The organism is Cellulophaga sp. RHA_52 (assembly GCF_007827205.1).
Taxonomy (GTDB): domain Bacteria; phylum Bacteroidota; class Bacteroidia; order Flavobacteriales; family Flavobacteriaceae; genus Cellulophaga; species Cellulophaga lytica.
Genome location: NZ_VIRZ01000001.1, coordinates 2,839,592 through 2,954,934 on the forward strand (window position 1 = coordinate 2,839,592; position 115,343 = coordinate 2,954,934).

Sequence of the window (115,343 nt, forward strand, 5' to 3'; positions counted from 1 at the left end):
GTTTTAATATCAGCAATAAGTTGTTGTATAGCAGTTTTGTTTAATCCGTTATAAATACCTCTAATATGCTGGTTTTTATCAATTAAAACAAAATTTTCTGTGTGTAAAAAATCATCATCTGTTTTTAGTTCTCCTAAGTCTTCCTCTATAAAATAGGCATTTCTACCTAAGTTATAAATTTCACTTCTACTACCAGTAACTAAATGCCATTTGTTAGGCGTAACACCTTTAGTTTTTGCATATTCGTTTAAAACTTCTACTGTGTCTGTCTCCGGAGTTACCGTATGTGATAACAACAAAACATCATCATCTGTTTTAAAAGCTTCTTGTAATACAGACATATTACTTGTCATTTTAGGACAAATACCAGAACAACTAGTAAAGAAAAAATCTGCTACATAAATTTTATTTTTAAAAGTATTACGTGTTATTACTTCTCCGTTTTGGTTTATTAAACTAAAATTGGGTATTCTATGCATTTCCATAGCTTCTTTACTATCTGTAGCCAACCATTTTGGAGTAAAACTAGATTCACCGTAATAAGGTAAAGCACTCTCTTTTTCACTGTTAGATTTATTATTGCATCCAAACAATGTAAAAACAAGTAAAAATGCTGTAAACAAGCTATTTAACCTGTACAATTTCATCTTCCAATTGAAAACAAAGATTTGCTCTTTTAAGTCCAAAAATTCTACCGTTTTTTGCTTCATAATTATTGTATATTTTTCCGTTTTTACGCCATGCTCTTTGCAAGCCTTCTTCCTTTCCGTTTACAATATTCATCTCCTTAAATTTTGCTCCTGTTTTGTACCACTGCTTTTGTATACCGTTTACAATTCCGTTTTCAAAAACAGATCTAGACCTTAGTTTACCATTGCTCCACCAAGACTTAGCCACGCCCTCTTTTTTTCCGTTTTTGTAATATGCTTGGTAACTAAGATCACCCGTATAAAACCATTTTTGGTAATTGCCATCTTTTTTTCCATTTTTATAGCTAATACTTTCAGACTTGCCACCATTTTTATAAAAACTAATAGCTAAGCCAGTAAAAGGCTTGTTTTTATAATACACAAGCCCTTGATTATTTTTTACTTCTAAGTTCTTTTTTGATACAGCAGTAACCGTTGTACAACTAGTTACAAACAGTAAAGCAACAACTAACAACAACTTATAAAATAGTAGCTGGCGTACCTTGGTAATCTCCTGGGAATAGAATGTAAAATTGGTTAAGATATAACTCATTTTGTATGTGATAATGATATTCTTCTTCAGTTGAGTGTTGTGTTATACTTGTATGCCCGCCAGAAGCATCTAAATCTGTAGGATAAGTGCCTGTAGCATTACATTTTCTACCATATAAGAAAAAACCATCGGCCATAATACCAATTAAATTTTCATCATCATTAGACCATGCTTTGGTTTCTAAATGGTAATGGTAACTTTGCGGACCTGTATGTGCTGCTGTATAATCTAAAGAGCCTACTGCATCATCTAAAGGTACATTTGGTCCTTCTTCATCATTATAAATCATTGCACCACTTACAGCTATACCAATAGCTCCTAAACCAGTAGAAGTACTTGTAGATGCCTTAGTTGGTGTTTGGGGAACAGTCAAAGAATATGATCCATTAAAATCATCAATATTACCTGGAGCCATTTTTTCGAAACTAGTTACCGTAGGCTCTACAAATAAAGGATGATTACTATCTGCTGCTTCTGTAGTTAACGTATTACCCATTGGGTCTACAGCAGAACGTTCTGTAGTATTAGACCAATACGGAGACGTATGGTTTGGCATTCCGTTAGTTTCTATTTCTACTTCTGTACCATTTAATAAAATTGTTACATTCTCAGAATCAAACTCTGCAAAAGCTGCGTGTAATTCAGCACTTGTATCATCATTATTTATAGCATCCTCATCAGAATTACTATCATTACTGCAGGCAATAAATGCTACAGTAACAATGGTTGCTATACTAAATAATGGTATATATTTTAATTTAGAAATTTTCATAAGTTTTATTTAGATGGTTTCTCTTTCTTTTCTGGCTTAGGCATTTTTTCTATTTCTTCTTTAGTTAAAAACCCATCCTCATTGGCATCAATTTTCTTAAAATCTTTTTTTAAAGGTCCTTTTACCTCTTCTTTAGTAAGTTTACCATCTTCATTAGCGTCCATCTGTTTAAAAATCTCTTCTAACGTAGGTCTTTTACGTTGTTCTCCTTTTGGTGGTTGTGCTTTTAATCCCATTGCACCAAATGCTACTAACGCTACTACTAAAACTCCTTTTTTTACTGTTGTATTTTTCATCTTTTTATTTTTAAAATTCTACTATTTTAGATTTCAAAGATGAGCATAAGATTAATGCAGATGTTTGGTTTTAAGTGAATGCAGCTAAGCTTTCTGTAAAACTGTTTTTACATTCTGCCAAATCTATTTTACACTGGGTAAATAGGCTGTTTTTTAAACATACATTGATTTTTATTTTCATTTATTTGTAGTATGAATACAACAATTAGATTTATTTCTCAATCCATTTTATGGTTTGCTTTGTGGTTTGTTTTATGGTCACAACAAGCTTGGGCTACAAATTTTATAGAGCAAAACTTATTTTCTTTTTTAGGACAAATAGTATTAATAGCATTATTAATTTTTTATACTGCTCCAAAGTTTTTATTCCCTAAAAAACATTTACAATTTGTTATAATATCTGTAATAGCTCTGGGTATTTTTATAGCTCTAATGTCTGTGTTACTCCCTCCAGAACGTCCTTTGCCTTTACCAAGAATACCACAGGCTGCAGAATTACCTAATATAAATAGGGAAAACATACCAAGGCCACCGTCTAGGCAGTTTACACAAATATTACTTTTATTTATTGCATATATTTTAGCTACTGTAATAGAGTTTATTGTGTATACTAAAAAAAAGGAAGAAGAAATAATTATTAGTAAAAATGAAAATTTAGAAACAGAATTAAAACTTTTAAAGTCACAAATAAATCCGCATTTTTTGTTTAATGCTTTAAATAACATTTATGCGTTATCTGCTATAGATACTGCTAAAACCCAAGAAAGTATAAGTTATTTATCTACAATGCTAAGGTATGTTTTATATGAGTGCGAGAGACCTTTTGTACTCCTCTCTAAAGAGATTGAATATATAGAGAACTACATAAAACTTTTTACCTTAAAAAGCAGTAAAAAATACCCTATAAACACTACATTTAACGTAAAAGATAGTAGTATACAAATTGCCCCAATGTTACTTATACCATTTGTAGAAAATGCCATTAAACATAGTAATATAGAACAATTTAATGCTACATTTATTACTATTAAATTAACGGCAGACAATGGTAACATTAATTTTAAAGTAGAAAATAGCATAGCCACTAAAGATATTTTAAAAGATGATGTAGGAGGTATAGGCTTAGATAATGTAAAAAAGAGACTAGAAATACTTTACCCTAATAAACATACATTAACTATTTCTAAAACTGATGGTATTTTTAAAGTTGAATTAAATTTACAGCAAAATGTATAAATGTATTATTATTGATGATGAAGAACTAGCTAGAGGCTTATTAACTAGCTATATTAGTAAATTAGATTACATAGAGCTTGTTGCTGATTACGAAAACCCTATTGACGCTATACAAACACTAAAAGCAAATACAATTGACCTTATTTTTTTAGACATACAAATGCCTAATTTAAAAGGAACAGATTTTGCTAAAATGATACCCGCTACTACTAAAATAATTTTTACAACTGCTTATTCTGAGTATGCTTTGCAAGGCTATGAGTTAAACGCTCTAGATTATTTATTAAAACCTATAACTTTTGAACGTTTTTTACAAGCTGTAAATAAACTTGAAACAACAGAAAGCCCTAATAAGTATACTAATAATACTACTATAACTATTAAATCTGGTTATGACTTGCATAAAATACAATTACAGCACATTACGCATATAGAAAGTGATAGTGAGTACGTTAATTTTTATTTAGAAGATGGTAAAAAGATAATGAGTCACCAGACATTAAAATCTTTAGAAAAAACCTTAGATCCAAATTTATTTATGCGTGTACACAGGTCTTTTATTGTAAACAAAAGTAAAGTTACAAGTCTTAAAGGCAGAGATTTACTATTATCTAGTATAAACATACCAGTGAGTGACAGTTATTATGACAAAGTAAAGAAAGAGCTATTTTAGCTAAAAGCAAAAGCCCAGTTATACAAACATTAACTAGGCTTTTAATTTACAAATCTAACAGATTAATTAAAACTCTCGTTTTCCAAATTCACTATCAATAAATTTAGATTTATTTTTAGTTGCATTAAATGTATATGATAAATTTAATGACACCATATCTACCTCATGCCTGTAATTTGTTGTAGTATAAAATTTACCAGGTCTAGACGTTGTAATACGTTGCTCATTAGTGTTTAATAAGCCCATATCTATATTTTGCCATTGTAACGTGGCTGTTAATTTATTATCTAAAAACGATTTTCTAAGCGTAAGATTTGGAGAATAAAACCTAGAGTCTTCTCCCATTGCAGTATTTCTATCAGATAAATAATTAAAAGAGAACTGTGCACTTGCATTTTGCCAAAAATTGTAAGTAGAGTTAAGATTTACAGAGTATATAGTAGCCTTACTATTTATACCGTAAGTACGTGCAACACCATCTCTGTGGTTAAAGTTTAAAACACCATTAATTTTATAACTATAAACATTTGCTCCAATAAAATTTGTCCAGTTTTTAGTTGGTTTTATTGTAGCTCCAATTTCTAAACCATAAGAGTTGCTTTTACCTACATTAGAATACACACGGTTTATAATAGTATCTATTACAGCTCCATTTTCTTGGTATGCAAGCACATTAACTCTATTTATTACATTTTCTACACCTCTGTAATAGGCTGTAGCAAAAAAAGAATTTCCTTGCTTCAACTTTTTTGTTATTCCTACTTCTACTAAATCTATAAACTCTGGCTCTAATTTATTGTCTCCTTGTTCAAAAACTTCAGAGTGTTCTCTTTCTGCAAAACTATTCATTTTAAAAGTTGTTGTACGCTCTACCCTTTTACTATAAGCTGTTTTTAGTTTTGTTTTATCATTAATTTTAAATTGTAAAGATGCAGACGGAAAAAGCTTTACAAAATCATACTTATAACTATTAGGAGAAATTTCACTTTTTAAAGATTCTTCATATTCTCTATCCATAGACTCTATACGTAAACCTGCTGCATAATCCCATTTTTTATCAGCTCCTGTTAATTGTGCATAGCCAGAGTGTATAGTTCTATTTAAACTAACATCACTAGAAAACTCTGGTACCAAAACACCATCTCTTTGGTATACAAATTCACCTGTATGGTCTAAATTTCTGTATTGATAACCTGTTTCAACTGTTCCAAATGTAAAAGGTTTAAAAGTATAATCTAAATTAAAACGTGTACCATATAACGGGTTATCATTAGTATTATATTCTTGCTGGTAAACAATATTATTGTCTGGATAACCAAGGTTGTCATTCTCCGTTGGTCCTCCTAAAAATGTATATTCATACAAAATAGATGCCGCTAGTTTAGACTCATTAGTAAACTTATGTTCATAATCAAAACTACCCAATGCAAAATCACCTTTTCTTGTTCTAAGGTTATGGTTGTAATATGTAAAAGTATACAACCTAGAGTCACTTTCTATTGGTGCTATTGCGTGGTTGTCATAATAAACAATATCTGCCAGTCTATCTTTGGTATGTTTTCCTGCAAAAAAACCAACCGAATAACTATTATTTTTGTTAGGTGTGTAATCTACATTAAATCTTCCGTTATAACTTACTTCATCAAAACTACGCTCACCATCAGAAGGTAAAAAAGTTATTTTATTTTCAGCTTCATTAACAATGTACATATCTCCTTCTCTCCTACCGGTTTTATCATTACGTTGGTAACTAGCGCCTAAAGAAAAATTCCATTTGTCTGTTCGCTTGTTTAAGGTAGCATCTATTCCGTAACGTTGTGCTGCTTCTTTTGTATTGTATTCTTCTATAGACGGAAAACCACCACGTACATTAAGCTGTGCATAGGTACCATTTATAGCTCCTTTTTTAGTTATAATATTTAAAATTCCGCCTTTACCCTCAGGGTCGTATTTAGAAGACGGAGCAGTAATAAGTTCTACAGACTCTAACGCATTTGCAGGTAATTGAGCCAAAATAGCACTAGCATCTCCTTGTGTTGGTTTACCGTTTACAAGTACCGAAAAACCTTGGCTACCTCTAACACTTATTTCTCCTTGACCATTTAAAGTTACAGATGGTAAGTTTTTTACAACATCTACTGCAGAACCACCTTCACTATTTTGGTATTTTTTAGTATCAAAAACCTGACGGTCTATTTTATGTACAACCGCTAAACGCTCTGCTTGCACTACAACTTCGTTTAATTGGTTACCTAAAGTCAATTGTATAGCTCCCAAACTCAGTTTTTCTCCTTTTTTAGATAGCAATACAGGGCTAATAGTTTTAGTTGTATACCCTAAAAAAGACGCTTCTAAATAATATCTACCAGCTTTTATGTTTGGTATTTTAAAAGAACCATCTAACTCTGTTATAACACCAGTAACTAAAACAGAATCTTGTTTTTTGTACAATGCAACTGTAGCATATTCTAGGGCTTGGTTGGTGCTTGCATCTATTACTTTACCGGTTATTTGAGCCATAAGGTTTTGCCCAATAAAACAGAAAAACATCAGTAAAAAAAGTGTTTTCATTTTCATAATACTATTATTTTTATTGAAAGCTAAAGTAGTAGTTGTTTTAGCGTAAGAATGGTGTTATTAACAAAATAATGGTCTAATTTATGTGTTAGCAGCTTTTTTAAATTGCAAAGGTGTTTGCAACACATAACGTTTAAAATATTTTGTAAAGTGTGATGTATCTTTAAACTCTAAATCATAAGCTATATCACTTACAGATTTGTTTGTAAATAGCAGCTGCCTTTTTATTTCTTTTATAATATGCTCTGCTATTACATCTGATGCTGTTTTACCAAAAACCTTATTGCACATTGCATTTAAGTTCTGAGAAGTAGTATGCAATTGGGTGGCGTAAAAAGCTACATTATTTTTTAATTGAGTAGATAGTAAATCTAAAAAACCAGAACTCAAACTTGTGTAATCTGTAACAAAATTTGTATTTGTGTAGCCAACCAACTTAGCTAAAATAGACTTTAAGCCACCTACTACAACTTATTGGTTAACAATATCTTGCTTCATTTCTAAACTTATCGCTTTAAACAAGTACTCTAAAGAGCTGTTTACCTCTTTAATTTTAAGTTTAGAACTGTTTTTAAGTTTGTGCAACTGTGTATTTATAAATTTATCTAGCGTTTTTTCTAAAAATAATTCTTTAATAATTATAACGTAACCTTAGGGTTCAGTATCTATTTCCCAATTATGAACCTGGTCTTTTTTTATTAAAAAAAATACGGGAGGTTCTATTTTATAACTTTTAAAATCTATGTGATGGTAGCCAGTACCTTGGGTAAAATAAACAATCTCTAAATACTTGTTGTGCTTATGTGGTTTTGTATACCTTTTGGTACTATCAAAAGGTTCTATTTTTAAATCTAACCCAGATGAAATTTTATTATATGTTTTTATTGAGTTTTGCAAGTTTTTAGATTAGTTGATTAAGGTAAATGTAAAAAATAGGCATTGAAAATTGAGAAAATAAACCTTTAAAATATGTTAAAACCACGAAAAGGATTTCGCTAAATACTAAGTTTAGAGCACAAATACAGTACTTTAAAAACAATACCAAATCTATTACACTAAAAATAAAAAAGGAGCCTTACGAGGCTCCTTTATATTTAGTAATATATTTTTTTAAGCACATTATTTTAAACCACGTGCTTTTAACATAGGTTCTATTTTAGGATCACTACCTCTCCAGTTCTTATACATAGCCTCTAAATCTACAGTATTGCCTCTAGATAGTACCATATCTCTAAAACGTTGCCCATTTTCACGAGTTAAACCACCATTGTTTTCAAACCAATTGTATGCATCATGGTGTAACATCTCTGTCCATAAGTAAGAGTAATATCCGGCAGCATAACCACTTCCAAAAATATGAGCAAAATAAGTAGATCTGTAACGTGGTGGCACAGCACTTACTAAATCTAGTTTTGTATTGTGTAGCGCATCTTTTTCAAAAGCACTGGCACTAGATATTGTAAAATCTGGACTAATAGTATGCCATTTCATATCTAAATTAGAAGCTGCTAAATTCTCTGTTAAGCTATAACCTTGATTAAATGTACCTGCTTTTTTAATCTTATCTATTAAAGCTTGTGGTATTTGCTCTCCTGTTTTGTAATGTAGTGCGTAGTTTTTTAAAACATCTGGATATAAAGCCCAATTTTCGTTAAACTGAGAAGGGAACTCTACAAAATCTCTAGCAACCGCAGTACCAGATAAAGAAGGGTACTCTTGGTTTGCAAAAAAGCCGTGTAATGCGTGTCCAAATTCATGAAACATAGTACTAACTTCATCATAAGTTAGTAAGGCTTCATCACCTTCTGCTGGTTTTGGGTAATTACACACATTGTATATTACTGGTTTATTATTGTATAAGTGAGACTGTGTTACAAAATTACTCATCCACGCACCACCCCTTTTACTTGGTCTGGCAAAATAATCTGCGTAAAATAAGCCCAGCTGGTCTCCATTTTCTTCAAATAGCTCATACACCATAACATCTTTATGGTAAGTAGGAATGTCTTTTCGTTCTTTAAATGTTATACCATACAATTTTTCTGCTGCATAAAAAACACCTTTTTCCAAAACTGTTTTAATCTCAAAATAAGGTTTAATAGCACTTTCGTCTAAATCGTATTTTTCTTTTTTTACCATTTCTGCATAACGGTTCCAGTCCCAAGCTGCCAAAGTAAAATCTTCACCATTTTTGGCAATCATTTTTTGTATTTCTTCTGCTTCATTTTTTGCTTTAGTAGTAGCTGCAGGTATTAAACCATTAAACATCGTAAATACATTTTCTGGTTTTTCTGCCATAGTACCTTGTAAACTCCACTCAGCATAATTTTTAAAGCCTAATAAAGCTCCTTTTTTAGCTCTTAGTTCTGCTATCTTAGTAATAATGTCTTTAGTATCATTTTTAGTACCATCTGCTCTGTTAAAAGCAGCCATAAATATTTTTTCTCTAGTAGCTCTGTTTTCTAAACTTTGCAATAACGGTTGTTGCGTAGTATTTAGTAGCGGAATTTTCCATCCCTCTCCGTCTTTATTCTCTAAAGATTTTAATTGAGATTCTGTTAAACCTGCTAAATCTTCTTTATTCATAAAAACTAAAGCTCCATCATTATTAGCTGCTAATAGTGTTTTATTAAACGCAGTGGTTAATGTAGCTAATTTAGTATTGTACGTTTTTAGTTTTTCTTTATCAGCTGCGCTTAAGTTTGCACCTGCTTTTTCAAACGCTTCAAAATAAGTTTCTAATAATTTATAAGATTCTGGATCTAGAACCAAGCTATCTCTTTTAACATATAATTCTTTTACACGCTTAAATAATTTGTCATTTAAGTAAATACCATCTTGCAACTCAGAGAATTTAGGTGCCATTTCTTCTTGTACCGCTTGCAAATCGTCATTAGTATGTGCGCTTGTAAGGCCATAAAAAATATTTTGTACACTTTGCAATAGTGTTCCACTCTTTTCTAATTCTAAAATAGTATTATCAAAAGTAGCAGCTTCTGTATTGTTTACTATTTTCTCTACAGCAGCTTTTTGCGCAGCAATACCTTGCTTTAAAGCAGGCTTAAAATGTTCGTTTTTAATTAGCGTAAAGTCTGGTGCTCCGTAAGGTAGTTTACTTGCCACTAATAATGGGTTTTCTGTTGTGTTCATAGTGTTTTTGGTAGTTGTTTCTGTATTTGTTTTACCATCTTTACAAGCGGCAAACAAAATAGTAACAAGGGCTACAGTATATATTTTTTTCATTAATAATAGTTTTTTTTAATTGGATATAAAGATACTTTTGTTCCTGTCTCTAACCTCTTAAAATTGTCTTAATATTTATAGAACTTAAAACAGTAGAGCAGTTCTGTTTTTCTTTCTATTTTTGCAATTACAACATCTTTTTTTATGCCTAATAGCCAACATATTCATTATAAAATGTACAAACCATATGGTGTACTTAGTCAGTTGGCTAGTAATGACAATAATCAAGTTAAAAAAAAGTTTTTATCTGAATTTTATAATTTTCCACAAGGTATAATGCCCATTGGTCGTTTGGATGAAAAATCTGAAGGACTACTACTTTTAACTACAGATGGCAAATTAAGTGATACAATTAACAGAGCAGGTATAGAAAAAGAATACTACGCACAGTTAGATGGCATAATAACTAATGAAGCTTTACATAAATTAGAAAAAGGAGTATTAATAGGGTTAAATGGTACTACTTACACAACAAAAACTTGTATTGTAAAACACATAGAAACTCCAAAAAATATACCAGAACCAAGCACTAAAATTAGGTTAGGCAGACACAGACCTAATAGCTGGATTAGTATTTGCATAACCGAAGGTAAATTTAGACAAGTACGTAAAATGACTGCTGCCGTTGGTTTCCCTACCCTACGTTTGGTGCGTGTACGCATACACAATATTACTTTAGACAACCTTACACTAGGTGCTGTAACACACATTAACATATAAGGCTCTTAATTAACGTTTTTGTTAAGATGATATTAAATATCGTTAAAAAAAAGAATGAACATTCATTTTTATATATCTTTGTATCAGAAAATAAAAGTTATGGCTAAATTACAGAAAAGCATAGATAAGCGTAATGCCCTTGTTAAAGCAACCATAGAGTTGGTTAATAACAATGGTTTTCATGCAACACCTATGTCTAAAATTGCTAAAATGGCCAATGTATCGCCTGCTACTATTTACTTGTATTTTGAAAATAAACAAGATTTGGTGAACAAGACATACATAGAGGTTAAAGAAAAATTTACAGAATATGCCTTTAAAACCTATAAGGAAAAAATGTCTGTAGAAGAAGGGTTTAAAATTATTTGGAACAGAATTGCAGATTTTAAGTTTAAAAATTGTGAAGAAGCTATGTTTTTAGCTCAGTGTGATAATACACCTATGATTGATGAACCTAGCAGAGAAGAAGGAATAAAGCATTTTCAGACATTATTAGATCTTTGGGAACGTGGTAGAAAAGAAGGTGTTCTAAACCAATTATCAGACTATTTAATGTACGCTTACACAATTATTCCTTTATCTTTTTTAATAATATCACAAAAAAGAGGAGCAATTACCCTTAACAAAAAACATATACAAGAGGCTTATTTAGCTGCTTGGAACAGTATAAAAGCTTAAAAAACAAATTAATAAACATAAACTATAATGGAGTTATTAGATAAACTAAATTGGAGATACGCTGCTAAAGCAATGAATGGCGAAAAAGTAGCTGAAGATAAAATTGATAGAATTATAGAAGCTGCTCGCTTGGCTCCTACTTCTAGTGGTTTACAACCTTTTGAAATTTTAGTAGTAAAAAACCAAGAAATAAAAGAAAAAATTAAGCCAATAGCTTGGAACCAATCTGTAATAACAGACTGCTCTCACCTACTAGTTTTTGCTGCTTGGGATACATACACTCCAGAGCGTATTAACTATATGTTCGATTTGACAAATGAAATTCGTGGTTTTAAAAACGAAGGTTGGGAAAACTACAGAAAAATGCTGTTAGATATGTACCCACAAAGAGATGCAGAAGAAAATTTTAACCACGCTGCCAAACAAGCTTACATTGCTTTTGCACATGCAATTATGGCTGCTGCTTATGAAAAAGTAGATGCAACTCCGTTAGAAGGTTTTGATCCTGCTGCTGTTGATGAAATTTTAGGTTTAAGAGAAAAAGGGTTACGCAGTGCCGTTTTATTGCCTTTAGGATACAGAAAAGCAGATGAAGATTGGTTAGTAAATTTAGTAAAAGTACGTAAGAGTACTGAAGATTTAGTAACAGTAATTGAATAAAAACAAAATTATGATTCAGACAATTTTATTAAAAAACAGACCTGTTGGAAGGCCAGCAGTTTCAGATTTTGAATTTGTAAAGGATGAATCTGACATTAGCATTAATGATGGCGAAATACTATTAGAAACCACTTATGTTTCTGTAGATCCTTATTTAAGAGGAAGAATGAGCGATGCTAAATCTTATGTTCCTCCTTTTGAGTTAAATAAACCTATACATTCTGGTGTTATTGCAAAAGTAATAGCTTCTAAAAATGAAAAAATTGCCATTGGCGACTATGTTTCTGGTATGTTAGACTGGAAAACACAACAAGTATCTACAGGAGAAGGCCTTTTAAAAGTAGACAAATCTAAAGCGCCGTTAAGTGCATATTTAGGCATTTTAGGTATGACGGGCTTAACTGCTTATTTAGGATTAACAGAAATTGGAAAACCTAAAGCAGGTGAAACACTTGTTGTATCTGGCGCAGCTGGTGCTGTTGGTAGCGTTGTTGGTCAAATAGGAAAAATTCTTGGACTTAATGTAATTGGTATTGCAGGTACAGATGAAAAGGTAGAAATGCTAAAATCTAAATTTGGTTTTGATGCTGGTATTAATTACAATACTACTGAAAATATGACTGCTGCAATTGCAGAAGCTGCGCCAAATGGAGTTGATGTTTATTTTGATAATGTAGGCGGACCAATATCTGACGCTGTCTTATTTAACATTAATAAGTTTGCAAGAATTATAATATGTGGCGCAATATCTGTTTACAATAACACAGAATTGCCTAAAAGTATAAGTGTACAACCATTTTTGGTTAAGAATAGTGCACTAATGCAAGGTTTTATTGTTTCTAATTATGCCGATAAATTCCCAGAAGCAATGAAAGAATTATCAACTTGGCTGGCACAAGACAAGTTAACCTACACAGAAACTATTGTAGAAGGGTTTGAAAATATCCCTACTGCCTTTATAGATCTGTTTGATGGTAAAAACAAAGGGAAAATGATTGTGAAAATCTAAGAGATAAAATTTTTATCAACCTAAAAACACAAAGAAAATGAACAATTTTGAATACAAAAACCCAACTAAAATAATTTTTGGGAAAAATACAATTGAAAAATTAACTTCAGAAATACCTGCAGACGCTAAAGTTTTAATGCTTTACGGTGGTGGCAGTATCAAAAAAAACGGAATATATGACCAAGTAAAAACTGCTTTAGCTAAAGTAGATATGATTGAGTTTGGTGGTATTCCTGCAAATCCTGAGTACAATGTACTTATGGAAGCACTAGAAGTTATTAAAGAGGAAAATGTAACATATTTATTAGCTGTTGGTGGTGGTTCTGTAATAGATGGTACCAAATTTTTATCTGCTGCGGCTTTGTATGAAGGTGAAGAGCCTTGGCAAATGCTAAAAAACAAAGAGCGCCCTAACAAAGGTTTACCTTTTGGAACAGTACTAACGTTACCAGCTACAGGTTCTGAAATGAATTCTGGTTTGGTAGTGTCTAGAGAAGAAACCAAAGAAAAACTATCTATGGGCGGACCAGCATTGTTCCCTACTTTTTCTATACTAGACCCACAAGTAATTACATCTATTCCTAAGCGCCAATTAGCAAACGGTATTACAGATGCTTTTACACACGTTTTAGAGCAGTATATGACCTACCCAGCAGGAGGACTTTTACAAGATCGTTTTGCAGAAAGCATTTTACAAACATTAGTAGAGGTTGCACCTACTGTAGTAGAAGACCCAACAAATTATGAAGCTGCATCTAACTTTATGTGGAGTTGTACAATGGCTTTAAACGGCTTAATACAACAAGGAGTTCCTGGAGACTGGGCAATACATATGATGGGGCACGAGTTAACAGCCTTGTTTGGTATAGACCACGCACGTACATTAGCAGTAGTTACACCTAGTCATTACAAATACAATTTTGAAGCTAAAAAGGAAAAGTTAGCACAGTATGCAGAGCGTGTTTGGAATGTTACTGAAGGTAGTACAGACGATAAAGCTTATGCTGCCATAGAAAAAACTGAGGCATTCTTTCACCAATTAGGTATAGATACTAAATTATCTGACTATACAAAAGATTATGAAGGTACTGCAGAAGAAATAGCCAAACGTTTTACAGAACGTGGCTGGAAATTAGGTGAGCGCCAAGCATTATTGCCAGAAGATGCAGAAAAAATTGTAAAAATGGCATACTAAATTGCTAAAATGAATTTAATTAAAACAACAGTTATTGCACTTGTTATATTAACAGTTACAGCTTGCAATAACAAAAAAGAAAAACAATCTTCTGAAAAAGTTTTAGAAGAAAAAATAGAATTAAAAAAAGATAAAAAAATGAAAGTATTATTTGTTTTAACATCACACGATAAATTAGGAGACACTGGTAAAAAAACAGGATTTTGGGTAGAGGAATTTGCTAATCCATATTACAATTTATTAGATAAAGGCGCAGAAATTACTATAGCTACACCAAAAGGTGGTGCTGCTCCAATAGATCCAAGTAGTGATTCTCCTGATGCAGCTACAGAAGACACAGAGCGTTTTAATAACGATGCAGATGCAAAAGCTAAAATTGCAAACACTAAGGTTTTAGCAGATATGAATGCAGATGATTTTGATGCTGTATTTTATCCTGGTGGTCACGGTCCTTTATGGGATTTAGCCAACGATGAAAAATCTATTGCATTAATTGAAAAATTTAATGCACAGAAAAAACCAGTGGCATTTGTTTGTCATGCTCCTGCTGCTTTAAAAGGTGTTAAAGATGTAGATGGTAACCCACTAGTAAAAGGTAAAAAAGTAACAGGATTTACAAATTCTGAAGAGGAAGCTGTACAACTTACAGATGTAGTACCATTTTTAGTTGAAGATATGTTAAAAGAAAATGGTGGTATTTACTCTAAAAAAGAAGATTGGGCTGCATATGCAATACAAGACGGTAATTTAATTACAGGTCAAAACCCGGCTTCGTCTGAGTTAGTTGCAGAAAAATTAGTTGCAGAATTAAATAAGTAAACAAGGTATTTTACACCTAAATATAAAAGCCCGTAAACAAATTAGTTTACGGGCTTTTTAATGTATAACAAACACAATAAAAATTGTTTTTTTAACTTTATATATTACAAAAACAACAATTTAGCTACTACAACTTAAACATATAAGTTACTATGCTTCTTGCATTGTTTTTTTAGATTTACGGTACATATAAGACTCAAATATGTTGCGTTTTGCAAAACGATAAATCTTGTCTGAGTTAATCATTTTAATGTATATTTTTTTTGGAACACCAAAATACTCATAAGTAGTACCGTCTAAAAAAGTAATTTCTAAAAGCTGACCCTTGTGTTGAAAGTCTAAAATACCAGAAGCAGTTGTCAAAGCTTTATACTCTTCTGCATTAGCCAACTTAGTCTCTGGAGCAATGCTTACCAAAAAATGGTAGCCATCTATAATTTCTCTACTTTTAATCTCAGCCTCTTCACGTTTTGCGTCTCCTTCCTGAAACTTATCTGGGTGCCATTCTTTAACCAACTTTCTGTAGCTAGTTTTTAACGACTTAAGATCTATAGAATTCTCTACAGAAAACATCTTTTTATATTGATTTATACGTTTCATTCGGGTGTTTTTTTAAAACCAGCCGCGAAATTACATCTTTTTAATTGATTATCAATCTATAAACTACAATAGAATATTATTTTCTTTTTGTAAATGGCCTAATAATTAATCCTAATGGCCTATCGTAAGTAAAATAATTAGTCATCCATCCCATAAAAGCAGATATTTTATTTTTAAAACCTACCAAAGACATAATATGTATAAACATCCACACAATCCAAGCGAAAGTTCCTTGAAATTTAAACTTAGGTAAATCTACCACTGCTTTTTTACGGCCTATGGTAGCCATTACTCCTTTGTTTACATAAACAAAAGGTTCTGGTTTTTCATTATTTACCAATTTCATTATATTTTTTGCCAAATGCGCACCTTGCTGCTGTGCTACTGGAGCTAACATTGGTAAACCTTTAGGCTCCTCTTCAGAGATATGTGCAGCAACATCACCTATTGCAAAAACATCTTTAGTTTGTACTACTTGGTTGTATGCGTCAACTGCAATGCGGTTACCTCCTATTATAGCCTCTTTTGGCAAACCTTCTATTGGAGCTGCTTTTACACCAGCTGTCCAAATTACAGTATCTGTATAAAAACTGTTATCACCTATTTGTAACTTATTATTCTCATATGAGCTTACTCTGGAGTTTAAATGTACATTTACCCCTAAATTAGTTAAATACAGTAAACTTTTTTCTGAGGCATCTTTAGACATTACATTTAAAAGATGCGGAGAAGCTTCGTACAAATTTATAGTCATTTTAGAAATGTCTAAATCAGGAAAATCTTTAGGTAAAACGTGCTTTTTCATTTCTGCAAGGGCACCAGCCAATTCTAAACCTGCTGGTCCACCACCTACAATAGCTATATTTAATATTTCTTCTAAGGGTTCTTTATCTTTTTTAGCTAAAGCTTTTTCTAGATTTTGAAAAATGTAGCTTCTTAAGTTTAATGCATCTGGAATAGACTTTAAAGTAAGTAAATCATTCTTTACAGGTTCAAAATTAAAGAAATTGTTTTGACTCCCTGTTGCTATAACCAAATAATCATACTTAATTGTTCCTATAGATGTTTGTAGCTCTTTAGTTGTTGCATTTACAGAGTCAACATTTGCCATTCTAAAGGTAACATTGTTATAGCCCCTAAAAATACGCCTAACAGGATATGCTATACTATCTGGCTCAAGACCTCCAGTAGCTATTTGATACATTAAAGGTTGAAAATTATGGTAATTGTTTTGGTCTATTAGACGTACGTCTACATTTTTGTTTTTAAAAGCTTTTGCTATAGTTATACCGCCAAAACCAGCACCTATAACTACTACTTTTTTTTTATCTCCCATAAGTTTAAATTGTACTATAAAGGTACAAAATAAGCTTATTTTTTAGGTTGATATTTACTTAGTTTATGTGTTAAAAATTAGCAAAAAAAAGAGTCTATTCCTTAGAATAGACTCTTAGCTTAAAGCTCTTATAGTATATGTTATAAAACTCTTACGTTTGCTGCGTTTAAACCTTTTTTACCTTCTGTAACCTCGTATTCAACTTCATCGCCTTCACGAATTTCGTCTACTAAACCTGAGATGTGTACAAAGATGTCTTTACCTGAACCTTCTTCTGTGATAAAACCAAATCCTTTTTCATCGTTGAAGAATTTTACTGTTCCTTTACTCATTGTATTGTATTTATAATATATTAATTTATAGCAAAAGTACTACTAAAGAAGCGTACCACCAAAATTTATTTAAATACTTTATAATCAGTTAACTTAAAGATAATATTGCAACATAATTTTTATACCACTTTACCAATTAGCTGTGTGTTACCATTTTAGGGTGTTTATACAAAAAAATTATGCTTCTCCCCTTGCAGGATAATTGGCTTTTAAAATGTAGTCTATACCTCCTAAAACATCTCTAAATTCCGGACGCCCAAATGGCATAGATTGTATAGACTCCCAATAAACTGTAGAATCTGGTGATAGCAAAAACAACCCTGGTTCTGTAAAATAATCTGGTTCTTTTTTTATTCCGCTAGAAATAAATAATCCCCATTTTCTTGCTTCATCAATAGACAAACCATAACCAAGCGGAATATCATCAATATCCCAATCTTTATAAGTTTCTTTTGCTACTTCTTCTGTATCTGAACTTATTGCAATTACATTTACTCCACGTTCTGTAAACTTAGGAAGCGATTTTTGCATTTGCTCTAATTGTTTTTGACAAACAGGACAATGTTTACCTCTATAAAAAAGAATTAAAGTAAAATTTTCAGGAGATTGTTCACTTAATTTCCAAGTACTATCATTTACTAATTTAATACTAAGTTCTGGTGCTTTTTCTCTAGGTTTTATCATTCTATATTATTTTTTAAAATTTGTTATACATATTGTTTTTTTGATGAAATCATCAATATGTTATAATTTACAAAAAATGAACATCAATAAAGAGTGTTTAACAAAGCCTAACAGAAGTTTAACTTCAATTTAAATAATACTATCTTTTTAAAAGGCTACCAATCTATAGGTCGGTAATCCTTTAAAAATTTACCACTCCAATGTTTACCTGTATTAATACCATCTATTAACGGATCCATTACACGTGCTGCACCATCTACAATATCTAAAGGAGGCTGAAAATCATGTAATTCCACTTTTCTTTTAGATAATTCTGCAGGATCTTCATCTGTAACCCAACCAGTATCTACAGCATTAATATAAATACCATCTTTAGCCAAACTGCCTGCTGCGGTATGGGTAAGCATATTTAAAGCTGCTTTTGCCATATTTGTATGTGGGTGTCTGTCTTCCTTAAAGAATCTATGAAATTTACCTTCCATAGCAGAAACATTTATAATGTGCTTTTTACCTGTGTTTTCTTTCTTCATAACTTCAGAAATTCGGTTACATAACACAAAAGGAGCCACAGAATTTACCAATTGTACTTCTATCATTTCTGTAGTTTCTATTTGCCCAAGTTTTAAACGCCAGCTATTTGTTTTACGTAAATCTACCTGTTGTAAATCTGCATCTAGCTCGCCCTCTGGAAACACTTCAGATGTCTGCAAAGAATTATCAAAACTATACGGAATTTGCGATAATTTAGCCGAAGCTCTTATTCCTATTCCTGGTTCTGGACCATGCCAAGTTACTGGCATATTTTTATTGGGTGATGTTCCAGAAGTTAGTGCCTTAAGCTCTTGCATACAACCTACGTGGTCTTGCAATAAATCTGCTGCATACTTTGGTAAATCAGAAATTGGTTTTTCTTCATTAACCATTAAGTGTGTATAAAAACCTGCTGGTCTACGCACTGTTTGCGCTGCATTATTAATAAGAATATCTAAATTCTCATATTTTTGCTCTATAAAGTTACAGAAGATCTCTACACTAGGTATGTGCCTTAAATCTAAACCATGAATTTTTAAACGATGTCCCCATTGTGTAAAATCTTCTTCTTTAGAGAAACGCAAAGCAGAATCTACCGGAAACCTAGTTGTTGCTACAACAGTTGCACCAGCACGTAAAAGCATTAGTGTTATGTGGTAACCAATTTTTAATCTAGAACCTGTTATTACTGCAACCTGACCTTTTAAATCTGTTGTTTGAAAACGTTTAGCATAGTTAAAATCTGCGCAACTAGTACACATTTGATCATAAAAATGATGCAGCTTAGTAAACAAGTCTTTACAAACGTAACAGTTTCTTGGCGACTCTAACACCAATTCTTTTTGATTAGACAAATCTGCCTCTGGCAACAGTTTAGGAGCAACAAAAACTACAGCTTCACGAGCACTACGTATACCAGTTTCTTTACGAGCATTACGGTCTTTAGCATCTTGTTTACGCTTTTGCGCTTTTTTGGCATCTTTTTTTCTGCGAGAAAACTCGTCTCTATTGGGTCTAGAAAGCTGACCTGCAGCTTTAATTAAAGCGGTTCTTTTCTCTTTAGAAATTTCAAAAATTTCATCTGTATTAGTAATTAAATGTTCTAAAACAGAAATACACTTATCTATTTCTTCTTGTTGTAATGCATTATTTGCACCAGTGGTTTCATCGTTCATCCTTAAATAATGCTTATTCTAACTTTTTTCTTTTTTAGCCTTGTATTGTTTAATTTATTTACAAGCTTAGGTGCAATAGTTGCAGGTACAGAAACAAAAGTACAGTCTTGCTTAAGCTCTATAACCCCCAATTCATCTTTATTAATATTACCTTGCTTAAAAAACAGGCCAGCAATATCTCCTTTAGATATTTTATCTTTTCTTCCTCCTGAGATAAATAATGTTGTCCAGTATGGCGGTTTTCTTGTTCCTGTTTTATTAATTTTTGCTACAGGAGCATTTTTTATAAAATCTGGTAAGTTTTCTTCTTCCCATTTTAATACATAGGCAGTACCTTTAGAGTTTACACGTGCTGTTCTACCATTTCTGTGTATAAACTCTTCTTTTTTATAAGGAAGTTCATAATGAATAATATATTTCATTTCTGGAATATCTATACCACGAGCAGCCAAATCTGTAGCTACAATAACATCATAAGTACCGTTTCTAAATTTTAATAAAGATCGTTCTCTATCTTTCTGTTCCATATCTCCATGAAAACAGCCGTGCGTAATATTATTTTTGTCTAAAAATTTGCTAACTCCTTTTATACTCTCTCTAAGATTACAAAAAATAATTCCTGGACTATTACCTTCATAATTTAATAAATTAAGTAGGGTTCTTAATTTGTCTCTATTAGGAGAAACAACCGTTTTTACAGCTAATTTATTAGTAGTTTCTTTTAAAAAATTAATAGTAATAGCTTTGTCTAACCTAACAAATTTAGGAATAGTAACTCCTTGTGTTGCAGAGGTTAAAATACGCCTATTTAAACTAGGAAGCAACCCAATTATATATTTCATTTGCTCTTCAAAACCAGTTTCCAAAGACTTGTCAAACTCATCTAAAACCAACGTTTTAATAAAGTTTGTAGAAAAACGTTCATTATCAAAATGATCTGCTATTCTACCAGGTGTACCAATTAGAATTGCTGGAGTATGTTTTAGCTCTATTTTATCTTTAGACATTGACCTACCACCATAAACAGCATTAACTTTGTAACCAGAACCCATAGAACGAATAACTTGTTCTATTTGTATAGCTAATTCTCTAGAAGGTACTAGAATTAAAGCTTGTATTTCTTCTAAATCTGGATTTAACCTATCTATTAAAGGTAATAAAAAAGCAAGTGTTTTACCTGTTCCTGTTGGCGATAATAATACCGTATTAGTTGTATTTTCTATTACAGAAAGAGCCTCTTCCTGCATTGGATTTAATTGGTGAATATTTAATTTTTGTAAAATATCTTCCCTATTTTTTATTGTATTTGCCATACTTTTTATGCTATTAAAGCGTAAAGTTGTTATCTTCTAATGGTGCAGAACCAAGTTTTTTGGTTTGCCCTAATTGATTTGCTAAAATTTTATCTACCAATTCTTCTTTAGTTAAATGATGAAAAATGGTATGTACTTTTTCTTTAAATTCTGGAGAAATAGTGTGATTAGGTTTTGTTTTAAAAATTTTTCTAGCCCATAAAAGCGTATTATTTTCTTCTATGCTAGCTGCATCTGCTTTTTTAAACTTTTTAAACGTTATGCCTAATTCATTTTCAAACTCTGCTATGTCATGCTCCTCTTCTTTCTGTAGTATTGTTAACGAAAAACCATCTGCTCCTGCTCTTGCTGTACGTCCACTTCTGTGCACATAAGTTTCATAAACATCTGGTAAATGATAATTTACAACATAGGTAATTTCTTTTACATCTAAACCACGTGCTGCCAAATCTGTTGCAACTAGTATTTTTATGTGCCCTTCTCTAAACTGACCCATTATACGATCTCTTATAGGTTGAGTTAAACTACCATGTAAAGCACCAGAAGAAAATTTATTTATTGCTAAATTCTTAGCTAATTTATTTACTGCTGCTTTTGTTTTACAAAATATAATACCTCTTTGGCCTTCTTTAGAGTTTAAAAAGTGCATTAAAACCTCTAGTTTTTCTATAGGTTCTACAACAACATACTGGTGATCTATACTAGTATTACCAACCGTCTCCATATTTACACTAACCTGTGTAACGTGTTTAGATAAGTAGTTTTGTACCATTTGCTTAATTGTGCCAGGCATTGTAGCTGTAAACAATATAGTTCTTTTGTCTTTGGGCAATGCTGCAACAATAGTATCTAAACCATCTTTTAAAGAGGTTACCATTTCATCTGCCTCATCTAAAACCAAATATTTAGCACTATTAATAGTTATGGCATTACGCTTAAGCAAATCTATTAATCTACCAGGAGTAGCAATAACAATATGTGTGTTTTCTTTTAATCGCTCTATTTGTGGTTTTATAGGTGTTCCCCCACATACAGACGCTATAGAAACGGCAGGCATATGTGAAGCAAAAGAAACTAAATTACTGTAAATTTGTTGTCCTAACTCCCTTGTGGGAACAACTATTACTGCTTGTATATTTGCGTTTTCTGTATTTATTAATTGTATAAGAGGTAAACCAAAAGCTGCTGTTTTACCTGTTCCTGTTTTTGCTAAACCAACAAAATCTTTGTTAGCTTCTAATAATACTGGTATAGATTTTACTTGTATTTCTGTAGGAGTTGTAATCTCTAATTCGGCTAAACTTTTTAGAAGAGGAGTAGATACTCCTAGTTTAGAAAACTTTTTTGACATAATATAATTTTGCACAAAGATAGGTACTCTTTTTGCTAGAATGCATAAAAAAATGGGTGATCTCTTTAGATATCATCTTACATTTGTAAAAAATAGTAGCTGTGCATCCAAAAAATCTACATAATACACCATATCAATTTAATAGGTTAATTGAGAAACATCCAGAGTTAAGCCTGTATATAACTGATAATAAATTTAATAACAAGACAATAGACTTTTTTAATTCGGAAGCAGTTTTACACCTTAATAAGGCCTTATTAAAGTTACATTATAACATAAACCATTGGGATATACCTAAAAATTACCTTTGTGCTCCCATTCCCGGACGTGCAGATTACATACATCATATAGCAGATATACTTGCTAAAGAAAATATAAAGGATACAATTAAAGGCTTAGACATTGGTGTTGGTGCAAATTGCATTTATCCAATTTTAGGTAAAACAATTTACAATTGGCAAATGGTTGGCGCAGATATTAATGAAACCGCAGTTACTAATGCCAAACAAATTGTAGCAGCAAACACTAACCTAATAGATAGCATAGAAATAAGGAAACAAAATAGTAATGCAAACATTTTTACTGGTATAATTAAACCAAATGAAAAGTTTGACTTTACAATGTGTAATCCGCCTTTTCATTCATCAGAAAAAGAAGCTACAAAAGGTACACAACGCAAACTAAAAAATTTAGGAAAGCAAGCTAATGGGTTAGAGCTAAACTTTGGTGGTATGGCTAACGAGCTATGGTGTAATGGTGGTGAAGCATTATTTTTAAAACGATTAATTAAAGAGAGTGTTTTGTTTAAAAATCAAGTTACAATATTTACTAGTTTAGTTTCTAAAAGTGATAATTTACCTAAATTACAAAAACAACTTACTAAACTAAAAGCTAGTTATTTTATAGTATCTATGGAGCAAGGCAATAAAAAAAGTAGAATTTTAGCTTGGAAATTTAACGCCTAAAATAAATACTACAAATTCACAGTTTCATCACTTATCTTTACCTTTGCAAGGCTTAAAATTATACAATGCATAAAATTCACCCTAAAACACTTCAAGACCTAGAGTTTAATACCGTATTAGAACACATTAACTTGCGCTGTAGTACAGAACTAGGTAAAGAGTTGGCTTTAGAAATAGCTCCTTTTAGTGATAAAGAAGAAATTATAAAGCAATTAGGGAAAACTAATGAGTATGTAGCGTCTTATGATAATGAAAACCGAATTCCTAATCACGGTTTTGATACTATTACAAAAGAATTACATTTATTAAAAATAGAAAATGCAACCTTAGAAATTGGAGGCTTTAAAAAAATTAGCAGTATTTGTAATACTGTAGTTATACATACTAAGTTTTTTAAAAAATTTAAAGAATATTATCCACTATTACATAGCTATTCTGAAACGCTAAATGTGTTGCCAGAAATACCAAATGCAATTGATGCTGTTATAGATAAGTTTGGAGAGGTTAAAGATAAAGCTTCTAGTAAACTGTATGATTTACGAAGAGAAATTAATGCGGTAAAAGGTAAAATTAATGGTAGTTTTTTATCTGCTTTAAACTCTTACAACTCTGCAGAATATTTAGATGAAATTAGAGAATCTGTTGTAGATAATAGGCGTGTATTAGCTGTTAAAGCTATGTATAGAAAAAAAGTAAAAGGTGCTGTTATGGGAGCTTCTAAAACTGGTAGTATTGTTTACATAGAACCTGAAGCTACATTGCGCCATAGTAGAGAATTAAACAATTTAGAATACGATGAAAAAGAGGAAGTAAATCGTATTTTAAAAGAATTAACAGCTGCTATAAAACCTTTTGATTACGTATTGGCCAGTTACCAAGAATACCTTGCACAGACCGATGTTACTGCTGCAAAAGCCAAATATGCACAAGATACAAAGTCTCTTTTACCAAAAATAAGTGAAGAAAGAGAAATGTATTTGCGAGACGCTTACCACCCACTCTTGTATTTAACAAATACCAGAAAAAACGAAAAAACTTGGCCACAAACTATAGAGCTAAAACAAGACAACAGAATTATTGTAATCTCTGGCCCTAATGCTGGTGGTAAAAGTATTACCTTAAAAACAATTGGTTTGCTACAGGTAATGTTGCAAAGCGGTATGCTAATTCCGGTGCATGAACGTAGTACTGTCTGTTTATTTGAAAAAATATTGACAGACATTGGAGATAATCAATCTATAGAAAACCACTTAAGTACCTATAGTTATAGGCTTAAAAATATGAACAGCTTTTTAAAAAAGTGTAATGACAAAACACTTTTTTTAATTGATGAATTTGGTACAGGTAGTGATCCTGAACTTGGTGGTGCATTGGCAGAAACTTTTTTAGAAGTGTTTTATGAGCGTGGTGCTTATGGTGTAATTACCACACATTATGCAAACCTAAAAATGTTAGCAAATGAATTACCGCACGCTACAAATGCCAATATGTTGTTTGATGCTAAAAGTTTAGAACCAACTTTTAAACTTGTTTTAGGGCAGGCAGGTAGTTCTTTTACTTTTGAAGTTGCACAAAAAAACGGTATTCCCTATAGCTTAATTAATAAAGCTAAAAAGAAAATTGAGCGAGGTAAAGTACGTTTTGATGCTACTATTGCTAAAATGCAAAAAGAGCGAAGCAAAATGGAAAAAACTGGTTCTAGATTACAAGAAGAAGAAAGTAAAGCTAGACAAGAATCTAGACGACTTGAAGAGCTAAATACAAAAATTAAATCTAAACTAGAAAATTACCAAGAATTGTATGACCATAACCAACGTATGATTTATTTAGGTAATAAGGTTAATGATGCTGCAGAGAAATATTTTCAGGATAAGAAAAAGAAAGTAGTAATATCTGAACTATTACGCATTGTAGAAACTGAAAATAGTAAAAGAAAAAAGAAAACAGCTAAAGAAGTAAAAGCACAAAAAGCTAAAAAGAAGTTAGTAGAACAAGAAGTAGCCAAAAAGGTAGAAGTAATACGCGAAAAGAAAAAAGTAGAAAAGAAAAAGGCTATTGTAAAAGAAAAACTAAAACCTAAGTATATTTTTAAAGTTGGTGACAGAGTCCGTTTGCTAGATGGTAAAGCTGTTGGTAGTATAGATACTTTAGAAAAGAATAAAGCTGTTGTAAATTATGGATTATTTACTACTAGTGTAAGTGTAGATAAATTAGAGTTGGTACAGGCTAAAAAATAACAGCCAGCATTAAGTATTATGAAGTTTACAAAACTACTTAAGAGGCCGACTGTTCCCCAAATTTTAAAACTAAATATTTTGGGTAAACCATATTTAGTTTAATGTTATATTCTCACACTACAAAAGTAGCTTTTATCAATGCTTTTATAAAGAAAATACTATGGACAAAGTATGGACAAGCATATATTTTCTTCATTTTTCTTGATTGCAATTTATATACGTACAATTACATAAAAAAGATGTCAATAAATTTAATTTTTATTCAAAATATTGATTAACAATAAATTAAATGAAGTATTCTTTAGTTTGCATAAATTTTTTAATCTAAAATATTATCAAAAAATAATACATTAAGGATATCGCTGCGTAATTATTTATAAATAATGCATACTTACAAAAGTATATACTTGTAAATGTCACTATTTAATATAAAAAAAGTAATTCTTACTTGTTTAGTTTAAGATTTTTCTGTGTTTTATACCTACCCTACTATTCTTTTTTAAATATCAATGAGATTCTAAAACTAGAATTTATACCCAATAAAAAACTGAGCAATAGTTAAATTGCCCAGTTACACTAACTCAATCCTATATAATTGTTAACAGTTATTAAGGACCAATGCATAATTAAATGCAATCATAAGTAGGAAAGTAAAATTTGGAAATAATTTAGAATTAGCTCTCTAAAGGTATTTTATTAAACACTTAGAGAATAAAAATTGGAGAATAATCACCCGTATTATTACTAGAAACTGTGTATTTTGTACCAGTTATATCAAATATTATATATTTTTTACTGCCTCCAACATCAAATCTTAATGCCGCACCAATAGCAGTAAAAGGTATGTTTTTATACTGACTAGAAGTTGAAGTTAAATCATATGAATGACTAATCTCTCCACCTTTTCCATATCTACTTCCTGACCAAAACAAAGTTTGTTTAGTACCAACCTTATTAAAAAAGTGTAATGAACTTTTATAATAACCGGTCTCTTTGTCTTCTACCTCGTAAAAAACATTTAATACTGCTCCAATGCCACTAACACCAAAAGGATTATCCCCTATAGTGTTTATTTTTTCAACAGATAAATCTGCTATACTAGTAAAACTTTCCCAAGAATTTCCACTAGCGTATTTAAACTGCAAACCACTTTTTGAAACTGCTAAAAATTGCCTTTCATTATCTATGCTATCTTCTTTACTATTGTTTCTAATATTTACAATAGCTCCTATACCATCAAACTCTCCACTGTCCTTATCACCAGTAAAGAATGGGTATTCGCCACCAAACAAATCAGTTACAGAAAAAGGACCTTCTAAAGCACCGTTAAAACTACGCATATATTTATCTCCAGAAGTATTTATAAGTATAAACTCTCCTTTATTACGCTCAAAAGCTGCTCCAACACCTCCCATTTTATTTAAAATATTACCTCTCCAGTGCTTTGTTTGTATTGGTTCTCCATTATCAAAAAGAGGCTCACAATTAGTTTCATTATACTGTGTAGCAAGTTGTATACCAACTATTTGATTTGTATTTACACTACGTACTACATAACTTATTGGTAAACCAGACCCAATATTTGCGCTTTTTGATAGCAAACTTACTAGAGAGCTTAAATTGGTTTCTCCTATTGTAGAAATGGTAGACTCTGTATCTCCGCCAAATGCAATTACTTTTATATTAACATTTTTTAATTCTTTTAAGTGATCAACTTCTAATTCTGCTTTTACTTTTGCACTAAAAACGCCAAAACTAGCATTAGCAGCTACATTAAGTTCTTGGTAAGATGAGCTTGTTTCTATTAACATATAATAAACCCTACCATAGGTAACATCACTAATGTATGTGGCAGGATTATCTTCTTGCACATATTTTGCTAAATCTTCTGGAGTTACTGTGTCTGCAAACAAATCGTCCTTACTAGTTGGCAAGTTCATAGACATAGTATAAAACGTTTGTTTTAATTTTACTAAAATTCTATTTTTGTCATCTCCGTTTTTAAAGTCAAAACTAGCACCTGCTTTTACAAAAGCAGACTTAACATCCAATCCCATGCTAATAGCTAAAGCCTCTCTACTTTGTACTTGTTCATACTCAAAAGTAAAATTTGCTGGCGTTACGTCTGGTGATGCTGCAATAATCTGGTTCATAGCATCTTGTATACTACTTTTAGACACCACATCTACAGTTACAGTACTAGATATATTACCGTTAACCAAATCATAAGATACCGTCCCTCCTGCTCTACCTACAGCTATTACGTCTGGAGTTGTATTTTTAAGTGTTTTTCCCTGTAACAAGCTACCTGGATAAATTATTTTAGCATTTGGACTAAATAACGGAAAACCATCTTCTCCACCAGATTCCCTTTTTAAATCATAAGTAGTTGTTGTGCAACTCCAGTTTTCTACAGTTGAGTTACCTTGATCGTCTGTTGTAGTAATTGCTTGCTCACTTTGCGTAGAAGAAACCTCTAGCTGTTGTTGTATTGGATCTTCTAAATCTTCACCAACAGCAAGAACTGCATTAAAACTACTCTTTTCGGATTCATTATTTTTTTGCTGAGAATCATCATCCTTACTACAAGATAATACTGACGCTAATAGAAACAAAAACATTAGTAGGTTTGTTTTTGATCTATATGAATGCATTTGCTTCATAATATATTATTTTAAGATTTGAAAGCACAAAAGTATATTTTAATTACCCCCAATACATCAGATGTATAATAGACAAAGTATGGACAAATCAATATTAAATAAATAAACATCAGGACAAATATTTATTTACATTTAAACTACAAAAAACAAAGTAAAACACTATATAACAAAGGCATACACAATACATTACTGCTTAAATAACGAGGTAAAAATCTCACAAAAGATATAGACAAGCAAAGATTGATGAAAATTAAAATCATAAAAAAAATAAAAAAATCAATACCTTAGAACCAAAGAAAAAAGGTAAAGGCCCCAATTATTTTATTCTTTATATAATTAACTTTATCAGAAATAACCTATGAAAACCTTAATAATTACCTTTTTGGTAATAAGTGTTACAACTTTTTCTTTCAGTCAATCTAATAAAGAAATAGATAGTTTAAAAAATGTATTAAACACAGAAATATCCTCATCACAAAAATTAGTAATATTAGACAGTCTACATTCAATTCTTCAATATAAAAATCCAAAACTATCTTTAAAATACTCTCTAGAAGCTTATAAAATTGCTAAGCTTATATCCAATAAGCAAAAAACTATTTCTAACGCCTACAATAGCGCTTTAGCATATAAGGTATTACATAAAATGGATTCTTCAATTTATTACCACAAAATTGCTATGTCGTTAGCAAAAGAAATTAACGATAATGTTTCTTTTGCTATGGGACTTAATGAATTAGCAGATATAGAAAGACTAAACTCTAATTTAGACAAGTCTTTAGATATGTTTAACGAAGCCAAAAATATTTATAAAAAAAATAATAAAATTGGGTTATATGGTCATACTATTGGAAATATTGCAAGTGTATATTTAAGTAAGGGGCAGTATAGATTATCTCAAAAAATGTATATGGAATCTTTAAAAATTTTAGATTCTATAAATGGTAGTGCAATACGTATTGCTGATATTACAGCTAGAATTGGTGAAATACAAAGCCACATTGGCAATTACAACGAGGCTATATCATATTATAATAAAGCACTGGAGGTATATAAATTAAATGATGATAGTATATGGATGTGTAATATGCATTTACAAATTGGATCTACATATTGTAACTTAAAAGATTTTGACAAAGCAATTTTGCATTTTAGAGAGAGTTTAAAAATTGCTCAAAAACACGGTTTAAAATCTAATGAAGCAATGCTATACACTAATATAGGATCTTTATACAGGGAATCTAGAGATTTTGAAAAATCTAAAGTTTATTTAGAAGAAAGTTTAAGATTTCATGAAAGAGAAGGCTTTTTATACAATTATATTGATGTTTTAAAAGAACTAGGAACACTTTATTTAGACCTTAATAAACCAAAATTAGCAATAACATATTTAGATAAGGCTATAGAAAAATCTACACCTTCAAAGAGGTTAGATTATTTAATGGAAAATTACAAATTACGTTCATTAGCTTATGAAAAACTTGGCAATAATAGTTTAGCATTACAGGACTTAAAAAATCATCAAAATTATAAAGACAGTATTTATAACTTAAAAAACGTACAGCAAATTGAAGAGCTTAAAACCATTTACGAAACCGAAAAAAAACAAACTTCATTAGCTTTAAATGAAGAAGAAATTAAAAATTTACAGCAGCAAAACAAGTTAAAAACCTTAACTACTAGTCTTTATGCTGCAGGTATGTTCTCTGTTCTTTCTATTTCTATTATGATCTTTTTTATTTACAGGCAGCGTATGAAAAAGGATATTGTTACACAAAAAAAACAAGATGAATTATACCGTAAAGAAATAGAACACAAACAAAAAGAATTAGCAAGTTTAACGGTACACTTGGTACAAAAAAATACTTTTACACAAGAACTATTAGAAAACTTAAAAGAGTTAAAAAATAATCCCGAAAAATTTAAATTAGAGTTTAGACGCATTTTAATGTTACTTAAAAAGCAAACTGCAGATGATAAAGACTGGGACTTATTTAAATCTTATTTTGCAGATGTTCATAACGATTTTGATAACAAACTAAAAGCTATTTATGCAGATATATCTGAGAAAGAAATTAGACTTGCTGCATTTTTAAGAATGAACTTGTCTACTAAAGAAATTGCAGCCATTTTTAATGTATTGCCAGATAGTATTTTAAAATCTAAATATAGGCTTAAAAAGAAATTAAGTTTAGGCAAAGAAACAGATTTAGGTGATTTCTTAAATTCATTATAAAAACACTCTTTTTTACTGTAGGTATTTTATCTTTGCAGGGTGGATTTAGATAAAAAAATAATTCTTTTTGATGGCGTTTGCAATTTATGCAACAACGCTATACAGTTTATTATTAAATATGATAAAAAAGATGAATTTAGATTTGCTACATTACAAGGAGAAATTGCACATAATTTTTTTTCTACACGTAATATTGATATGGAAAAAACAGATTCTATTATACTAATAGAGCCCAATATTGCATATTATGTAAAATCGTCTGCCGCTCTAAAAATTGGACGTTCATTTGGAGGTATTTGGTCTTTATTATGGATTTTAGAGCTAATTCCTGCTAGTTTTAGAGATTGGATATATACTATTATTGCAAAAAATAGATACAATTGGTTTGGCAAAAAAAATAATTGTATGATTCCTACTCCAGAGCTAAAATCTAAATTTTTAGATTAGTTAATTCCTTTTATTACAATTACCAATGTCTAGTTTAATATTAAAAATATAAACAATTATATGTATAGTTTAAATCAAGTATCTTCTTTACTTTACAATTATTTAGTAGAAATTGGTTTGGATGATGTTTATGCTAAATACTTGAACACATTAATTTTACTACTTCTTTTAATAATTGTTCTTTATATTTTTGATTACGTTTTAAGAAAAATATTCATTTCTGTATTTGCAAAATTTACAAGCATATCTAAAACAAATTTTGATGACTTTTTGGTTAAAAACAAAGTACCAAGAAATGTAGCGCATATAGTACCTATTATTATTGCTTACAACGCTATACCATTTGTTTTTAATGGTTTTATAAAAGCACAAGGCATAATTTTAAAAGGTTTAGAAGTTTTTGGCATTGTATTAACGCTGTGGGTAGTTAGGAGTTTGCTTAATACTTTAAAAGATTTCTTTAAAACATTACCAAACCTTAAAGACAAACCTATAGATAGCTACATACAGGTATTTATGATCTTTTTATGGTCTATTGGTATTTTGTTAGCTATATCTATACTTACAGACATAGAACTTTGGAAATTTTTAACTGGTTTAGGTACGGCCTCTGCTGTAATATTATTAATTTTTAAAGACACCATACTTGGCTTTGTTGCAAGCATACAAGTATCTATTAATGATATGGTACGCATTGGTGATTGGATTTCTTTTGACAATTATGGTGCAGATGGAGATGTTATAGAAATTAACCTTGCTACAGTTAAAGTACAAAACTTTGACAATACCATTACAACCATACCAACCTATGCCTTAATTTCGGATTCTTTTAAAAACTGGAGAGGAATGACAAATTCTCCAGGACGTAGAATTAAACGTGCTTTAATTATTAAACAAGAAAGTATCAATTTTTTAGCACCAAAAGACATTCAAAAATTTAAAAAGATTAGTCTTATTACCGACTATATTAAAAGTAGACAAGAGAGTATTACTGATTTTAATACAAGTAATAATATAGACAAGTCTATTTTAATAAACGGAAGAAACCTTACAAACATTGGACTTTTTAGAAAATATGCAGACACGTATTTAAAAAATCATTCTGCCATAAATAAAGATATGATGGTTATGGTTAGGCAATTAGCTCCTACTCCACAAGGTATACCTTTAGAGGTTTATGCCTTTAGTAGTGATAAAAGATGGGAAAACTACGAGTATATTATGTCTGATATATTTGATCACTTACTTGCCGCTATTCCATTTTTTGATTTAGAGTTGTTTGAGCTTCCTAGTAGTTCATCTTTTAAAAACAATACTAAAACTAGCTTAAAAGCATAGTTTACTCACTCTAAAGACCATTTTACAAATTAGCTGTTTTATACGGGAATAGTAATATTTAGGTTTACACAACCTTAAAAACTATTATTTATGAAAAAGCTACTTTACCTATTATTACTTGTGCCAATAACATTTTTTGGCGCAGATAATAAAACACCTTCTACAATTAAAGAAGTAACGGTTTACCTAAACGGAGCGCAAATTACACGCACAAGCAACTTTATGCTTAAAGAAGGCACAACCGAGTTAAAATTTACTGGTTTATCTTCTAAAATTGATGAAAACAGTATACAAATATCCGGGTTACAGTCTGTTTCTATTTTAGCAATGGATTATGGCATCAACTATTTGGATAAGTTTATGGTAACACCAGAAGCTACAGAATTACAAAATGAAGCTAAATTACTTTCTGAAAAAATTCAACTATTAAAAAATAGAATATCTGGTTTACAAGAAGAAGAATTATTAATTACTAAAAACAGACAAGTAAGCGCTAGTACAGAGAGTTTAGACTTAGAAACATTAAAGCAAATAAGCACTTACTACAGAAAACGAATTACTGAAATTAGAGATGAGATATTCACTATAAATAAAGAAATTACAACAATAAGTACAACAATTAGAGACCTAAATTTACAAGTAAAAGAGCTTACCACTGGGCCTGCTATAGCACAAGGAGAATTAGTTGTTAAATTTGACGCTCCTGTAGACATTAACTTAAACTTAATTTTGTCTTATGTTGTTTCTGATGCTGGTTGGGTACCAACATACGATATTAAATCTAAAAATACAGCCAGTAATCTTCAACTTAAGTACAAAGCTAATGTCTACCAAAACACAGGAAATGAATGGAAGAATGTAAAAATTAATTTATCAACCGGAAACCCTATAAAACAAACAACTAAGCCTGTTATAGATACTAAGTACTTAAATTTCACAAATGGTTACAACTATCAAGCTAAAGCTGTTAAAAAAAATAAATATTATTACAATCCTTCAGTAAAAAAAGTAACAGGTGTGGTTACAGATGCATCCGGACAACCACTACCTGGCTGTAATGTACTAATAAAAGGTACTAGTATAGGTACGCAAACAGATTTTGATGGTAACTACACCATAGCAACCCATACTGGTCAAGAATTACAGTTTTCTTACATAGGAATGGAAACTAGTGAAGTACCTATTTATGCATCTATAATAAATACTACTTTACAAGAGAACAATGAGACCTTAGACGAAGTTATAGTTACAGGTTACTCTAGTTCTTTACAAGGTAAAGTAGCGGGCGTAAAAGTTAGAGGAACATCTACCTTAACTACAAATAAACCTGAATTGCCTTTGTATATTATAGATGGCGTACCAATAAAGGATTTTGTAGAAGGTGATATAGATACTAATGATATACAATCTTTAGAAAAATTAAATGGAACTTCTGCAACTGCTATCTACGGTTCTAGAGCTAGTAATGGTGTTATTGTAATTACAACTAAAAAGAGTACTACAGAGGATGATGTTACCAACACAACTTTTGCTATTAAAAAACCATATTCTATTAAATCTGACGGAGATATAATTGCTATAGAAATTAACACCTATAATTTAGATGCTACATACGAGTATTTAGCAATACCTGTACTAAACGAAAATGTATTTTTAACTGCATCCTTTAAAAACTGGGAGCAATACAACTTATTGCCTGGTGAAGCTAACATTTACTTTAAAGGAGGTTTTGCAGGTAAAACAGTAATAGACCCATACAAAACAACAAAGGAAATGGTTGTTTCTTTAGGTGTAGATGCTGGTATTACAGTTACAAGAAAACAAGACCGTAACTTTAAAAGTAAATCTTTATTAGGTAATAATCGTGTATTAAACAGAGCATACGATTTAGAAATTAAGAATAATAAAAATACAGCGGTTACTATAAAATTAATAGATAGAATACCGTTATCTGAAAACAAAGAAATTAAAGTAAGTGAAATAGAAACATACAATGCAAACTATAATGATGCTAAAGGTTTACTTACTTGGAAAATAGATTTAAATAGTAAAGAAACCCAAAAAGAACGTTTCTCTTATGAAGTTAAATACCCTAAAAACAAACATATCTCTTTATAATTCACAAACTTATTCAATATACAATTATGGTCGTACTAATTATCCTATTTATAGCTATCTTCTTATTTTTCATTTTTAATTGGACTTTTAAAAAAAGCAATAGAATTGCTGTAAAATATAAAAAAATTACTGCAATAGGACTATCTATTGTTTTTGCTCCACTAGTATACTTCATTAGCATATTTAGTTACATAGCAATAATTTCTTACTACCCTGAACATCAGTTTAATCAACAAAAATGGAACAACAATCCTGAGCAACGTTATGAATTATCTACTGATATTATTGAGAGTAATATGCTAATTGGTAAAACTAGAGCAGAAGTTGTACAATTATTAGGTGAAGATTTTTATGAATATAACCCAGAACATATTGCATATATATTGGGTTTAAAACCTGGTATTTTTAGTATTGATAAAGACGCATTAGATATTATTTTTAAAGACAATATCGTTATAAAAGTAAAACAGCATCAAACTTAGTAGTTTGATGCTGTTTTTATACATTAAAAGTATTTTTGCTACTTTACTTCGTCATAATTATCATCCCAATTTTTAGCTTTAGGATTTTTATGTAGTTTACCAACAGACTTAGCAACAATCATAGATACAGTAGCATCACCAGTAACATTTACAACTGTTCTACACATATCTAATGGTCTGTCTACAGCAAATATTAGTGCAAGAGCTACCGGATATAAATCTGCAGGAAACCCTATTGCCTCTAAAACTATAACCAACATAACCATACCTGCACCAGGTACTGCAGCAGAACCTATAGATGCTAATAAAGCTGTTACTACAATAGACAATTGGTTTCCAAATGTTAAACCTTCTGGCCAAAGTACTTGCATTATAAATACAGCTGCTACAGCTTGGTATAAACTTGTTCCATCCATATTAATAGTTGCCCCAACAGGTAAAACAAAGCTAGACACTTCTTTGTCTACACCAATGTGCTCCTCTACTCTCTCCATAGTTACTGGTAATGTAGCTGCACTAGAACTAGTAGAAAAAGCTAATAATTGAGCTGGACTCATTTGTTTTAAAAACCAAATAGGATTCTTTTTTGTGTATAAATATACTAGTGAACAATAAAAGGTTATCATTAATAACAAACCTAAAATTACAACACCAGAATAAGAAAGTAGTTTTTGTAAAATTTCTGGATCATCTGCTGTAACAACTACCTGGCTTAATAACGCAAAAACAGCAAAAGGAGCTGCAAGCATTATTAAATCTACCATTTTTAAGATAACATCATTTAAAGAGTCAAAAAAGTCTTTTAATGGCTTAGATCTTTTTTCTCCTACTAATAACATAGATATGCCCATAAAAATAGTAAAGAATATAACTTGCAACATTAGTTTGTTATTACTCATTGCAGCTATAGCATTACTTGGTACCATATCTACCAAAAACTGCAGCGGACCACGCTCTTTTTGGTTTGTAGCTTCAGATATTTTACCTTGTATACTACTATCATTTGCATAAGTATTAGATAGTTTGGTAATTGTATCTTCAGATATACCCTCTCCTGGTTCAATTACATTTACCAAAACAAGGCCTATAGTAATAGCTATTACAGTGGTGAACATATAAATACCAATAGTTCTAAACCCAATATTTCTAAATTTAGAAATATCTTTTAAATCAGATATTCCTTTTATTAATGAAGCTAAAATAAGCGGTACGGCAATTAATTTTAAGAGGTTTACAAAAATTTGTCCAAACGGCCCTATCCAGTCCATTATAAAATCCTTTCCCCATGTGAGTTGTGCCATTCCAAAACCAAAGAGGATTCCAAAAAACATCCCAATCATAATCTGCCAGTGCAGCTCCAATTTCTTCATACTTATTTTTTATAAATTTTTGTGAGTAATATACCATTTTGGAGTGTTACGCTCCAAATAAAATTGAATCAATAATTATAATAGTTAATTGTTAAAAATAATTCAATCTTAAACCGTAATCAAAATTACTTGGTACTGTTGTTAATTAGAGTATAATCTGCCAAAACTAATGCTGCCATAGCTTCTACAATAGGCACTGCTCTAGGTACTACACAAGGGTCATGACGACCTTTACCTTGGGTTTTAACTATATCTCCTTTATTATCTATAGTTTCATAAGGTTGTATAATTGTTGCTACTGGCTTAAATGCAACATTAAAATAAATATCCATACCATTGCTAATACCACCTTGTATACCTCCACTAAAATTAGTTTTTGTGGTACCATCTGTATTAAATTGGTCGTTATGTTCGCTACCTTTCATAGTTACACCGTTAAAGCCGCTACCATATTCAAAACCTTTTACAGCATTTATGCTTAACATAGCTTTACCTAATTCTGCATGTAATTTATCAAAAGCAGGCTCTCCTAAGCCAATAGGTACATTTTGTATTACGCACGTAATTACTCCTCCAATGGTGTCACCTTCTTTTTTTATCTCTTTTATGTAAGATTCCATTTTAGCTGCCATTTCTTGATCTGGACAACGAACTGGGTTTAATTCTGTATCTGCTAAATTTAACTCTGTGTAGTTTTTATTTAATTTTAATTCTCCTACTTGAGATACAAAAGCATTTATTTTTATGTTAGATAAAAACTGTTTTGCTATAGCACCTGCAACAACTCTACTTGCTGTTTCACGAGCAGAACTACGTCCGCCGCCACGGTAATCTCTAAAACCATATTTTTTATCGTATACATAATCTGCATGAGATGGCCTGTAAGAGTCTTTTATATGCGAATAGTCATGAGACTTTTGGTTGGTATTACGAATAGCAAATCCTATTGGAGTTCCTGTTGTTTTACCTTCAAAAATACCTGAAAAAAATTCTACGGTATCTGGCTCTTTACGTTGGGTTACTATTTTAGACTGCCCAGGTTTTCTTCTATTTAGTTCTGTTTGTATTGCGTCTAGGTCTAATTCTATTCCAGAAGGACAACCATCTATTACTCCGCCTATTGCTACTCCGTGAGATTCTCCAAAGGTTGCTACCTTAAAAAGGTTACCAAAAGTGTTTCCTGCCATCTAAATTTTTGTATTGGTATGTATAAGTCCCAAAGGTAATTTATAAGCATCAGAATATAAAATTTAGATATGTCTTAATATGTACTTAACACAATCATCACAAAATTTTCATTAGTTGTTTATATTTAGTTCATATAGAAATAGTTAGTTTGTATAAACTAGTAAAGATGAAGAAAAGAAAAATTGATGTTGCTGTAATTTCTGATGTTCACTTAGGCACATACGGTTGCCATGCAGATGAAATACTAATTTATTTAAATAGTATTGACCCCAAAATTTTAATTTTAAATGGTGATATTGTAGATGTTTGGCAATTTAGCAAACGTTACTTTCCATCTTCACATATGAAGGTTTTAAAAAAAATTATTGGTATGGCATCTAAAGGTGTACAGGTATATTACATAACTGGTAACCATGATGAAATGTTACGTAAGTTTAGTGGCACCATTATGGGTAATGTACAAATTGTAGATAAGCTAGTTTTAGATTTAGACGGAAAAAAAGCTTGGTTTTTTCATGGTGATGTTTTTGATGCATCTATAACCAATGCTAAATGGTTAGCTAAATTAGGTGGCAAAGGGTATGACTTGTTAATACTTATAAATAGAGCTCTAAATTGGGGGTTAACCAAAATGGGGAAAGAAAAATACTCTTTATCTAAACGTATAAAAAACAGTGTAAAAGGTGCTGTAAAGTACATTAGTAATTTTGAAGAAACTGCTATTAATTTAGCTATAGAAAAAGGGTATGATTATGTTGCTTGCGGACATATACACCAACCCAAAAAAGAACTTAAAGAAAATAAACACGGTAGATGTGTATATCTAAATTCTGGTGATTGGGTAGAAAATTTAACGGCTTTAGAATATTCCTTTAAACGTTGGAAACTTTACCAATACAACCATGATAAACTATCCCCTTTTTTTGCTGATGAAGAAATAAAAAATATGGATATGCAACAACTTATCAATTCTATTACCAGCACTAACACCAGTACAAAAAAAGACAAGACTGAAGGTAATGCCACAGAATAATAAATTGAAGCACTTATAACTTATACAAGTGCTTCTTTTATAATTGTTATAGGGTGCAAAGCCTTACGCTTTGTACCATCATATATTTGATGTCTACAACTTGTTCCGTTTGCAGAAATAATAACATCTTTATCACTATTATTAACTGCAGGAAATAATTTTAAATTACCAACAGCCATACTTGTGCTATAATGTTCTTTTTCGTAACCAAAAGAACCAGCCATACCACAACAACCAGAGCTAATTATAGATACTTTGTAGTTTTCTATAATGTTTAACACATCAAAAGTAACTTTTTGGTTGCTCAATGATTTTTGATGACAATGGCTATGTATTTTTACTGTTTTGGCCTCTTTAGTAAACTGATTTTTGGAAATTTTCCCTTTTTCTATTTCTGATGCCAAAAACTCTTCAATAATAAATGAATTTTTAGCTACAGTATTTACCAAGTCTTTATCGCTTACCAATTTTTTATACTCATCTCTAAAGGTTAAAATTGCAGATGGCTCTAAACCAACAATAACCAAACCTTTATCTGTATATTCTTTTAAACGTACTACGTTTTTTAAAGCTAGTTCTTTAGCTTCTTTTAAAAATCCTTTAGAAATAAATGTTCTTCCGCTTTCTGCATAAAACAACTCTACATTATACCCCAGTTTTGTAAGTACTTGTATGGCATCTATACCTAAATTAACATCTAAATATTTAGTAAACTCATCTATATACAAAACAACACTACCTAGGCTTTTTTTAACAGATGTGTCTATTTGACCTAAATACTTATCAAAATTAAATTTATAAACATTAGGTAAGCTACGCTCTGGAGCTACACCGCTAATATTTTTAATTATACCTCCAAAAAGTGAAGAATTAAACATAAAATTGGTGACTTTTGGTATTTTACTACCCAAGGCGTTATATTTAGTATTATAGGCAAACAATTTATTTCTAAAAGAATAACCGTTTGCTTCTTGGTATTGGTAGCTAAACTCTGCCTTTAAAGTTGCTACATCTACATTACTAGGGCACTCACTAGAACAAGCTTTACAACTTAAACAAAGATCAAAAACCTCTTTAAGTTCTTTTTGATTAAACTTATTGGCTTGGTCTGTGTTGGTAAGCATTTCTCTTAAAGTATTTGCCCTACCTCTGGTTGTATCTTTTTCGTTACGTGTAACATGGTAGCTAGGACACATTGCTCCAGATGCTTTTTCTGTTTTTCTACAATCGCCACTACCGTTACATTTTTCTGCAGCTTTAAGTATGCCTTCGCTCTCAGAAAAATCTAACAATGTTTCTATCTCTGGTTCTTTACGGTCTACTTTATACCTAAACGACTCATCCATTGGGTAAGAGTCTACTATTTTACCTGGATTAAAAATTCCTTTAGGATCAAAGTAAGATTTTATTCTGCGTAGCAATTGGTAATTTTTTTCACCAATCATTAGTGGTATAAACTCGGCACGCACAATACCATCTCCGTGCTCACCACTAAAAGAACCGTTATATTTTTTTGTTAATTTAGCTACATCTGTAGTAATTGCTCTAAACAGCTTAACATCTTCTCCCTTTTTTAAATTTAAAATAGGACGTAAATGTAATTCTCCTGCTCCTGCATGCGCATAATATACAGCGCTTTGGTTATGACCTTTCATTATTGTAGAAAACTCACCAATAAATTCTTTTAAATCTTCTATGGCTACAGCGGTGTCTTCTATACAAGCAACAGCTTTTTTATCGCCCACCATATTACCTAAAAGTCCTAAACCAGCTTTACGCAATTCTACAGCTTTTTTAATATCATCACCAAATAATATTGGGTTAGCATAACTTAATCCAGATTTTTTAATTGTCTTTAATAAACTATCTATTAAATAATTTAAATCTGCCTTAGTCTCTGCCTTTAACTCTAGCATTAATAATGCTGCCGGGTCACCTTCTACAAAAAACCTATTTGCTAGCTGTGCTCTATTGTTTTTAGTACAGTCTAAAATAACTTTATCCATCATTTCACACAAATGCAATTGGTGCTCCATAACTGGTACAACATCTGCTAAACAATCTTCTAGAGAGGTGTAATGCGTAACAACCATTGCCGCATATTTTGGCGGAATTGGATCTAGACTTAATGTAATTTCTGTTGTAAAAGCCAAAGTACCTTCACTACCACTTAATAGCTTACACATATTAAAACTACCCTCATTACCAAAAACGCTATTATGCAATAGTTCATCTACTGCATAGCCTGTATTTCTTCGGTGAATAGATGGTTTTGGAAACTGTGTAATAATTTCTTGCTGTGTCTCTTTTATACTTAATTCATCAAAAATTGAATTATAAATTTTTCCCTCTAAGGTGTCTAGCTGTCTTTTTTCATGAAACTCTTCTGTAGTTAAGTTTCCAAAATTTGCTTCGGAGCCATCTGCTAAAATTGCTTTTAACGATACTGTTTTTTCTCTAGTAATACCGTATTGTATAGACGTAGTTCCTGATGAGTTATTACCAACCATACCACCAATCATACATCTATTAGATGTAGAGGTATTAGGACCAAAAAACAAACCATAAGGCTCTAAAAAAAGATTTAATTCATCTCTTATAACTCCAGGTTGTACAGTAACTTGCCTTTTATCTTTGTCTACACTAATTATTTTAGTAAAGTGTTTAGACACATCTACCACAATACCATCACCAACACATTGCCCTGCTAAAGATGTACCAGCTGTTCTTGGTATTAAACCTATATTATTTTCTGATGCAAAACGTATAAGTGTTTTTATGTCTTCTGTTGTTTCTGGTAAAGCAACAGCTAACGGAATTTTTCTATATACAGATGCATCAGTAGCATATAAAGTGGTAGAAAGTTTATCTACAAATAAATCTCCTTCTAAATTCTGTTCTAGTGAGTTAAGTAGTTCAGTATTCAATTTGGTATAATTTTTGGGAACTAAAATAAGTTTTTATTCACTTAAAAGTAATTTAAACATCATATTTTTACATCAAAATTATATAGTATTATGAAAATCTTAAAAGTAATTCCGTTTTTTGTTTTTTTGATAACAGCCACTCTAAGTGCTCAAGATATTGCAGAGCATACAGCAGGTTTAAGACTAGGAGATAGCAAAGGATTTGGAGCAGAATTGTCATACCAAAAAAGTTTAACAAGATATACACGTTTAGAAGCCAATTTAGGTTGGAGAGATAGCAAAAACTTTGATGCCTTTAAAGTTTCTGGTATACACCAATGGGTATTTGCTATAGACAATGGCTTTAACTGGTACTATGGTGCAGGTGCAGGTTTTGGTAGTGTAGATTTTGAGCCTATTGCAGATCCAAGCAATCCTTCAAACGTTCAAAAACCAGATGGTGGTTTGTTTATTTTTGCTGCTGGTGATGTAGGTATAGAGTATAATTTTGACTTTCCATTACTAGTCTCTTTAGATATTAGACCAGAAATTGGCTTAACAGGCTACGAGCATTTTAGTGATAATTTTGACTTTGATATTGCACTTGGTCTACGATACAAGTTTTAATAGTTAAAATAAAGATAAACAAGCCCTTACCATGCAAAATGTTAAGGGCTTTTTTTATCACTTTTAGTTTACCTACATTTGTAACACATAAAAATAAAAACTTATAATGAAAAAATTACTAGTTACGCTTACTATTGCTGTATTAGCAGTGTCTTGTGGAGAAAAAACAGATTCAGTTGTACTTAACGGAAACCTTAGAGGAGATGTTGCAGATGGTACACAAGTGTTTTTAAAAACAGCAGGAGAAAACAATTCTGTTAAAGAAATAGATACTGTTACTGTAAAAGATGGCAAGTTTGTATTTAATACGCCTATACCTACTACATTAGATCCTTACTATGTATTTATTGACAAAGTAAGAGGTAATATGATGTTTTTTCCTGAACAAGGAACTATTGAAATGAGTACTCATAAAGATAGCTTAAGAAACGTTATTATATCTGGTACACCACAAAACGATATGTTTACAGATTTTATTGAAGGATCTAAAAAAATAGGAGAAAAAGTACAATCTATACAAAAAGATTATCAAAAAGCTGCTATGGCTCAGGATACAGCTACTGTAAAAGCTTTACAAGATGAAATAAAGGAAATACAAGAAGAAGGAAAAGAGTTTGAAGTTAACTTTGTTAAAGAAAACCCTAATGCTGTAATATCTGGAATGGTAATTAACAGATTGTTTCAAAACAGAATTTTAACAGAAGATGAAATTAGCGAACTTGTTAATAATTTATCTGAAGAGGTTAAAAAGACAGCTGCAGTTTCGGCTATCTTAGAAATGATAAATAAAAACAAAGCAACTTCTATTGGCGCAAAAGCACCAGAATTTACAGCTCCCAACTTAAACGGAGAACCTTTAGCATTAAAAGATGCTTTAGGCAAAGTAACAATAGTAGATTTTTGGGCGGCTTGGTGTGTACCTTGTAGAAAAGAGAATCCTAATGTTGTAAATGTATATAACAAATACCATGATAAAGGATTAAATATTGTTGGTGTTTCTTTAGATAAAAATGCAACTGAATGGAAAAAAGCTATTGAAGAAGATGGCTTACCTTGGAGTCACGTATACAATGAAAAAGACGTACAAGAAATTGCTAAATTATACAATGTAACATCTATACCTTCTACTTTTATTTTAGATGAAAAAGGTGTTATTATTGCTAAAAACCTAAGAGGAGACGACTTAGAAAAGAAAATAGCAGAATTACTTCAATAGTAATTAATACTATAAAAAAAGGCCGAAACTAGTTTTAGTTTCGGCCTTTTTAACTTTTTATACTATTACAAGGTTATATTTTTCCCATTTTATCTAAAACAAATAAAACTATTATAGGTACAGCCATTAATACAACTACTAATGTATCTGTAAAAATTAAATTAGGCATAAAAAATAAGGTTGTTACATAACCTCCTATAGCACCACCAAAATGCGCTGTATGCCCAATATTACCAATTCTCTTTTTCATCCCATAAATAGAGTACAATAAATACCCTATACCAAAAACATATGCTGGCATTGGTATTGGTATAAACATAATACCCAAACGCATATTAGGCTCTAATAAAATTGCTGCATATAAAATACCTGTTACAGCACCACTTGCCCCTACTGCACTATAATAAGGCTCATCTTTATGAAAAAACAAAGCCAACAAACTGCCTGCTAATAAACTTATTACATACATAAGCACAAAGTATAAAGGTCCCATATATGCTATAACTACATTAGCAAAAAAATAAAGCGTAAACATGTTAAAAAATATGTGCGATATATCTACGTGCAAAAAGCCAGAAGTAAACATTCTTTCTTTTTGTCCTGCTTTTATACCACCAATACTAAATTTATAGCGTTCAAAAAAAGAAGTGTCTTTTAACCCTTTTAAGGTAAAAATTATATTTAAAGCTATAATGACTATTGTAACTGGGTGTAATTTCATGTTTTAACTGCTGTAGTTTAGCGTCAAATATAGTTATATTTGCATAATTTTATTCTTAATGCAGTTACTAGTTTTTATTTTAGTTTATCCTATACTTTGGGTTGTTTCTATATTACCACATACTTTATTTTATGGGGTTTCTAATATTATGTACTTTTTTGTATTTCGTGTATTTGGTTACCGTAAAAAAGTAGTTTTAGACAATTTAAAACTTACATTTCCTAATAAGTCAGATGAGGAACTAAAAACCATTAGAATAAAATTTTATAAACATATGTGTGATATGTTTATGGAAATGGTAAAAACAATGAGCTTGTCTAAAGCTGAGGTAAAAAAAAGGTTTAATGTTGTTGATATAGACAAACTTAAAGCCATTGAAAAAAATAAAAGTATTTTATTAGTTTGTGCCCATTATGCCAATTGGGAATGGATGGTAAGTATTAATAACCTTATAGATACTGAAGGCTATGCTGTATATCAAAAAATTGCTAATAAGTATTTTGATAAATGGATAAGAAACTTAAGAGCACGCTGGAACACTACTCCCATTACACAAAAAGATACCGTAAAAACTGTTATTAGAAACGAAAAACAAGGAGTAAGAGCTATATATGGTATGGTAAGCGACCAATCTCCCCAGTACTCTAGAGCCCAACACTGGAGCAATTTTATGGGGTTAAACGTGCCTATACACAACGGAGCAGAAACTTTAGCTAGAAAACTAGATTTAGCAGTAGTGTATGCAAAAGTGTCTAAAGTAAAAAGAGGATATTATAAAGTTGAATTTATACCTATAACTTTAGCTGGTAAAGAAACCGAAAAAGATTACATTACTGAAGAGTTTTTAAGACTTACTGAAGAGCAAATTAAAGAAAAACCTGAGTATTATTTATGGACGCACAAACGTTGGAAACACGCGGGTAAAAAACCTAAATTTGACAAATAAAAAAACTCATTGCCTTTAAAAGCAATGAGTTTTTTGTTTTAATACAGCCTGTTTATTACAAACCTGCTACTTCTTTAATTTCTGCAATTATACGGTCTGCAAGCTTATCTGCTTCAGCCTGACTTTTGTCTTCTGTATATATTCTAATAATTGGCTCTGTGTTAGACTTACGCAAGTGTACCCAATTTTCTGCAAAATCTATCTTTACACCATCTATTGTAGATATATCTTCATTCTTATATTTATCTGCCATAGCAACCAAAATACCATCAACATCTAAACCTGGTGTTAATTGTATTTTCTTTTTGCTCATAAAATAGCTTGGGTAACTAGCTCTTAATTCTGCAACAGTACCACCCTTTTCTGCCATAAGCATTAAAAATAAAGCTGTACCAACTAAAGAATCTCTACCATAATGACTTTCTGGGTAAATTATACCTCCATTACCTTCACCTCCAATAACTGCGTTATTAGCCTTCATTTTAGTAACTACATTTACTTCTCCAACTGCAGCAGCTTCATACGTGCCACCGTATTTTTCTGTAATATCTCTAAGTGCTCTAGAAGAAGATAAGTTAGATACAGTATTACCTTTAGTTTTACCCAATACGTAATCTGCACAAGCAACTAAAGTATACTCTTCTCCAAACATTTCACCATCATTACTAATAAAAGCTAAACGGTCTACATCTGGGTCTACTACAATACCAAAATCTGCCTTTTCTTTAACTACCAATTCACATATATCTGCTAAATGCTCTTTTAATGGTTCTGGGTTATGAGGAAAATGACCTGTAGGATCACAATATAATTTTACAACTTCTACTCCTAATTCTTCTAACAATTTTGGTATTGCAATACCACCGGTAGAGTTTACACCATCTACAACTACTTTAAATTTAGCTGCTTTAATTACCTCTTTATCTACCAATGATAAGTTTAAAACTTCATCAATATGTATATCTATGTAAGAGTCATTTTTTAAGATAGATCCTAAATCATCTACATCTGCAAAAGTAAAATCTTCTTTTTCTGCTATTGCTAAAATTTTAGCCCCTTGTTCTGCATTTAAAAATTCTCCTTTTTCATTTAAAAGCTTTAAAGCATTCCATTGCTTTGGGTTGTGGCTAGCCGTTAATATAATACCACCATCTGCCTTCTCTAAAGGCACTGCAATTTCTACAGTTGGTGTAGTAGACAAATCTAAATCTACTACATCTATACCTAAACCTACCAAGGTAGATACAACTAAATTCTGAATCATTTCTCCAGACAATCTAGCATCACGGCCAATAACTACTTTTAATTTATCTTTTTTAGCATACTCTTTTAACCAAATACCATAAGCAGCAGCAAATTTTACTGCATCTAATGGTGTTAAATTTTCTGAAGGCTTACCTCCTATTGTTCCTCGTATTCCCGAAATAGATTTGATTAGTGTCATATATATTATAAAAGTTTTTACAAATATACATGTACAAAAGCAATTCTTATGTTTTGAATTTGTAAATTCGATTTTAAGAATGCTAATATCGACTTATGAATTTTCTTGCACACATTTACCTTTCTTTTGAAGATGATGAAATTACTATAGGAAACTTTATAGCAGATAGCATTAGGGGAAACAAGTACAAACACTTACCTAAAAAAATACAAAAGGGAATTACCTTACACAGGCATATAGATACTTTTACAGACGCGCACAAAACGGTACGTAAAAGCACTAAAAAATTACACGAAAATTACGGACATTATAGCGGTGTAATTGTAGACATTTTTTATGACCACTTTTTAGCTAAAAATTGGAAGAATTACTCTGATACTCCTTTGGATGAATTTGTTGAAAAATTTTATGATCTTTTAGAAGACAATTATCTTATACTACCAGAAAACACAAAGCGTATGATGCCTTATATGATTGCTGATAATTGGATACTTAGTTATGCAAGCTTAACGGGTATTTCTAAGGTTTTAGACGGAATGAATAGACGTACAAAAAACAGATCTAAAATGAATTTTGCCATTGTAGATTTAAAAGAACATTACAATGAGTTTGAAGATGAGTTTACTTCTTTTTTTGAAGAACTAACCACCTTTGCAAAACAAAAGTATACGTCTTTACTTGAAGAAGAATAAACACTATTTCTTCTTATTGCGTTTGTTATAATTCTTGTCTCCTCTTGTTTTTGGTTTCTTATATTTTCTGGCAATTTCAAACTTATAAGAACCACCTTTATTTACTTTTTTATTTTTCTCTTTCTTTTCATGAAAGCTAGCACCTCTTTCTTCTGCATTAAGATTAATAGGATTGTGGTGCTCTAAAATTTTTGGTCGCTCTTCTGGTATTAATTCCTTAGATATTTCTACAGTTTCTGGCATATCTATAGTCGGAATATTATAATCCATTAACTCCTCAATAGCATCTTTATACTGCTCTTCCTTTTCTGTATAAAACAAAATAGAATTTCCTTCTTCCTCTGCTCTACCTGTTCTACCAATACGGTGCATATAGTTTTCAGGAAAAGTAGGCGTATCAAAATTAATTACGTGAGATATTTTATCTAAATCTAAACCACGTGCCATAACGTCTGTGGTTACCAATATTCTATTAATACCTTCATCAAACTGGTTTATAGAACGTATTCTATAATTTTGAGTTTTATTAGAGTGAATTACACATAATTCATCAGAAAAAATTTCTCCTAAAGAATTAAATAAACGATCTGCAAAACGCTTATTGGCAACAAAAACTAATACTTTTTTATAGGTTTCTTTGTCTTTTAACAAGTGTACCAATAAATTTGCTTTGGTATAAAAGTTAGGTACAGCATAACAAGTTTGCGATATATTATCTAACGGAGTACCACTTACGGCAATAGATACTTTTTCGGGATTTATAAAAAAGTCGTTTATTAGTGTTTCTACATCATCTGTCATTGTAGCAGAAAACATAATGTTTTGCCTACGAGTTGGTAGCAATTCAAAAATATTAGTTATCTGAAAACGAAAACCTAAATCTAGCATTACATCTACTTCATCTATAACTAATTTTTTTATAGATTTTAATTGCAAAGCTCTTGCTAAAACAAGATCATATAAACGGCCAGGTGTTGCTACAATAATATCTGATCCTTGAGATACTGCTTGTGCTTGGGTGTTCATATTTGTTCCACCATAAACACCCATTACCCGTACATTAATGTACTTAGCAAAACTGTTTATTTGTTCTACAACTTGTAAAACCAGTTCTCTTGTTGGCACTAAAATTAATACTCTTGGATTTTTTTGCTTAGAAAAAGCCAAATCTTGTAAAATTGGCAACATATAAGCAAAGGTTTTCCCTGTACCTGTTTGTGCAATACCTATCATATCTTTACCAGACATAACTACCGGGAAAGCTTCTTTTTGTATAGGTGTTGGAGTTGTAAACCCTAAGTCGTCAATTGCATAATGCAATTGTTTTTTAAGATTAAAGTCAGAGAAAGATTCCATTTATAATATTTTGGACAAAGTTACAAGTTATTTTCTAGTCGTATAGTTATGACTACAAAATTAGATTTAAAAAAAACGGTCATACTAAATATGACCGTTTTGTATACAATATGTTGGTATTGTACTATATTCTTTTCACACGAACGGCATTCATACCTTTCATACCTCTTTCTAGTTCGTAGCTTACTTTATCATTTTCAGATATTTCATCTATTAAACCACTAACGTGTACAAAATACTTTTCGTTATTTTCTGCGTCAATAATAAAGCCGAAACCTTTAGAAGTGTCAAAGAAAGAAACTTTACCGTTTCTTACTGGATCTTCTTCTTCCATTTCTTCTTTCTTAGGAATACCTATAACAATACTTTCTGCGTCAACTTTAACTTTTTTAGTTGGATCTGGAGGCGTATCGGTAAGGTGTCCATTTTCATCAACGTACGCAATCATATCTTCAAACTCTCCACCTTTAGAGTTTGCTTTTCTTTCTATTTTACGCTTTGCTTTTTCTTCACGTTTTTTTAAACGTTTTTTTTCTTTTTCTTTTTTACCGAATGTCTGTTGCGATCTCGCCATTAAAATTAACTATTTTTTAGAATTGTACTTAGCCTGTATAGCTCTTTAAAAAGGAATGGAGTAAATACGTAGATGGGCGACTTTTGCTTAAGAACCTGTCTAAAAAGATCTAGAATCAGGATTTATAGGAACCACGTGTTTGTGTATTTAAACTTTCTTTTAGGCTACAAATATACAAAATTATAAAATATAAATTAGTATTAAGCTGTTTTTTCAAAGTTAATTTTTTGATAATTAATGGTTTTAAAACTTTTAAGCTTTATTTTAATATTTCTTTTACTTGTATTTTAAGCTCTGGTAACACATCTGTAACAAACCATTTATTTTTTGCTTGCCATATATTATTTCTTGGAGACGGATGTGGTAGCACCATATAATTTGGCAAATATGTGTGGTAATTTTTAACCGTTTGTGTAAGTGTTTTTTCTGCTTTATTTCCTAAATAGTAAGACTGTGCATAAGCACCAATTAAAAGTGTTAAACGTACATTTTTAATACCATTTAAAATTTGCTTATGCCATAAAGGAGCACATTCTTTTGTTGGTGGTAAATCACCTGATTTGCCCTTGCCTGGGTAACAAAAGCCCATAGGAATAATAGCTACTTTATCTGTATTATAAAAATCTTCTGTAGATATCCCCATCCAGTTTCTTAAGTTTTCTCCACTTTTATCGTTCCAAGGAATACCGGTGTTATGCACTATGCTACCTGGAGCCTGTCCAACAATAACAATTTTGCTTTTTGCAGAGGCACTAACTATTGGCCGTGGCCCTAAAGCCAATTTAGCACTGCAAACAGTACACTTTTTTATTTCTGACAATAACTCTTGCATATTACACAACCAATTTAAAAATTAAAACCATGTATAGTATAAGTTTAGACGTAAAACTTTAAACAATTATACTTTTTTTAGGTTATTAAATTAGAGGTTGCAGGTAATAATATTTAATTTTGTAAATATTTTGATTATACGCACCCTTAAAAACATATAAAATGAGTTTACTTTCTGATAATGTAATACCTGGTAACCACGGTAAAATATTTACCACAAACGCAAAAGAACAAGTAGAAGTTGCTAAAGTTGTAGAAGCAATACTTACGGTTAATGGTATTAAAGATGTATTAGTAAATACTGACGTTTTTCCTGCTGAAATTACAATACATACTACAGAAATAGTTGAAATTGAAAAAGTTGAAAACGCAGTAAAACCAACTGGCTTTCATGCAATTCCTAAAGGAGGATTATTTCAGTTATAAACACTATATTTTAAAAAAAATAAAAGCAGCCTAATTATGGCTGCTTTTTTTATTTTGATGCTATGCTAGTTACTCTAGTTCTTTAAGTAAGTTTTCTGCAGAACTGGTTATTTTTACATAACAATTGTATCCCCATTTAGACACAACTAATAGTAATACTACTAATACAGGAACTAACCAAAACCAAGTTGTATTTGGAGTTATAAAAACATCTTTGTTTTTATATAGTTTAGAAAAAACAGGAATAACTAATAACAATGCTACAAAATTTAAGTAAATACCTAATTGTTGTACTAATAGCAGCTTATTTTTTGCCTTTAGATATTTTTTTAACGTTACTGCATAGCTAGCAACATCAATATTTATAGCTTTAATAGCATACAAATATTTTAAAACTAAAGCTGGTAACGTTACAAAGTAAACCGTTAAAAGTACACCACACAAAGCCAAATACCACGTGTTTAATTTACCAAAATTAAACACTATTACAATAGCAGCTACAAAGCAAACTAAAGCTCCTAAAGTTTCATAAGTTGCTAATTTTCCAAACTTGTTTTTATAACGCTCTTGTGTCATTTTCATAACTAATGTATTGGTTATTTTTTTCTGTTTTTTTAAATCTTTATCCATTTGTTGCCAAACAGCTTGCATTTCATCAATATTCATAATTATTGCTTTAAAATGTTATTCTTTAATTTTTGTTTTATTCTTGAAATTTTGGTTCCAACATTACTAGTGGTAATACCAACAATTTCTGCTATCTCTTCATATTTTTTTCCTTCTAACAGCAATAACATAAGGGCCTTTTCTAATACATTTAGCTGCTGTATTTGGGCATAAACAAGTTTTAATTGCTCTTCATAAATAGGGTTATAATCTTCTGCTTGTTGCACAATTACTTTCTCTATAGGCACACTTTTAGGTTTTTTAGTGTGCTTTTTAATTTTTGTTAATGCAGTATTTAAAGCTACTCTGTACAACCAAGTACTTATTTTAGATTGGTTATTAAAACTATCAAAAGACTTCCAGAGTTGGTATACAATATCTTGATAAAGATCTTGCTGATCTGCTTTATTATTAGTGTATACAGTGGTAACCTTAAATATTAATCCTTGGTTGTTTTGTATAAGCTCTACAAATTTTTCTTCCTTGCTCATAAGCAACTTTAATTTATAATATTAGTATAAGTTATCTTAAAAAAATCACACTTTTAAGCATAAAAAAACCTCTAAAAATTTAGAGGTTGTTTATTTACTAAAGATTACAGACAATTTTAATGTGCAATACTGTTGTAATCTTGCTGTGTATCTACATCAATTTCTTTACCATTAGGTTCTACCATTACAATTTCACTTGCGTGTTTTATAAGAATCTCTTTAGCTCCAAAATCTTCATTTAATTCTCTTAATTCTGCATAGTATTGAGAATCAAAAATAGCAGGTACACCTACTCTTTCTCCATAGTTTGTTGCAACAATGGTACTAACCGATGTAGAAAACAGACTTACCATTTTAGTAAGGTATGCACTGTCTATTAATGGCTGATCTGCCAATGATATTAAAACAGCACTGTACTCTTCGTCTAGTTTTTGTAATTCTACAATTCCGTGAGCAATAGAACTCCCAAGTCCTTTCTTCCAATTTAGGTTGATAAAAACTTGTTCTTCTTTTACGTTAATTTGTGTTTTAATTTCGGCTGCGTTTGCACCTAGAACTACATAAACATCTAACAGAGCTGTGCCCTCTGCTTGTTGTACTGCATTACCCAAAAGTGTTGTATCCTTATAAGGTAATACTTGTTTAGTTTGTTGCATTCTAGTTGATGAACCCGCAGCTAAAATAATATTAGCTATTTTCATTGTTATAGTTTAGTTGTGTATTTTTCCAATTTTATCTTTTAATCGTATAGGTTTTGTTTTTCTTATTACTGTTAATATTTCTGCTACTATTGCTATAGAAATTTCTTGTGGTGTTTCTGCTCCTATGTGTAAACCAGCCGGACCGTGAATTACGTCTAAAAAAGCATCATTTACCTCAGGATAATGTTCTATAAACTCATTTAATAATTTTTCTCTTCTGGTTGTTGGCCCTAATAAACCTATGTATATTGGCTGTGCTTTTTTTAATGCCAATAAATACTGTAGGTCTTTTACATAGCTATGCGTCATTAAAACAACTGCGGTTTGATTATCTATTTTAGAAACCTCTAGTAGCTCTGGCACTGCAACTTGTATACTCTCTGCTCCAGGAAAATCTGATAATTGTTTCTCTTCTTTAGGAATAACACAAACGGTAACTTCCCAACCCGTTAAGGCAGCATAAGATGTTAATTGTACAGCATCATGTTCTGCACCAATAATCATTAATTTAAAACAAGGCTCTAAATTTTGAGTAAAAGCAGGTAGTTCTTTATTAAGTTGAAACTTATCATAAACTGCATATTTTTTATTAAAAAAACTAAAAACAGATCCAAAACTACCATTTTCAGCATCTTTTTGCTCAAAATATGATGTAATACTAAAATCATCTCTATCTGCTACTACTTTCCAAAACGTATCACAAAAAACTGTGTTTGGTGTAAAAGGCTCTAGCAAAACATATAAAATACCTTCACAACCTAATCTATATCTACCATCATATGTCATTACCTTAGCTACACCAGTTGTAAAAACAGTTGCAGCTTGCCTTAATACTTCTTTTTCTACACAACCACCGCTAACAGCACCAACGGTTTCTCCGTTCTCTAATATAAGCATACGTACTCCCGGACGCCTGTATGATGAGCCATTTAAGGCAACAACAGTTGCTAAAACAGTTTTTATATTTTGCTGTTTAGCTTTAGTATAAGCCGTTACAATTTTTTTAAGTTCATGCGTCATTTTACAATAATCTCCTTGTTTGTATAAAAGGTACCAAAGTTCCTTTGTTATAACTGTTTTTGTTTGGGGCTATACAAATAAAGCCATCGCAATTTGCCAAACTGGTTAAATCACCAGAACCGTTTTCTATAATTCTGTTTGCAAGTAGTTTACCGTTAATAAAAGTAACTTTAACACGTAAAAATAAGGTTAAACTACCTTTATTATCAAGTTCTTCGTTTAAAATAACATAATTATTAGAAACCGTTAAACCTAAGCTTTTATTTAACCAAGGTTTAAAATAAATATGGTAGTTGGCAAAAGTAGATGCTGGGTTACCTGGGAACGAAAAAATTACTGTATTAGTTGCTTTGTGAACCCCAAACCAAAATGGTTTTCCTGGTCTTTGTAATACTTTATGAAAAACTTTTTCTACGCCTAATTCTTCTAATGCTATTGGTAAAAAATCAAATTTACCCTTACTAACTCCGCCACTCAGCAACAATACATCATTAGTTTTCAAAGCTACCTCTAAAGCATCTTTTATAGCCTCCTTACTATCTTTTAAATGTAACGTTTGCGCAAGTATGTGTTCATTTAGCAAAGCCGCATATAAAGAGTTTATGTTAGATTTACGTATTTGGTGCGGTAACGGAACTTCTGCAACCTCTACCAACTCATTACCTGTAGCAATTGTTGTAATTTTAGGTAACTTTTTAACCCATACCTTAGCTGCGCCAACAGCAGAAAGCACACCAATTTCTGCTGCAGTAATTAGTGTATTTTTACGTAATACAGTAGCCCCCTTAAGCTCATCACTACCCTTTATATGTATATTTTGACCTTTAACTGGCTGTTTTTGTAATTTTGCAAAACCATTATGTATTACAACATCTTCATACATTACCACTACATCTGTACTTTTGGGTACAACTGCGCCTGTCATAATCTCTACACATACCGTTTTATCCTTAAGTTCTATTGTAGGGCTACCTGCTGGTATTACCGCTTCAATTTTAAATAAACTTTGACCATCATTTATTGCAGAGAAAGACAATGCTATACCATCTTTTGTTGCTCTGTTAAATGGCGGAAAATCCCTGTCAGCCTTAATATCTACAGCTAAAACTCTACCTACAGCATCTTTTAACAGTACTTGTTCTGTACCGTAATCTACCGTGTGTTGCAATACGCTATTATATGCTTCTTTAAATGTTATCATTTACACTATTTCTATGCTTTTAAAAGCATTTATACCACCTTCTACATTTACTACATTTATAGTTTTTTCTGCTAGTTGGTTTTGCGCTATTTTGCTACGTTTACCAGACTGACAAATAACATATGTTGTGGTATTATTTTTTATTTTAGATAGATGAAAATCTAACTCTGCAAGTGGTATATGTATAGAGTTTGGAATATGATAAACATTGTACTCATTAATAGTACGCACATCTATCAATTGAAAATTGGTATTATTATCAACTAACTCTTTAAATTCTTTAATTGTGATTGATGCTCCTGTAGCACAACCATTATCACCATAAGAATCTTCCAGTTCAGTACGTTTTAAATTCTTATTTACAGCTGCAAATTTTATTTTATTATAAGTTTGATGCAAACCATTGAATAATAATAATTCTCCAGACAACACCTCTCCTACTCCCGTTAGTAACTTTACAGTTTCTAAAGCTTGTAAATTACCAATTATACCAGGCACTACACCAAGCACTCCGTTTTCATTACAATTAGGTATTTCATGAGCAGAAGGCATATTAGGAAACAAACAACGGTATGTTGGTCCGCCTTTATAATTAAAAACGCTTAGCTGACCTTCAAAACCCTGTATTGCTCCAGAAACAAAAGGTTTGTTTAAAATAATGCAAGCATCGTTAACTAAATATCTAGTAGCAAAATTATCCGAAGCATCTACAACCACATCAAAACCAGAAACTATATCTAAAACATTATCCTTTGCTAAAAATGTATTGTACTGTTTAAATAATGTATTGCTATTTTGAGCTTTTAATTTTTCTATAGCTGTTGCTAACTTAGATGCTCCAACCTCAGCTTCTGTATACAATACCTGACGTTGTAAATTGGTAATATCTACAGTATCTGCTTCTACCAAACCCAAAGTACCAACACCCATTGCGTTTAAATATTGTAAAACAGGAATACCTAAACCGCCTACACCAACAACTAGAACCTTTGCTTTAGCTAGTTTTTTTTGTGCAGCATCACCAAACTCCTTTAAAACAGTTTGTCTAATGTACCTCATATTCATAGATAATAATTATTTAGCAAGTTGTTCTTCTATTTTTTGCAATGCAACATCATATTCTTCTTTAGAGTTTGCATTAAGCAATACTTTATCTTGTTCTGGATACACAAGTTTACAATCTGAATTAATTAAAAATTTACGCGGACAACTACCATTACCTGCATTTAAATACGCTTCAGATTTTTGCAAAGCCTCTGGCTCCCAAATTGCACATAAAGGTTCTGGTAGTTTACTTTCTTTAGTAGCAAAAGCAGTTGCCAGTTTAGTGTTATCTCTTTCTTTTATTAGTTGCTGTAGAGCAGTTAAGTCTAGCAAAGGTAAATCACAAGCTACAATCAACCAAGCTACATTAGAGTTGGTATTATATGCACTTAACAAACCATTGTACGGTCCTTTAAATTTATTTTCATCTACAATAACATTTGTAGTATTAGAAAATTCTTTTTTTTGATCTTCTCTAATACTGTAATACGTTTTACTACATAGTTGTGCTAGTAAATTGTATAAATATTCTCTTTGCGGAATATTATGGTAGGTAATTGCACCTTTGTCTGTTCCCATTCTAGTGCTTTTACCACCAGCTAATACTAGTCCGTATAGTTCCGTTTTATTCAAAATAAAAAAGTTTTAGATTGTTTATGCAGGCAATTATCCGCCAATAGATGTCATTGAATTGCTAAAAATACCATCGTATTTTTTTTGAGCTTCAAATCCTGTTTTTGCTCTACTGCCTACTGCTTTTAAAATTTGTTGTTTTACAGCTTCATCAGAATTTCCTTCTCTTAAAATAGCTCTTAAATTATTGCTTGGTTTGGCATATAGACACGTAATTACATCTCCGGTGGCAGAAATACGCAACCTGTTACAAGACCCACAAAATGTTCTACTAAAAGACGGTATTAAACCAAAAGTACTTTTATGGCCTTTAATTTTATAATTGATAGAAGTTGATGTAGCAGGAGACTCTAATTTTTCAATTTTAGGAAAAGCAGTTTTAATATGATTAAATATACTTTTGTAATCCCATTTTATGGTTGAAAACTCCTTAGAACCTCCATTAAATGGCATTTCTTCTAAAAACCTAATAGAAACGTTGTAATGCTTCATTAGTTCTAAAATAGAAATTATATCCTCTGTATTTTGTCCGTCTAAAACAATAAAATTAATACGTACATTAAAACCTTCAGAAATTAATTTAATTAAATTACCGTAAACCGTGTCATACGTATCTCTACGTGTAATTTTATTAAATGTTTGTTTATTAATTGCATCTAAGCTTACATTTATATTGGTAATACCTAATTGTTTTAACTCACTAATATACGGGCCAATTAATGTTGCATTGGTGGTTATAGAGATATCATTTAAACCATTTAAAACAGCTAGTTTACGTAGTAAAACCATAAGGTCTTTGCGTACAAAAGGCTCGCCACCAGTAATTCTTATTTTATCTATTCCCTGAGACACAACAATTTCACTAAGTTTTACCAACTCTTCAATGGTAAAAAGCTTATTATTTTTGGCAAAGTTAATTCCCTCAGACGGCATACAATAATTGCAACGCAAATTGCATCGATCTGTAACAGCTAAGCGTAAATAATTTATTTTTCTATTATGATTGTCTATCAGCATTATTCTCCTTTCGTTTGTATAACTATTATCCGCCACTTACTGGTGGTATTAAAGCAACCTCATCTGTATCATTTAATATGCTATTGTGTTCTGCATAAGCATTATTAACAGCAATTGCTAATGACGACAGTTTTTTTAAATCTGGATATTTTTCCTGCAAGTAGGTATGTAAATCACCTACTGTTTTTTGTGTATTGGTTGTAAAGTTAGTAACGTCTAACACACTAGAACCTATAATATCTTTGGTTATTCCAAATAGTAAAATTTTCATATTTAACCTATAATCTCTTTTTTCTGCACTTTTAAATGTTCTGGGGTTTTAGTAAAAGGCTGTTGTGTAAACCTATGCCCTGTTACTGCTTTTAATGCATTTGCAACTGCTGCACCTGCTGGTGGTAAGGTTGGTTCTCCTAAACCTGTTGGTGCTAAATTGTTTTCTACAAAATGAGTTTCTACTACCGGAGCTTCTTTCATTCTTATTAACCTATATGTATCAAAATTTTTAGAAGAAGGCACTCCTTTATCAAAAGCAAAATCACCATACATTGCATGGCCAATACCATCTACAACACCACCTTGAGCTTGGTTTTCTGCACCTATTGGGTTTACTACAATACCGCAATCTATAACACAGGTAACCTTTTTAACTACGGGCTGGCCATTTACCACTTCTACATCTGCAACCTCTGCTACGTGAGAGTTATGACAATAATACGCAGAAAAACCTTGGTAAGTAGTATCTGAAGTTTTTCCCCAGTTAGATTTTTCTACTGCTAATTTTATAACATTCTCTAAGCGTTCTGGAGAATACTGTATTTTTTCATCTGTAGTACCTTTAACTTTTTGCAACAGGTCTAGTCTCATTTGCACACGGTCTACATTTAACTCATCTGCAAGTTCATCAAAAAAACTTTGCTCTGCAAAAGCTAAAAAATTGGTATAAGGAGCACGCCAAGCACCTGTTGTAACTTTACTTTGGTAATTTGCAGCATCAACCTTATAATTCTCTATAGCTCCAGCTGGAAAAAAGTTAGGAATTAATCCGTACATATTACCATTAACAGCAGCCTCTCTTAAATGATAGCCTGTTATTTTACCATTTTTAATAGCTGCCTTTATTTTATATTTAGATGCCGGCCTGTATATACCTGCCGTCATATCATCTTCTCTAGAGTAAACAACCTTTACTGGCTTTTTAGCCAAGTTAGATATAGTTGCTGCCTCTATAGCAAAATCTCCATATAAACGTCTGCCAAAACCACCTCCCATACGAGTCATTTCTAAATGCACCTCATCAGGCTTTCTACCTAAACTATTTGCTATACCAGCAGCAGTACGCTGTGGTGTTTGTATAGGCCCCACCAAATGAATTTTATCTGCAGTTACATTTGCATAAAAATTCATAGGTTCCATACAATTATGAGGTAAAAAAGGAGCTTCATATGTACGCTCTAATATTTTATCTGCTTCTGCAAAAGCTTTATCTACATTACCGTCTTCACGTAATACCTTAGCATCTTTATTTTGTAATAACTCTTGCAATATTTTGTTATGGTCCTCTGTACTTTCTAATTCTTCTTCAGTTTTCCACTCTGCTTTAATGCTATTTTTTGCTTTAAATGCAGACCAAGTATCTTTTGCTAGTACTGCAATTTTATTTTCAAACTCAATAACATCTATAACGTTACTATATTCTTTAGCTTTAGAAGCATCAAAAGAAACAAGTTTTTTACCAAAAGCAGGCGGGCGCACAACTGCAGCATACACCATTCCATCTGCTTTATAATCTAAACCAAACAAAGGCTTACCTGTTATAATTTTATCAATATCTACATTTACAGCATCTGTACCAATTATGGTAAAATCTTTAGGGTCTTTTAAGGTAACATTCTCTGGAACATCTAATACTGCTGCTTCAGTAACAACAGCTCCATAACCTAATGTTTCTCCTTTTGCATTTGTAATTACTCCATTTTTTGTAGTACAGCTACTAGGGTCTACTCCCCAACGGGCTGCTGCTGCATTTACTAACATTTGCCTAGCTGTAGCACCAGTTTGGCGTAGAGGCTCCCAACCAAGACGTATAGACTGGCTACCACCTGCTACTTGCCTTTGAAAGTTTACAGTATCTAAATCTCCTTGTATAACGTTTACATTGCTCCAAGCTACATCTAACTCTTCTGCTATTAACATAGGCATAGCAGTTTTTACACCCTGACCTATTTCTGGGTTTGGAGAAAATATACTTACAGCTCCGTTTTCTGCTATTTTTATGTAGGCATTAAAATCTTTATAATCTAAGTCTGCAATATCTACAGGTGCTTTTGCATTGGGTTTACAAGAGTTAAAAAGATTAAAACCAATTAATAATCCGCCACTTGCCAAAGAGGATGTTCTTATAAAATTTCTTCTACTAAATGTTATTTTTGAGTCTGACATAGTTGTTGCTTTTAAATTGAGTGATTAGGCTAATTTATTAGCAGCAACTTCTACTGCTTTATGGATTCTGTTATAAGCTGCACATCTGCAAATGTTACCGTGCATTGCACTTTTAATTTCTTCTGATGACGGACTACTATTTTTTGCTAAAAAAGCTGAAGCCGTCATTATTTGTCCCGCTTGGCAATATCCGCATTGTGGTACATCTACCTCTTTCCAAGCTTCTTGTACAGGGTGTAAACCTTCTGTAGACAAACCTTCTATTGTTGTTACCTCCTTTTCTGCTATAACACTAATTGGTGTAGAGCAACTACGCACAGCATTACCATTTATATGCACTGTACATGCACCACACTGACCAATACCACAACCAAACTTAGTACCTACTAAATTTAATTGATCTCTTAACACCCATAATAAAGGTGTATCTTCACTAACATTTACTGTTTGTTCTTTTCCGTTAATCTTTACTGTGTATGCTGGCATATTGGTTGATTTATAGGTGAAACAATTAAGAGTATAACTTTATTAAACACAATTTACCAAAAAAAATAAGATTTACTGGTACAATTTTAACTATTACTAGCTGTGTAACTATTTAATAACAAACCTTAACATTTTTTAACAGGCTTTACCATAGCAAGTCATAATTTTGTACGTTTACCGCCGTTAACACTAATGAACATAAATTATTATATATGAAATTGAATTTGAAGATTTTTTCTGTTTTTTGTTTAACGTTACTAGCTATTTCTTGTGGTAACGCAGATGACGATGTAGATTTTGACTTTAACGATAAGGGTGAATTAGGAAAAGGAACAACAGTAGATGATTGTCTTGGTTTTGGCGAGAATGATCTAATATTATCCATACAAGAACAATACACAGCTAAACCCTCTAAAGTATCAGTCTTTTTTAAAGTATCTGACGCAGACGGCAACCCTGTTGTTGGTTTAGTAGAGGATGATTTTACAATATATGAACAAGGTAGAAATGATGATTGTTTTAATAAAATATCTACTACCGAATCATCTAAAAAAATATCTCCAAACGGACAAATTTTTAATAACAGCACACTACTTGTATTAGACTTAAGTAAAAGTGTATTAGATAGTAGTTTAGACGAATTAAAAGCTGCGTCTATTAGTTTTATTAATAATGTGATGCCTGAAGAAGAAGACAAAAGTGATTCTTTTACAATGAGTATTCATTGGTTTGATGGCGAAGATAAATTACATGAGCTAAACCCATTAACTTCTTCTAGAGACGAGTTAGTTTCTGCAATAGAAAGTATTACAAGTACTATTAGCTCTGATGCCTCTACAGATTTATACGGAGCAGCAATAAGATCTACAGATTTAGCAAGTAAATATTTAAAAGATAATACTGCTAAAGATGTTATTGGTGCAGCCTCTGTAGTTTTATTTACAGATGGTACAGACCAAGCGTCTAGATACACTAAAGCTGCTGCCTTAAAAAAGGTAACAGATGCAGATCCTAACATATCTTTCTTTTCTATTGGCTTAGGTAGTGAAATTGATGCTGAAATTTTAAAAGAACTTGGTAAAACATTTAGTGTATTTGCCACTAATAAAGAAGAGTTAGAAACTACATTTAATGAGATCTCTACTAAAATATCTGAAAGAGCAAATAGTTTTTACTTATTTGAGTACTGCACTCCTAAAAGAGATGGTAGTGGCACAAGTAATTTGGTAATACAAGTAAAAAAACAAAATAGAGAAGGCGCTGTACAAACTAAATTTAGCGCAGATGGTTTTACAGGAGGTTGCGACTTATAACAATATTAAAATTAACACCTATAAATTAAAAGAGCTTCTGTTTAGAAGCTCTTTTTTTATGTTTAAAAAGTAGGGTTTTCCTAGCTATAGTTGTTATACTAACATACCAAGCAATTGTTATTTACACTTACAATTGCAAACCAATTACTAACACTATAACATATATTAAAATGGGAATACTAAAAGAAATTATCCACGAAAGTGCCATTGGCAACAAGCCAGTAATTTACAAAGCATTTGTAATAAGTGTATTTATTAGCATTGTATTAATTAGTTTTACAATGCTAACAGCAATCCTAAGAAACCCGCAACAAGTAATTACAGGTTTTGGTTATTAATTACTTTAAAATTAGTCCGTTTTTAAAATAACCTTTTTTAGTTTTCAAATCTATTAAATACCCATTAACAATAGCGTACACTAGCTCTCCTTTTTTTTCTAAAAAGAAATTAGGATTTTTACCAGGTGTTAAACGCATTACTTTAGGTAGCACATAACCAGTGTTTACTATATGTAATGGTAATTGGGTATTTTTTAGTTTAACTGGTACTTTATCTACAGGTACATACATATACCCCTCTTTTAATAAAGCAAAAGCGTTAAGCTTAGAAAACTGCTCTAAGCTTTTTAACGTTTTTGGATATTTTTTTGCTTGTACTGCAGTATAACCTTCTGCATTAAAAGTGGTATAGCCGTAGTACGTAGACAAATCTCCTTGATCTGCTATTCTACCTATATTATAAAAATTTGTGTGCATAGGGTTATCTATTTCTGTGTGGTTAACCCCTATGTCTAACTTGTATGTTTTACCTAACAGATTATAACTAACATTCGTCATTTTTAAGTCGAACATTTTTCTATCGTTTTCAGGGATTTTATTATAATCATCTATAGCAATATTAGCATAAGATCCATTTGCAATAGTGTATATAGCAGATAAGATAGATACGTAATTTAGCTTACGTATTTCTTGTTTCTCTACATCATCATAATTACCACCAGACTCTATTAAAATAGTACTTGTTCCCCACTTTTGTATATTATCACCAAAAGCACGCGGCTCAAAATTATCATTATAACGCCCTACTTGTCCTGGTGCATATTTTTGTACAATACTGTTCATATAAACAATTACTTTCATAGCATTTGCACGTACTTTATTAATATCTTTTTCATAGTTATATGCTGGCGCTAAATAAGATATAGTAGCAGGTTTATTTGTACGCTCTGCATTATAATACGTACTTTGGTCGTGTAGGTTAAAACCAAAATTAGCTTTAAGACTATCTCTTACCCTTTTTAATGTTCTACCCTCTGGAGATTGTAGATGCAAAGCATCCCTGTTTATATCTATACCCAGTGTATTTCTACGTGTATAGTATTCTGCCCCATCCGGATTTAACATTGGCAAAAAATGAAGCGTTAGCTTACTTAATATTTTTTCTTTTTCTTTCTGAAACGAATTAGCATCTAAAAAATTGAGAATATCAAAAATAGCCTGTGTTGCAGTAGGTTCATCTCCGTGCATTTGAGACCATAAAAACACATTTATTTTCCCTGTGCCTATACTCACTAAAGAAATGCTACGTCCTTCTATAGATTCACCTACTTTAGTTACCTTAAACTTAGCATTATTAGTATACTTTTTTATTAAAGGTTGCAAGTCTTTATGTTTTATTCTTCGTTGTTTTAAAGACAATTCTTTGTATGTATTATAAGTGCTATGTAAACCATTAGTTATTTCTGTTTCTTGTGCACAAACAACAACTGTAAAACTTAATATAGTTACTATACTTAAAATTAAAGATTTCATTATTGTATAAATTTATATTACTGCAAGATAATGAATGGTATTAAGCAAAATCTACTATTTTTGAAAAAGAGATTAACCAATTTTAATATGAAAAATTTAAAAAGACTTTTACTACTTATAGTGGTAGTTATAATTGTAGCTGTTGTTTATAACTACCCTAAACTTAATATGATTTCTGGCTATGCAGCAAAAAATATGGCATCTAACGTTTTTATTGCCAACAGAACTGCAGAAGCAATTAATAAGGTAGATAACAACGTTCCGTTAATAAAACTTGCCAAGTCTAAGGTAGATAATAAATCTAAAAGCGCCACATCTTCTGTCTACGGTTTAATGAGCCGTAAAGCTGTGTACAGAGACGGTTTGGGAGCTGTTTTGGTAAATGATGATTATGACCCTACTAAATTTACATTACAACCGCATAGAGATTTTACTAACACGGGTTTATCTTTTCCTTATGGTGATAAAAAACAAAAAGACACTGTTTTTGCTAATATAGATTACACTAAGTTATTAAAAGCAATAGGTTTAGGCTTCTCTAATCCTGATGTACAAAAAACAAGAAGTACAATTGTTATATACAAAGACCAAATTATTGCTGAACAATATGATGGTGGCTTTACTAAAGACACTAAAATTTTAGGTTGGTCTATGACAAAAAGTATTGTATCTACACTATATGGCATATTACAGTGCAACGGCAAATTAAACGTAAGCCAATTAGTTCCTATTCCTGAGTGGAAAAATGATAACAGAAAAAATATTACTTACAATCACTTACTACGTATGCAAAGTGGTTTAGAATGGGATGAAAACTACACTGAAATATCTGACGCTACTAAAATGCTTTTTTTAGAGTCTGATATGTCTTTAGTACAACAAAATAAAGATGCAATTGCCAAACCTACAGAGATTTGGAATTATTCTTCAGGTACATCAAACCTACTATCTGGTTTATTAAAAAAGAATTTTAAAACTCACCAGGAGTATTTAGACTTTCCTTACACTAGTTTAATAGATAAAATAGGAATGCACTCTATGTTAATTGAAGCAGATATGGTGGGTAATTACGTAGGCTCTTCTTACGGATGGGCCACTACAAGAGATTGGGCTAAGTTTGGATTACTGTATTTACACAAGGGAAATTGGAACGGAGAAAGGATTTTTGATGCCAATTGGGTAGATTATGTTGCTAAACCAACAGCACACTCTAACGGTACCTATGGTGCACACTTTTGGCTAAATGCTGAAGGTAGGTTCCCAGATGTTCCTAAGGATATGTACTATGCAAGTGGATACCAAGGACAGTATGTTTTTATAGTACCATCTAAAGATTTAGTAGTTGTTAGAACAGGGTTGGCTACTTACCCTACTTTTGACTTAAATGGTTTTTTAGGCGGAATTGTTAAGGCTATAAAATAGATGCAAAATAGCGCTACAACATACTTACTTGTGCTAACCACAAATAAGGTACTGTTTACAACAATAAATTTTTAAAACTATATACTGATTATATATTTACAGTGTAGTTTAGTTAGTTAGAATAAAATTTTTCATTTTCATATAGTGTTCTCACAAAAGAGTCTTGTTTTTGCCGACAAGACTCTTTTTTTTATTTAATACACTAGCTTAAGGTTAATTATTCTCTTTTTAAAAGCATTTATACAGCGCTGTAAAATTTGTTACATCAAAAAAGACTATGCTTACCACATAAAAGAGCTCTTTTACAACATAAAGTTTTAAAACCTTTATACTCTATATATATTAGTAGTGTAATTAAAATAGAATAAAATTTTCATTTTCATATAGTGTTCTCGTAAAAAGAGTCTTGTTTTTGCCGACAAGACTCTTTTTCATTTTATGCACTATTACAAACAATACATACTAAAAACAAAAAAGTGCTCAATTACTACTGAACACTTTTTGTTATTTTACTATTTATAAAAATTATTCTTCTGGCGGGTAACCGTGTATTTTTTCAAAATCTCTATCAAAATTCTCTCGTAAATAAGCTGTTAATCGCTTCTTATAATCGTCCTTTAACCAACTTAAAAAATTATAAGTACTTCTACTAATACACTTTGCATACATTTGTATACGGTAATCTATATCTACATCTAACAATTTAGCTAAGGCTAAAGCATCATAAACATCTTCGCTATTTTCTATACAAATTTTTGCATGTTGCTCTATAGAACGCTCCAATACAACTTTAGAAGATTCTCCTGCAGAAACAGCATTTACATAAGTTTCTTTAATATCAAAATAAACCTCTTCTGACTTAGCAAATTGCTCACGAATTTCTTCTGGCATTTCATGCTTAAAAGTGCTTTCTATTTCTTCATCGTTCTTTAAACGATCCATATAGAAATTAGGGTTATGAAAAATTGTTTGCCAATCTAAATCTGCTCCCCAAGGTCCAAATCTATGGTAATTATTACCTAAATCTATTACTGTAAATTTAGATTTGTTATTAAGTATACGAGAACCACGACCAATCATTTGATAATACAAAGTTAATGACTTAGTAGCCCTGTTAAGGATAATGGTATCTATAGTAGGTTCATCAAAACCAGTAGTTAATATACTTACAGATGTTAGTATAGCATCTGGAGTTTCTTTAAACCATTTTAATATTTGTTTACGCTGTTTTTTTGTAGCTGTATTATCTAGGTGCATTACAGGAAAACCAGCATCTTTAAAAGTATAATATACTTGTATAGATGTATTAATACCGTTATTAAATATTAATGTTTTTTTACCTTTAGAGTGTTCTTTATAAGCTTCTACAAGCTTATCTAACATTGCAGTACTAGAGTATAAATCTTCAGAAGATTTTACAGTATAATCTCCATTAGAACCAATTTCTAATGAGGTTAACCCCATATTATATTGATGAACTTCTGCACGAGCCAAAAACTCATTTTCTATAAGAGAACCAATGCTTTCTCCAGTAATTAACTCATCATAATTATCTTTCATTGGCAAGTTCTTATTAGAACTTAACGGTGTTGCCGTGACACCCAATATAAAAGATTTATCAAAAAACTTAAATAATTTAGTAAATGAGTTGTAGTGTGCCTCATCAATAATAACCAATCCAATATCAGAAATATCTAACATATCGTCATTCAAACGATTGTTAAGTGTTTCTACCATTGCTACAAAACAGCTATACCTTTCTTGGTCATCTAAATTAGCAGTACTATTTACCACCTTACTTATTACACCAAAACTATCTAACATTTTAGATGTTTGGTTACACAGCTCTACACGGTGTGTCATTATTAACACCTTTTTTTGGTGGTGCTTTAAGTATTGCCTAACTATTTCAGAAAAAATAACAGTTTTACCACCACCTGTTGGTAATTGGTATAGTAAGTGATGGTCATCTGGAGCTGTTTCAAATCGCTCAAAAATTTCATTTAAAGCTCCTTTTTGGTAGTCATACAGCTCTTTATCTGTCTTCTTTTCTTGTAATTCGAAAGCAGTCTTCGTCATAGTATCCATATCTAATTGGGCTGCAAAAATACGCTCTTTGCTGCGTTTTTAACGAATAATTAGCTAAAAAACTATTCACAAATTTTTAAAAAAATAGGGATATCGTAAAAACTAAGACTTTTTTCCTATTCTGTTAGAGAATCTAGAGAATATCATAATTTTTTTCTTGGTATTAATAAAATAAACTCCTGTTAAAAGTACAACTGCAGCTATAACAGATTGTATGGTAATGGTTTCATCTAAAAAATACCACCCCAAAAGCAATGCAATAATTGGGTTTACATAAGTAGAAGTGGCTACTTTTTCTGGAGAAACAAATTTTAATAAATAGTTAAAAGAAGTAAACGCTACAATACTACCAAAAACAATTAATAATAGCATAGCCATTTGTGTTTTTCCTTGCCACTGGGTTGGTAAAGACCAAGTTTCTCCAAAACAAAAACTTGCTATTAACAAAAAGAAGCCTCCAGATAACATTTGATAACCTGTATTTACAAAGTAATTTTTTGGCAAATCTGACTTTGCAACAAATAAACTACTACTAGACCAGCTTACCATACACACAAAAATCATTATCATTCCCAACAAAGACCCTTCTTTATTTACCACTTGTTTTTGACTAACCAAAAGGTAAATACCAATTATACCTAAAACAACACCTACAATAGACATTGGTTGTATTTTTTTACCTTGAAAAATTCTCATTAACAATAAAACAACTAACGGTTGCGCAGATATTTCTAAAGCAGCAAAGCCACTATCTACATAACGCAAAGCCCAAACCACTACTCCATTACCTAATGCTAAAAATAAAAAACCTGCTATTATGGTATTTAGTAATTGCCTTGCTGTTATTTTTAATTTAAACTTTAAAAATTTACTAATTACAAATACAAGTATACCTGCAGTAATAAAACGTATAGCTGCTAACATAAAAGGTGGCAACTCTGTTACTGCTATTTTATTTAATAAATAGGTAGATCCCCATATAACGTAGATAGAGAAAAAAGCCAATATTATTAAGGTTGTATTAGATGATTTACTCATAATAAAGGGATAAAAAATAAAGCAGTAAAAGTAAGTATTAGTTTTAAGTAAAAAGATAATAAATATAAGCTTATTTGTTTCTTATCATACATCAATGTACTTTTTACCATACCTGTGTAATTTTGTTACAAATAGTTATAATATGAGCACAAAAAATATAGAATTTATTGCAGCACCAAGAACTCCACACTTTGTGGGCGATGGTTTTAGAGTTCATAATTTTATCCCAAGCGGTTTTAGGCTAGATATGGAACGTATGAGTCCGTTTATATTGTTAGATTACAATTCTAAATACAACTTTCCTCCTTCAGATACTCCAAAAGGTGTTGGTGTGCATCCGCATAGAGGTTTTGAAACTGTTACAATTGCTTACAAAGGTAAAATTGCGCATCATGATAGTAGCGGCGGCGGCGGTATTATTTGTCAAGGTGGTGTACAGTGGATGACAGCAGCATCTGGCGTTTTACATAAAGAATATCATGAAAAAGAGTTTAGCAAAACAGGTGGTGAGTTTCAAATGGTACAGCTATGGGTAAATTTGCCTGCCAAAGACAAAATGAGCAAGCCTAAATACCAAGGTTTTTGTAATGATGATATTAACAAACATATATTGGATAATAATGCTGGTACAATAGAAGTTATTGCTGGTAATTATAAAAACACAAAAGGATCTGCAAGTACCTTTACTCCCTTGCATATGCTTAATGCTAAGTTAAATACCAATAAAGAAGCGCTCTTTAGTTTTCCTGAGAATTACAACACAGCAATTTTGGTTATAGAAGGCTCTGTAGTTGTAAATAATAAAGAAAATGTTATTACAGATCATTTTGCGTTGTTTGAAAATACAGGGAAAGATTTTAAAATTAAAGCAACAGAACAAGCAATTGTTTTAGTTCTTAGTGGCGAACCAATTAACGAGCCTATAGCAGCCCAAGGTCCGTTTGTAATGAACACTAAAGAAGAAATTGCACAAGCTATAAACGATTTTAATATGGGTAAATTTGGTTATTTAGAAGATTAAAAAAAGTAATTATGAAAACAGTAATACATAAAGCAAACACAAGAGGACATGCTAATCACGGTTGGTTAAACAGCTACCACTCTTTTAGCTTTGCCAATTACCAAAACACAGAACGTATGAATTTTGGAGCATTACGTGTATTAAATGATGATACTGTAAGTGAAGGTAGAGGTTTTGGTACGCACCCGCACCAAAATATGGAAATAATATCTATACCATTAAAAGGCGACTTACAGCACCAAGATAATATGGGAAACGCTACAATTATAAAGCAAGGAGACATACAAGTAATGAGTGCTGGCACCGGAATAATGCATAGTGAATACAACAAAAATAAAGACAGGGCTGTGGAATTTTTACAAATTTGGATTATTCCTAATAAAACCAATGTTAAGCCCAGATATGATCAAATATCCTTAAAAGAGCTAGAAAAACCGAACTCGTTATATCAAATATTATCTCCTAATGCTAATGATGCTGGTGTGTGGATTTACCAAGATGCCTGGTTTAATTTAGGTACTTTTACAGAAGATACTACTACAAGCTATGCTTTAAACAAAAAAGACAGTGGTGTATATGCTTTTGTTTTAGAAGGTAATGTTAGTATTGAAGGTGAGCAATTGAGTAAACGTGATGGTATTGGTTTATGGGAAACAGACAATATAGCTATAAATGCTAGTAAAAATAGTAAAGTACTATTAATAGAGGTTCCTATGGTTTTTTAAACATATACTTAATACTTGGTAAAGTTTTGCTTTGCCAAGTCTTTACGTATTCTACTTAAACTCTCTGGTGTAATACCCAAGTAAGATGCTATCATCCATTGTGGTACACGCAACAAAACATCTGGATATAATTTTATAAACTCTAAATACCTTGTTTTAGCAGAAGCCCCTAAAAGTAAATGTATTCTTCTGTTTAAATGACGAATATGGTTGTGTAATAATTTTTCATTTTTTTTTCTAAAAGATGGATTTAAATCGGCCACAAGCTCTACAAAATCTTCATCTAACAGTATTACAGTTGTGTCCTCTAAAGCATCTATATAATAGTTTGATGGTTCTTTAAAATACACACTATCTCTATCTGTAACAAACCAATTTTCTGTACCAAATTGCAGAATATTTTCTTTACCATTTTCATCTAAACCATATAGGCGTAAAACACCCTTTTCTACATAAAATGTATGCTTACAAACATCTCCTGCTTTTAAAAGTTGTTCTCCTTTTAGTACTTTTTTAGTTTTTATATGAGGTTCTAATTGCTTAAAAGCAACAGTACTTACCCCCATTTTATCAAAAAGATATGTTTTAAAGTTTTGTTCCATAACTAATTTGTAGACTATAAAAGTACTCTTATTTATATTACTCCAAAACCCTTTGAAATACAAACATTTCTTTATTCTTTTCTTTACGCTCTACCACAGGATACAAAACAACTGCATAGCCGTTATCTTTTGTTTTATTAATATTAGATATAATTAAATTAGAGTAGCTAAACTCTATAACCTCGCCACTAATTAAGTCTTTAAATCCTTTAACATCTTTACTATAAAAAAGTTCTAGAATTTCGTTGCCTCTTATAGTAAACCAACCATTACTAAATTCTGTATTAAACCTTATAACACAAGTGTTATTACTAATTTTCTCTGGTTGCCACGTATTAAATAAATCATCTTTAATATCTGCTAATATTTTAGACGTACAAATAGCATCAACTGTTATTGTTTCTATACTTAGTTTCCCATTTTCTTGGGTTAAAATATAAGAGTTAGACTCAAAAGATAAACTAATAATTTCTCTATAAAAGTTGGTAGAAGCTTGTAGTTCTCTGCGTCTTATTTCTTTACCTTTTTCATCTATTTGTCTGTGCAACCAAGTAGTTCTGGTATTAGAGAGCAAATGAATTTCATTATTTTGTATAAATATTTTATTGTTTCTTGGTAGGGGAACTTTTATATTATGTTTTTTCTTAAGTATATTATTTTTAAACTCTATTGCTAAAAGTTTATCTGGTTTTTTATCATTCCAAATATCTACGTCATAAAAAATTGAAAACTGATTAGAAACCCCTATAAATTTACCCGTAAAAGGTCTATTCCCTTTTGGTAATTTAGTTTCTTCTCTATTAAAAAGCGGAATACTAATTTCTAATTGTTTGTTTGGGTGGTAAGGAACAACAGACACGTAATTTTCTAAAGACGGACTAAAAAATAATGTTGGCAAAACCCCATCTTCTTCTTTAAAGTTTTCTGCTTTTCCCTTGTTATCTATAATTATATATACCAGATTATAACCACCATCTATATCATAAACATAACTAGCTATTAATGTTTGTTTTTTACAGTAAATACTGTTTTTTACCGATATTCCGTTTTTCATTTCTAATGCAGTAATTACACCTAAGCTCAACTCATTAGTAGTAACCTTAAAAGGTGTAATTTCTTCTATGTTTTTCATATACTAATCTCTAGTTTTTTACCATTTCATTCGCTGTAATCTTACAGCATTTAAAATAGCTAATAATGCCACACCCACATCTGCAAAAACAGCTGCCCACATAGTTACCAATCCAGCAGCACCTAAAAGCAATACAATAAGTTTTACACCAAAAGCTAGTGCTATATTTTGCCATACAATTGTTTTTGTAGACTTGCCAATTTTTATGGCTTGTACAATTTTAGATGGTTGATCTGTTTGTATAATAACATCTGCAGTTTCTATAGCTACATCACTACCTAAACCACCCATTGCAATACCAACATCACTAACTGCTAGTACAGGAGCATCATTAATACCGTCTCCAACAAAAGCCACTGTAGCTTTAGGGTTTTTCATTAATTCTTCTACTTCTTTTAGCTTTTGTTCTGGCAGCAAACCACCTTTAGCACGTAATACATTTATTTGCTTAGCTACATTTTTAGTAATAGACTCCCTATCACCAGAAAACATATAAAAATCTTTAACTCCAATTTTATAAGCCTCAGAAATAGTCTCTCTAGCATCTTCTTTAATTTCATCTGATATAATTACGTAACCCACAAATTGGCCATCTATAGCAATTAATACACTAGACTCAACTATATCTTCAATTTCTGTTAATGCATCTATTTTATAATCTAACAATAGCGCTGCATTACCTACCAACACTCTTTTTTCATTTACAATACCCTTTATTCCTTTACCTGCTATTTCTTTAATTTTTATTGCATTAAAAGTTTCATTTAAAGGATAATCTAATAATGCTTTTGCTATAGGGTGCGTAGACGAAGCCTCTAATGCAAGCATATATTTCATCATTTCTGGTTCATTAATAGATAGTGCTTTTATTTCTTGAATTTTAAAAACACCTTTGGTAATTGTACCTGTTTTATCCATTGCTAAAGTATTTACTTTTGCAATGATGTCTAAAAAAGATGCTCCTTTAAACAAAATTCCGTTTTTAGAAGCAGCTCCAAGTCCACCAAAATACCCCAAAGGAATAGATATTACTAATGCACAAGGGCAAGAAATAACTAAAAAAACTAATGCTCTGTACAGCCAATCTCTAAAAACATAATCATTTACAAAAAAGAAAGGTAAAAGCGTAAGCCCTACGGCTAAAAAAACTACTATTGGCGTGTATATTTTTGCAAATTTTCTAATAAATAATTCCGTTTTAGATTTACGAGCTGTAGCATTTTGCACCAAGTTTAGGATACGAGCTATAGAACTGTTTTTAAACTCTTTAGTAGACTTAATTTCTATAACATTTTGCAAGTTTATACTACCTGCATAAACGGCAGAGTTTTTACCTATATTACAAGGTTTACTTTCTCCTGTTATAGCTGCAGTGTTTAAAGATGCATTGCTAGATAACAAAATACCGTCTACAGGTATTTTTTCTCCAGATCTAACCTTTATAATTTCTCCAATTTTTATAGTATCTGGTTTTACACTTAAATAACTACTATTTCTAAGTACTAACGCCTCTTTTGGTCTAATATCTAATAGCGCTTTAATATTGCTTTTAGCTTTAGTTACTGCTGCTCCTTGAAATAACTCTCCTATGGTATAAAAAAGCATTACAGTTACACCCTCTGGATACTCACCTATAGCAAAAGCACCTATTGTAGCTATAGACATTAATAAAAACTCTGTAAAATAATTTCCTTTTTGAATACTTTTAAACCCTGCTTTTAAAACTGGTAATCCTACTGGTAAGTATGCTAATGTATACCAAACTAATCTATACCATCCTTTAAAATATGGAGTACTATTAAAGTAATCTAAAGCAATACCTATAAGGAGTATAACAAAACTTAGTATTGCGGGTAAATATGCTTTAAAACCTGTTGCTATATTAAAATAATTATGATTTTGTTTTTTTACTTTTAGACTATTCTTCTCTTTTCTCTCACTCATACCTAAATTTCTATAAAATATACGTGTAACAGTAGTATGTTGGACTTAATGCTGTTTGATACATATTTCACTATAAAGCTATGGTAATAAAAAATAAAGAGCATCACAAATAAATATAGTATTTCCTTTATGCATTTAACTTATTTTTTTAATAAAAGAAAAGTAACCAAGCATAAAAACGTTTTGTATGAATAAAATAATATTACGACTAATAGACCGTTATTAAACCGATCTTGATTTTAAAAATTAATATTTTTTTATGTTTATAATAAGTTAATATTAAAAGTGGAATGTTAGATTTGCAAATTAAAACCTAACCAAGAGTGATTATAAAATATATTATAGCAATGTTATGGAGCTTGTCTCCGTTTGGAGAGGCCAAAGTTGGTATTCCTTATGGTATGTACAACGGGCTAAACATTTACGTTGTTTTTATTTTATGCTTTGCGTCTAACGTGCTTGTTTTTCCTGTGATGTTATTTTTTTTAAATAAAATAAATCATTATTTACTAAAATGGCGTGTATATAAAAAAGGAGCAATATTTGTTGCCAGAAAAGCAAAAACAGGATCTGGAGATAAGATTAAAAAGTACGGCTTTTGGGGATTAATATTTTTTGTTATGCTACCGGTACCTGGTACAGGTGTATACGCAGGTACAATAGCTACTTATTTATTTAAAATAGAAAGAAAAAAAGCTTTTTTAGCTAACACCATTGGCATTTTCTTTTCTTCTGTAATTGTATGGGTTGTTACCTATTTAGCCATGCAAGGTATGGCGTAGTTATTTTACTTAATTCTTTTCTTTAACTCCTCCATAGATTGCTGCAGTTCTTTTAACAAACCTTTTTCTGTGGTTGTATCTAAACCAAAAGAAATTTTACTATTTACTTGCCAAAGTTCTTGTATTTGGTCTGCTGCCACTTGGTATGGTGGATACGTTTCATTTAAAGAAATTAAGGATACAAAATTACTATTAGGTACTTTTTCTATTTTTTTAACCAATACAGCATCATACAAAACAACTACATACATTTTATTTGCACTAATGTCATTTAAACTTTCTGTTGCTTTAGCCAAAACCCACTCTCCAGGGTATAAATTAGGCAACATACTATCACCTTCTACTTGGAACCCTCTATAGGTTGCATTTCTAAATTCCGGAATGGGCAAATCAAAAGCAGGCAATTGCTTATACCAACTAGCATCTTGTATATTTTGTGGGTAACCAGCTGCAGCTTTAGCATTTACCAACACCATATTCTCGTTGTCTTCTGCATCTACTGTAACAAATTTAGGTATAACACTATTTGCTGTAGCAGATAGGTATTTCTGATTTCCCTCTCCAAAAAGCCATAGCGGATTAGTTTTAAATTGTTTTAATAGTTCTGTAACAACTTTACCAGAAAGTTTAGTTCGTCCTCGTTCTATATCTGCTGTTGTACTAGATATTCCTAATAATTTTGCGAATTCTGCTTGAGTAAAACCTAAGTCTCTACGTACCTCTGTAAACCGTTTTACCTCTATACTATAATCATTTCCCATACGCTAATATAGTTATTTTGGAATAAATCCATTGCAAAAATGGAATAAATCCAATTTTTTAATAACTTATCTATGTAAATACCTACAAAAACAATACTAAAACATCTCTTATAGCGTTAAATTAACTTATAACCTTAATCAATTTTTATAATGAAAAAAATTAACATTATGCTTGTGTGCTTTTTAGCACTAAATTTTTTCTCTTGTTCATCTGATGATGACTCATCTGTAAAAAATAACGATGCAGAAATTAATGCTCAGGAAGATGAACCTCTAGAAATAAACAGCGTAAGTTCTGCACTTATTATAGAAGGAGCTACTAAAAAAACAGGAACCCTAACTCCTACAGGTGGTTTAGAGTTTACTATGGATTACAGCAAACAATCTGCTTTTCAAAAAAATGGATTTGAAATTGAATTTAATTCCGCATCAAATTATACTGGCGCTTATATACAATTAAAAGATGAAAACGGAATGGCAGATTCTTATTTTGATGTTCCTAGATCTGAGATTTATGTTTCTGGTAAAGGAGAACAAACTAAAAAGAATAGAAACTTTTTAAAAGGAAAATCTGCAGGTAAAGAAAACGATGCTACTATTGAAGTAAACCTTGATGAAAGTGTTACAGCAGTCACTTTTTGCTATGTTATTTGTTTGTATGATGGTGAGGGTAACATTAGTGAACCTACAGAGATTTGTGTAACAGTTGAAGCTTGGGGTGGTAATAGTGATTTAGTTGGTACTTGGAACTTTACAAAAGAAATTTCGGATGGTGATGAAGTAAAAGTGAATGAAGAGGATTGTTTTACTTTTGACTATACTTTATGTAATGAAGAAGTAATTGTTGACGAATGCTCTACCGTAAATTTTTTAAAAATAAAATTTAATAGTGATGGAACATTTACATATAATAATTCATTTTCTGATAAAAATATAAATTGGACAGATAGTGATGAAGCTTGTGAAGTTATTTATAACAATGATGAATCTTCTTCAGATACATCTGGAAAATGGGCGTACAATGAGGAAGAGAACCAGCTTACTTTAGTTGCTTTTTCTGAAACAGAAACTTATAATAACGAAGAAGAATCTTATGTTTACGAGAATGGCTCATTAGATATTGAAGGAGAAGTTACAGTTTCTGGATCTTCATTAATAATAAAAGAATTATTTGAAAATGTTGGTTTAGAAGAGGATATTTACGAGTATTACTTTGAAAAAGAATAACTAATTTAAAATCAATACATTAACAGATTAAAAGCCCAAACTATATTTTAGTTTGGGCTTTTATTTTTTCTATATTAATTCTCTATTTACTACGCTCACCTACAAATTGATCTTCTTTACTTTTAAATAACACATTAAAAGAAGTTAAACTACCGTAAATACGCGTAATATATTGTTGTAAATCTACTTTTTCTTGATCTACAAGGTTTTTACTAGCATTAATTTTTTGCTCCATTACTCTAATTCTGTCACGCACCATAACTATTTTATGAAAAAAAGTATCAATTGGTATTTCCTTGTTAGCCGATTTTCCATCTCCAGGTTCTAAAATTAATGTCCCCTTTTTCCATTTATCTGCAATTGGCGTTATGCTAGATGCATCACTCCATTTTCTTAATATTGTTATTAAAGAGCTTTCTACATCAGAAAAACTAACACTGTCTACTTCATCCTCTACAGCTTCAATAACCTCAAAATCAGAATCTATATCTATAGTTTCTAAACCATTCTCTATAAAAGTAACCCAATAATGTTTACTTGTAACATTGGTTACCACTCCTTTTCCTAATTCATTATGTTGTATTCTAGAGCCTATTCCTAATAATTGCATTGTTGTATTTTTTTAGTTAATGCTGCTAAAATATAATTACAGTACTAATTAACAAAAACTAAATAGACGCAATTATTAAATTAAAATCCAAAATCGTAACTTAGCAACTTTGCCAAATTAGTAAATGATTACATACGAAGAAAACATAGAGGTAAAAGGTGCACGTGTGCACAACCTTAAAAATATAGACGTTACCATACCTAGAGAAAAGCTTGTTGTTATTACAGGCCTGTCTGGTAGTGGTAAGTCTTCATTAGCTTTTGACACTATTTATGCAGAAGGCCAACGTAGGTATATAGAAACTTTTTCTGCCTATGCTCGTCAGTTTTTAGGAGGTTTAGAGCGTCCAGATGTGGATAAAATAGATGGATTATCGCCCGTAATTGCCATAGAGCAAAAGACAACGTCAAAGTCTCCACGATCTACAGTAGGTACAATTACCGAAATATATGACTTTTTAAGACTCCTTTTTGCTCGTGCAGCAGATGCACATAGTTACAACACAGGAGAAAAAATGGTTAGTTATAGTGATACTCAAATAAAAGAGCTTATTATAAACGATTTTAAAGACAAAAAAATAAACGTTCTTGCTCCTGTTATTAAATCTAGAAAAGGTCATTACCGTGAGTTGTTTGAGCAAATTGCTAAACAAGGATTTGTAAAAGTAAGAGTAGACGGCGAAATTGTAGACATTGTTAAAGGTTTAAAATTAGACCGTTACAAAGTACATGATATAGAGATTGTTATAGACAGGTTAAAAATATCAGACAACGCAGACCTAGATAAACGTATTACAGAAACCATAAATACAGCAATGTATAGTGGTGATAATGTATTAATGATTTTGGAAGAAGGTAAAAAAGAACCTCGCTATTTTAGTAGAGATTTAATGTGCCCTACCACAGGTATATCTTACCCAAAACCAGAACCAAATACATTTTCTTTTAACTCACCAAAGGGTATGTGCCCTAGCTGTAATGGCTTGGGTCATAAATACCAAGTTAATACATCTAAAATTTTTCCAGATACTAAGTTATCTATTAAGGATGGTGGTATTGCTCCATTAGGTAAGTTTAAAAATTCTTGGGCTTTTAAACAATTAGATGTTATTGCTCAGCGTTACAATTTTAAATTAACAGATCCTATTTCTAAAATACCAGAAGAGGCTATAGAAGTTATTTTAAATGGTGGTAATGAAAGTTTTGAGGTAGATTCTAAAACACTAGGCATAAAACGAAACTATAAAATTGAATACGAGGGTATTTCTAATTTTATTGAAAGCCAATATAACGAGGCTAACTCTGCTCCTATTAAACGTTGGGCTAAAGAGTTTATGGACAAAGTTGTTTGCCCTACTTGTGAAGGCTCTAGACTGCAAAAAGCATCTTTATATTTTAAATTTGATGATAAAAATATTGCAGATTTAGCAACAATGGATATTGTTGACTTGGCAGAGTTTTTTAGTAAGGTTGATAAAAAGCTCACTAAAAATCAACTTAAAATTGCTGAAGAAGTCATTAAAGAAATAAAAACTAGGCTACAATTTTTATTAAATGTTGGTTTAGACTATTTATCATTAAACAGAAGCTCTAAATCTTTATCTGGTGGTGAGGCACAACGTATACGTTTAGCCACACAAATAGGATCTCAACTAGTAGGTGTTTTATATATTTTAGATGAACCAAGTATTGGGTTACACCAAAGAGACAACGAGCGTTTAATAGCATCTTTAGAGGCTTTAAGAGATATAGGAAACTCTGTTATTGTAGTAGAACATGACAAAGATATGATAGAGCGTGCAGACCACGTTATAGATATTGGACCAAAAGCGGGCAAGCACGGCGGACAAATAATTTCTGAAGGTAAACCTGAAGATTTAAAAAATTACAATACACTTACTGCTGATTATATTACAGGTAAGAGAGAAATTTCCATTCCTAAAAAACGAAGAAAAGGAAATGGTAAAAAAATAAAACTTACGGGTTGTACAGGTAACAATTTAAAAAATGTTTCGGTAGAATTTCCTCTAGGTCAAATGATTGGAGTAACAGGAGTTTCAGGCAGTGGAAAATCTACCTTAATTAATGAAACCCTCTACCCTATTTTAAATGCTTACTATTTTAACGGTGTTAAAAAACCAATGCCGTATAAAAAAATTACAGGCTTAGAGCATATAGATAAAGTAATAGATATTAACCAATCACCAATTGGCAGAACTCCACGTTCTAACCCAGCAACATATACAGGTGTTTTTGGAGAAATACGAGCCTTATTTGCTAAAACACAAGAAGCAGCAATTAGAGGCTACAAACCAGGTCGTTTTAGTTTTAATGTTACTGGCGGAAGGTGTGAGACTTGTCAAGGTGGAGGTCTACGCGTTATAGAAATGAACTTTTTACCAGATGTTTACGTAGATTGTGAAACCTGTAATGGCAAACGTTTTAATAGAGAAACCTTAGAAATTAGATACAAAGGGAAATCTATTGCAGATGTATTAGAAATGACAATTAATGAAGCCGTTACTTTTTTTGAAAATATCCCAAAAATTAATCGCAAATTAAAAACCATACAAGATGTAGGTTTAGGATACATTTCTCTTGGCCAACAATCTACTACATTATCTGGTGGTGAAGCACAACGTATTAAGTTAGCTACAGAATTATCTAAAAGAGATACAGGTAATACTTTTTATATTTTAGATGAGCCTACAACAGGATTGCATTTTGAAGATATTCGTGTACTAATGGAAGTTTTAAACAAATTAGTAGACAAAGGAAATACAGTTTTAGTTATTGAACACAATATGGATGTAATTAAAATGGTAGATTATATTATAGATATTGGTTATGAAGGTGGCCGTGGCGGAGGAAAATTGGTAGCAAAAGGAACACCAGAAGAAATTATTAAGGATAAAAAAAGTTACACTGCAAAGTTTCTTAAAAAAGAATTATAACATTAAAAATATTGCAAACAGAATAACGTTTGCTGCTAATAAAATAGAATAAAATGAGAAGAGAAAAACACCCTAAAGGCTGGAACGAGATAAAAACTAACGACTCTTGGGCACTTTTTAAAATAATGGGAGAATTTGTACACGGATTTGAAAAAATGAGTGCCATTGGACCTTGTGTTTCTGTATTTGGATCTGCACGTACAAAAGAGGGGTCTAAATATTATGAACTAGCTGTAGACGTAGCAAAAAGTATTGCAGAAGCTGGTTACGGTGTTATTACTGGTGGCGGACCAGGTATTATGGAAGCTGGTAATAAAGGTGCTCACTTAGCAGGTGGCACATCTGTTGGTTTAAATATAGAATTACCTTTTGAACAACATGACAATCCATATATAGACCATGACAAAAGCATCAATTTTGACTACTTTTTTGTTAGAAAAGTAATGTTTGTAAAATATTCTCAAGGTTTTGTTGTAATGCCTGGCGGATTTGGAACTTTAGATGAACTTTTTGAAGCCATTACACTAATACAAACTAACAAAATTGGAAAATTCCCAATTATACTTGTTGGTACTAGCTTCTGGACTGGTTTAATTGATTGGGTTAAAGAAACAATGCTTGGTGAGGGTAATATTAGTGCTTCAGATTTAGATCTTATTAAAATAGTAGATACTGCAGACGAAGTTGTAGAAATAATTGATGCCTTCTACAAAGGACATGATCTTAGTCCTAACTTCTAATTAAAGTATGACAGCATTTAAAATAAAGAAAAATGTAATATACACAGTTATAGGAATACTTTTCCTAAACTGTGTACAATTACGTGCGCAACACAAAACTATTATAAATGCTTTTTTAGATACATCTTGCCATGAAATTTCTATTCAGCAAGAGTTTAACTATAAAAACACATCAAAAGATACATTAGAGGTTTTATATTTTAACGATTGGCCTAACGCCTATTCTAGCAAAAAAACAGCTTTAGCAAAACGTTTTTCTGAAGAATTTAAAAAAAGTTTACATTTAGCAAAACCTAAAGAAAGAGGCTACACAAATATTATTAAAGCCAAGGACAATAAAGGTAACACACTTGCTAACAAACATACAAAAAGTAAAGACATAGTGATGTTTATACTTAATAAACCACTAGCTCCAGATACTACCTTAACACTAAAAATAAACTACAAAGTACAGTTACCACCAAACAAATACACTAATTTTGGTTATAGTAATGATAGTACTTACTACCTAAAAGACTGGTATTTAACACCTGCAACCTACAATGGCAAATGGAACCTTTACTCTAACAAAAACCTAGAGGACTTACAAACAGATGCTACAACAACCAAACTCTACTTAACTATAAATAAAGACTATTACGTTACTACAAACCTTAATAAAACTAATGAATACAGTTTAAACGGGAATAAAACAATAGTTATTGATGGAGAAAACAGAAAAAGTGCCGAAGTAATTCTAAGTAATCAAAAAGAATTTATTACCTATATTACTCCAGACCTTACAATAGAAACCGATTTTAAAGCTTCAAAATACCCCGAAATTTTACAAGGAATTTCTATTAATAAAGTTGCCAAATATATAAAAGATAATTTAGGAGAATACCCACATAAGAAAATATTAGTAAGTGAGTTAGATTATAAAAAGAACCCATTATACGGCATTAACCAACTACCTTCTTTTATAGTTCCTTACTCAGAAGCCTTTAGTTATGAACTAAAACTATTAAAAACTACACTTTATAAAATTTTAAATGAGAGTGTATATTTAAACCCCAGAAAAGAAAAATGGGTTACAGATGCTATAGTTAATTATTTAATGATTACGTATGTAGATGAGTTTTACAATGGTCAAAAATTACTGGGTAAGTTTTCAAAAATATGGGGAGTTAGAAGTTTTGAAATTTCTAAGTATGATTTTAATGATCAGTACGCCTTAATGTCTATGCTTACCAGCAGAAAAAATCTAGATCAACCATTAACAGCATCTAACGATTCTTTAATAAAATTTAATCAACGAATAGCAAACAGCTATAAATCTGGCTTAGGACTCACCTATTTATCAGAATATATTGGTTATAATAATGTAAAAGGAAGTATTAAGGAATTTTACAAAAAATACAACCAACAAAAAGTCACTACTAACGATTTTGAAAATATTTTAAAAAAATCTACCAATAAAGATATAAATTGGTTTTTTAATGAGTTTATATCTACCAATGATAGAATAGATTTTAAAATTAAAAAAATTGAAAAAACTGAAGACTCACTAACTGTTACAATTAAAAATAAAACATCTACAAATCTTCCTATTTCCTTATTTGGTTTAAAAAATGATTCTATAGTATCTAAATATTGGGTATCTAATGTAGTAACTCAAAAAAACGTAACTATACCAAGAAACGGAGAAGATAAGTTGGTATTAAACTACGATAAAAAAATACCAGAGTACAACCAAAGAGACAACTGGAAATCTCTAAAAGGCTTTTTAGCTAGTAACAAAAAGTTAAGATTACAGTTTTTTAAAGATGCAGAAAACCCATACTATAACCAAATATTTTACAATCCAGAAATGAGGTTTAATGCTTATGATGGCTTTACACCTATTTTAAAACTGCACAACAAAACGTTACTAGATAGGCCATTTGTATTTGCACTAAACCCAGGTTATGCAACAAAGGAAAATGCTTTTGTTGGTTCTGGAAACTTTACAATTAGAGATCAGCATAAAAATAAAAACTTATTTTTAAGTACATACTCTTTAAGCTTTTCTACATTTCATTTTCAAAAAAACTCTAGATACTCTACCATTACTCCTTCTTTTGGATTAGCGTGGAGACCAAAAGACCTAAGATCTAACAGAAGTCAAAGTCTTTTTGTTCGCTATATAAATGTATTTCGTGATTTTGACCCAACTTTTGTAGAAGCTAATGAGCTAGAGCCAGATTATAGTGTTTTAAATGCAAGATTTAGAGATACAAATAACGACTTAATAAATTATTTATCTTGGTTTGTAGATGCACAATATGCAGGCAAATTTTCTAAACTTTCTTTTGACTTAGAATATCGCAAACTTTTTCAAAATAACAGACAATTTAATTTAAGGTTTTTTGCTGGTAAGTTTATAAACAATAAAACTGATGATGACTATTTTAGTTATGCATTAGACAGACCTACAGATTATTTGTTTGATTACTCTTATTTAGGTAGATCAGCATCTTCTGGTATTTATAGCCAACAAATAATTATTGCAGAAGGAGGATTTAAATCTAAATTAGATAACCCCTTTGCTAATGATTGGATAGCTACTACAAACGCAAGTACCAATATTTATAGGTGGATAGAAGCTTACGGAGATATTGGCTATTTAAAAAACAAAGGCTCTAAAGCACGCTTTGTGTATGATGCTGGTATACGTTTAAACTTAGTAACAGATTATTTTGAGCTATTTTTTCCTATGTATTCTAATAATGGATGGGAAGTGTCTCAACCAAATTACGGAGAAAAAATACGTTTTATTGTTACTTTAAGCCCAAAGTCCCTAACTGGGTTATTTACAAGAAAATGGTTTTAATTAAATAGCAAATTGTCATTTTAAGGTAAATATTTTAAGTATTTCATAATTTAAAACACCCAATTACACCTTATTTTGATAAATATTCAATAACATATCGCTAATAGCTATTGCAAAAACCAATCAAATTTGGTACTTTTGCAGAAATATAACTTCGTAAGCTATGAGCGTAAAACCACAAACAAAAGACGATATTTCTTTCGACGATTTTAAATCGCAAATCATTAAAGATTATGAAATAGCCGTATTAAGTAGGGAGTGCAGCTTGTTAGGGAGACGAGAAGTCTTAACTGGTAAAGCTAAATTTGGAATATTTGGTGACGGTAAAGAGCTTCCACAATTAGCAATGGCACGTTCTTTTAAAAACGGCGATTTTAGAAGTGGGTACTATAGAGACCAAACTTTTATGATGGCTTTAGGTTTATTAAACGCTAAGCAGTTTTTTCATGGTTTATATGCTACCACAGATATTACCAAAGACCCTATGAGTGCCGGTAGACAAATGGGTGGTCATTTTGGTACACATAGTTTAAACGAAGATGGTAGTTGGAAAAACTTAACAGAACAAAAAAATAGTAGTCCAGATATTTCTCCTACTGCTGGGCAAATGCCTAGGTTATTAGGTTTGGCACAAGCGTCTAAAATTTACAGAAATGTCTCAGGTATAGATGCAACCAATTTTTCAAACAACGGTAATGAAGTTGCTTGGGGTACAATTGGTAATGCAAGCACAAGTGAAGGACACTTTTTTGAAACTATAAATGCTGCTGGTGTTTTACAAGTACCTATGGTAATTAGTGTATGGGATGATGCTTACGGTATATCTGTACACGCAAGACACCAAACTACAAAAGAAAATATTTCTGAAATTCTTAAAGGTTTTCAAAGAGATGAAAATAATAAGGGTTATGAAATTATAAAAGTTAACGGCTGGGATTATACCGCATTAATTCACGCTTACGAGAATGCTTCTGAAATTGCAAGAACAGAACACGTTCCTGTACTTATTCACGTAAAAGAATTAACACAGCCTCAAGGGCACTCTACTTCTGGTTCACATGAAAGATACAAATCTCCTGAAAGACTAGAGTGGGAAAAGGAAAACGATTGTAACAAACGTTTTAAAGAGTGGATTATAGAAAATAACATAGCTACAGAAGAAGAACTGAACGCTATAGATAAAGAAACTAAAAAGGAAGTACGTACTGCCAAAAAAGAAGCTTGGGCAGAATTTATTAACCCTAATAAAGAAGAAAAAAAAGCTTTAGTTGTTGTTTTAGATAATGCTGCTAGCAAAAGCCCTAACAAAAATTTTATTGCAAAAATTAAAAACGATTTAATTGCAATAGAAGAACCAATTAAAAGAGATTTAGCATCTAGTGCCAGAAAAGCTTTACGTTATTTAATTGGTGAAAACTCACCTGAGAAACAGGCTTTAACAAACTGGATTACAAACTATTTAAATGAAATGCAACCTAAGTACAGCTCTCATTTATATAGTAATTTACCTAACAAAGCTACAAATATAGAAGAGGTTAAACCAGTTTATGATGAAAACCCAGAATCTGTAGATGGTAGAGTAATACTAAGAGATAATTTTGATCACATTTTTGGGAACAACCCTAACACTTTAATATTTGGTGAAGATGCTGGTGCTATTGGAGATGTAAATCAAGGACTAGAGGGCTTACAAGCTAAATACGGAGAACATAGAGTTGCAGATACTGGTATTAGAGAAGCTACTATTATTGGCCAAGGAATTGGTATGGCTTTAAGAGGATTAAGACCTATAGCAGAAATTCAATATTTAGATTATTTAATGTATGCATTGCAAACATTAAGTGATGATTTAGCAACACTACTATACCGTACTGTTGGTAAACAAAAAGCTCCTTTAATAATTAGAACTAGAGGACACAGGTTAGAAGGTATATGGCATTCTGGATCACAAATGGGTGGTTTTATACACCTGTTAAGAGGTATGCATATTCTTGTACCGCGTAACATGGTTAAAGCCGCAGGTTTTTATAACACCTTATTAAAGTCTGATGAGCCTGCTTTGGTAATAGAGTGCTTAAATGGCTACAGATTAAAAGAAGATAAGCCAGCTAACTTAGGAGAACACTGTACTCCTATTGGAGTTGTAGAAACGGTAAAAGAGGGTACAGACATAACCGTATTATCTTATGGGTCTACACTACGTATTGTACAACAAGTAGCAAAAGAATTGTTAGAGGTTGGAATAGATATAGAAGTAATAGATGCTCAAAGTTTACTACCTTTTGATATTAATCATGATGTGGTAAAAAGTGTGCAAAAAACCAACAGATTACTAGTTGTTGATGAAGATGTACCAGGAGGATGCTCTGCTTATTTACTACAAGAAATAACAGAAAAACAAGGAGCTTACAAGTATTTAGACAGTATGCCACAAGCAATAACTGCTAATGCCCATAGACCTGCATATGCAACAGATGGTGACTATTTTTCTAAGCCTAATGCAGAAGATATATTTGAAAAAATATACGCTATAATGCATGAAGCTAATCCTAGCAGTTTTCCAAAACTTAGGTAATTGTTGTAAATAACACTTTTTGTCTAATTTTATTCTTTTATTAGTTGTTATTTTTCGTGTATTAAAAAAATATTTCTAAATTTGGAATACATAGATATTTATATCCCCGGAGCCAAATAGAATGAGAGATAATATAAAGACAAATATAGGATTGGCGCTTTTGCGTATTGCGCCATCTGCAATGATGCTTACACACGGAATACCTAAATTACAAAACTTTTTTAGTGGCGATGAAATAAAATTTCCAGACCCAATTGGTATAGGAGCTAGTCCTTCTTTATTTTTAGCGGTAATTGGTGAAGTTTTATGTCCAATTTTTATAATATTAGGGTACAAAACAAGATGGTTTGCTGTACCAGCTGCTGTAACAATGTTAATTGCTGCATTTGTACAACACGCTGCAGATCCTTTTAGTGTAAAAGAAATGGCTGTACTTTACCTTCTGTTTTTTATGATTATATTTCTTTTAGGTCCTGGTAGATTTAGTGTAGACGGTAAATAATTAAAAAACTTTTACCAAAAGCTCTTTTAGTAAGTCTGCCTGAGACATATTATAGGCACCTACACCTTTTCCCTTTAAATCTAAATCTCGTAAAGCAGATATTATTCCACTAACTTTTTTCATTGGAAAATTTCTGGCTGCTGTTTGGTATTCATTAACAAAATATGGATTTACACCCAACACTTTAGCTACATTGCTTTTAGAATGGTCTTTTAATCCGTGGTACTGTAGTATTTGCGTAAAATAAGTATGCAACACGGTTACTGTTACCACAAACGGGTTATCCTTTGGGTTTTGTGCAAAGTAGTTTATAATACGCGCTGCTTTTAAAGTATTACGCTCGCCTATTGCCTTTTTAAGCTCAAAATTATTAAAATCCTTACTAATACCAATATGTTCCTCTATGGTTGCAGGTGTAATTTGCGTATCTTTTGTAATAACTATTTTTAGCTTTTCTAACTCGTTATTAATTTTACTTAAACTGGTACCCAAATACTCTACAAGCAACTGCGCAGCAACAGGTGTAATTGTATAACCACTGCCTTTTAACACTTTCATTATCCAGTCTGCAACTTTGTTTTCATACAAACTTTTACTTTCAAACAAAACACCAGTTTTTTGTACAGCTTTATACAATTTTTTACGCTTATCTAACTTACCATACTTATAACAAATTACCAGTACCGTGGTTAGTTGTGGGTTGTTAGCGTAGCTTGTTAAGTTATCTATTGTTCTAGATAAATGTTGCGCTTCTTTTACAACTACAACTTGCTTTTCTGCCATCATTGGGTAACGCTTGGCATTAGAAACAATGTCATCTATAGTTACATCCTTACCATACAATACCATTTGGTTAAAACCACGCTCCTCTTCTGTTAACACAGTTTTTTCAATATATTCAGATATCTTATCTATATAGTAAGACTCCTCTCCCATTAAAAAATATATAGGTTTTACGTTTCCGTTTTTTATATCGGAGATTAGTTTTTTTACTTCGTCCATTTAAAAAAAATCATCAAATTTGCAGTATGCAGAAGCTAAATTTTTCCACGCACAACTTCCGTTTCAAAAATAGCGAAAATAAAGTCTATATTTTTGATGTAATACGAAAAAAGTTTGTGGTTTTACAACCTGAAGAATGGGTTAGGCAACATGTGGTACATCATCTTATTCATCAAAAAAAATACCCAATTAGCCTTATTAATGTAGAAAAGCAACTGGTAATTAATGACTTAAAAAAAAGATATGATGTTGTTGTTTTTAAACCAAATGGAAACATTAACATTTTGGTAGAATGTAAAGCTCCAGAAATAACAATTACACAAGCTACTTTTGACCAAATTGCACGTTACAATATGCAATTAGATGCAAATTATTTAATGGTTACTAACGGATTAAATCATTTTTATTGCAAAACAAATAGTACCGAAGATAATTATACGTTTTTACGTGATATTCCTGATTTTAACCGTTAAATTTGTAAAAGAACTTAGATAAAGTAAGATATACATTATGCCTAAAATTGCTGTTGTTATTTTAAACTGGAATGGCGTACAACTATTAGAACGTTTTTTGCCATTAGTTATAAAACACTCTAACAACCATAAAATTTATGTAGCAGACAATGCTTCTACAGATACATCTATACGCTATGTAAAAGAGAATTTTCCTGGTGTAAAAATTATACAAAACACAAGCAATGGAGGTTATGCAAAAGGGTATAATGATGCGTTACCAAATGTAAAAGAAGATATATTTTGCTTACTTAATTCAGATGTAGAAGTTACACCTAACTGGTTAACTCCTATTGAAAACTATTTTAATGAAAATAAAAACACTGCTATAATACAACCAAAAATTTTAGACTTAAAAAAGAAGTCTCATTTTGAATATGCCGGTGCTGCAGGTGGTTTTTTAGACAGTTTTGGCTATCCGTTTTGTAGAGGTAGAATTTTTGACACATTAGAAGAAGATAAAGGACAATACAATGACAATTTGCCAATATTTTGGGCAAGTGGTGCCTGCTTATTTATACGTAAAGCTACTTTTTTTAATTTAGGTGGTTTTGATGAAGATTACTTTGCGCACCAAGAAGAAATAGATTTATGTTGGCGTGCACAAAACAAAGGCCTAGAAATTATGTATGTTGGTGCTTCTACAGTTTACCATTTAGGCGGGTCTACTCTTAATGAAATGAATCCAAAAAAGACATTTTTAAACTTTAGAAATTCACTTTACAGTATTGTAAAAAATATACCAATTTATAAGGCATTTTTTATAGTTATGGCAAGGTTATTGTTGGATGGTATAGCAGGTTTACGATTTTTATCGCAAATGAGATTTACACATTGTTTAGCAATTGTTAAGGCACATTTTAGTTTTTATTGGAATTTACCTAAAACACTAAAAAAGAAAGAGTTAAACAGTAGAACAAAAAAATATTATTTAATTAAATCCGTTGTGTGGTCTTATTTCGTAAATGGTTATAAGGAATTTAACAATTTAGTAAAAGATTAACTAAATTGTAGTACCATTAGATAGAACATTTTATATAATTTTGAAACAAATAACAATTAATAGTAATATGAATATGAAAAAGATTTTTTTAGGCGCTTTAGGAGCTACAATATTATTATCTTCTTGCGTATCGCAAAAGAAATATGCGGAGTTAGAGGCAAAAAATAAAGAAACTGAAGATTTATTAAATTCAGCAACGGTTAAGCTTAATAGCTGTATAGAAGAAAAAGCTACTGCAGATGCAAGGTTAAGAACTTTAGAAGACCAAAACGATTTTCTTAAAGCCAACAACCAAGTGTTAGTAGATAATATGGGTAACCTAACAGATTTGTCTGCGAAAGGTGCTGAAAACTTAGAAAAGTCATTAGAAAGTTTAAAAGAAAAAGATTTAACAATACGTAAATTAAACGATGCAATTACACGTAGAGATTCTGTAAACCTTTCATTAGTACAGAGTTTAAAAGGTGTTCTTGGTAATTTAGATGACGAGGATATTGAAATTAGCGTAGAAAAAGGTGTGGTTTTTGTATCTATATCTGATAAATTATTATTTAGCAGCGGTAGCTACAATGTAGCAACAAGAGCTAAAGAAGTATTAGGTAAAGTTGCACAAGTTGTAAATAACAAGCCAGATTTTGAATTTATGGTAGAAGGACACACAGATGCTGTACCTTACAGAAAAGGTGTTTTATTAGACAACTGGGATTTAAGTGTTAAGCGTGCAACTGCTGTAGTTCGTATATTACAAAATGAGTACGGAGTAGATCCTAAGCGTATGACGGCTGCAGGTAGATCTCAATACATACCAGTATCTTCTACAGATAAAGCTAGAAACAGAAGAACAAGAATTGTAGTACTTCCTAAAATTGATCAGTTTTACAGTATGATTGAAGAAGGAATGAAAGATCCTGCAATAAACAAATAGTATTAATTATTATTTATAATAAGAAAGCCTCGCATAATGCGAGGCTTTTTTTATTCTTAACTTATATTTTATTTACAATTAAAATATATCTATACTTCCTTTACCTTCTCTTATTATCTCTGGTTCGCCATCAGATAAATCTACCACAGTAGATGCCGTATTATCTCCGTAACCACCATCTATAACAATGTCTACTAAATTATCCCATTTTTCATAAATTAATTCTGGGTCTGTAGTATATTCTAACAACTCATCTTCATCTCTAATAGATGTAGACACTATTGGGTTTCCTAGTGCTTGTACCATTGCATTTGCTATAGAATTATCTGGCACACGTATACCTACAGTCTTTTTCTTTTTAAAATCTTTAGGTAAATTATTATTACCAGGCAATATAAAAGTATAAGGCCCTGGTAATGCTCTTTTTAAAATTTTAAATGTAGCTGTATCAATTTGTTTTACATACTCAGACAAATTGCTAAGGTCTGCACAAATAAATGAAAAATTAGCTTTGGCAAGCTTAACTCCTTTAATACGTGCTATTTTCTCTAAAGCCTTAGTATTGGTTATATCACAACCTAGACCGTAAACAGTATCTGTAGGATATATAACCAAACCTCCTTTTTTTAAAACATCTACAACTTTTTTAATTGCATCTGCATTAGGATTCTCTGGGTATATTTTAATAAACTGAGCCATAATTTTATGTATTTAATAACAGATAAAAATAAGTCTTAGTATTATAAAAAACCTTACAATACACTTAGTTTCTTTTTACCTCGTAAATAATATTGTCTTTAAACAGTCCTTGCAACTCTTTTGTTGTATACCCATATTCTTGCTCTTCATAATTTTTTGGTATATCAATTTCAGAAATTCCAGACTTTTTATTGGTTTCATATTCATTAAACTTAAAGTATATACTATCTGATATAGAAGAAATCTTCATTGTAGAATAATAATTAGCTTCAGTTTTAAACTCATACAAATCGTTAACCATAGGGTGTGCTATATATTCTTCAGAGTTTTTACCATCTAAAAATGAAGAAACACTTAATCCTGTAATTAATATAGCAATAATAAATAATGCAGAAAAATGTCTTATTGATGTTTTAGCTTCGTCTTTAACATTTTGGTATTCTAATTTTAAATTATGGTCCATTTGCTTTGGCTCAAAAACAGTATTACAATTGGTACATACTGCACCACCTGTTTTACCTATTGGAAAAATAGGTATCCAATACAAATGGGCGTACTTGCCATAAACTTCTACATTAAATTTTGCACTCTCATTACAGTTAGCACAAGGTATTTGCCTTGTTAACTTAGACTTTAATTGCGATGAATTAGATCCGTAAAATATCATACTAAAAAAAATTGGTGGTTATTTGTAATAAATATAACACAAATAAAACTATTTAGTAGGAAAATTACATCCCTGTTTACAGTACTTCTAACTTAGCAAAACGTAGTAAAAGTTTTTTAATATCACCTTTATCAAACTTAATTTCTGCTTTTTTATCGTTACCTACACCATCAATTTTAAGTATAACTCCCCTACCAAACCTAGTATGGTTAACTGCTGCACCTTCTACCAAATTAGGATCTAGGTTGGCATTATTTGCTATTGGCTGCGCAAGTTCTGGTTTTAGTTTACGTAGCTTACGTAGTTGGTTTTCATTTGGTTTAGGGGCACTTGGTGGTATACCTGAAACAGGTTTAACTTGTCTAAGTTTACTTTTATCTACTTCACCAAAAATATTTTTATCTATTAAAGATTTGTATTTATAATTACTTACCGGAGTTAGGTTTTCTATATACTTTTCATCTATCTCCTCTATAAATCTACTTGGCTCTGCATCTACTAATTTACCCCAACGATATCTACTTTCTGTATATGTTAAATAAGCTTGTTTTTCTGCTCTGGTTAAAGCTACATAAAATAATCTTCGCTCCTCTTCAAGCTCAGTACGCGTATTCATACTCATTGCAGATGGGAACAAGTCTTCTTCCATACCAACAATAAATACGTGCGGAAACTCTAACCCTTTTGCCATATGTATGGTCATAAGTGCAACACGGTCATCATCACCTTTATCATTATCTAAATCTGTAGCAAGTGCTACATCTTCTAAAAATTCTGCTATATTACCTGTTGCATCAGCAAGTTCCATTTGCCCTTCAACAAAATCCTTTATACCATTTAAAAGCTCTTCTATGTTTTCCATTTTGGCAATACCTTCTGGTGTGCCGTCTTTTTTAAACTCTAAAAGAATACCTGTTTTTTTAGCTACGTGTTCAGACAAAGAAAAAGCATCTGCTCCTTTATTCATTATCTGAAAACCTTTAATCATATTAACAAATTCTGTTAATCTACGTTTGGTACCAGCGTTTATTTTTAATTCTATTTTATCTATGTTTTCCATAACTTCAAACATAGAGCGGCCATAATGGTTAGCCGTAACTAATAGTTTATCTATAGTTGCTTGCCCAATTCCCCTACCCGGAAAATTTATAACGCGCTTTAATGCCTCTTCATCTTTAGGGTTAATTACTAACCTTAAATATGCTAACACATCTTTAATTTCTTTACGTTGGTAAAAAGATAAACCTCCATATATTCTGTACGGTATGTCTCTTTTACGCAAAGCATCTTCAATAGATCTAGATTGGGAGTTGGTACGGTAAAGCACTGCAAATTCTCCGTTATGCAGTTGTTCGTTCATTCTTGTTTCAAAAATAGTACCCGCTACAAATCTACCTTCCTCTGCATCTGTAATACTACGATGAACTTTAATCAGTGGCCCATCATCATTAGAGGTCCATACAACTTTTTCAAGCTGATTTTTATTTTTTTCTATGATAGAGTTTGCGGCATTTACAATGTTACCCGTAGATCTGTAGTTTTGCTCTAACCTATACATTGCAACATTATCATAATCTTTTTGAAAGTTTAGAATGTTACTAATGTTTGCTCCTCTAAAAGAATAAATACTCTGTGCATCATCACCTACCACACATATGTTCTGAAATTTGTCTGATAAAGCCTTAACTATTAAGTATTGTGAGTGGTTGGTATCTTGGTACTCATCTACCATTATATACTGAAACCTATTTTGGTACTTTTGAAGCACTTCTGGAAAAACGTTTAAAAGCTCATTGGTTTTTAATAATAAATCATCAAAATCCATTGCTCCTGCCTTAAAACATCTCTCTACATAATTTTTATAAATTTCACCAGTACGTGGGCGTTTTGCCATTGCATCTGCCTCCATTAAATCTGGATTATTAAAATATGCCTTTACAGTAATTAAACTGTTTTTGTAAGATGATATTCTGTTTTGTATTTGCTTGTACTTATATATATCCTTATCTAATTGCATTTCTTTAATAATAGATGCAATTAAACGCTGAGAATCTTGAGTATCGTAAATAGTAAAATTATTTGGATAACCTAACTTGTCTGCCTCATAACGCAATAATTTAGCAAATATAGAGTGAAAAGTTCCCATCCATAAACTCTTTGTCTCTGCACTACCTGCAATATCTGCAATACGTACTTTCATTTCTCTTGCCGCCTTATTGGTAAACGTAAGTGATAAAATATTGTACGGGTCTACACCCTGCTGTATTAAATATGCTATACGGTATGTTAACACTCTTGTTTTACCAGAACCAGCTCCGGCAATTACCATTAATGGTCCTTTTGTGTGTAAAACAGGTGCTTTTTGAGCCTCGTTAAGTTGGGCAATAAATTCTTCCAATTGTTTTTTCTTATATAATTTAGAGAAGTGTAAATTTAACCATAATTAACTCCAGATAAAACAAGTAGTTTTAATAATTATAAACAATAAAATTTAATAGCAGTTTAATTTTAAATATCTTTAGAGAATACTACAATTTAAACCATAAAAATATTGAAAGAAATTAAAATTAGAGCAGCAGAATTAAAAGATTTGCAAACTTTAAAATCTTTTGAGCAAGGCATTATTTCTGCCGAGCGTCCTTTTGATAAAACTCTAAAACCAGATCCAATTTCTTATTACAGTATTAAAAATTTATTAGAAGATACAAACACACTTGTAGCTGTTGCAACACTAAACAATACATTAATTGGCTCTGCGTACGCAACAATTAAACAAGCTAAAAAACATTTAAAACACAACAATTACGCCTATTTAGGTTTTATGTATATAGACCCTAAATACCGAGGAAAAGGAATAAATAAAAATATTATAGATTTTTTATTTAAATGGATAAAAGAACAGAATACTACAGAAGTTAGGTTAGATGTCTACAGCGAAAATACTGCTGCCTTACGGGCTTATGAAAAAGCCGGATTTAAAAAACACTTAGTAAATATGAGAATGGAAATCTAATTTTTAAGATTAATAAAAAAACCAAAATAACTGACTAATTATATAAATATGAAAACTAAAAACAAATTTATTTTAACACTCTTGCTTTGTGGTTCTGCCCTACAAGCACAAAATTATAAGTTAGAGAACGATTACAAAAACATAGAAAAAAAAGTTATAGAATGGAGGCATCATTTTCACCAAAATCCTGAATTATCTAACAGAGAGTTTAAAACTGCAGAAAAAATTGCTGCTCATTTAAAATCATTAGGTATAGAAGTACAAACTAAGGTTGCTATAACTGGTGTTGTAGGTATTTTAAAAGGTAAAAAACCAGGTAAAGTAATTGCTTTAAGGGCAGATATAGATGCTTTACCTGTTACTGAACGCAATAATTTACCATTTAAATCTAACGTTACAGATACATTTTTAGGCGTAGAAACTGGTGTTATGCACGCTTGTGGCCATGATACACATACTGCAATTTTAATGGGTGTTGCAGAGATTTTAGCTAAAAATAAAGACAAAATAAATGGTACTGTTAAGTTTATTTTTCAACCTGCGGAAGAAGGTGCACCTCCAGGAGAAGAAGGTGGTGCTGCTTTAATGATAAAAGAAGGTGTTATGGAAAACCCTAAAGTAGATGCTATTTTTGGATTACACATTAATTCTGGTACACCAGTAGGTGTTATTAAATACAAAACAGAGGGTATAATGGCTGCAGTAGAGCGTTTTGTTATTAACGTAAAAGGTAAACAAACGCACGGTTCACAACCTTGGTCTGGTGTAGATCCCATAGTAATTTCTGCTAAAATTATAGACGGCTTGCAAACCATAATTAGTAGAGAATCTAAACTAACTGAAGAAGCAGCAGTTATTACTGTTGGTAAAATTACAAGTGGTGTTCGTTTTAACATTATTCCAGAAAGTGCCGAACTTATTGGCACTGTAAGAACTTTAAATCCGGATATGCGAGAGCTTATTTTACGTAGAATGAAAGAAATGACAGAAACTATTGCTAAAGCTTATGGTGGTAGTGCAACATTTAGTGTAGAAAGTCAGACCTCTATTACGTATAATGATATTGCCTTGGTAAACCAAATGTTACCAACAATGCAACGAGTTGCGGGTAATAAAAATGTGCAGTTAACTAAAGCTACTACTGGCGGCGAAGATTTTTCATATTTTCAAGAACTAGTCCCTGGTTTCTATTTCTTTTTAGGCGGAATGACTCCTGGAAACAAAGAAGCTTACCCACACCATACGCCAGACTTTAAAATAGATGATAACGGAATGCTTTTAGGTGTTAAAACACTAACAGAAATGAGTCTAGATTATTTAAATAAATAACGTTAAACCTAACAATAAATGACCACAGATTTGGTTATTTTTGTAGCATAATTACAAAGCCAAACTTATAATAAGTTTGGCTTTAGTTAACAAATACATAATTAAATGGATTCTTTTTTAAGTTTTATATCTAGTATCTCATGGTGGATATGGGTATTAATAGTATTAGCTTTAGTTGCTATACGAGATATTTTTTTTCAGAAAAAACATACTATTTCTCACAACTTTCCCATTGTTGGGCATATAAGGTATATGTTAGAAAGTATTGGTCCAGAAATGAGACAATATTTTGTTGCTAACAATAGAGAAGAATTACCTTTTAACCGCATAGAGCGCGGATGGATTTATGCTTCTGCAAAAAGCGAAAATAATTACGAAGGCTTTGGTACAGACAGAGATGTATATGCACACCAGCATATTTTTGTTAAAAACCAAATGATGGCTTATAAAATTGATGAAAATCATCCTAACGCTAAAGACAAAACCTTTTTACCTTGCGCTAAAGTAATAGGTGCATACAATAAACGTAAAAAACCTTTTAGACCTGCATCTGCAATAAATGTATCTGCAATGAGCTTTGGTTCTTTATCTGCTGCTGCTGTAGAAGCTATGAACAAAGGTGTGTTAAAAAGTGGCGCTTACCATAATACTGGTGAAGGTGGTTTATCTCCTTACCATAAACAAGGAGGAGATGTAATTTTTCATTTTGGAACTGGCTACTTTGGAGTAAGATCTGAAGACGGAAATTTATCTATGGAAAAGCTAACCAATTTAGTAGAAAACAACCCTTGTATTAAAGCCATTGAAATAAAATTATCTCAAGGAGCTAAACCAGGAAAAGGTGGTGTTTTACCTGGAGCTAAAATTACTGCAGAGTTAGCAGAAATACGTGGTGTAGAAATAGGAAAAGATGTTTTGTCACCAGCTACACACAAAGCCTTTAGTTCTGTACAAGAATTGGTAAATTTAATTGAAGAAATAGCAGAAAAAACAGGTTTACCCGTAGGTATTAAAGGAGCTATTGGAAAATTAGATCAGTGGGAAGAGCTAGCAGATATTATGTTAAAAACAGGTAAAGGACCAGATTTTATTACTGTAGATGGTGGTGAAGGTGGTACTGGTGCTGCTCCGCCAAGTTTTGCAGACCACGTTTCTTTACCGTGGGTTTATGGTTTCTCTAGCTTATACAAATTGTTTTTAGAGAAAAAACTAACAGACAGAATTGTGTTTATTGGTAGCGGTAAATTAGGTTTCCCTGCAAAAGCTGCAATGGCATTTGCAATGGGAGTAGATTGTATAAATGTTGCACGTGAAGCAATGATGAGTATTGGGTGTATACAAGCACAATCTTGCCATACAAACACGTGTCCGGCTGGTATAGCTACACAAAATCAGTGGTTGCAAAGAGGCATAAATGTTCCTCTTAAGTCAGATCGTTTGGCTCAATATTTTAAAAGTTTTAGAAAAGAGTTAATAGAAATTACACACGCCTCTGGTTATGAGCATCCTTGCCAATATACTATGGATGATATACAAGTAAACCTAGACGATAATGAACTAAATAGAAGTTTAGCTTTTACCTATGGCTACAACAAAGCAAAAGTTCCTTTTAATGGCATGCAAGAACTATATGATTGTGCACACTTAGGCGGAAAAGAATATATGAAAAACGAGCCTAAAAAATAGGCTCGTTTTTTTTAAAATTATAATGGCAAAAGCGCTTATTTATTGTACAAATAAAGACGTGCTTTTTTTGTTGTATCTATTACCTGTAATTTACTTACGTACTTTTTAGGTAAAAGGTAAAACTCTCTTTTATCCGATAAAATATAAAGTTTATCATAAGCCTCTAAAATAGAATCTATTTTAGCAGGTTCATCTCTAGTGTCTATAACATTACCCTTATTGTAAAACTGACTAGAATATGTTTTAGAATCAAGGTACAAAATAGGAGGGTTTTTATCAATTTTTAATTCTTCAGATTTAGCTACTAGTAATTTATCAGAGTTCATATATACTTTCCATTGGTCAGTAACCAAAAGTCCTGCACCTGCTATAAAAACTAAAATAGGAAATATAGAACAGGCAATTAGTGCCTTCTTTTTATGCTTGTATTCTGGCCACCAATGTGCAATTAAAAGTGCCATTGGTACTGTAGAAGGCAAAATGTAGGTATGTAAAATATTTTTAGATATGGTAAAGAAAATTGGTGTCCAAAACAACCAAAACAATAAAAACGCTACATACTTATCATCTAAAATGCGCTTTTTAAGCTTTACTATTTTTGCCAATACTATATAAAACCAAGGCAAACAAAAAGACAACATAAATACCCAAATTAAACCTAATGGCTGTGTTTTTGGCTGACCATATAAATCTCCGCTCCATCCTGGCTTTAAAAACCTATTAAAATGCTCACCAACAATAAAATAATCTATAAAACCTGGTGATCTTTGTTCTGTTAATAAATACCAAGGTAACGCAATAACTACAGTAATTAGCAAACCAACTATCCAAGGCAATTTAGCTAAGTTAGAGAAAAACGTTTTACGGTCTAACAACAACCAAAAAAACACTGGAGCTCCCGTTAAAACTAACACCAATGGTCCTTTGGCTAAAAAACCTAAACCTAAGCCAACAAAAAAGAGGTAATTCCAAATTGTTTTTTTGTCCGATGTAATACTTTTCCAGAATGATAGCATAATTAACATTACACTAAAACACAAAGCAGAATCTGTAGAAACCACTCCCATATGAATTAAAAACTCTGGTGTAGTAACTAAAACTAAAGCTGGCACTAACGGAGATACTTTTGTTTTTTTAACAAAGTAACCTAGTATAAAAAGCATTGCAACACCTAGCAAAAATGATGGCAGCCTTGCTGTTAACTCATTTACTCCAAAAAGCTCAAAACTCATTGCAGACATCCAAGTAGATAGCGGTGGTTTAGCCCAAAAAGGTTCGTTATAATCTATTTGTAGTACAACCCACTCTCCCGTTTCTTGCATTAGTCTAGATATTTCTGCATAACGAGCCTCTGTTTTATCTAACAAAGGTATTGCTCCTGTAATAATAAACCTGAAGACAACGATAGACAAAACTGCTATCAACATATAATTTACTGTAGTTTTCTTATCTGTCATTTTATATACTATTATTGTGTTTTAATCCCTTTTTGCAAATTTTATTAATTTTATATAAATCTAACCAAAGCTGAAAAAAGTAAGATGTTTTTACTTTAGAATCTCCTTGATCTACCCAACGCTTTAAGGGGACTTCTAACATTTTTGTTAGAGCTTTTTCTTTACCGTAAAATACTACAATTCTATTAAATATTTCTACATCAAAAAGCCAACGAGAAACAAATGGTTTATTAAAAACTTCTAAAGCCAAATCTTTTTTAAATATTTTACAGCCGCATTGTGTATCGTAAACTTTTAAATCTAAAATTGTAGAAATTACTGTAGCTATAAACCTACCAATAAAAAAACGAGATGCTTTGCGCTCTATTGTAGAGCCAAGCTTCATTATTCTAGAGCCAAAAACAAAAGAAATAGTATTGTCTATATAAGTGGTTAAAAAAGAAAACTCTTCTAATGAAGTTGCCAAATCGGCATCTAAATAACCCACAAGTTTTATTTCATAATTTTCACAAGCAAAATTTACTCCGTTTCTAACAGATTCTGCTTTACCAACATTATTGGGATTTTTATAAACTACAACCTTGGTTGGATACTGTTTTTCTAAACTTTTTAGTTCTGTATAAGTACCGTCTGTAGAGCCATCATCTACAAAACAAATAAGCGTATTTGTATCTTCTTTTAAAAAGCCATCATAAACTCTATTTTTAAGTTCTTTAACTTCATTATAACAAGGTATTACTACACAGGTAGTATATGACATATGCAACAGTAATTAATTTTTGGTGTGCAAGATATTAAAAAACAATATGCCAGTCATTATTACCACACATCTTTACGTTATTATTAGGAAACTATACCATTATTTATTAAAAACACAACTTATTAAAATTAATTTGTAAGCTAAATTAAATGTTTAAATTTGTCACTTAAATCTTATAAATTTTATGAAAAAAAATACCCTATCTACCCTACTACTTTTATGTTTTACAATAGTATCTATTGCTCAAAAAAAGAGCGACTTAATTGCTCAAATACAGACACTAAAAGATAGTATTTCACAAACCAACATTGCCTTAGCAGAAGCTAATAAAGTAGCAAAAGTAAGTGTTGCAGAAGCAGACTTATATAAAAACCAAGCTACAGAGTTACAAAATGCAAATAAATCCTTATTAACTAATCTTAAAAACTTTACGCAAGTATCTAGTCAAAATTCTAAAAATATGGCAAGAACTTTAGAAGCTTTAAAGGCTAAGGAATCTCAACTTTCTATTATTGAAGACTCTTTTAGTAAAAACGATTCTACTGCTATTGTTATATTAACAAACGCTAAACAGTCTTTAGGTGAAAATGCTAAAATTGCAGTAACCAATGGTGAAGTTGTAATTACCGAAACAGAGCAAAATATATTAGATGCATCAAAAACAAAAGTAAGCGCTACAGGAGAAGATTTTCTTGAAAAAATATCTAAAATACTAGAGTTAAATATAGACTCTAAACTAACTATAACTAGTACAAGCTCTAGCTTATCTGCATTACAAAATAGCCTAGTTAGCAAGTTTAATGTTGTTACAGAGCGTATTAGCTTAGAAAGTACTACGCAGAATAACAATACTGTTTTGTTTAAAATACATACAGATTATGCTAACTTTTATTTACGCGTTAGAGAGCATATGAAAAGTATTAACTAATGTGATGTTTGTTGATATTTAATATTCATATAATTTTTGTGCAAATTGTGCGTTTTACAACCGTAATCAAACTTAAAATATAACCCGCAATGACAACAGAAATTATATTACAAATGTTTGCCTATTTATTGCCTAGTGTAGTAACTGGTATGGTAGCTTTTTATTTTTTTAAAATGCATACTAAAAATGAGGAAGGCAGAAGACGTTTTTTATTACATAAAGATTCTCAAAAAAATACCATACCTACCAGATTACAAGCTTATGAGCGTATGGCTTTATTTTTAGAGCGTATATCTATACCTAGTTTAGTAGTACGTGTTGCTCCTGTGGGTAATGATAAAAATGCATATGAAACTTTATTAATAAAGAATATTGAAAAAGAGTTTGACCACAACTTGTCTCAACAAATATATTTGTCTGATGAAAGCTGGAATATTATTAAAACGGCTAAAAGCGCTACAATACAAACCATACGCAAAGCCGCTATGAGTGAAGCAGATTCTGCAGATAAATTACGTGAAGATATTTTAAATGATACAATGGATAAGGCATCACCATCTGCTACAGCATTAAGCTACATTAAAAAGGAAATTAGTGAACTTTGGTAAACTTACATCCGTTTTAACTTATACTAAAGACTGCTTTTAAAAGCAGTCTTTTTTTTATATCAACTATTGTATATTATTTAGACATAGGAATGCTAACTTTTAATTTTGCAGCTTTCTTTTCTGCATAACTAAAACCTTGCTCCCACCATTGTGCCATTAGTTTTTTATTAAATACTAAAGAGTTTTCTGTTAGTTTAGTTGGTGTATAATACAAATTTAACTTAACACCTTTGTGTTTGGCATAAATTACACCTTCTGATATATCATGGTATTCTATTTGATCTAAAACAAAACCATAAATACTAAGCATTAAAGAAAACGGATTCTTCCCCAATACTTTGTTATGTTCCATTTTTTCAGATTCTAAAATAATAGCATCTACCTCTGTAGCACCACGCTCTATAGCTTCTCTAATAGGTAAAACACAACCTAAACCACCATCACCATATTCATAACCATCTTTTTTTACTAAAGACATAAATGGTATGTAATTACAAGAAATCCACACCCAATCACAAAACTCTTCATAACTAAAATCTCTAATAGACTTATACTCTACCCTATTTTTTGATAAATTAGATACTGTTACAACAACGTCTTTAGCTGTATTCTCTTTTATTTGTCTAAAATCAGATATTGTAAAATTCTTTTTAATTGTAGATCGTAAAGATTTACTTTCTCCAAAGGTTCTTTTACGTTTTATAAACTGCAATAAAACATTAAAGTAGTTAATAGAAACAAACTCTCTTTCTCCTTTACGCTTAACTACAAAAGGGTTTAAGCTAAAAATTTTACGCTGGTTTACATTGGTGTACAAATCATACAACAACCCTACATTGTTTAATGCCAAATGAGAAATTAATAAACTGCCTGTAGATGTACCTACAAGAATATCATAATCTCTGTGTTCAATTTCCATTAAATACTGAGCTACTCCACCGGCAAATGCACCTTTACTACCGCCGCCACTTATTACTAATGCTCTCATTCTATATCTATAAGGTTGGTTTCTGTATTCTTATTTTTTGCAAAATCATAACCACTTTTCCACCAAGTCGTCATTTTTTCCTCTTCAAAAATAAGAGAATTTGTAGTTAAAATTGTTGGAGTGTAATAAAAGTTAATAATTGCATTATTATGGTTAGCTACAAACTTACCTATACGTATGTTTTGTTGCTCTATTCTGTCTGCCATAAAAGCAAACATATTTGTTAACAATGAAAACGCATTTTTAGAAGGCATTCTATTAAATAAATTAGTTTCTGTTTGTAATATAATAGCATCTACAATTGTGGCTCCTCTTTTAATAGCTTCTTCAATTGGTACCATACTACCCAAACCACCATCTGCATACTCACATCCATTTTTTTTAACCAAACTCATAAACGGAGTGTAATTACAAGAAATCCAAACCCATTCACAAAACTCATTATATGTACAATTTTCAATAGATTTATACTCTACTTTATTTAAAGACAAATTGGCTACAGTAACTACAATTTCTGTATTATTTTTTTTAAGTTGATGAAACTCTTGCTCTGTAATAGATTTTTTTATCAACTTTAAAAGGTTATAACTCTCGCCAAAAGTTTTGCTGCCACGTAATAAGTTTTTTAATACACTAAAGTGATTAATACCTATAGTTTCTACACCTTGTTTTTTTGTTTTAGTATACGGACATAAACTAAAAATATCATCTTCATTTACAGAAGTATAAATTTGTTTAATTTTTTCAATTTTTTGTAAAGCTAAATGAGAAATTAACAAGCTACCTGTAGAGGTTCCTATAAACATATTGTATGTATGCTTGGCATCTTGTATTAAATACTGTGCAACACCTCCTGCAAAAGCGCCTTTACTACCTCCTCCAGAAATTACCATTGCACGCATACTTACAACTTACTTTTTATATATTTAAAATCTTCTTTAGAAACTTGTGGCTCTAGCTCTAAAAACATTTTTCTGTATTCTTTTTTTTCTAAAATATCATTAACTAAACCTCTAGCAAAACTTTTAAATTGCCACACAGGATGGTTTGTTGCATGTATTAAATCTACTAAATTAGTTTTATCTAAATAAAATAAATCGTTTAAATAAGAAAAAGCCAATTGTCTGGTTTCAAAATGTTCTGCTTCACTAGTGTAGCCCCTTAATTCTTTTAAATATTCATTTTTTAAATCTACATTATATTCTTTAGTCATAATTGCCAATGCAAGCCATAGTTGCCTCACATTTTTGCTAGAAAAACCTATAATACCTTTAGTTTTATTTAAATATGTAACACGTTTTTCTGGGTTGTAAATCCAAAGCTTATACAGTGCATTTTCTACAGTAGTATAACTTTTATCCACTAAAAAAGATTCAAAATAAGCAATATCCTCTCCTATTAATTTTTGTGTATTTAATAGCAATGTTTGCCTTAACGTTACATCATTAGATGTTAATATATGTTTTTTAACTGTTTTAGATAACGACTTAGAATAAAACTCTACAATATATTTTTTTAGTTGGGTTGATGTAGCTTTATCCCAATACCTATCTATTATTACACTATTTTTTTTATTACTAACCGTTAGTTCCTTCTGTAATTTATAAAATGTTGCTATAGATGATGATGACTTTTTTAAAATATTTTTAGCCTTGCTTGTAGGAAAATCTTTTGTTGTTAACCAGGTAGACTTATAGTCTTTTAAATTAATACCACTTGCCGCTTCTATACTTGATAAAAAATCTGAAACAGTAACATTTTTGTATTTATGCTTTTCTAAATAGTTTTTCACTCCCTCTTTAAAAGCATTTTTACCAACTAAATCTACTAATGCGTGTAATGCCCAAGCACCTTTTTCATAAAAGGTTAAACTACTCGCTTTTGGGTTTAGCAAAGACTCTCCTTTATTTTTTTGACTAAACTTATCTAGTTGTAAAGCTGTAGAAAATAGTTTCCAATTAAAATGTCCTTCTCCTAACACCTCTTTCTCTGCTAAATAGGCGTAATAAGTAGCAAAACCTTCATGTAACCAGTGATTTTTGCTATCTACTTCTGTAACTAAATCTCCAAACCATTGATGAGCAAGCTCATGAGCATTTACATTTACATAATTGGTATCATTATACGCCACAGAATCTACCACATAAGCATCAGAAAAAATAGTAGTTGTTGTATTTTCCATACCAGCATATAAAAAATCGCGTACAGGTATTTGTTTATATACTTGCCAAGGGTATGCAACACCAATTTCTTCTTCTAAAAAATTAAAAATAGCTTTACTGTATTTATATGTGGTTTCTACTTTTGCTGAATCTTTTGGGTAGTAATACAACTCTAAAGGCACGCCAGAAGCAGAAAATTGTTTATTAACAGCGTATTTACCAATTGCAAAGGCTAACAAATAACTAGACATTGGATTTTTCATCCTAAATTCCCATTCCTTTAAGTTATCCTTTACATTAGTTGTTTTTAACTTACCATTAGCAATAACTTGGTAATTTTCATTAAAAATAATAGTTAAGTTAAAAATAACTTTCTCATTCATATCATCAAAACTTGGCAGCCAATGGCTTGTATATTTACCTTGACCTTGTGTCCAAATTTGATTGTTTTTATCATCTTTTTTATTCCAACCTACAAAATACAGTGTCTGTTTTGGTTGTGCTTGGTAAGTAAGTTTTAAATTATATTTTTTACCCTTTTTTAGCTTTTTATAAATGGTAATTCTATTTTCATCTACCTTATATTTTACACGCTTATTGTTAAGTAAAACTGTTGTGAAATTCATTTTTTTTGCATCTAAAAAAACGGAGTCTACAGTTGCTAATACATTAAAAGCATAGGTAACAGTACCATTAATTTTTTTAGCCTGCTCATTTGGCTTAACATCTACATTTGCTGTTAAAAAGTCTACTTTAGGTTGTTCTTGTGCCTGTAAAACAACGCATTGCGTGCAAATTAAAAACAGCGTAAGGTATCTAAAAAAAAACATCATTTTAATTTTCAACCAAAATAAGCATTTTCATCTTTTGTGGTTGTTCAGATTCGGTTTATTTTAGTCGTATGAATCCTAATTATTTACAAACTCCTATTGCATATCTAAAAGGTGTTGGGCCAAGTAGAGCTCAAACCTTACAGAGTGAGCTGGGCGTGTATACCTATCAGGATTTACTTAATCTTTTTCCTAACAGGTATTTAGATAAAACCCAATATTACAAAATTAGCCAATTGCAACGCAACAGTGCAGAAGTACAAGTAATTGGAAAAATAATACACTTAAAAGAAGTTGGTCAAAAAAGAGGAAAAAGACTAGTTGCCACTTTTGTAGATGATACAGGTAAAATGGAACTAGTTTGGTTTAGAGGCCAAAAATGGATTAAAGAAAATATTAAACTAAATGTGCCTTATGTAATTTATGGCAAAACAAATTGGTTTAATGGTACATTTTCTATGCCTCACCCAGAAATGGAATTATTAGAAGACCATAAAAACGGTTTAAAGGTTAGTATGCAGCCTATATACCCTTCTTCAGAAAAACTAACTAACAAAGGCATTACAAATAAAGTAACAAGCAAACTTTTACAGCAGTTATTTATAGATACTAAAGCTCAATTTGCAGAAACATTACCTGTTTATTTATTAAAAGAGTTAAAGTTAATAGGTAAGAGTGATGCGCTACTAAACATACATTTTCCTAAAAGTCAGCAAGATTTAGCAAAAGCACAATTTAGGCTAAAGTTTGAAGAATTGTTTTATATACAATTACAACTTATTGCTAAAAAAATGGTGCGTAAAAACAAAATTAAGGGCTTTCCTTTTAACGCTGTTGGCACCTATTTTAGTGACTTTTATAATAATTATTTACCTTTTGAGCTTACCAATGCTCAAAAACGCGTAGTTAAAGAAATTAGGGCAGACTTAGGTAGTAACGCACAAATGAATAGGCTTTTACAAGGAGACGTTGGCTCTGGTAAAACCATTGTGGCATTAATGACAATGTTATTGGCTTTAGACAACGGTTTTCAGGCTTGTTTAATGGCTCCTACCGAAATTTTAGCTACACAACATTACAACGGAATAACAGAATTATTACAAGGCTTAAACATTAAAGTATCATTACTAACAGGTTCTGTAAAAAAATCTGCCCGAAGAATTATACATGAAGAACTAGAGAGTGGCGAGTTACACATTTTAATTGGCACACACGCACTCTTAGAAGACAAGGTACAATACAAAAATTTAGGCTTAGCTATTATAGATGAGCAACATAGATTTGGAGTAGCACAACGAGCAAAATTATGGCGTAAAAACACAATGCCTCCTCATATTTTGGTAATGACGGCCACACCAATCCCTAGAACATTAGCTATGAGTTTGTATGGTGATTTAGATATTTCTGTAATAGATGAACTACCACCAGGACGTAAACCAATAAAAACTGTGCATAGGTTTGATGCAAACCGTTTAAAAGTTTTTAGATTTTTAAAAGATGAAATAAATATAGGAAGACAAGTGTATGTGGTATATCCATTAATAAAAGAATCTGAAGCTTTAGATTATAAAGACTTAATGGATGGTTATGAGAGTATTGCTAGAGATTTTCCGGCTCCAAAATACCAAATATCTATTGTACACGGGCAAATGAAACCAGATGATAAAGAGTTTGAAATGCAACGCTTTATTAAAGGAGAAACTCAAATTATGGTTGCCACTACTGTTATAGAGGTTGGTGTAAATGTACCTAATGCATCTGTAATGATTATAGAAAGCGCAGAGCGTTTTGGCTTATCTCAATTACACCAATTGCGTGGCAGAGTTGGTAGAGGTGCAGACCAAAGTTATTGTATTTTAATGACTGGTCACAAATTATCTGAAGACGCAAAAACAAGACTAGAAACTATGGTACGTACCAATGATGGTTTTGAAATTGCAGAAGTAGATTTAAAACTACGTGGTCCTGGAGATATTATGGGCACACAACAAAGTGGAGTTTTAAATCTTAAAATAGCAGATATTGTAAAAGACAACGACATTTTACAAACGGCTAGGCATTATGCTATTAAAATTTTAAAAGAAGACCCTAGTCTTAGCCACCCCAATAATAACGTGGTTTCACAAGCTTACGCGCAACTTGTAAAGCATAAAAACATATGGACCTACATAAGTTGAACATCGTAATTTAAAACTATCTTTTAACAGATAATTTATAGTATTCTTTATTTTTGAGAGTTAGAGGTTTTACATAGATTGTAAAACAAGATTAGTGTAGAAATACCTATTCTTTTGCAAAACCAAGATGAAAATAAATAATACATGAAAACACTGTTTGACAAGGTGTGGGACTCCCACGTAGTAAAAAAAATAGAAAACGGACCAGATGTTCTTTTTATAGATCGCCATATGGTACATGAAGTTACTAGTCCGGTTGCATTTTTAGGTTTAAAAAGTAGAAATATTGGTGTAAAACACCCAGAAAAAACATTTGCTACTGCAGACCATAACACACCAACTATTAATCAGCACTTACCGGTTAAAGATCCTTTATCTGCTAACCAATTAAAAGCATTAGAAGAAAACTCTAAAGCTCACGGTATTAGTTACTGGGGATTAGGTCATGAAAAAAACGGTATTGTACACGTTGTTGGTCCTGAGTATGGTATTACACAACCAGGAGCCACTATTGTTTGTGGAGACTCGCACACCTCTACTCACGGTGCCTTTGGCGCAATTGCATTTGGTATTGGTACATCTGAGGTAGAAATGGTTTTAGCTACACAATGTATTATGCAACCTAAACCAAAAAGTATGCGTATTAATGTTGTAGGCAACTTAAACAAAGGGGTTACACCTAAAGATGTTGCTTTATACATTATATCACAGCTTACCACTTCTGGTGCAACAGGTTACTTTGTAGAATACGCAGGTGATGTTTTTAAAAATATGACTATGGAAGGCCGTATGACGGTTTGTAACCTTAGTATAGAAATGGGTGCCCGTGGAGGTATGATTGCTCCTGACGAAAAAACATTAGAATACGTTAAAGGAAGAGAGTTTACACCAACTGGTGCTGCTTGGGATAAAGCAAAAGCATACTGGGATACTTTGTACACAGAAGAAGACGCTACATTTGATAAAGAACTTACTTTTAAAGGAGCAGATATAGAACCTATGATTACCTATGGTACTAATCCTGGTATGGGAATGGGTATTGGCAAAGATATACCAACTGCAGAGAGTTTAGAGGGTGGTGTATCTACCTATAAAAAGTCTTTACAATATATGGCTTTTAATGAAGGAGATTCTATGATTGGTAAGCCAATTGACTTTGTGTTTTTAGGAAGCTGTACTAACGGAAGAATTGAAGATTTTAGAGCTTTTACAGAAATTGTAAAAGGCAAGCAAAAAGCGCCAAATGTAACTGCGTGGTTGGTGCCGGGCTCGCATAAAGTAGAAGCAGCTATTAAAGAAGAAGGTTTATTAGATATTTTAACAGCTGCTGGTTTTGAGTTAAGAGAACCTGGTTGTTCTGCGTGTTTAGCTATGAATGATGATAAAGTACCTGCTGGTAAATATGCCGTAAGTACATCTAACAGAAATTTTGAAGGTAGGCAAGGTCCTGGATCTAGAACACTATTAGCTTCTCCGCTTGTAGCTGCCGCAGCTGCAGTAACCGGTAAAGTTACAGACCCTAGAGAATTGCTATAAAATAGCTGTTAGTTGCTAGCAATTAACCTTGGTTAAATGCTACATAAAAATTAATAATCAAAATATACCACTAGCCAAAAGCTAGAGGCAAAAAGTAAATTAAAATGGCATACGATAAATTTAACATCTTAAAAAGTAGTGTAGTTCCGCTACCAATAGAAAACGTAGATACAGACCAAATTATACCAGCACGTTTTTTAAAAGCTACAGAACGTAAAGGTTTTGGAGATAATTTATTTAGAGATTGGCGCTACAATGCAGACAATTCTCCTAAAAAAGATTTTGTTTTAAACCAAGATAAATACTCTGGTAAAATACTAGTTGGTGGTAAAAACTTTGGTTCTGGTTCTTCTCGTGAGCACGCAGCTTGGGCCGTATATGACTATGGTTTTAGATGTGTAGTATCTAGTTTTTTTGCAGATATTTTTAGAAACAACTGTTTAAACGTTGGTGTATTACCTGTACAGGTTTCTCCTGAATTTTTAGAAAAAATATTTGCAGAGACAGAAAAAGACGCTGACTCACAAGTAGAGGTAAATTTACAAGAACAAACAATTACTATTGTTAATACTGGCGACAAAGAATCTTTTGACATTAATGCGTATAAAAAAGAAAATATGCTTAATGGTTTTGATGATATTGACTACCTGTTAAATATGAAAGAAGAAATTACGGCTTTTGCTGAAAATACTCCTTTGTAATTTAATACGTACCAGAATAACCCGCCAATACTATAATGAAAAGAAAGATTGAAATAATGGATACCACACTCCGTGATGGTGAACAAACCTCTGGAGTGTCCTTTTCTGTTTCTGAAAAATTAACTCTTGCTAAATTATTATTAGAAGAGTTAAAGGTTGATAGGATTGAAGTTGCATCTGCACGTGTGTCTGATGGTGAACTGCAAGCTGTACAACAAATTACAAGTTGGGCAACTGCACACAACTACATTAACAATGTAGAGGTTTTAACTTTTGTAGATAAAGGTGTATCTATTAAATGGATGCAAGATGCAGGTGCTAAAGTGCAAAACTTATTAACCAAAGGATCTTTAAATCATTTAACTCATCAGTTAAAAAAAACACCAGAACAACACTTTAAAGAAATTAAAGAAACTATTCTTCTTGCTCAAAATCATCAAATAGAAACAAATGTATATTTAGAAGATTGGAGCAACGGTATGCGAAATTCTAAAGCATATGTGTATCAGTTTTTAGATTTTTTATCTCATCAACCTATAAAAAGAGTTTTATTACCAGACACATTAGGTGTACTAACACACACTGAAACATTTACGTACATCTCAGAACTGGTAAAAAAATACCCAAACCTTCATTTTGATTTTCACGGTCATAATGATTATGATTTAAGTGTTGCTAACGTAATGGAGGCTATTAAAGCTGGTTGTCACGGTTTACACCTAACCATTAATGGTATGGGAGAACGTGCTGGTAATGCACCAATGGCCAGTGTTGTTGCGGTAATTAATGATTTTTTACCCGATGTAGAAATTGATTTAAAAGAAACATCTTTATACAAGGTAAGCAGACTGGTATCTACATTTACTGGTTTTGGAATACCAGCAAACAAACCTATTGTTGGTGAAAATGTTTTTACACAAACTGCAGGTATTCATGCAGACGGAGACAGCAAAAAGAATCTTTATTTTAATGATTTACTTCCTGAACGTTTTGGTAGAAAAAGACAATATGCTTTAGGAAAAACATCTGGCAAAGCTAATATTTTAAAAAACTTACAAGAGCTAGGACTAACACTAAATGATGATGATTTAGGAAAAGTTACACAACGAATTATTGAGTTGGGTGATAAAAAAGAAAAAGTTACTAAAGAGGATTTACCTTATATAATTTCTGATGTTCTTGATAGTGATAGTTACCAAGATAAAGTTATTGTAAAAAGCTATGTGCTTACCCATTCTAAAGGCTTAAAACCAAGCACAACGGTTGCCGTAGAAATTGAAAATGAATTGTTTGAAGAAAACGCGCAGGGTGACGGACAATATGATGCTTTTATGAATGCTATTACCAAAATTTTTAAAGCTAAAAATATTAAGCTTCCTAAATTAATAGATTATGCTGTGCGTATACCGCCTGGCAGTAATTCTGACGCACTTTGTGAAACCATTATAACATGGCAAAACGGAGAAAACGAATTTAAAACTCGTGGACTAGACTCTGACCAAACTGTATCGGCAATAAAAGCAACAGAAAAAATGCTAAATATAATTTAGCAGAATTAAAAAATAATTAAAGAGAAAAAACATACCTATGAAATTAAATATAGCACTATTAGCAGGAGACGGTATTGGTCCGGAAGTAATAGACCAAGCAGTAAAAGTATCTAATGCTATTGCAAAAAAGTTTAATCATGAAATTAACTGGACACCAGCTTTAACTGGTGCTGCAGCTATTGATGCTGTTGGAGAACCTTACCCAGATGAAACACACGCTATTTGTGAAGCTGCAGATGCTGTTTTATTTGGAGCAATTGGTCACCCTAGGTTTGATAATGACCCATCTGCTAAAGTAAGACCAGAACAAGGTTTACTTAAAATGAGACAAAAATTAGGTTTGTTTGCTAATGTTAGACCAACATTTACATTTCCTTCTTTAATAGATAAATCTCCCTTAAAAAGAGAGCGTATAGAAGGTACAGATTTTATTATTTTAAGAGAACTTACTGGCGGAATTTATTTTGGTGAACGCGGACGTAAAGACAATGGAGATACTGCTTTTGACACTTGTACCTATACAAGAGCAGAAGTGCAACGTTTGGCTAAAAAAGGATTTGAATTGGCTATGACACGTTCTAAAAAACTTTGTTGTGTAGATAAAGCTAATGTTTTAGAATCTTCTAGATTATGGAGAGAAACTGTACAAGCAATGGAAAAAGAGTATCCAGAGGTAGAAGTTTCTTATGAGTTTGTAGATGCTGTAGCTATGCGTTTGGTACAATGGCCAAACTCTTATGATGTTATGATTACTGAAAATCTTTTTGGTGATATTTTAACTGATGAAGCTTCTGTTATATCAGGATCAATGGGATTAATGCCATCTGCATCTGTAGGTGAAAAAGCAAAATTATACGAACCAATTCACGGCTCATATCCGCAAGCTGCTGGTAAAGATATTGCAAACCCATTGGCTACAGTATTATCTGCAGCAATGTTATTTGAAGATTTTAAATTGGTTGAAGAAGCACAAGCTATAAGAGATGTTGTAAACAAATCTTTAGCAGAAGGTATAGTTACCGAGGATTTATCTGAAGGTGGTAAAGCATACAAAACCAGTGAAGTTGGAGATTGGTTAGCAGAAAACATATAATCTTAGTACAATTATATAGTAGTTAAAAGCCTCTGAATTTAATTTCAGAGGCTTTTTTTATGTTTATTACCAGCTAACTCCAGATCCACCGCCACCAGATCTACCACCACCAAAACTTGAAGATGAAGAGGATGACGATGAGGATGAAGATGAATAACTACTACTTGAGGAACTAGAACTGCTTGATGAACTAGAGCTTTCTCTAACCAATTTAGCCAATACAACAATCTCAGATGTTTTATCATTACAGTTTTTACATTCGTAAAAATCTATACGTTCTCCTTCCCTATCGTAATTAGGTCTTATTCTAACCGTAGACTTTGTTTTTCCTTTAGTCTTATAGTTACATTGGTAACATTTTGAGTATTTTCTACTAGAAATACCATCATACTTTAATATTAAAATATCACTTTTATCCTCTGTAACCCAGACATCATAGTCTACAGAATTTATATATTCTTCAACAATTTCACCTTCTTTTAAAAAACTTCTTTCTTTTTTAGAGTCTAATAAAATTAAAGGTTTACCATTTACTTTACTAAATCTGGGGTCATATCTATATTGCTTTAGCCTTGTTTTTATAGTAGTACTCATTCCCCATAACGGAAAAGGAAATAGAAAAGCAAAACAACCTATTTCAACTTTTTTTAGACTATTGTATTTATCATAATAGTCTTCTTTAGATGCATCTATAAATTTAATTTTAAGAGAATAATAAATGGTAAGAAAAATTAAAAAAAACACATATACAATCGATAAAAGAATCCATTTATTTGTTGCTAATAAGTCGTCTATAAATAATAAAAATGCAGAATCGTCATCATCTACTTCATAAGTAACATCATTAGAATAGATATAATCTATGGTATTTGGGTTTTCTACAACTTCTTTTACTTTGTCTGCGGCTTTTAAAAGGCCTTCTCCATATTCACCTTCTTTAAAAAACGGAACAATTTCATCTGTACCAATTCTATAACAAATATTATCTGTTAATATAGCTTCTAAACCATAACCAGTTTCAAACTCCGTTCTACGCTGGTCCATTACCGTTAAAATTAGCAAACCGTTGTCTTTATCAGCTTTGCCAATTCCCCATTTATTAAAAAGTTTTGTTGCAAATTTTTTAGGTATTTCATCACCTATACTTTTAACAACAACAATGGCAACTTCTGCAGATGTATTCCTTTCTAACTCAAATAATACTTTATTAATTTCTTCTTCGTAAATAGCAGAAATATAACCATCTGGATCAGATACATATCCTAAAACACCTTTTCCTCTAGGTTTAGGAATTTCTAGTATAGAGTAATAATCTATATCCCTATTAGAGTATGTTGGTGCAGTAAAAACTGGGTAATTTATAGAACTGTAAGATTGTTGTTCTGTTTCCGTTTCTACTTCTGATGTTACCGTTTCTGGAAAACCTAGATCTTCTACTTCTTCAATATCTTCATCAAACCCAACTTCTTCTACTTCTTCTTCCCCTGTATTTGATTCTATTATTATTTCATCATCTGAATCATCATAAATAATTACTTCTTCAACTTCAGAATAATCTATTTCCTCTTTGTTTTGGTCTTTACAAGATGTAACTAAAAATAGAAATAAAAAGAAATAGCAATAGTGTTTAAATTTCATAGGTTAGTTATATATTAAACTAAACTAGAAATAAAAAATAAGGCAAGCAAACTAAAATTACTTGAGTATTTACTCTTTAGAAATATTTAATTTTCTTTTTTGTCTTCTGCTAATTACAATTCCAACTGCTATTAGTGCTCCTGTACCAGCTAAAATGGCACCCACATAACTAGAAGAAACTACGCTATACCCCTTTGCAATTGGCAAACCTGCCAAAAATGCACCAGAAGCATTACCCATATTAAATGCACTTTGGTTCATTGAAGAGCCTAACATTTCTGAACCTTTAGATGCGTTTATTATTGCCATTTGTAAAGGTGTTACAACACTAAAAGAAATAGCTCCTATAGTAAAAGTTAGTATTAAAACCATTACCGGATTTGCAGCCACCAATGCATTTATAATTAATACAGTTGCCATTAGCCCCAAGCTTGTAATTACGGCTCTCATTGGAGACAATTTTTCTGTTAATTTGGCTCCTAAAAAATTACCGGCAACCATACCTAAACCAGCTAAAATCATAGCATAACCAATCATATACTCTGGGTATTTAGTTACGTCTGTAATTAATGGTGCTATGTAACTATACCAGGCAAAAAAACCACCTGTACCTACAGTTGTTAATAGTATTAATATCCAAAGCTCTATTCTTTTAAAAATTTTAAAATCTTGCTTAATACTTACTGTAGATGCTGGTTTTAATTTAGGCATCCACAAGTAGACTGTTAGCATTGCCAAAACCCCAACAACACCAACCATCATAAAAGCTACATTCCAGCTAAAATGATGTCCAAAATACGTACCTAATGGCACGCCAACAACATTAGCAACAGTAAGACCCGCAAACATAATTGCCATAGCCTGTGGTTCTTTACCAGGAGTTGCCAATTTACCAGCTACAACAGCACCAATACCAAAAAAAGCGCCATGTGGTAGTCCAGATAAAAACCTAAAAATTAACAGTGAAGTATAACTTTCTGCAAATGCAGATAGCGTATTAAAAACTGTAAACCAAAGCATTAAACCAAGTAACATTTTATGTGAAGGCCACTTGCTACCTAGGCTAGATAATAAAGGAGCACCAACAACAACACCCAATGCATAAATAGCAATAAAATGTCCGGCTTCTGGTATGGTAATAGATAACGCTTTTGCTACATCTGGCAAAATACCCATAATAACAAACTCTGTCATACCAATACCAAAACCACCTATAGCTAAAGCAAATAATGCCTTTTTGTTCATCTTCTTTGCGCTCATTTTTTCTTCTGCTTTCTAAATAAATTAGACCCTTCTTTACAATTAAAATAAGCGAACAAAGGTAACTAGAATACTGCTGAAACTTGTATACAGAATTAACACATTTATGTTAATTAATACATAAAAAACAACTGGTCTGTAAAATTCTACAATTGGGTATTTCTTTTTATCAAAACAGAACTTACCAATAGACATTTGCTTCATCAATCAAAAAAAACAATTAAACTTTTTTTAAAATGAAACAGCTATTTTTTTTACTCTTTGTGCTAGCAACATATTCTTTATTTGCACAAACAACAATTACTGGTAAGGTAACAGATAAAAAAGGAGCTCCTATTAGTGGCGCCAATGTGTATTTAGATGGCACTTATGATGGTACAGCAACTATAGACAATGGAACATTTACATTTACCACAGAAGAAACAGGAGAACAAACCTTAATAGTTTCGTTTATTTCTTTTGAAACGTACCACTTAACTGACTTGGTTAAAAACTTAAAAAATATAACCATAAAACTTAAAGAAGACGTAAATACTTTAGATGCCGTAATTGTAAATGCAGGCTCATTTAAGGCAGGAGAAAATGCAAAAGTTACCGCACTAAAACCGTTAGATGTTGTTACTACAGCCGGCGCTATGGGAGATTTTGTTGGAGCTTTACAAACATTGCCAGGCACATCTAATGTAGCAGAAGATGGGCGCTTATTTGTACGTGGCGGAGATGCAGAAGAAACTCAAATTTTTGTAGACGGTATGCGCGTATTTAG

General features: G+C 31.4%; 101 protein-coding genes (2 of these 101 running past the window's edge). 47 read left to right on the forward strand and 54 right to left on the reverse strand.

What is annotated here, in order from left to right; genetic code table 11:
• The 4 genes in view from JM80_RS12615 to JM80_RS12630 are tightly spaced (at most 5 nt apart) and all read right to left on the reverse strand, a layout consistent with a single transcriptional unit that may run on beyond the window.
• Positions 1-647, reverse strand: the 5' portion of a protein-coding gene (locus tag JM80_RS12615) for an SCO family protein (RefSeq protein WP_144710392.1). Its footprint begins 19 nt before the window's first position; the window shows 647 of its 666 coding nt (coding positions 1-647); it begins with the start codon at positions 645-647; the stop codon falls past the left edge of the window.
• Entirely contained in the window at positions 625-1,242 is a 618-nt protein-coding gene (locus tag JM80_RS12620; RefSeq protein WP_144710393.1) for a toxin-antitoxin system YwqK family antitoxin, read from the reverse strand. Before JM80_RS12620 ends, JM80_RS12615 begins: the two co-directional genes overlap by 23 nt.
• Positions 1,169-2,014 (reverse strand): YHYH protein, encoded by an 846-nt coding sequence (locus JM80_RS12625; RefSeq protein WP_144710395.1) that lies wholly within the window; start codon positions 2,012-2,014, stop codon positions 1,169-1,171. The genes JM80_RS12620 and JM80_RS12625 overlap by 74 nt, the downstream gene beginning before the upstream one ends.
• A 5-nt stretch (positions 2,015-2,019) precedes the next feature.
• On the reverse strand, positions 2,020-2,310 hold the full coding sequence (locus tag JM80_RS12630) for a hypothetical protein (protein ID WP_013622411.1): 291 nt from the start codon (positions 2,308-2,310) through the stop codon (positions 2,020-2,022).
• A gap of 192 nt (positions 2,311-2,502) precedes the next feature.
• Here JM80_RS12630 and JM80_RS12635 point away from each other — a divergent pair, with 192 nt between their 5' ends.
• Together JM80_RS12635 and JM80_RS12640 are read left to right on the forward strand one after the other, a co-directional pair.
• Entirely contained in the window at positions 2,503-3,546 is a 1,044-nt protein-coding gene (locus JM80_RS12635; RefSeq protein WP_144710397.1) for a sensor histidine kinase, read from the forward strand.
• Positions 3,539-4,219: a LytTR family DNA-binding domain-containing protein gene (locus JM80_RS12640; RefSeq protein ID WP_075695560.1), complete on the forward strand. Its 681-nt coding sequence runs from the start codon at positions 3,539-3,541 to the stop codon at positions 4,217-4,219. The genes JM80_RS12635 and JM80_RS12640 overlap by 8 nt, the downstream gene beginning before the upstream one ends.
• 66 nt (positions 4,220-4,285) lie before the next feature.
• Here JM80_RS12640 and JM80_RS12645 read toward each other — a convergent pair whose 3' ends face one another.
• The 4 genes from JM80_RS12645 to JM80_RS12655 all read right to left on the reverse strand — a co-directional run bounded on the left by JM80_RS12645 (position 4,286) and on the right by JM80_RS12655 (position 10,039).
• On the reverse strand, positions 4,286-6,739 hold the full coding sequence (locus JM80_RS12645) for an outer membrane beta-barrel protein (protein WP_255436785.1): 2,454 nt from the start codon (positions 6,737-6,739) through the stop codon (positions 4,286-4,288).
• Between the two features lie 138 nt (positions 6,740-6,877).
• Positions 6,878-7,186: an AraC family transcriptional regulator gene (locus tag JM80_RS16600; protein ID WP_255436786.1), complete on the reverse strand. Its 309-nt coding sequence runs from the start codon at positions 7,184-7,186 to the stop codon at positions 6,878-6,880.
• Positions 7,187-7,447: 261 nt separating this feature from the next.
• Complete coding sequence (locus JM80_RS16605; RefSeq protein WP_255436787.1) at positions 7,448-7,693, reverse strand: AraC family ligand binding domain-containing protein; 246 nt, start codon at positions 7,691-7,693, stop codon at positions 7,448-7,450.
• Positions 7,694-7,915: 222 nt separating this feature from the next.
• Entirely contained in the window at positions 7,916-10,039 is a 2,124-nt protein-coding gene (locus tag JM80_RS12655) for a M3 family metallopeptidase (RefSeq protein ID WP_144710401.1), read from the reverse strand.
• A 144-nt stretch (positions 10,040-10,183) separates the two neighbouring features.
• Between JM80_RS12655 and JM80_RS12660 the strand changes: the two genes are divergently transcribed.
• From JM80_RS12660 to JM80_RS12685, 6 genes are all read left to right on the forward strand, one after another.
• The gene (locus JM80_RS12660) at positions 10,184-10,759 is read left to right on the forward strand and encodes a pseudouridine synthase (RefSeq protein WP_144710403.1); all 576 of its coding nucleotides are present in this window, start codon (positions 10,184-10,186) and stop codon (positions 10,757-10,759) included.
• Between the two features lie 99 nt (positions 10,760-10,858).
• Positions 10,859-11,437 (forward strand): TetR/AcrR family transcriptional regulator, encoded by a 579-nt coding sequence (locus tag JM80_RS12665; RefSeq protein ID WP_144710405.1) that lies wholly within the window; start codon positions 10,859-10,861, stop codon positions 11,435-11,437.
• Positions 11,438-11,464: 27 nt separating this feature from the next.
• Positions 11,465-12,097 (forward strand): nitroreductase family protein, encoded by a 633-nt coding sequence (locus JM80_RS12670; RefSeq protein WP_013622403.1) that lies wholly within the window; start codon positions 11,465-11,467, stop codon positions 12,095-12,097.
• Positions 12,098-12,107: 10 nt separating this feature from the next.
• Positions 12,108-13,106, forward strand: a complete 999-nt coding sequence (locus JM80_RS12675) for an NADP-dependent oxidoreductase (RefSeq protein WP_144710407.1) — start codon at positions 12,108-12,110, stop codon at positions 13,104-13,106.
• A gap of 37 nt (positions 13,107-13,143) precedes the next feature.
• Positions 13,144-14,301 (forward strand): iron-containing alcohol dehydrogenase, encoded by a 1,158-nt coding sequence (locus JM80_RS12680; RefSeq protein WP_144710409.1) that lies wholly within the window; start codon positions 13,144-13,146, stop codon positions 14,299-14,301.
• A gap of 9 nt (positions 14,302-14,310) precedes the next feature.
• Positions 14,311-15,120, forward strand: a complete 810-nt coding sequence (locus tag JM80_RS12685) for a type 1 glutamine amidotransferase domain-containing protein (RefSeq protein WP_186439769.1) — start codon at positions 14,311-14,313, stop codon at positions 15,118-15,120.
• Positions 15,121-15,270: 150 nt separating this feature from the next.
• On the opposite strand, the gene JM80_RS12690 is transcribed toward JM80_RS12685, so the two are convergent.
• The 7 genes from JM80_RS12690 to JM80_RS12720 all read right to left on the reverse strand — a co-directional run bounded on the left by JM80_RS12690 (position 15,271) and on the right by JM80_RS12720 (position 22,442).
• Entirely contained in the window at positions 15,271-15,720 is a 450-nt protein-coding gene (locus JM80_RS12690) for a KTSC domain-containing protein (RefSeq protein WP_013622399.1), read from the reverse strand.
• Between the two features lie 76 nt (positions 15,721-15,796).
• Positions 15,797-17,056 (reverse strand): NAD(P)/FAD-dependent oxidoreductase, encoded by a 1,260-nt coding sequence (locus JM80_RS12695; RefSeq protein ID WP_144710411.1) that lies wholly within the window; start codon positions 17,054-17,056, stop codon positions 15,797-15,799.
• Between the two features lie 140 nt (positions 17,057-17,196).
• Entirely contained in the window at positions 17,197-17,388 is a 192-nt protein-coding gene (locus JM80_RS12700) for a cold-shock protein (protein WP_013622397.1), read from the reverse strand.
• Between the two features lie 177 nt (positions 17,389-17,565).
• On the reverse strand, positions 17,566-18,072 hold the full coding sequence (locus JM80_RS12705; protein ID WP_013622396.1) for a peroxiredoxin-like family protein: 507 nt from the start codon (positions 18,070-18,072) through the stop codon (positions 17,566-17,568).
• Between the two features lie 155 nt (positions 18,073-18,227).
• A complete protein-coding gene (locus JM80_RS12710) occupies positions 18,228-19,778 on the reverse strand; it encodes an SDR family NAD(P)-dependent oxidoreductase (RefSeq protein WP_144710413.1) in 1,551 nt (516 codons plus the stop codon).
• 2 nt (positions 19,779-19,780) lie between these two features.
• Positions 19,781-21,091, reverse strand: coding sequence for a DEAD/DEAH box helicase (locus JM80_RS12715; protein ID WP_089119402.1), 1,311 nt, complete (start codon positions 21,089-21,091; stop codon positions 19,781-19,783).
• Positions 21,092-21,104: 13 nt separating this feature from the next.
• The gene (locus tag JM80_RS12720) at positions 21,105-22,442 is read right to left on the reverse strand and encodes a DEAD/DEAH box helicase (protein ID WP_144710415.1); all 1,338 of its coding nucleotides are present in this window, start codon (positions 22,440-22,442) and stop codon (positions 21,105-21,107) included.
• 101 nt (positions 22,443-22,543) lie between these two features.
• Between JM80_RS12720 and rlmF the strand changes: the two genes are divergently transcribed.
• Both rlmF and JM80_RS12730 read left to right on the forward strand, forming a co-directional pair.
• Positions 22,544-23,407 (forward strand): 23S rRNA (adenine(1618)-N(6))-methyltransferase RlmF, encoded by an 864-nt coding sequence (gene rlmF / locus JM80_RS12725; protein WP_144710417.1) that lies wholly within the window; start codon positions 22,544-22,546, stop codon positions 23,405-23,407.
• 65 nt (positions 23,408-23,472) lie between these two features.
• The gene (locus tag JM80_RS12730; RefSeq protein ID WP_144710419.1) at positions 23,473-25,644 is read left to right on the forward strand and encodes a DNA mismatch repair protein MutS; all 2,172 of its coding nucleotides are present in this window, start codon (positions 23,473-23,475) and stop codon (positions 25,642-25,644) included.
• A gap of 704 nt (positions 25,645-26,348) precedes the next feature.
• On the opposite strand, the gene JM80_RS12735 is transcribed toward JM80_RS12730, so the two are convergent.
• On the reverse strand, positions 26,349-28,307 hold the full coding sequence (locus tag JM80_RS12735) for a thiol-activated cytolysin family protein (protein WP_144710421.1): 1,959 nt from the start codon (positions 28,305-28,307) through the stop codon (positions 26,349-26,351).
• Between the two features lie 358 nt (positions 28,308-28,665).
• On the opposite strand from JM80_RS12735, the gene JM80_RS12740 reads away from it, so the two are divergent.
• From JM80_RS12740 to JM80_RS12760, 5 genes are all read left to right on the forward strand, one after another.
• On the forward strand, positions 28,666-30,543 hold the full coding sequence (locus JM80_RS12740; protein WP_144710423.1) for a tetratricopeptide repeat protein: 1,878 nt from the start codon (positions 28,666-28,668) through the stop codon (positions 30,541-30,543).
• Positions 30,544-30,582: 39 nt separating this feature from the next.
• Entirely contained in the window at positions 30,583-30,990 is a 408-nt protein-coding gene (locus tag JM80_RS12745; RefSeq protein ID WP_144710425.1) for a thiol-disulfide oxidoreductase DCC family protein, read from the forward strand.
• 60 nt (positions 30,991-31,050) lie between these two features.
• Positions 31,051-32,328 (forward strand): mechanosensitive ion channel family protein, encoded by a 1,278-nt coding sequence (locus tag JM80_RS12750; RefSeq protein WP_013622387.1) that lies wholly within the window; start codon positions 31,051-31,053, stop codon positions 32,326-32,328.
• 90 nt (positions 32,329-32,418) lie between these two features.
• A complete protein-coding gene (locus JM80_RS12755) occupies positions 32,419-34,446 on the forward strand; it encodes a DUF4139 domain-containing protein (protein WP_075695543.1) in 2,028 nt (675 codons plus the stop codon).
• 26 nt (positions 34,447-34,472) lie between these two features.
• The gene (locus tag JM80_RS12760; protein WP_144710427.1) at positions 34,473-34,928 is read left to right on the forward strand and encodes a hypothetical protein; all 456 of its coding nucleotides are present in this window, start codon (positions 34,473-34,475) and stop codon (positions 34,926-34,928) included.
• Positions 34,929-34,966: 38 nt separating this feature from the next.
• Here the strand turns inward: JM80_RS12760 and JM80_RS12765 are convergent, their stop codons facing one another.
• Complete coding sequence (locus JM80_RS12765) at positions 34,967-36,298, reverse strand: dicarboxylate/amino acid:cation symporter (RefSeq protein ID WP_034643757.1); 1,332 nt, start codon at positions 36,296-36,298, stop codon at positions 34,967-34,969.
• A 125-nt stretch (positions 36,299-36,423) separates the two neighbouring features.
• The gene (gene aroC / locus JM80_RS12770) at positions 36,424-37,485 is read right to left on the reverse strand and encodes a chorismate synthase (protein ID WP_144710429.1); all 1,062 of its coding nucleotides are present in this window, start codon (positions 37,483-37,485) and stop codon (positions 36,424-36,426) included.
• Positions 37,486-37,652: 167 nt separating this feature from the next.
• On the opposite strand from aroC, the gene JM80_RS12775 reads away from it, so the two are divergent.
• Positions 37,653-38,519 (forward strand): UDP-2,3-diacylglucosamine diphosphatase, encoded by an 867-nt coding sequence (locus JM80_RS12775; protein WP_013622382.1) that lies wholly within the window; start codon positions 37,653-37,655, stop codon positions 38,517-38,519.
• 20 nt (positions 38,520-38,539) lie between these two features.
• Here JM80_RS12775 and JM80_RS12780 read toward each other — a convergent pair whose 3' ends face one another.
• Positions 38,540-41,446, reverse strand: coding sequence for an FAD-binding and (Fe-S)-binding domain-containing protein (locus JM80_RS12780; protein ID WP_013622381.1), 2,907 nt, complete (start codon positions 41,444-41,446; stop codon positions 38,540-38,542).
• Positions 41,447-41,536: 90 nt separating this feature from the next.
• Here JM80_RS12780 and JM80_RS12785 point away from each other — a divergent pair, with 90 nt between their 5' ends.
• On the forward strand, positions 41,537-42,052 hold the full coding sequence (locus JM80_RS12785; RefSeq protein WP_034643763.1) for a hypothetical protein: 516 nt from the start codon (positions 41,537-41,539) through the stop codon (positions 42,050-42,052).
• A 106-nt stretch (positions 42,053-42,158) separates the two neighbouring features.
• Entirely contained in the window at positions 42,159-43,268 is a 1,110-nt protein-coding gene (locus tag JM80_RS12790) for a TlpA disulfide reductase family protein (protein ID WP_144710431.1), read from the forward strand.
• 73 nt (positions 43,269-43,341) lie between these two features.
• On the opposite strand, the gene JM80_RS12795 is transcribed toward JM80_RS12790, so the two are convergent.
• Entirely contained in the window at positions 43,342-43,989 is a 648-nt protein-coding gene (locus tag JM80_RS12795) for a rhomboid family intramembrane serine protease (protein WP_038506689.1), read from the reverse strand.
• Positions 43,990-44,047: 58 nt separating this feature from the next.
• On the opposite strand from JM80_RS12795, the gene JM80_RS12800 reads away from it, so the two are divergent.
• Positions 44,048-44,935 (forward strand): lysophospholipid acyltransferase family protein, encoded by an 888-nt coding sequence (locus JM80_RS12800; protein WP_038506686.1) that lies wholly within the window; start codon positions 44,048-44,050, stop codon positions 44,933-44,935.
• A gap of 55 nt (positions 44,936-44,990) precedes the next feature.
• Here the strand turns inward: JM80_RS12800 and glmM are convergent, their stop codons facing one another.
• Positions 44,991-46,379: a phosphoglucosamine mutase gene (glmM, locus tag JM80_RS12805; RefSeq protein WP_144710433.1), complete on the reverse strand. Its 1,389-nt coding sequence runs from the start codon at positions 46,377-46,379 to the stop codon at positions 44,991-44,993.
• A gap of 95 nt (positions 46,380-46,474) precedes the next feature.
• Here glmM and JM80_RS12810 point away from each other — a divergent pair, with 95 nt between their 5' ends.
• Complete coding sequence (locus JM80_RS12810) at positions 46,475-47,071, forward strand: ACP phosphodiesterase (protein WP_034643780.1); 597 nt, start codon at positions 46,475-46,477, stop codon at positions 47,069-47,071.
• Between the two features lie 3 nt (positions 47,072-47,074).
• On the opposite strand, the gene JM80_RS12815 is transcribed toward JM80_RS12810, so the two are convergent.
• The 3 genes from JM80_RS12815 to JM80_RS12825 all read right to left on the reverse strand — a co-directional run bounded on the left by JM80_RS12815 (position 47,075) and on the right by JM80_RS12825 (position 49,833).
• Complete coding sequence (locus JM80_RS12815) at positions 47,075-48,427, reverse strand: DEAD/DEAH box helicase (protein WP_144710435.1); 1,353 nt, start codon at positions 48,425-48,427, stop codon at positions 47,075-47,077.
• Positions 48,428-48,551: 124 nt separating this feature from the next.
• On the reverse strand, positions 48,552-49,001 hold the full coding sequence (locus tag JM80_RS12820) for a cold-shock protein (protein WP_013622372.1): 450 nt from the start codon (positions 48,999-49,001) through the stop codon (positions 48,552-48,554).
• A gap of 259 nt (positions 49,002-49,260) precedes the next feature.
• A complete protein-coding gene (locus tag JM80_RS12825; protein WP_034643788.1) occupies positions 49,261-49,833 on the reverse strand; it encodes a uracil-DNA glycosylase family protein in 573 nt (190 codons plus the stop codon).
• A 161-nt stretch (positions 49,834-49,994) separates the two neighbouring features.
• Between JM80_RS12825 and JM80_RS12830 the strand changes: the two genes are divergently transcribed.
• Positions 49,995-50,258 carry a heavy-metal-associated domain-containing protein gene (locus JM80_RS12830; RefSeq protein ID WP_144710437.1) on the forward strand — a complete coding sequence of 88 codons (264 nt, stop codon included), beginning with the start codon at positions 49,995-49,997 and terminating at the stop codon, positions 50,256-50,258.
• A 69-nt stretch (positions 50,259-50,327) separates the two neighbouring features.
• Here the strand turns inward: JM80_RS12830 and JM80_RS12835 are convergent, their stop codons facing one another.
• The 11 genes from JM80_RS12835 to JM80_RS12885 form a co-directional block, all read right to left on the reverse strand.
• Positions 50,328-50,924 (reverse strand): hypothetical protein, encoded by a 597-nt coding sequence (locus tag JM80_RS12835; protein WP_075695535.1) that lies wholly within the window; start codon positions 50,922-50,924, stop codon positions 50,328-50,330.
• Positions 50,925-50,926: 2 nt separating this feature from the next.
• Positions 50,927-51,415: an RNA polymerase sigma factor gene (locus JM80_RS12840; protein WP_034643796.1), complete on the reverse strand. Its 489-nt coding sequence runs from the start codon at positions 51,413-51,415 to the stop codon at positions 50,927-50,929.
• A 116-nt stretch (positions 51,416-51,531) separates the two neighbouring features.
• Entirely contained in the window at positions 51,532-52,116 is a 585-nt protein-coding gene (locus JM80_RS12845) for an NTP transferase domain-containing protein (protein WP_013622367.1), read from the reverse strand.
• Between the two features lie 9 nt (positions 52,117-52,125).
• Complete coding sequence (locus tag JM80_RS12850; protein WP_144710439.1) at positions 52,126-53,136, reverse strand: XdhC family protein; 1,011 nt, start codon at positions 53,134-53,136, stop codon at positions 52,126-52,128.
• 1 nt (position 53,137) lies between these two features.
• Entirely contained in the window at positions 53,138-54,337 is a 1,200-nt protein-coding gene (locus JM80_RS12855) for a molybdopterin molybdotransferase MoeA (protein WP_144710441.1), read from the reverse strand.
• Positions 54,338-55,402 carry a HesA/MoeB/ThiF family protein gene (locus tag JM80_RS12860; protein WP_144710443.1) on the reverse strand — a complete coding sequence of 355 codons (1,065 nt, stop codon included), beginning with the start codon at positions 55,400-55,402 and terminating at the stop codon, positions 54,338-54,340.
• Between the two features lie 9 nt (positions 55,403-55,411).
• A complete protein-coding gene (locus JM80_RS12865; protein WP_013622363.1) occupies positions 55,412-56,014 on the reverse strand; it encodes an NTP transferase domain-containing protein in 603 nt (200 codons plus the stop codon).
• 33 nt (positions 56,015-56,047) lie between these two features.
• Positions 56,048-57,031, reverse strand: coding sequence for a GTP 3',8-cyclase MoaA (gene moaA / locus JM80_RS12870; RefSeq protein ID WP_144710445.1), 984 nt, complete (start codon positions 57,029-57,031; stop codon positions 56,048-56,050).
• Between the two features lie 25 nt (positions 57,032-57,056).
• Complete coding sequence (locus tag JM80_RS12875) at positions 57,057-57,302, reverse strand: MoaD/ThiS family protein (RefSeq protein ID WP_075695529.1); 246 nt, start codon at positions 57,300-57,302, stop codon at positions 57,057-57,059.
• A gap of 2 nt (positions 57,303-57,304) precedes the next feature.
• Positions 57,305-59,470 (reverse strand): molybdopterin cofactor-binding domain-containing protein, encoded by a 2,166-nt coding sequence (locus tag JM80_RS12880; protein ID WP_144710447.1) that lies wholly within the window; start codon positions 59,468-59,470, stop codon positions 57,305-57,307.
• Between the two features lie 24 nt (positions 59,471-59,494).
• Positions 59,495-59,956: a (2Fe-2S)-binding protein gene (locus JM80_RS12885; protein WP_013622359.1), complete on the reverse strand. Its 462-nt coding sequence runs from the start codon at positions 59,954-59,956 to the stop codon at positions 59,495-59,497.
• A gap of 212 nt (positions 59,957-60,168) precedes the next feature.
• On the opposite strand from JM80_RS12885, the gene JM80_RS12890 reads away from it, so the two are divergent.
• The gene (locus JM80_RS12890) at positions 60,169-61,269 is read left to right on the forward strand and encodes a VWA domain-containing protein (protein ID WP_144710449.1); all 1,101 of its coding nucleotides are present in this window, start codon (positions 60,169-60,171) and stop codon (positions 61,267-61,269) included.
• A 170-nt stretch (positions 61,270-61,439) separates the two neighbouring features.
• A complete protein-coding gene (locus tag JM80_RS16455; protein ID WP_013622357.1) occupies positions 61,440-61,607 on the forward strand; it encodes a hypothetical protein in 168 nt (55 codons plus the stop codon).
• Here the strand turns inward: JM80_RS16455 and JM80_RS12895 are convergent, their stop codons facing one another.
• Positions 61,608-63,080, reverse strand: a complete 1,473-nt coding sequence (locus tag JM80_RS12895) for a M14 family zinc carboxypeptidase (protein ID WP_144710451.1) — start codon at positions 63,078-63,080, stop codon at positions 61,608-61,610. It lies immediately after the preceding gene.
• Positions 63,081-63,167: 87 nt separating this feature from the next.
• On the opposite strand from JM80_RS12895, the gene JM80_RS12900 reads away from it, so the two are divergent.
• On the forward strand, positions 63,168-64,502 hold the full coding sequence (locus JM80_RS12900) for a serine hydrolase (RefSeq protein ID WP_186439770.1): 1,335 nt from the start codon (positions 63,168-63,170) through the stop codon (positions 64,500-64,502).
• A 525-nt stretch (positions 64,503-65,027) separates the two neighbouring features.
• On the opposite strand, the gene JM80_RS12905 is transcribed toward JM80_RS12900, so the two are convergent.
• Positions 65,028-66,581, reverse strand: coding sequence for a DEAD/DEAH box helicase (locus JM80_RS12905; protein WP_034643977.1), 1,554 nt, complete (start codon positions 66,579-66,581; stop codon positions 65,028-65,030).
• Between the two features lie 111 nt (positions 66,582-66,692).
• The gene (locus tag JM80_RS12910; RefSeq protein ID WP_013622353.1) at positions 66,693-67,628 is read right to left on the reverse strand and encodes an EamA family transporter; all 936 of its coding nucleotides are present in this window, start codon (positions 67,626-67,628) and stop codon (positions 66,693-66,695) included.
• A gap of 142 nt (positions 67,629-67,770) precedes the next feature.
• Between JM80_RS12910 and JM80_RS12915 the strand changes: the two genes are divergently transcribed.
• Together JM80_RS12915 and JM80_RS12920 are read left to right on the forward strand one after the other, a co-directional pair.
• Entirely contained in the window at positions 67,771-68,649 is an 879-nt protein-coding gene (locus tag JM80_RS12915; RefSeq protein WP_144710454.1) for a pirin family protein, read from the forward strand.
• Positions 68,650-68,660: 11 nt separating this feature from the next.
• Positions 68,661-69,374: a pirin family protein gene (locus JM80_RS12920; protein WP_144710456.1), complete on the forward strand. Its 714-nt coding sequence runs from the start codon at positions 68,661-68,663 to the stop codon at positions 69,372-69,374.
• Between the two features lie 8 nt (positions 69,375-69,382).
• Here the strand turns inward: JM80_RS12920 and JM80_RS12925 are convergent, their stop codons facing one another.
• From JM80_RS12925 to JM80_RS12935, 3 genes are read right to left on the reverse strand one after another with little or no spacing between them, the layout of a single operon-like run.
• The gene (locus tag JM80_RS12925; protein WP_013622350.1) at positions 69,383-69,976 is read right to left on the reverse strand and encodes a Crp/Fnr family transcriptional regulator; all 594 of its coding nucleotides are present in this window, start codon (positions 69,974-69,976) and stop codon (positions 69,383-69,385) included.
• 37 nt (positions 69,977-70,013) lie between these two features.
• Positions 70,014-71,108 (reverse strand): hypothetical protein, encoded by a 1,095-nt coding sequence (locus JM80_RS12930; RefSeq protein WP_144710458.1) that lies wholly within the window; start codon positions 71,106-71,108, stop codon positions 70,014-70,016.
• Between the two features lie 18 nt (positions 71,109-71,126).
• Positions 71,127-73,052 carry a heavy metal translocating P-type ATPase gene (locus tag JM80_RS12935; protein WP_144710460.1) on the reverse strand — a complete coding sequence of 642 codons (1,926 nt, stop codon included), beginning with the start codon at positions 73,050-73,052 and terminating at the stop codon, positions 71,127-71,129.
• Positions 73,053-73,399: 347 nt separating this feature from the next.
• Here JM80_RS12935 and JM80_RS12940 point away from each other — a divergent pair, with 347 nt between their 5' ends.
• Positions 73,400-73,834: a small multi-drug export protein gene (locus tag JM80_RS12940; RefSeq protein ID WP_013622347.1), complete on the forward strand. Its 435-nt coding sequence runs from the start codon at positions 73,400-73,402 to the stop codon at positions 73,832-73,834.
• A gap of 5 nt (positions 73,835-73,839) precedes the next feature.
• Here the strand turns inward: JM80_RS12940 and JM80_RS12945 are convergent, their stop codons facing one another.
• Positions 73,840-74,595 (reverse strand): LexA family transcriptional regulator, encoded by a 756-nt coding sequence (locus JM80_RS12945; protein ID WP_144710462.1) that lies wholly within the window; start codon positions 74,593-74,595, stop codon positions 73,840-73,842.
• A 150-nt stretch (positions 74,596-74,745) separates the two neighbouring features.
• Between JM80_RS12945 and JM80_RS12950 the strand changes: the two genes are divergently transcribed.
• The gene (locus JM80_RS12950; protein WP_255436793.1) at positions 74,746-75,822 is read left to right on the forward strand and encodes a hypothetical protein; all 1,077 of its coding nucleotides are present in this window, start codon (positions 74,746-74,748) and stop codon (positions 75,820-75,822) included.
• An 82-nt stretch (positions 75,823-75,904) separates the two neighbouring features.
• Here the strand turns inward: JM80_RS12950 and JM80_RS12955 are convergent, their stop codons facing one another.
• Positions 75,905-76,432 carry a hypothetical protein gene (locus JM80_RS12955; RefSeq protein ID WP_144710464.1) on the reverse strand — a complete coding sequence of 176 codons (528 nt, stop codon included), beginning with the start codon at positions 76,430-76,432 and terminating at the stop codon, positions 75,905-75,907.
• 124 nt (positions 76,433-76,556) lie between these two features.
• Between JM80_RS12955 and uvrA the strand changes: the two genes are divergently transcribed.
• The 5 genes from uvrA (at position 76,557) to JM80_RS12980 (ending at position 86,053) form a co-directional block, all read left to right on the forward strand.
• Entirely contained in the window at positions 76,557-79,385 is a 2,829-nt protein-coding gene (uvrA, locus tag JM80_RS12960; protein WP_038506646.1) for an excinuclease ABC subunit UvrA, read from the forward strand.
• A 53-nt stretch (positions 79,386-79,438) separates the two neighbouring features.
• Positions 79,439-80,125, forward strand: coding sequence for a TIGR00730 family Rossman fold protein (locus JM80_RS12965; protein ID WP_013622341.1), 687 nt, complete (start codon positions 79,439-79,441; stop codon positions 80,123-80,125).
• 7 nt (positions 80,126-80,132) lie between these two features.
• Complete coding sequence (locus JM80_RS12970) at positions 80,133-82,976, forward strand: M1 family metallopeptidase (protein WP_144710466.1); 2,844 nt, start codon at positions 80,133-80,135, stop codon at positions 82,974-82,976.
• Positions 82,977-83,139: 163 nt separating this feature from the next.
• The gene (locus tag JM80_RS12975) at positions 83,140-85,551 is read left to right on the forward strand and encodes a thiamine pyrophosphate-dependent enzyme (RefSeq protein ID WP_075695518.1); all 2,412 of its coding nucleotides are present in this window, start codon (positions 83,140-83,142) and stop codon (positions 85,549-85,551) included.
• Between the two features lie 121 nt (positions 85,552-85,672).
• The gene (locus JM80_RS12980) at positions 85,673-86,053 is read left to right on the forward strand and encodes a DoxX family protein (RefSeq protein WP_013622338.1); all 381 of its coding nucleotides are present in this window, start codon (positions 85,673-85,675) and stop codon (positions 86,051-86,053) included.
• On the opposite strand, the gene holA is transcribed toward JM80_RS12980, so the two are convergent.
• On the reverse strand, positions 86,054-87,055 hold the full coding sequence (gene holA, locus JM80_RS12985; RefSeq protein WP_013622337.1) for a DNA polymerase III subunit delta: 1,002 nt from the start codon (positions 87,053-87,055) through the stop codon (positions 86,054-86,056).
• A gap of 26 nt (positions 87,056-87,081) precedes the next feature.
• Between holA and JM80_RS12990 the strand changes: the two genes are divergently transcribed.
• The 3 genes from JM80_RS12990 to JM80_RS13000 all read left to right on the forward strand — a co-directional run bounded on the left by JM80_RS12990 (position 87,082) and on the right by JM80_RS13000 (position 89,495).
• Complete coding sequence (locus tag JM80_RS12990; RefSeq protein WP_013622336.1) at positions 87,082-87,528, forward strand: type I restriction enzyme HsdR N-terminal domain-containing protein; 447 nt, start codon at positions 87,082-87,084, stop codon at positions 87,526-87,528.
• 37 nt (positions 87,529-87,565) lie between these two features.
• Positions 87,566-88,570 carry a glycosyltransferase family 2 protein gene (locus JM80_RS12995; protein WP_013622335.1) on the forward strand — a complete coding sequence of 335 codons (1,005 nt, stop codon included), beginning with the start codon at positions 87,566-87,568 and terminating at the stop codon, positions 88,568-88,570.
• A gap of 73 nt (positions 88,571-88,643) precedes the next feature.
• A complete protein-coding gene (locus JM80_RS13000) occupies positions 88,644-89,495 on the forward strand; it encodes an OmpA family protein (protein ID WP_034643856.1) in 852 nt (283 codons plus the stop codon).
• 78 nt (positions 89,496-89,573) lie between these two features.
• Here the strand turns inward: JM80_RS13000 and JM80_RS13005 are convergent, their stop codons facing one another.
• From JM80_RS13005 to JM80_RS13015, 3 genes are all read right to left on the reverse strand, one after another.
• The gene (locus JM80_RS13005; RefSeq protein ID WP_013622333.1) at positions 89,574-90,194 is read right to left on the reverse strand and encodes an L-threonylcarbamoyladenylate synthase; all 621 of its coding nucleotides are present in this window, start codon (positions 90,192-90,194) and stop codon (positions 89,574-89,576) included.
• A 64-nt stretch (positions 90,195-90,258) separates the two neighbouring features.
• Positions 90,259-90,861 carry a zinc-ribbon domain-containing protein gene (locus JM80_RS13010; RefSeq protein WP_144710468.1) on the reverse strand — a complete coding sequence of 201 codons (603 nt, stop codon included), beginning with the start codon at positions 90,859-90,861 and terminating at the stop codon, positions 90,259-90,261.
• 76 nt (positions 90,862-90,937) lie between these two features.
• Positions 90,938-93,259 (reverse strand): ATP-dependent helicase, encoded by a 2,322-nt coding sequence (locus JM80_RS13015; RefSeq protein WP_013622331.1) that lies wholly within the window; start codon positions 93,257-93,259, stop codon positions 90,938-90,940.
• Between the two features lie 153 nt (positions 93,260-93,412).
• Between JM80_RS13015 and JM80_RS13020 the strand changes: the two genes are divergently transcribed.
• The 3 genes from JM80_RS13020 to JM80_RS13030 all read left to right on the forward strand — a co-directional run bounded on the left by JM80_RS13020 (position 93,413) and on the right by JM80_RS13030 (position 96,889).
• Complete coding sequence (locus JM80_RS13020; protein ID WP_013622330.1) at positions 93,413-93,874, forward strand: GNAT family N-acetyltransferase; 462 nt, start codon at positions 93,413-93,415, stop codon at positions 93,872-93,874.
• A gap of 48 nt (positions 93,875-93,922) precedes the next feature.
• Positions 93,923-95,203, forward strand: a complete 1,281-nt coding sequence (locus JM80_RS13025) for an amidohydrolase (protein WP_013622329.1) — start codon at positions 93,923-93,925, stop codon at positions 95,201-95,203.
• Between the two features lie 105 nt (positions 95,204-95,308).
• The gene (locus JM80_RS13030; protein ID WP_144710470.1) at positions 95,309-96,889 is read left to right on the forward strand and encodes an FMN-binding glutamate synthase family protein; all 1,581 of its coding nucleotides are present in this window, start codon (positions 95,309-95,311) and stop codon (positions 96,887-96,889) included.
• Between the two features lie 35 nt (positions 96,890-96,924).
• On the opposite strand, the gene JM80_RS13035 is transcribed toward JM80_RS13030, so the two are convergent.
• Positions 96,925-98,346 (reverse strand): glycosyltransferase family 39 protein, encoded by a 1,422-nt coding sequence (locus JM80_RS13035; protein WP_034643861.1) that lies wholly within the window; start codon positions 98,344-98,346, stop codon positions 96,925-96,927.
• Position 98,347: 1 nt separating this feature from the next.
• Positions 98,348-99,106 carry a glycosyltransferase gene (locus JM80_RS13040; protein ID WP_013622326.1) on the reverse strand — a complete coding sequence of 253 codons (759 nt, stop codon included), beginning with the start codon at positions 99,104-99,106 and terminating at the stop codon, positions 98,348-98,350.
• 184 nt (positions 99,107-99,290) lie between these two features.
• Here JM80_RS13040 and JM80_RS13045 point away from each other — a divergent pair, with 184 nt between their 5' ends.
• Positions 99,291-100,034, forward strand: a complete 744-nt coding sequence (locus tag JM80_RS13045) for a hypothetical protein (RefSeq protein ID WP_144710472.1) — start codon at positions 99,291-99,293, stop codon at positions 100,032-100,034.
• Positions 100,035-100,123: 89 nt separating this feature from the next.
• Complete coding sequence (locus tag JM80_RS13050) at positions 100,124-100,642, forward strand: hypothetical protein (protein ID WP_013622324.1); 519 nt, start codon at positions 100,124-100,126, stop codon at positions 100,640-100,642.
• A gap of 73 nt (positions 100,643-100,715) precedes the next feature.
• Here JM80_RS13050 and JM80_RS13055 read toward each other — a convergent pair whose 3' ends face one another.
• From JM80_RS13055 to JM80_RS13065, 3 genes are read right to left on the reverse strand one after another with little or no spacing between them, the layout of a single operon-like run.
• Entirely contained in the window at positions 100,716-101,630 is a 915-nt protein-coding gene (locus tag JM80_RS13055) for a patatin family protein (protein WP_013622323.1), read from the reverse strand.
• A complete protein-coding gene (locus JM80_RS13060; RefSeq protein WP_144710474.1) occupies positions 101,627-102,532 on the reverse strand; it encodes a patatin family protein in 906 nt (301 codons plus the stop codon). Before JM80_RS13060 ends, JM80_RS13055 begins: the two co-directional genes overlap by 4 nt.
• Positions 102,533-102,534: 2 nt before the next feature.
• A complete protein-coding gene (locus JM80_RS13065; protein ID WP_144710476.1) occupies positions 102,535-104,625 on the reverse strand; it encodes a M1 family metallopeptidase in 2,091 nt (696 codons plus the stop codon).
• Between the two features lie 68 nt (positions 104,626-104,693).
• Between JM80_RS13065 and recG the strand changes: the two genes are divergently transcribed.
• The 5 genes from recG (at position 104,694) to leuB (ending at position 111,679) form a co-directional block, all read left to right on the forward strand.
• On the forward strand, positions 104,694-106,799 hold the full coding sequence (gene recG / locus JM80_RS13070) for an ATP-dependent DNA helicase RecG (RefSeq protein ID WP_034643875.1): 2,106 nt from the start codon (positions 104,694-104,696) through the stop codon (positions 106,797-106,799).
• 144 nt (positions 106,800-106,943) lie between these two features.
• Entirely contained in the window at positions 106,944-108,335 is a 1,392-nt protein-coding gene (gene leuC / locus JM80_RS13075) for a 3-isopropylmalate dehydratase large subunit (protein ID WP_144710478.1), read from the forward strand.
• A gap of 104 nt (positions 108,336-108,439) precedes the next feature.
• Positions 108,440-109,036, forward strand: coding sequence for a 3-isopropylmalate dehydratase small subunit (leuD, locus tag JM80_RS13080; protein ID WP_034643880.1), 597 nt, complete (start codon positions 108,440-108,442; stop codon positions 109,034-109,036).
• A 35-nt stretch (positions 109,037-109,071) separates the two neighbouring features.
• On the forward strand, positions 109,072-110,586 hold the full coding sequence (locus tag JM80_RS13085) for an alpha-isopropylmalate synthase regulatory domain-containing protein (protein ID WP_013622317.1): 1,515 nt from the start codon (positions 109,072-109,074) through the stop codon (positions 110,584-110,586).
• Between the two features lie 37 nt (positions 110,587-110,623).
• Complete coding sequence (gene leuB, locus JM80_RS13090; protein ID WP_144710480.1) at positions 110,624-111,679, forward strand: 3-isopropylmalate dehydrogenase; 1,056 nt, start codon at positions 110,624-110,626, stop codon at positions 111,677-111,679.
• Between the two features lie 66 nt (positions 111,680-111,745).
• On the opposite strand, the gene JM80_RS13095 is transcribed toward leuB, so the two are convergent.
• Together JM80_RS13095 and JM80_RS13100 are read right to left on the reverse strand one after the other, a co-directional pair.
• Positions 111,746-113,317, reverse strand: coding sequence for a YgcG family protein (locus JM80_RS13095; protein WP_144710482.1), 1,572 nt, complete (start codon positions 113,315-113,317; stop codon positions 111,746-111,748).
• 69 nt (positions 113,318-113,386) lie between these two features.
• Complete coding sequence (locus JM80_RS13100) at positions 113,387-114,577, reverse strand: MFS transporter (protein WP_255436796.1); 1,191 nt, start codon at positions 114,575-114,577, stop codon at positions 113,387-113,389.
• Positions 114,578-114,813: 236 nt separating this feature from the next.
• Here JM80_RS13100 and JM80_RS13105 point away from each other — a divergent pair, with 236 nt between their 5' ends.
• On the forward strand, positions 114,814-115,343 hold the beginning of the coding sequence (locus JM80_RS13105) for a carboxypeptidase-like regulatory domain-containing protein (protein ID WP_144710484.1). 1,627 nt of this gene lie beyond the right edge of the window; only the first 530 of its 2,157 coding nucleotides appear in the window; it begins with the start codon at positions 114,814-114,816; its stop codon lies beyond the right edge, outside the window.

What these genes read in the sequence shown, in the direction of transcription:
- JM80_RS12620 (WP_144710393.1), bottom strand. Translation starts at nt 1,242, where the DNA reads ATGAGTTATATCTTAACCAATTTTACATTCTATTCCCAGGAGATTACC.
- JM80_RS12625 (WP_144710395.1), bottom strand. Translation starts at nt 2,014, where the DNA reads ATGAAAATTTCTAAATTAAAATATATACCATTATTTAGTATAGCAACC.
- JM80_RS12630 (WP_013622411.1), bottom strand. Translation starts at nt 2,310, where the DNA reads ATGAAAAATACAACAGTAAAAAAAGGAGTTTTAGTAGTAGCGTTAGTA.
- JM80_RS12635 (WP_144710397.1), top strand. Translation starts at nt 2,503, where the DNA reads ATGAATACAACAATTAGATTTATTTCTCAATCCATTTTATGGTTTGCT.
- JM80_RS12640 (WP_075695560.1), top strand. Translation starts at nt 3,539, where the DNA reads ATGTATAAATGTATTATTATTGATGATGAAGAACTAGCTAGAGGCTTA.
- JM80_RS12645 (WP_255436785.1), bottom strand. Translation starts at nt 6,739, where the DNA reads ATGGCTCAAATAACCGGTAAAGTAATAGATGCAAGCACCAACCAAGCC.
- JM80_RS12655 (WP_144710401.1), bottom strand. Translation starts at nt 10,039, where the DNA reads ATGAAAAAAATATATACTGTAGCCCTTGTTACTATTTTGTTTGCCGCT.
- JM80_RS12660 (WP_144710403.1), top strand. Translation starts at nt 10,184, where the DNA reads ATGCCTAATAGCCAACATATTCATTATAAAATGTACAAACCATATGGT.
- JM80_RS12665 (WP_144710405.1), top strand. Translation starts at nt 10,859, where the DNA reads ATGGCTAAATTACAGAAAAGCATAGATAAGCGTAATGCCCTTGTTAAA.
- JM80_RS12670 (WP_013622403.1), top strand. Translation starts at nt 11,465, where the DNA reads ATGGAGTTATTAGATAAACTAAATTGGAGATACGCTGCTAAAGCAATG.
- JM80_RS12675 (WP_144710407.1), top strand. Translation starts at nt 12,108, where the DNA reads ATGATTCAGACAATTTTATTAAAAAACAGACCTGTTGGAAGGCCAGCA.
- JM80_RS12680 (WP_144710409.1), top strand. Translation starts at nt 13,144, where the DNA reads ATGAACAATTTTGAATACAAAAACCCAACTAAAATAATTTTTGGGAAA.
- JM80_RS12685 (WP_186439769.1), top strand. Translation starts at nt 14,311, where the DNA reads ATGAATTTAATTAAAACAACAGTTATTGCACTTGTTATATTAACAGTT.
- JM80_RS12690 (WP_013622399.1), bottom strand. Translation starts at nt 15,720, where the DNA reads ATGAAACGTATAAATCAATATAAAAAGATGTTTTCTGTAGAGAATTCT.
- JM80_RS12695 (WP_144710411.1), bottom strand. Translation starts at nt 17,056, where the DNA reads ATGGGAGATAAAAAAAAAGTAGTAGTTATAGGTGCTGGTTTTGGCGGT.
- JM80_RS12700 (WP_013622397.1), bottom strand. Translation starts at nt 17,388, where the DNA reads ATGAGTAAAGGAACAGTAAAATTCTTCAACGATGAAAAAGGATTTGGT.
- JM80_RS12705 (WP_013622396.1), bottom strand. Translation starts at nt 18,072, where the DNA reads ATGATAAAACCTAGAGAAAAAGCACCAGAACTTAGTATTAAATTAGTA.
- JM80_RS12710 (WP_144710413.1), bottom strand. Translation starts at nt 19,778, where the DNA reads ATGAACGATGAAACCACTGGTGCAAATAATGCATTACAACAAGAAGAA.
- JM80_RS12715 (WP_089119402.1), bottom strand. Translation starts at nt 21,091, where the DNA reads ATGGCAAATACAATAAAAAATAGGGAAGATATTTTACAAAAATTAAAT.
- JM80_RS12720 (WP_144710415.1), bottom strand. Translation starts at nt 22,442, where the DNA reads ATGTCAAAAAAGTTTTCTAAACTAGGAGTATCTACTCCTCTTCTAAAA.
- JM80_RS12730 (WP_144710419.1), top strand. Translation starts at nt 23,473, where the DNA reads ATGCATAAAATTCACCCTAAAACACTTCAAGACCTAGAGTTTAATACC.
- JM80_RS12735 (WP_144710421.1), bottom strand. Translation starts at nt 28,307, where the DNA reads ATGAAGCAAATGCATTCATATAGATCAAAAACAAACCTACTAATGTTT.
- JM80_RS12740 (WP_144710423.1), top strand. Translation starts at nt 28,666, where the DNA reads ATGAAAACCTTAATAATTACCTTTTTGGTAATAAGTGTTACAACTTTT.
- JM80_RS12750 (WP_013622387.1), top strand. Translation starts at nt 31,051, where the DNA reads ATGTATAGTTTAAATCAAGTATCTTCTTTACTTTACAATTATTTAGTA.
- JM80_RS12755 (WP_075695543.1), top strand. Translation starts at nt 32,419, where the DNA reads ATGAAAAAGCTACTTTACCTATTATTACTTGTGCCAATAACATTTTTT.
- JM80_RS12760 (WP_144710427.1), top strand. Translation starts at nt 34,473, where the DNA reads ATGGTCGTACTAATTATCCTATTTATAGCTATCTTCTTATTTTTCATT.
- JM80_RS12765 (WP_034643757.1), bottom strand. Translation starts at nt 36,298, where the DNA reads ATGAAGAAATTGGAGCTGCACTGGCAGATTATGATTGGGATGTTTTTT.
- aroC (WP_144710429.1), bottom strand. Translation starts at nt 37,485, where the DNA reads ATGGCAGGAAACACTTTTGGTAACCTTTTTAAGGTAGCAACCTTTGGA.
- JM80_RS12775 (WP_013622382.1), top strand. Translation starts at nt 37,653, where the DNA reads ATGAAGAAAAGAAAAATTGATGTTGCTGTAATTTCTGATGTTCACTTA.
- JM80_RS12785 (WP_034643763.1), top strand. Translation starts at nt 41,537, where the DNA reads ATGAAAATCTTAAAAGTAATTCCGTTTTTTGTTTTTTTGATAACAGCC.
- JM80_RS12790 (WP_144710431.1), top strand. Translation starts at nt 42,159, where the DNA reads ATGAAAAAATTACTAGTTACGCTTACTATTGCTGTATTAGCAGTGTCT.
- JM80_RS12795 (WP_038506689.1), bottom strand. Translation starts at nt 43,989, where the DNA reads ATGAAATTACACCCAGTTACAATAGTCATTATAGCTTTAAATATAATT.
- JM80_RS12800 (WP_038506686.1), top strand. Translation starts at nt 44,048, where the DNA reads ATGCAGTTACTAGTTTTTATTTTAGTTTATCCTATACTTTGGGTTGTT.
- glmM (WP_144710433.1), bottom strand. Translation starts at nt 46,379, where the DNA reads ATGACACTAATCAAATCTATTTCGGGAATACGAGGAACAATAGGAGGT.
- JM80_RS12810 (WP_034643780.1), top strand. Translation starts at nt 46,475, where the DNA reads ATGAATTTTCTTGCACACATTTACCTTTCTTTTGAAGATGATGAAATT.
- JM80_RS12815 (WP_144710435.1), bottom strand. Translation starts at nt 48,427, where the DNA reads ATGGAATCTTTCTCTGACTTTAATCTTAAAAAACAATTGCATTATGCA.
- JM80_RS12820 (WP_013622372.1), bottom strand. Translation starts at nt 49,001, where the DNA reads ATGGCGAGATCGCAACAGACATTCGGTAAAAAAGAAAAAGAAAAAAAA.
- JM80_RS12825 (WP_034643788.1), bottom strand. Translation starts at nt 49,833, where the DNA reads ATGCAAGAGTTATTGTCAGAAATAAAAAAGTGTACTGTTTGCAGTGCT.
- JM80_RS12830 (WP_144710437.1), top strand. Translation starts at nt 49,995, where the DNA reads ATGAGTTTACTTTCTGATAATGTAATACCTGGTAACCACGGTAAAATA.
- JM80_RS12835 (WP_075695535.1), bottom strand. Translation starts at nt 50,924, where the DNA reads ATGAATATTGATGAAATGCAAGCTGTTTGGCAACAAATGGATAAAGAT.
- JM80_RS12840 (WP_034643796.1), bottom strand. Translation starts at nt 51,415, where the DNA reads ATGAGCAAGGAAGAAAAATTTGTAGAGCTTATACAAAACAACCAAGGA.
- JM80_RS12845 (WP_013622367.1), bottom strand. Translation starts at nt 52,116, where the DNA reads ATGAAAATAGCTAATATTATTTTAGCTGCGGGTTCATCAACTAGAATG.
- JM80_RS12850 (WP_144710439.1), bottom strand. Translation starts at nt 53,136, where the DNA reads ATGACGCATGAACTTAAAAAAATTGTAACGGCTTATACTAAAGCTAAA.
- JM80_RS12855 (WP_144710441.1), bottom strand. Translation starts at nt 54,337, where the DNA reads ATGATAACATTTAAAGAAGCATATAATAGCGTATTGCAACACACGGTA.
- JM80_RS12860 (WP_144710443.1), bottom strand. Translation starts at nt 55,402, where the DNA reads ATGAATATGAGGTACATTAGACAAACTGTTTTAAAGGAGTTTGGTGAT.
- moaA (WP_144710445.1), bottom strand. Translation starts at nt 57,031, where the DNA reads ATGCTGATAGACAATCATAATAGAAAAATAAATTATTTACGCTTAGCT.
- JM80_RS12875 (WP_075695529.1), bottom strand. Translation starts at nt 57,302, where the DNA reads ATGAAAATTTTACTATTTGGAATAACCAAAGATATTATAGGTTCTAGT.
- JM80_RS12880 (WP_144710447.1), bottom strand. Translation starts at nt 59,470, where the DNA reads ATGTCAGACTCAAAAATAACATTTAGTAGAAGAAATTTTATAAGAACA.
- JM80_RS12885 (WP_013622359.1), bottom strand. Translation starts at nt 59,956, where the DNA reads ATGCCAGCATACACAGTAAAGATTAACGGAAAAGAACAAACAGTAAAT.
- JM80_RS12890 (WP_144710449.1), top strand. Translation starts at nt 60,169, where the DNA reads ATGAAATTGAATTTGAAGATTTTTTCTGTTTTTTGTTTAACGTTACTA.
- JM80_RS16455 (WP_013622357.1), top strand. Translation starts at nt 61,440, where the DNA reads ATGGGAATACTAAAAGAAATTATCCACGAAAGTGCCATTGGCAACAAG.
- JM80_RS12895 (WP_144710451.1), bottom strand. Translation starts at nt 63,080, where the DNA reads ATGAAATCTTTAATTTTAAGTATAGTAACTATATTAAGTTTTACAGTT.
- JM80_RS12900 (WP_186439770.1), top strand. Translation starts at nt 63,168, where the DNA reads ATGAAAAATTTAAAAAGACTTTTACTACTTATAGTGGTAGTTATAATT.
- JM80_RS12905 (WP_034643977.1), bottom strand. Translation starts at nt 66,581, where the DNA reads ATGACGAAGACTGCTTTCGAATTACAAGAAAAGAAGACAGATAAAGAG.
- JM80_RS12910 (WP_013622353.1), bottom strand. Translation starts at nt 67,628, where the DNA reads ATGAGTAAATCATCTAATACAACCTTAATAATATTGGCTTTTTTCTCT.
- JM80_RS12915 (WP_144710454.1), top strand. Translation starts at nt 67,771, where the DNA reads ATGAGCACAAAAAATATAGAATTTATTGCAGCACCAAGAACTCCACAC.
- JM80_RS12920 (WP_144710456.1), top strand. Translation starts at nt 68,661, where the DNA reads ATGAAAACAGTAATACATAAAGCAAACACAAGAGGACATGCTAATCAC.
- JM80_RS12925 (WP_013622350.1), bottom strand. Translation starts at nt 69,976, where the DNA reads ATGGAACAAAACTTTAAAACATATCTTTTTGATAAAATGGGGGTAAGT.
- JM80_RS12930 (WP_144710458.1), bottom strand. Translation starts at nt 71,108, where the DNA reads ATGAAAAACATAGAAGAAATTACACCTTTTAAGGTTACTACTAATGAG.
- JM80_RS12935 (WP_144710460.1), bottom strand. Translation starts at nt 73,052, where the DNA reads ATGAGTGAGAGAAAAGAGAAGAATAGTCTAAAAGTAAAAAAACAAAAT.
- JM80_RS12940 (WP_013622347.1), top strand. Translation starts at nt 73,400, where the DNA reads ATGTTATGGAGCTTGTCTCCGTTTGGAGAGGCCAAAGTTGGTATTCCT.
- JM80_RS12945 (WP_144710462.1), bottom strand. Translation starts at nt 74,595, where the DNA reads ATGGGAAATGATTATAGTATAGAGGTAAAACGGTTTACAGAGGTACGT.
- JM80_RS12950 (WP_255436793.1), top strand. Translation starts at nt 74,746, where the DNA reads ATGAAAAAAATTAACATTATGCTTGTGTGCTTTTTAGCACTAAATTTT.
- JM80_RS12955 (WP_144710464.1), bottom strand. Translation starts at nt 76,432, where the DNA reads ATGCAATTATTAGGAATAGGCTCTAGAATACAACATAATGAATTAGGA.
- uvrA (WP_038506646.1), top strand. Translation starts at nt 76,557, where the DNA reads ATGATTACATACGAAGAAAACATAGAGGTAAAAGGTGCACGTGTGCAC.
- JM80_RS12965 (WP_013622341.1), top strand. Translation starts at nt 79,439, where the DNA reads ATGAGAAGAGAAAAACACCCTAAAGGCTGGAACGAGATAAAAACTAAC.
- JM80_RS12970 (WP_144710466.1), top strand. Translation starts at nt 80,133, where the DNA reads ATGACAGCATTTAAAATAAAGAAAAATGTAATATACACAGTTATAGGA.
- JM80_RS12975 (WP_075695518.1), top strand. Translation starts at nt 83,140, where the DNA reads ATGAGCGTAAAACCACAAACAAAAGACGATATTTCTTTCGACGATTTT.
- JM80_RS12980 (WP_013622338.1), top strand. Translation starts at nt 85,673, where the DNA reads ATGAGAGATAATATAAAGACAAATATAGGATTGGCGCTTTTGCGTATT.
- holA (WP_013622337.1), bottom strand. Translation starts at nt 87,055, where the DNA reads ATGGACGAAGTAAAAAAACTAATCTCCGATATAAAAAACGGAAACGTA.
- JM80_RS12990 (WP_013622336.1), top strand. Translation starts at nt 87,082, where the DNA reads ATGCAGAAGCTAAATTTTTCCACGCACAACTTCCGTTTCAAAAATAGC.
- JM80_RS12995 (WP_013622335.1), top strand. Translation starts at nt 87,566, where the DNA reads ATGCCTAAAATTGCTGTTGTTATTTTAAACTGGAATGGCGTACAACTA.
- JM80_RS13000 (WP_034643856.1), top strand. Translation starts at nt 88,644, where the DNA reads ATGAAAAAGATTTTTTTAGGCGCTTTAGGAGCTACAATATTATTATCT.
- JM80_RS13005 (WP_013622333.1), bottom strand. Translation starts at nt 90,194, where the DNA reads ATGGCTCAGTTTATTAAAATATACCCAGAGAATCCTAATGCAGATGCA.
- JM80_RS13010 (WP_144710468.1), bottom strand. Translation starts at nt 90,861, where the DNA reads ATGATATTTTACGGATCTAATTCATCGCAATTAAAGTCTAAGTTAACA.
- JM80_RS13025 (WP_013622329.1), top strand. Translation starts at nt 93,923, where the DNA reads ATGAAAACTAAAAACAAATTTATTTTAACACTCTTGCTTTGTGGTTCT.
- JM80_RS13030 (WP_144710470.1), top strand. Translation starts at nt 95,309, where the DNA reads ATGGATTCTTTTTTAAGTTTTATATCTAGTATCTCATGGTGGATATGG.
- JM80_RS13035 (WP_034643861.1), bottom strand. Translation starts at nt 98,346, where the DNA reads ATGACAGATAAGAAAACTACAGTAAATTATATGTTGATAGCAGTTTTG.
- JM80_RS13040 (WP_013622326.1), bottom strand. Translation starts at nt 99,106, where the DNA reads ATGTCATATACTACCTGTGTAGTAATACCTTGTTATAATGAAGTTAAA.
- JM80_RS13045 (WP_144710472.1), top strand. Translation starts at nt 99,291, where the DNA reads ATGAAAAAAAATACCCTATCTACCCTACTACTTTTATGTTTTACAATA.
- JM80_RS13050 (WP_013622324.1), top strand. Translation starts at nt 100,124, where the DNA reads ATGACAACAGAAATTATATTACAAATGTTTGCCTATTTATTGCCTAGT.
- JM80_RS13055 (WP_013622323.1), bottom strand. Translation starts at nt 101,630, where the DNA reads ATGAGAGCATTAGTAATAAGTGGCGGCGGTAGTAAAGGTGCATTTGCC.
- JM80_RS13060 (WP_144710474.1), bottom strand. Translation starts at nt 102,532, where the DNA reads ATGCGTGCAATGGTAATTTCTGGAGGAGGTAGTAAAGGCGCTTTTGCA.
- JM80_RS13065 (WP_144710476.1), bottom strand. Translation starts at nt 104,625, where the DNA reads ATGATGTTTTTTTTTAGATACCTTACGCTGTTTTTAATTTGCACGCAA.
- recG (WP_034643875.1), top strand. Translation starts at nt 104,694, where the DNA reads ATGAATCCTAATTATTTACAAACTCCTATTGCATATCTAAAAGGTGTT.
- leuC (WP_144710478.1), top strand. Translation starts at nt 106,944, where the DNA reads ATGAAAACACTGTTTGACAAGGTGTGGGACTCCCACGTAGTAAAAAAA.
- leuD (WP_034643880.1), top strand. Translation starts at nt 108,440, where the DNA reads ATGGCATACGATAAATTTAACATCTTAAAAAGTAGTGTAGTTCCGCTA.
- JM80_RS13085 (WP_013622317.1), top strand. Translation starts at nt 109,072, where the DNA reads ATGAAAAGAAAGATTGAAATAATGGATACCACACTCCGTGATGGTGAA.
- leuB (WP_144710480.1), top strand. Translation starts at nt 110,624, where the DNA reads ATGAAATTAAATATAGCACTATTAGCAGGAGACGGTATTGGTCCGGAA.
- JM80_RS13095 (WP_144710482.1), bottom strand. Translation starts at nt 113,317, where the DNA reads ATGAAATTTAAACACTATTGCTATTTCTTTTTATTTCTATTTTTAGTT.
- JM80_RS13100 (WP_255436796.1), bottom strand. Translation starts at nt 114,577, where the DNA reads ATGAGCGCAAAGAAGATGAACAAAAAGGCATTATTTGCTTTAGCTATA.